Annotated in this window: 118 protein-coding genes and 2 pseudogenes; 69 read left to right on the plus strand and 51 right to left on the minus strand. The window is 73.6% G+C overall.

The window, feature by feature from the left end; translation table 11 throughout:
• Positions 1–1148 precede the first annotated feature (1148 nt).
• The 4 genes from ACZ52R_RS09660 (at position 1149) to ACZ52R_RS09675 (ending at position 4121) form a co-directional block, all read left to right on the plus strand.
• Positions 1149–1409, plus strand: coding sequence for a hypothetical protein (locus ACZ52R_RS09660; protein ID WP_360508507.1), 261 nt, complete (start codon positions 1149–1151; stop codon positions 1407–1409).
• Positions 1410–1443: 34 nt separating this feature from the next.
• Positions 1444–2427: a 3-oxoacyl-ACP synthase III family protein gene (locus tag ACZ52R_RS09665; protein WP_360508505.1), complete on the plus strand. Its 984-nt coding sequence runs from the start codon at positions 1444–1446 to the stop codon at positions 2425–2427.
• Positions 2424–3179, plus strand: a complete 756-nt coding sequence (locus tag ACZ52R_RS09670) for an SDR family NAD(P)-dependent oxidoreductase (RefSeq protein ID WP_360508502.1) — start codon at positions 2424–2426, stop codon at positions 3177–3179. Before ACZ52R_RS09665 ends, ACZ52R_RS09670 begins: the two co-directional genes overlap by 4 nt.
• Before the next feature lie 744 nt (positions 3180–3923).
• On the plus strand, positions 3924–4121 hold the full coding sequence (locus tag ACZ52R_RS09675; RefSeq protein ID WP_465753256.1) for a hypothetical protein: 198 nt from the start codon (positions 3924–3926) through the stop codon (positions 4119–4121).
• Positions 4122–4125: 4 nt separating this feature from the next.
• On the opposite strand, the pseudogene ACZ52R_RS09680 reads toward ACZ52R_RS09675, so the two are convergent.
• Both ACZ52R_RS09680 and tpx read right to left on the minus strand, forming a co-directional pair.
• A pseudogene (locus tag ACZ52R_RS09680) lies at positions 4126–4946 on the minus strand (IS5 family transposase).
• 907 nt (positions 4947–5853) lie between these two features.
• Positions 5854–6354 carry a thiol peroxidase gene (tpx, locus tag ACZ52R_RS09685; RefSeq protein ID WP_465660586.1) on the minus strand — a complete coding sequence of 167 codons (501 nt, stop codon included), beginning with the start codon at positions 6352–6354 and terminating at the stop codon, positions 5854–5856.
• Positions 6355–7476: 1122 nt separating this feature from the next.
• On the opposite strand from tpx, the gene ACZ52R_RS09690 reads away from it, so the two are divergent.
• Positions 7477–8220: an MBL fold metallo-hydrolase gene (locus ACZ52R_RS09690; RefSeq protein WP_465753257.1), complete on the plus strand. Its 744-nt coding sequence runs from the start codon at positions 7477–7479 to the stop codon at positions 8218–8220.
• Between the two features lie 382 nt (positions 8221–8602).
• Positions 8603–8836, plus strand: a complete 234-nt coding sequence (locus tag ACZ52R_RS09695; protein ID WP_465614956.1) for a hypothetical protein — start codon at positions 8603–8605, stop codon at positions 8834–8836.
• 15 nt (positions 8837–8851) lie between these two features.
• Here the strand turns inward: ACZ52R_RS09695 and ACZ52R_RS09700 are convergent.
• From ACZ52R_RS09700 to ACZ52R_RS09720, 5 genes and pseudogenes are all read right to left on the minus strand, one after another.
• Positions 8852–9129, minus strand: a pseudogene (locus tag ACZ52R_RS09700) (transposase); the annotation flags it as partial.
• Positions 9130–9152: 23 nt separating this feature from the next.
• Positions 9153–9362 (minus strand): IS110 family transposase, encoded by a 210-nt coding sequence (locus ACZ52R_RS09705; protein WP_465615284.1) that lies wholly within the window; start codon positions 9360–9362, stop codon positions 9153–9155.
• Positions 9363–9908: 546 nt separating this feature from the next.
• Positions 9909–10886, minus strand: coding sequence for a phosphotransferase family protein (locus ACZ52R_RS09710; protein ID WP_465614957.1), 978 nt, complete (start codon positions 10884–10886; stop codon positions 9909–9911).
• A gap of 215 nt (positions 10887–11101) precedes the next feature.
• On the minus strand, positions 11102–11428 hold the full coding sequence (locus ACZ52R_RS09715) for an ArsR/SmtB family transcription factor (RefSeq protein WP_465753258.1): 327 nt from the start codon (positions 11426–11428) through the stop codon (positions 11102–11104).
• Between the two features lie 514 nt (positions 11429–11942).
• Positions 11943–12815 carry an AfsR/SARP family transcriptional regulator gene (locus ACZ52R_RS09720; RefSeq protein ID WP_465753259.1) on the minus strand — a complete coding sequence of 291 codons (873 nt, stop codon included), beginning with the start codon at positions 12813–12815 and terminating at the stop codon, positions 11943–11945.
• A gap of 666 nt (positions 12816–13481) precedes the next feature.
• Here ACZ52R_RS09720 and ACZ52R_RS09725 point away from each other — a divergent pair.
• The 13 genes from ACZ52R_RS09725 (at position 13482) to ACZ52R_RS09785 (ending at position 25606) form a co-directional block, all read left to right on the plus strand.
• Entirely contained in the window at positions 13482–14693 is a 1212-nt protein-coding gene (locus tag ACZ52R_RS09725; RefSeq protein ID WP_465614958.1) for an aminotransferase class I/II-fold pyridoxal phosphate-dependent enzyme, read from the plus strand.
• Positions 14694–14731: 38 nt separating this feature from the next.
• Complete coding sequence (locus ACZ52R_RS09730; protein ID WP_360508479.1) at positions 14732–15967, plus strand: beta-ketoacyl-[acyl-carrier-protein] synthase family protein; 1236 nt, start codon at positions 14732–14734, stop codon at positions 15965–15967.
• On the plus strand, positions 15964–16794 hold the full coding sequence (locus tag ACZ52R_RS09735) for a MaoC/PaaZ C-terminal domain-containing protein (RefSeq protein WP_465614959.1): 831 nt from the start codon (positions 15964–15966) through the stop codon (positions 16792–16794). Before ACZ52R_RS09730 ends, ACZ52R_RS09735 begins: the two co-directional genes overlap by 4 nt.
• A 5-nt stretch (positions 16795–16799) precedes the next feature.
• Positions 16800–18593: an AMP-binding protein gene (locus ACZ52R_RS09740; protein WP_465753260.1), complete on the plus strand. Its 1794-nt coding sequence runs from the start codon at positions 16800–16802 to the stop codon at positions 18591–18593.
• Between the two features lie 47 nt (positions 18594–18640).
• Positions 18641–18910 (plus strand): acyl carrier protein, encoded by a 270-nt coding sequence (locus ACZ52R_RS09745; protein ID WP_360508470.1) that lies wholly within the window; start codon positions 18641–18643, stop codon positions 18908–18910.
• Positions 18911–18913: 3 nt separating this feature from the next.
• Positions 18914–19993 carry a hypothetical protein gene (locus tag ACZ52R_RS09750; RefSeq protein WP_465753261.1) on the plus strand — a complete coding sequence of 360 codons (1080 nt, stop codon included), beginning with the start codon at positions 18914–18916 and terminating at the stop codon, positions 19991–19993.
• On the plus strand, positions 19986–20927 hold the full coding sequence (gene trpA / locus ACZ52R_RS09755) for a tryptophan synthase subunit alpha (RefSeq protein ID WP_465753262.1): 942 nt from the start codon (positions 19986–19988) through the stop codon (positions 20925–20927). The genes ACZ52R_RS09750 and trpA overlap by 8 nt, the downstream gene beginning before the upstream one ends.
• Positions 20921–21295 carry an ectoine synthase gene (locus tag ACZ52R_RS09760; RefSeq protein ID WP_360508461.1) on the plus strand — a complete coding sequence of 125 codons (375 nt, stop codon included), beginning with the start codon at positions 20921–20923 and terminating at the stop codon, positions 21293–21295. Before trpA ends, ACZ52R_RS09760 begins: the two co-directional genes overlap by 7 nt.
• 127 nt (positions 21296–21422) lie before the next feature.
• Positions 21423–22568 (plus strand): acyl-CoA dehydrogenase family protein, encoded by a 1146-nt coding sequence (locus ACZ52R_RS09765; RefSeq protein WP_360508458.1) that lies wholly within the window; start codon positions 21423–21425, stop codon positions 22566–22568.
• A complete protein-coding gene (locus ACZ52R_RS09770; protein ID WP_465753263.1) occupies positions 22565–23335 on the plus strand; it encodes a phosphoribosylanthranilate isomerase in 771 nt (256 codons plus the stop codon). The genes ACZ52R_RS09765 and ACZ52R_RS09770 overlap by 4 nt, the downstream gene beginning before the upstream one ends.
• A complete protein-coding gene (locus ACZ52R_RS09775; protein WP_465660576.1) occupies positions 23332–24039 on the plus strand; it encodes a beta/alpha barrel domain-containing protein in 708 nt (235 codons plus the stop codon). The genes ACZ52R_RS09770 and ACZ52R_RS09775 overlap by 4 nt, the downstream gene beginning before the upstream one ends.
• A complete protein-coding gene (locus ACZ52R_RS09780; protein WP_465753264.1) occupies positions 24036–24941 on the plus strand; it encodes an alpha/beta hydrolase in 906 nt (301 codons plus the stop codon). The genes ACZ52R_RS09775 and ACZ52R_RS09780 overlap by 4 nt, the downstream gene beginning before the upstream one ends.
• A 254-nt stretch (positions 24942–25195) precedes the next feature.
• Positions 25196–25606 carry a hypothetical protein gene (locus ACZ52R_RS09785; RefSeq protein WP_465614966.1) on the plus strand — a complete coding sequence of 137 codons (411 nt, stop codon included), beginning with the start codon at positions 25196–25198 and terminating at the stop codon, positions 25604–25606.
• 322 nt (positions 25607–25928) lie between these two features.
• On the opposite strand, the gene ACZ52R_RS09790 is transcribed toward ACZ52R_RS09785, so the two are convergent.
• Positions 25929–26648, minus strand: coding sequence for a hypothetical protein (locus ACZ52R_RS09790; protein WP_465753265.1), 720 nt, complete (start codon positions 26646–26648; stop codon positions 25929–25931).
• A 381-nt stretch (positions 26649–27029) separates the two neighbouring features.
• On the opposite strand from ACZ52R_RS09790, the gene ACZ52R_RS09795 reads away from it, so the two are divergent.
• The 3 genes from ACZ52R_RS09795 to ACZ52R_RS09805 are packed head-to-tail and all read left to right on the plus strand — an operon-like array spanning position 27030 to position 29198.
• Positions 27030–27512, plus strand: a complete 483-nt coding sequence (locus ACZ52R_RS09795) for a MarR family winged helix-turn-helix transcriptional regulator (RefSeq protein ID WP_465614968.1) — start codon at positions 27030–27032, stop codon at positions 27510–27512.
• The gene (locus tag ACZ52R_RS09800) at positions 27509–28375 is read left to right on the plus strand and encodes an ATP-binding cassette domain-containing protein (protein WP_465753266.1); all 867 of its coding nucleotides are present in this window, start codon (positions 27509–27511) and stop codon (positions 28373–28375) included. Before ACZ52R_RS09795 ends, ACZ52R_RS09800 begins: the two co-directional genes overlap by 4 nt.
• The gene (locus tag ACZ52R_RS09805) at positions 28335–29198 is read left to right on the plus strand and encodes an ABC transporter permease (protein ID WP_360509381.1); all 864 of its coding nucleotides are present in this window, start codon (positions 28335–28337) and stop codon (positions 29196–29198) included. The genes ACZ52R_RS09800 and ACZ52R_RS09805 overlap by 41 nt, the downstream gene beginning before the upstream one ends.
• A gap of 67 nt (positions 29199–29265) precedes the next feature.
• On the opposite strand, the gene ACZ52R_RS09810 is transcribed toward ACZ52R_RS09805, so the two are convergent.
• Both ACZ52R_RS09810 and ACZ52R_RS09815 read right to left on the minus strand, forming a co-directional pair.
• On the minus strand, positions 29266–30099 hold the full coding sequence (locus tag ACZ52R_RS09810; RefSeq protein ID WP_465614970.1) for a ribosome-inactivating family protein: 834 nt from the start codon (positions 30097–30099) through the stop codon (positions 29266–29268).
• A 147-nt stretch (positions 30100–30246) separates the two neighbouring features.
• Positions 30247–30885: a TetR/AcrR family transcriptional regulator gene (locus tag ACZ52R_RS09815; RefSeq protein WP_465753267.1), complete on the minus strand. Its 639-nt coding sequence runs from the start codon at positions 30883–30885 to the stop codon at positions 30247–30249.
• Between the two features lie 142 nt (positions 30886–31027).
• Between ACZ52R_RS09815 and ACZ52R_RS09820 the strand changes: the two genes are divergently transcribed.
• The gene (locus ACZ52R_RS09820) at positions 31028–31573 is read left to right on the plus strand and encodes a cupin domain-containing protein (protein WP_465753268.1); all 546 of its coding nucleotides are present in this window, start codon (positions 31028–31030) and stop codon (positions 31571–31573) included.
• A gap of 104 nt (positions 31574–31677) precedes the next feature.
• Here ACZ52R_RS09820 and ACZ52R_RS09825 read toward each other — a convergent pair whose 3' ends face one another.
• From ACZ52R_RS09825 to ACZ52R_RS09835, 3 genes are read right to left on the minus strand one after another with little or no spacing between them, the layout of a single operon-like run.
• Positions 31678–32358, minus strand: coding sequence for a DUF6875 domain-containing protein (locus tag ACZ52R_RS09825; protein ID WP_465614973.1), 681 nt, complete (start codon positions 32356–32358; stop codon positions 31678–31680).
• Entirely contained in the window at positions 32355–33029 is a 675-nt protein-coding gene (locus ACZ52R_RS09830; RefSeq protein ID WP_465614974.1) for a hypothetical protein, read from the minus strand. The genes ACZ52R_RS09825 and ACZ52R_RS09830 overlap by 4 nt, the downstream gene beginning before the upstream one ends.
• Positions 33026–34546 (minus strand): pyridoxal phosphate-dependent decarboxylase family protein, encoded by a 1521-nt coding sequence (locus ACZ52R_RS09835; protein WP_465614975.1) that lies wholly within the window; start codon positions 34544–34546, stop codon positions 33026–33028. Before ACZ52R_RS09835 ends, ACZ52R_RS09830 begins: the two co-directional genes overlap by 4 nt.
• A gap of 450 nt (positions 34547–34996) precedes the next feature.
• Here ACZ52R_RS09835 and ACZ52R_RS09840 point away from each other — a divergent pair, with 450 nt between their 5' ends.
• Entirely contained in the window at positions 34997–36538 is a 1542-nt protein-coding gene (locus ACZ52R_RS09840) for a multicopper oxidase family protein (RefSeq protein WP_465614976.1), read from the plus strand.
• 99 nt (positions 36539–36637) lie between these two features.
• Here ACZ52R_RS09840 and ACZ52R_RS09845 read toward each other — a convergent pair whose 3' ends face one another.
• Positions 36638–38140 carry an FAD-binding protein gene (locus ACZ52R_RS09845; RefSeq protein ID WP_465753269.1) on the minus strand — a complete coding sequence of 501 codons (1503 nt, stop codon included), beginning with the start codon at positions 38138–38140 and terminating at the stop codon, positions 36638–36640.
• 63 nt (positions 38141–38203) lie between these two features.
• On the minus strand, positions 38204–38551 hold the full coding sequence (locus tag ACZ52R_RS09850; RefSeq protein WP_465614978.1) for a hypothetical protein: 348 nt from the start codon (positions 38549–38551) through the stop codon (positions 38204–38206).
• A 303-nt stretch (positions 38552–38854) separates the two neighbouring features.
• On the opposite strand from ACZ52R_RS09850, the gene ACZ52R_RS09855 reads away from it, so the two are divergent.
• Positions 38855–39154 (plus strand): YciI family protein, encoded by a 300-nt coding sequence (locus tag ACZ52R_RS09855; protein ID WP_465614979.1) that lies wholly within the window; start codon positions 38855–38857, stop codon positions 39152–39154.
• Positions 39155–39292: 138 nt separating this feature from the next.
• Positions 39293–40933, plus strand: coding sequence for a phosphoglucomutase (alpha-D-glucose-1,6-bisphosphate-dependent) (gene pgm, locus ACZ52R_RS09860; RefSeq protein ID WP_465663652.1), 1641 nt, complete (start codon positions 39293–39295; stop codon positions 40931–40933).
• Positions 40934–41024: 91 nt separating this feature from the next.
• On the opposite strand, the gene ACZ52R_RS09865 is transcribed toward pgm, so the two are convergent.
• Positions 41025–42203 carry an MFS transporter gene (locus tag ACZ52R_RS09865; RefSeq protein WP_465753270.1) on the minus strand — a complete coding sequence of 393 codons (1179 nt, stop codon included), beginning with the start codon at positions 42201–42203 and terminating at the stop codon, positions 41025–41027.
• Between the two features lie 134 nt (positions 42204–42337).
• Between ACZ52R_RS09865 and ACZ52R_RS09870 the strand changes: the two genes are divergently transcribed.
• Positions 42338–42712: an ArsR/SmtB family transcription factor gene (locus ACZ52R_RS09870; protein WP_465753271.1), complete on the plus strand. Its 375-nt coding sequence runs from the start codon at positions 42338–42340 to the stop codon at positions 42710–42712.
• 247 nt (positions 42713–42959) lie between these two features.
• Here ACZ52R_RS09870 and ACZ52R_RS09875 read toward each other — a convergent pair whose 3' ends face one another.
• Positions 42960–43583, minus strand: a complete 624-nt coding sequence (locus ACZ52R_RS09875; protein WP_465663654.1) for a TetR/AcrR family transcriptional regulator — start codon at positions 43581–43583, stop codon at positions 42960–42962.
• 205 nt (positions 43584–43788) lie between these two features.
• On the opposite strand from ACZ52R_RS09875, the gene ACZ52R_RS09880 reads away from it, so the two are divergent.
• From ACZ52R_RS09880 to ACZ52R_RS09895, 4 genes are all read left to right on the plus strand, one after another.
• A complete protein-coding gene (locus ACZ52R_RS09880; RefSeq protein WP_360509408.1) occupies positions 43789–44199 on the plus strand; it encodes an ester cyclase in 411 nt (136 codons plus the stop codon).
• Positions 44200–44318: 119 nt separating this feature from the next.
• On the plus strand, positions 44319–45053 hold the full coding sequence (locus tag ACZ52R_RS09885; protein WP_465614983.1) for an HAD family hydrolase: 735 nt from the start codon (positions 44319–44321) through the stop codon (positions 45051–45053).
• Between the two features lie 181 nt (positions 45054–45234).
• Positions 45235–45672 carry an acyltransferase family protein gene (locus ACZ52R_RS09890; RefSeq protein WP_465753272.1) on the plus strand — a complete coding sequence of 146 codons (438 nt, stop codon included), beginning with the start codon at positions 45235–45237 and terminating at the stop codon, positions 45670–45672.
• Positions 45669–46385 carry an acyltransferase family protein gene (locus ACZ52R_RS09895; protein ID WP_465753273.1) on the plus strand — a complete coding sequence of 239 codons (717 nt, stop codon included), beginning with the start codon at positions 45669–45671 and terminating at the stop codon, positions 46383–46385. The genes ACZ52R_RS09890 and ACZ52R_RS09895 overlap by 4 nt, the downstream gene beginning before the upstream one ends.
• 105 nt (positions 46386–46490) lie before the next feature.
• On the opposite strand, the gene ACZ52R_RS09900 is transcribed toward ACZ52R_RS09895, so the two are convergent.
• Positions 46491–47720, minus strand: a complete 1230-nt coding sequence (locus ACZ52R_RS09900) for a serine hydrolase domain-containing protein (RefSeq protein WP_465753274.1) — start codon at positions 47718–47720, stop codon at positions 46491–46493.
• Between the two features lie 582 nt (positions 47721–48302).
• Here ACZ52R_RS09900 and ACZ52R_RS09905 point away from each other — a divergent pair.
• Entirely contained in the window at positions 48303–49043 is a 741-nt protein-coding gene (locus ACZ52R_RS09905; protein ID WP_396290370.1) for a helix-turn-helix domain-containing protein, read from the plus strand.
• A gap of 82 nt (positions 49044–49125) precedes the next feature.
• Here the strand turns inward: ACZ52R_RS09905 and ACZ52R_RS09910 are convergent, their stop codons facing one another.
• Entirely contained in the window at positions 49126–49917 is a 792-nt protein-coding gene (locus ACZ52R_RS09910) for a hypothetical protein (RefSeq protein ID WP_465753275.1), read from the minus strand.
• A 161-nt stretch (positions 49918–50078) separates the two neighbouring features.
• Between ACZ52R_RS09910 and ACZ52R_RS09915 the strand changes: the two genes are divergently transcribed.
• Both ACZ52R_RS09915 and ACZ52R_RS09920 read left to right on the plus strand, forming a co-directional pair.
• On the plus strand, positions 50079–50621 hold the full coding sequence (locus tag ACZ52R_RS09915) for a MarR family winged helix-turn-helix transcriptional regulator (protein ID WP_465753276.1): 543 nt from the start codon (positions 50079–50081) through the stop codon (positions 50619–50621).
• Complete coding sequence (locus ACZ52R_RS09920) at positions 50618–51166, plus strand: cysteine hydrolase family protein (RefSeq protein WP_465614988.1); 549 nt, start codon at positions 50618–50620, stop codon at positions 51164–51166. The genes ACZ52R_RS09915 and ACZ52R_RS09920 overlap by 4 nt, the downstream gene beginning before the upstream one ends.
• A gap of 36 nt (positions 51167–51202) precedes the next feature.
• Here the strand turns inward: ACZ52R_RS09920 and ACZ52R_RS09925 are convergent, their stop codons facing one another.
• Positions 51203–51640: a glutaredoxin domain-containing protein gene (locus ACZ52R_RS09925; RefSeq protein WP_465753277.1), complete on the minus strand. Its 438-nt coding sequence runs from the start codon at positions 51638–51640 to the stop codon at positions 51203–51205.
• A gap of 152 nt (positions 51641–51792) precedes the next feature.
• Between ACZ52R_RS09925 and ACZ52R_RS09930 the strand changes: the two genes are divergently transcribed.
• Complete coding sequence (locus ACZ52R_RS09930; protein WP_465753278.1) at positions 51793–53037, plus strand: RNA-guided endonuclease InsQ/TnpB family protein; 1245 nt, start codon at positions 51793–51795, stop codon at positions 53035–53037.
• 343 nt (positions 53038–53380) lie between these two features.
• Positions 53381–53815, plus strand: a complete 435-nt coding sequence (locus tag ACZ52R_RS09935; protein WP_465614991.1) for a VOC family protein — start codon at positions 53381–53383, stop codon at positions 53813–53815.
• Between the two features lie 195 nt (positions 53816–54010).
• Here the strand turns inward: ACZ52R_RS09935 and ACZ52R_RS09940 are convergent, their stop codons facing one another.
• On the minus strand, positions 54011–54508 hold the full coding sequence (locus tag ACZ52R_RS09940) for a MarR family winged helix-turn-helix transcriptional regulator (protein ID WP_465614992.1): 498 nt from the start codon (positions 54506–54508) through the stop codon (positions 54011–54013).
• 111 nt (positions 54509–54619) lie between these two features.
• Between ACZ52R_RS09940 and ACZ52R_RS09945 the strand changes: the two genes are divergently transcribed.
• On the plus strand, positions 54620–55462 hold the full coding sequence (locus tag ACZ52R_RS09945; protein ID WP_465614993.1) for an SDR family oxidoreductase: 843 nt from the start codon (positions 54620–54622) through the stop codon (positions 55460–55462).
• A gap of 74 nt (positions 55463–55536) precedes the next feature.
• Positions 55537–55941: a MarR family winged helix-turn-helix transcriptional regulator gene (locus tag ACZ52R_RS09950; RefSeq protein ID WP_465614994.1), complete on the plus strand. Its 405-nt coding sequence runs from the start codon at positions 55537–55539 to the stop codon at positions 55939–55941.
• Positions 55942–56284: 343 nt separating this feature from the next.
• Here the strand turns inward: ACZ52R_RS09950 and ACZ52R_RS09955 are convergent, their stop codons facing one another.
• The 3 genes from ACZ52R_RS09955 to ACZ52R_RS09965 form a co-directional block, all read right to left on the minus strand.
• Positions 56285–56488 (minus strand): DUF397 domain-containing protein, encoded by a 204-nt coding sequence (locus tag ACZ52R_RS09955; RefSeq protein ID WP_465753279.1) that lies wholly within the window; start codon positions 56486–56488, stop codon positions 56285–56287.
• Between the two features lie 81 nt (positions 56489–56569).
• Positions 56570–56779: a DUF397 domain-containing protein gene (locus ACZ52R_RS09960; protein WP_465614997.1), complete on the minus strand. Its 210-nt coding sequence runs from the start codon at positions 56777–56779 to the stop codon at positions 56570–56572.
• Positions 56763–57602 carry a helix-turn-helix domain-containing protein gene (locus ACZ52R_RS09965; RefSeq protein ID WP_465614998.1) on the minus strand — a complete coding sequence of 280 codons (840 nt, stop codon included), beginning with the start codon at positions 57600–57602 and terminating at the stop codon, positions 56763–56765. Before ACZ52R_RS09965 ends, ACZ52R_RS09960 begins: the two co-directional genes overlap by 17 nt.
• Before the next feature lie 115 nt (positions 57603–57717).
• Here ACZ52R_RS09965 and ACZ52R_RS09970 point away from each other — a divergent pair, with 115 nt between their 5' ends.
• The 3 genes from ACZ52R_RS09970 to ACZ52R_RS09980 all read left to right on the plus strand — a co-directional run bounded on the left by ACZ52R_RS09970 (position 57718) and on the right by ACZ52R_RS09980 (position 58709).
• Positions 57718–57918 (plus strand): hypothetical protein, encoded by a 201-nt coding sequence (locus ACZ52R_RS09970; protein ID WP_360510137.1) that lies wholly within the window; start codon positions 57718–57720, stop codon positions 57916–57918.
• Complete coding sequence (locus tag ACZ52R_RS09975; RefSeq protein WP_465753280.1) at positions 57918–58166, plus strand: hypothetical protein; 249 nt, start codon at positions 57918–57920, stop codon at positions 58164–58166. Before ACZ52R_RS09970 ends, ACZ52R_RS09975 begins: the two co-directional genes overlap by 1 nt.
• Positions 58167–58241: 75 nt before the next feature.
• Positions 58242–58709, plus strand: a complete 468-nt coding sequence (locus ACZ52R_RS09980) for an NUDIX domain-containing protein (RefSeq protein WP_465753281.1) — start codon at positions 58242–58244, stop codon at positions 58707–58709.
• Positions 58710–58711: 2 nt separating this feature from the next.
• On the opposite strand, the gene ACZ52R_RS09985 is transcribed toward ACZ52R_RS09980, so the two are convergent.
• Entirely contained in the window at positions 58712–59650 is a 939-nt protein-coding gene (locus ACZ52R_RS09985) for an NADP-dependent oxidoreductase (RefSeq protein ID WP_465615286.1), read from the minus strand.
• Positions 59651–59793: 143 nt separating this feature from the next.
• Here ACZ52R_RS09985 and ACZ52R_RS09990 point away from each other — a divergent pair, with 143 nt between their 5' ends.
• From ACZ52R_RS09990 to ACZ52R_RS10000, 3 genes are all read left to right on the plus strand, one after another.
• The gene (locus ACZ52R_RS09990) at positions 59794–60195 is read left to right on the plus strand and encodes a winged helix-turn-helix transcriptional regulator (RefSeq protein ID WP_465753349.1); all 402 of its coding nucleotides are present in this window, start codon (positions 59794–59796) and stop codon (positions 60193–60195) included.
• Between the two features lie 123 nt (positions 60196–60318).
• Complete coding sequence (locus ACZ52R_RS09995) at positions 60319–60813, plus strand: EF-hand domain-containing protein (protein WP_465753282.1); 495 nt, start codon at positions 60319–60321, stop codon at positions 60811–60813.
• Positions 60814–60958: 145 nt separating this feature from the next.
• Positions 60959–61198 (plus strand): hypothetical protein, encoded by a 240-nt coding sequence (locus ACZ52R_RS10000; RefSeq protein ID WP_465615003.1) that lies wholly within the window; start codon positions 60959–60961, stop codon positions 61196–61198.
• A 115-nt stretch (positions 61199–61313) separates the two neighbouring features.
• On the opposite strand, the gene ACZ52R_RS10005 is transcribed toward ACZ52R_RS10000, so the two are convergent.
• The 3 genes from ACZ52R_RS10005 to ACZ52R_RS10015 all read right to left on the minus strand — a co-directional run bounded on the left by ACZ52R_RS10005 (position 61314) and on the right by ACZ52R_RS10015 (position 63331).
• The gene (locus tag ACZ52R_RS10005; RefSeq protein WP_465753283.1) at positions 61314–61925 is read right to left on the minus strand and encodes an AAA family ATPase; all 612 of its coding nucleotides are present in this window, start codon (positions 61923–61925) and stop codon (positions 61314–61316) included.
• 242 nt (positions 61926–62167) lie between these two features.
• Positions 62168–62689 (minus strand): DUF6328 family protein, encoded by a 522-nt coding sequence (locus tag ACZ52R_RS10010; RefSeq protein WP_465615005.1) that lies wholly within the window; start codon positions 62687–62689, stop codon positions 62168–62170.
• A 99-nt stretch (positions 62690–62788) separates the two neighbouring features.
• Entirely contained in the window at positions 62789–63331 is a 543-nt protein-coding gene (locus ACZ52R_RS10015; protein WP_465753284.1) for a MarR family winged helix-turn-helix transcriptional regulator, read from the minus strand.
• Between the two features lie 49 nt (positions 63332–63380).
• On the opposite strand from ACZ52R_RS10015, the gene ACZ52R_RS10020 reads away from it, so the two are divergent.
• The 3 genes from ACZ52R_RS10020 to fusA all read left to right on the plus strand — a co-directional run bounded on the left by ACZ52R_RS10020 (position 63381) and on the right by fusA (position 67378).
• Entirely contained in the window at positions 63381–64313 is a 933-nt protein-coding gene (locus ACZ52R_RS10020; RefSeq protein ID WP_465753285.1) for a DMT family transporter, read from the plus strand.
• Between the two features lie 77 nt (positions 64314–64390).
• Positions 64391–64915 (plus strand): hemerythrin domain-containing protein, encoded by a 525-nt coding sequence (locus ACZ52R_RS10025; protein ID WP_465753286.1) that lies wholly within the window; start codon positions 64391–64393, stop codon positions 64913–64915.
• A 405-nt stretch (positions 64916–65320) separates the two neighbouring features.
• On the plus strand, positions 65321–67378 hold the full coding sequence (fusA, locus tag ACZ52R_RS10030) for an elongation factor G (RefSeq protein WP_465753287.1): 2058 nt from the start codon (positions 65321–65323) through the stop codon (positions 67376–67378).
• 78 nt (positions 67379–67456) lie between these two features.
• Here fusA and ACZ52R_RS10035 read toward each other — a convergent pair whose 3' ends face one another.
• Entirely contained in the window at positions 67457–68314 is an 858-nt protein-coding gene (locus tag ACZ52R_RS10035) for an NAD-dependent epimerase/dehydratase family protein (RefSeq protein ID WP_465615010.1), read from the minus strand.
• Between the two features lie 301 nt (positions 68315–68615).
• Here ACZ52R_RS10035 and ACZ52R_RS10040 point away from each other — a divergent pair, with 301 nt between their 5' ends.
• Positions 68616–69815, plus strand: coding sequence for an RNA-guided endonuclease InsQ/TnpB family protein (locus tag ACZ52R_RS10040; protein WP_465753288.1), 1200 nt, complete (start codon positions 68616–68618; stop codon positions 69813–69815).
• Here the strand turns inward: ACZ52R_RS10040 and ACZ52R_RS10045 are convergent.
• A complete protein-coding gene (locus tag ACZ52R_RS10045; protein ID WP_465753289.1) occupies positions 69774–70028 on the minus strand; it encodes a hypothetical protein in 255 nt (84 codons plus the stop codon). The genes ACZ52R_RS10040 and ACZ52R_RS10045 overlap by 42 nt on opposite strands.
• Before the next feature lie 145 nt (positions 70029–70173).
• Between ACZ52R_RS10045 and ACZ52R_RS10050 the strand changes: the two genes are divergently transcribed.
• On the plus strand, positions 70174–71010 hold the full coding sequence (locus ACZ52R_RS10050; RefSeq protein WP_465753350.1) for a helix-turn-helix transcriptional regulator: 837 nt from the start codon (positions 70174–70176) through the stop codon (positions 71008–71010).
• A 198-nt stretch (positions 71011–71208) separates the two neighbouring features.
• On the opposite strand, the gene ACZ52R_RS10055 is transcribed toward ACZ52R_RS10050, so the two are convergent.
• Complete coding sequence (locus ACZ52R_RS10055) at positions 71209–72042, minus strand: patatin-like phospholipase family protein (protein WP_465753290.1); 834 nt, start codon at positions 72040–72042, stop codon at positions 71209–71211.
• A gap of 141 nt (positions 72043–72183) precedes the next feature.
• On the opposite strand from ACZ52R_RS10055, the gene ACZ52R_RS10060 reads away from it, so the two are divergent.
• Entirely contained in the window at positions 72184–72744 is a 561-nt protein-coding gene (locus ACZ52R_RS10060; protein ID WP_465615014.1) for a TetR/AcrR family transcriptional regulator, read from the plus strand.
• Between the two features lie 138 nt (positions 72745–72882).
• On the opposite strand, the gene ACZ52R_RS10065 is transcribed toward ACZ52R_RS10060, so the two are convergent.
• From ACZ52R_RS10065 to ACZ52R_RS10090, 6 genes are all read right to left on the minus strand, one after another.
• Positions 72883–74169, minus strand: a complete 1287-nt coding sequence (locus tag ACZ52R_RS10065; protein ID WP_465663659.1) for a sugar ABC transporter permease — start codon at positions 74167–74169, stop codon at positions 72883–72885.
• Positions 74166–74951: an ATP-binding cassette domain-containing protein gene (locus ACZ52R_RS10070; RefSeq protein ID WP_360497724.1), complete on the minus strand. Its 786-nt coding sequence runs from the start codon at positions 74949–74951 to the stop codon at positions 74166–74168. The genes ACZ52R_RS10065 and ACZ52R_RS10070 overlap by 4 nt, the downstream gene beginning before the upstream one ends.
• Before the next feature lie 159 nt (positions 74952–75110).
• The gene (locus ACZ52R_RS10075; protein ID WP_465753291.1) at positions 75111–76208 is read right to left on the minus strand and encodes a sugar ABC transporter substrate-binding protein; all 1098 of its coding nucleotides are present in this window, start codon (positions 76206–76208) and stop codon (positions 75111–75113) included.
• Positions 76209–76431: 223 nt separating this feature from the next.
• Positions 76432–76797 (minus strand): hypothetical protein, encoded by a 366-nt coding sequence (locus ACZ52R_RS10080; RefSeq protein ID WP_465615018.1) that lies wholly within the window; start codon positions 76795–76797, stop codon positions 76432–76434.
• A gap of 199 nt (positions 76798–76996) precedes the next feature.
• Positions 76997–77950, minus strand: a complete 954-nt coding sequence (locus ACZ52R_RS10085; protein WP_360497715.1) for a DUF4331 family protein — start codon at positions 77948–77950, stop codon at positions 76997–76999.
• A 226-nt stretch (positions 77951–78176) separates the two neighbouring features.
• The gene (locus ACZ52R_RS10090) at positions 78177–79457 is read right to left on the minus strand and encodes a cytochrome P450 family protein (RefSeq protein ID WP_465753292.1); all 1281 of its coding nucleotides are present in this window, start codon (positions 79455–79457) and stop codon (positions 78177–78179) included.
• A gap of 187 nt (positions 79458–79644) precedes the next feature.
• Here ACZ52R_RS10090 and ACZ52R_RS10095 point away from each other — a divergent pair, with 187 nt between their 5' ends.
• Positions 79645–80253 carry a putative glycolipid-binding domain-containing protein gene (locus ACZ52R_RS10095; protein ID WP_465615021.1) on the plus strand — a complete coding sequence of 203 codons (609 nt, stop codon included), beginning with the start codon at positions 79645–79647 and terminating at the stop codon, positions 80251–80253.
• Positions 80254–80364: 111 nt separating this feature from the next.
• Here ACZ52R_RS10095 and ACZ52R_RS10100 read toward each other — a convergent pair whose 3' ends face one another.
• Positions 80365–81570 carry a PQQ-binding-like beta-propeller repeat protein gene (locus tag ACZ52R_RS10100; RefSeq protein ID WP_465615022.1) on the minus strand — a complete coding sequence of 402 codons (1206 nt, stop codon included), beginning with the start codon at positions 81568–81570 and terminating at the stop codon, positions 80365–80367.
• 72 nt (positions 81571–81642) lie between these two features.
• Positions 81643–81771 (minus strand): hypothetical protein, encoded by a 129-nt coding sequence (locus tag ACZ52R_RS10105; protein ID WP_465615023.1) that lies wholly within the window; start codon positions 81769–81771, stop codon positions 81643–81645.
• Positions 81772–82105: 334 nt separating this feature from the next.
• Between ACZ52R_RS10105 and ACZ52R_RS10110 the strand changes: the two genes are divergently transcribed.
• Entirely contained in the window at positions 82106–82588 is a 483-nt protein-coding gene (locus ACZ52R_RS10110; RefSeq protein WP_465615024.1) for a hypothetical protein, read from the plus strand.
• Between the two features lie 336 nt (positions 82589–82924).
• Here the strand turns inward: ACZ52R_RS10110 and ACZ52R_RS10115 are convergent, their stop codons facing one another.
• Entirely contained in the window at positions 82925–83347 is a 423-nt protein-coding gene (locus tag ACZ52R_RS10115) for a hypothetical protein (RefSeq protein ID WP_465663663.1), read from the minus strand.
• A gap of 169 nt (positions 83348–83516) precedes the next feature.
• Here ACZ52R_RS10115 and ACZ52R_RS10120 point away from each other — a divergent pair, with 169 nt between their 5' ends.
• The 3 genes from ACZ52R_RS10120 (at position 83517) to ACZ52R_RS10130 (ending at position 85585) form a co-directional block, all read left to right on the plus strand.
• Positions 83517–84479: an ArsR/SmtB family transcription factor gene (locus tag ACZ52R_RS10120; RefSeq protein WP_465753293.1), complete on the plus strand. Its 963-nt coding sequence runs from the start codon at positions 83517–83519 to the stop codon at positions 84477–84479.
• Between the two features lie 363 nt (positions 84480–84842).
• On the plus strand, positions 84843–85382 hold the full coding sequence (locus ACZ52R_RS10125; protein ID WP_465663665.1) for a GNAT family N-acetyltransferase: 540 nt from the start codon (positions 84843–84845) through the stop codon (positions 85380–85382).
• 74 nt (positions 85383–85456) lie between these two features.
• Positions 85457–85585: a hypothetical protein gene (locus ACZ52R_RS10130; protein ID WP_465753294.1), complete on the plus strand. Its 129-nt coding sequence runs from the start codon at positions 85457–85459 to the stop codon at positions 85583–85585.
• Between the two features lie 95 nt (positions 85586–85680).
• On the opposite strand, the gene ACZ52R_RS10135 is transcribed toward ACZ52R_RS10130, so the two are convergent.
• Positions 85681–85935: a hypothetical protein gene (locus tag ACZ52R_RS10135; protein WP_465615029.1), complete on the minus strand. Its 255-nt coding sequence runs from the start codon at positions 85933–85935 to the stop codon at positions 85681–85683.
• A gap of 253 nt (positions 85936–86188) precedes the next feature.
• On the opposite strand from ACZ52R_RS10135, the gene ACZ52R_RS10140 reads away from it, so the two are divergent.
• On the plus strand, positions 86189–86623 hold the full coding sequence (locus ACZ52R_RS10140) for a hypothetical protein (protein ID WP_465663667.1): 435 nt from the start codon (positions 86189–86191) through the stop codon (positions 86621–86623).
• A 14-nt stretch (positions 86624–86637) separates the two neighbouring features.
• On the opposite strand, the gene ACZ52R_RS10145 is transcribed toward ACZ52R_RS10140, so the two are convergent.
• The 4 genes from ACZ52R_RS10145 to ACZ52R_RS10160 all read right to left on the minus strand — a co-directional run bounded on the left by ACZ52R_RS10145 (position 86638) and on the right by ACZ52R_RS10160 (position 88599).
• Entirely contained in the window at positions 86638–87072 is a 435-nt protein-coding gene (locus ACZ52R_RS10145; protein WP_465753295.1) for a GNAT family N-acetyltransferase, read from the minus strand.
• Between the two features lie 18 nt (positions 87073–87090).
• On the minus strand, positions 87091–87471 hold the full coding sequence (locus ACZ52R_RS10150; protein WP_465615032.1) for a nuclear transport factor 2 family protein: 381 nt from the start codon (positions 87469–87471) through the stop codon (positions 87091–87093).
• A 94-nt stretch (positions 87472–87565) separates the two neighbouring features.
• Positions 87566–87775, minus strand: a complete 210-nt coding sequence (locus tag ACZ52R_RS10155) for a DUF397 domain-containing protein (RefSeq protein WP_465663669.1) — start codon at positions 87773–87775, stop codon at positions 87566–87568.
• Complete coding sequence (locus ACZ52R_RS10160) at positions 87760–88599, minus strand: helix-turn-helix domain-containing protein (RefSeq protein WP_465663670.1); 840 nt, start codon at positions 88597–88599, stop codon at positions 87760–87762. The genes ACZ52R_RS10155 and ACZ52R_RS10160 overlap by 16 nt, the downstream gene beginning before the upstream one ends.
• Before the next feature lie 118 nt (positions 88600–88717).
• On the opposite strand from ACZ52R_RS10160, the gene ACZ52R_RS10165 reads away from it, so the two are divergent.
• From ACZ52R_RS10165 to ACZ52R_RS10175, 3 genes are all read left to right on the plus strand, one after another.
• Positions 88718–88924, plus strand: coding sequence for a hypothetical protein (locus ACZ52R_RS10165; protein WP_465663671.1), 207 nt, complete (start codon positions 88718–88720; stop codon positions 88922–88924).
• On the plus strand, positions 88921–89169 hold the full coding sequence (locus ACZ52R_RS10170) for a hypothetical protein (protein ID WP_360497692.1): 249 nt from the start codon (positions 88921–88923) through the stop codon (positions 89167–89169). The genes ACZ52R_RS10165 and ACZ52R_RS10170 overlap by 4 nt, the downstream gene beginning before the upstream one ends.
• A gap of 75 nt (positions 89170–89244) precedes the next feature.
• Positions 89245–89712 (plus strand): NUDIX hydrolase, encoded by a 468-nt coding sequence (locus ACZ52R_RS10175; protein WP_360497689.1) that lies wholly within the window; start codon positions 89245–89247, stop codon positions 89710–89712.
• Positions 89713–89817: 105 nt separating this feature from the next.
• On the opposite strand, the gene ACZ52R_RS10180 is transcribed toward ACZ52R_RS10175, so the two are convergent.
• Positions 89818–90396: a TetR/AcrR family transcriptional regulator gene (locus ACZ52R_RS10180; RefSeq protein ID WP_465753296.1), complete on the minus strand. Its 579-nt coding sequence runs from the start codon at positions 90394–90396 to the stop codon at positions 89818–89820.
• 90 nt (positions 90397–90486) lie between these two features.
• Here ACZ52R_RS10180 and ACZ52R_RS10185 point away from each other — a divergent pair, with 90 nt between their 5' ends.
• Complete coding sequence (locus ACZ52R_RS10185) at positions 90487–90933, plus strand: anthrone oxygenase family protein (RefSeq protein WP_465753297.1); 447 nt, start codon at positions 90487–90489, stop codon at positions 90931–90933.
• 273 nt (positions 90934–91206) lie between these two features.
• Here ACZ52R_RS10185 and sigJ read toward each other — a convergent pair whose 3' ends face one another.
• Positions 91207–92142, minus strand: coding sequence for an RNA polymerase sigma factor SigJ (sigJ, locus tag ACZ52R_RS10190; protein WP_465753298.1), 936 nt, complete (start codon positions 92140–92142; stop codon positions 91207–91209).
• 220 nt (positions 92143–92362) lie between these two features.
• On the opposite strand from sigJ, the gene ACZ52R_RS10195 reads away from it, so the two are divergent.
• The 3 genes from ACZ52R_RS10195 to ACZ52R_RS10205 all read left to right on the plus strand — a co-directional run bounded on the left by ACZ52R_RS10195 (position 92363) and on the right by ACZ52R_RS10205 (position 94012).
• Positions 92363–92842, plus strand: a complete 480-nt coding sequence (locus ACZ52R_RS10195; protein WP_465615039.1) for a carboxymuconolactone decarboxylase family protein — start codon at positions 92363–92365, stop codon at positions 92840–92842.
• Between the two features lie 63 nt (positions 92843–92905).
• Entirely contained in the window at positions 92906–93292 is a 387-nt protein-coding gene (locus ACZ52R_RS10200; RefSeq protein ID WP_465615040.1) for a DoxX family protein, read from the plus strand.
• Between the two features lie 201 nt (positions 93293–93493).
• Entirely contained in the window at positions 93494–94012 is a 519-nt protein-coding gene (locus ACZ52R_RS10205) for a SixA phosphatase family protein (protein ID WP_465615041.1), read from the plus strand.
• A gap of 78 nt (positions 94013–94090) precedes the next feature.
• Here the strand turns inward: ACZ52R_RS10205 and ACZ52R_RS10210 are convergent, their stop codons facing one another.
• Entirely contained in the window at positions 94091–94684 is a 594-nt protein-coding gene (locus ACZ52R_RS10210) for a histone deacetylase (RefSeq protein ID WP_465615042.1), read from the minus strand.
• A gap of 542 nt (positions 94685–95226) precedes the next feature.
• Here ACZ52R_RS10210 and ACZ52R_RS10215 point away from each other — a divergent pair.
• The 3 genes from ACZ52R_RS10215 (at position 95227) to ACZ52R_RS10225 (ending at position 100562) form a co-directional block, all read left to right on the plus strand.
• Positions 95227–99216 (plus strand): Pls/PosA family non-ribosomal peptide synthetase, encoded by a 3990-nt coding sequence (locus tag ACZ52R_RS10215; protein WP_465615043.1) that lies wholly within the window; start codon positions 95227–95229, stop codon positions 99214–99216.
• Between the two features lie 113 nt (positions 99217–99329).
• Positions 99330–99602 carry a DUF4287 domain-containing protein gene (locus ACZ52R_RS10220; protein WP_465753299.1) on the plus strand — a complete coding sequence of 91 codons (273 nt, stop codon included), beginning with the start codon at positions 99330–99332 and terminating at the stop codon, positions 99600–99602.
• A 180-nt stretch (positions 99603–99782) separates the two neighbouring features.
• Positions 99783–100562, plus strand: coding sequence for an SDR family NAD(P)-dependent oxidoreductase (locus ACZ52R_RS10225; protein ID WP_465663675.1), 780 nt, complete (start codon positions 99783–99785; stop codon positions 100560–100562).
• Between the two features lie 89 nt (positions 100563–100651).
• Here ACZ52R_RS10225 and ACZ52R_RS10230 read toward each other — a convergent pair whose 3' ends face one another.
• Complete coding sequence (locus ACZ52R_RS10230; RefSeq protein WP_465753300.1) at positions 100652–101275, minus strand: TetR/AcrR family transcriptional regulator; 624 nt, start codon at positions 101273–101275, stop codon at positions 100652–100654.
• A 120-nt stretch (positions 101276–101395) separates the two neighbouring features.
• Here ACZ52R_RS10230 and ACZ52R_RS10235 point away from each other — a divergent pair, with 120 nt between their 5' ends.
• Entirely contained in the window at positions 101396–101836 is a 441-nt protein-coding gene (locus tag ACZ52R_RS10235; protein ID WP_465615047.1) for a nuclear transport factor 2 family protein, read from the plus strand.
• Positions 101837–102122: 286 nt separating this feature from the next.
• A complete protein-coding gene (locus ACZ52R_RS10240; protein ID WP_465663677.1) occupies positions 102123–102767 on the plus strand; it encodes a hypothetical protein in 645 nt (214 codons plus the stop codon).
• Positions 102768–102860: 93 nt separating this feature from the next.
• On the opposite strand, the gene ACZ52R_RS10245 is transcribed toward ACZ52R_RS10240, so the two are convergent.
• Positions 102861–103508 carry a flavin reductase family protein gene (locus ACZ52R_RS10245; RefSeq protein WP_465615049.1) on the minus strand — a complete coding sequence of 216 codons (648 nt, stop codon included), beginning with the start codon at positions 103506–103508 and terminating at the stop codon, positions 102861–102863.
• 177 nt (positions 103509–103685) lie between these two features.
• On the minus strand, positions 103686–104261 hold the full coding sequence (locus ACZ52R_RS10250; RefSeq protein WP_465663746.1) for a carbonic anhydrase: 576 nt from the start codon (positions 104259–104261) through the stop codon (positions 103686–103688).
• Between the two features lie 272 nt (positions 104262–104533).
• Between ACZ52R_RS10250 and ACZ52R_RS10255 the strand changes: the two genes are divergently transcribed.
• A complete protein-coding gene (locus ACZ52R_RS10255; RefSeq protein WP_360497807.1) occupies positions 104534–105841 on the plus strand; it encodes a cryptochrome/photolyase family protein in 1308 nt (435 codons plus the stop codon).
• Positions 105842–105879: the final 38 nt, after the last annotated feature.

The raw sequence follows: 105879 nt of genomic DNA on the forward strand, positions 1-105879 counted from the left end.
GGCCTGCGTGTGCGCGTCGCTGCTGCTTTCCGCGTGGCCTGCCGGTCCGGCTTGTGTGCCGGGTGGCGCGTGGTTGCGGTCGTGCCGCGTTGAACCGGCTTGCTTGTGCGGGTTGTTGGTGCTTCACGTGTGGCCTGCCGGTCCGGCTTGTGTGCCGGGCGGGGTGTGCGTGGCCGTGTCCTGCTGAACCGGCTTGCCTGTGTGGGTCGTCGGTGCTTCACGTGTGGCCTGCCGGTTCGGCGCGCGTACCGGGTGGTGCCGGTGGGCTGGTGGGTTGGTGGCGGGCCGTTGGGTGCGGTCCGTGCGGTGTGCCTGCCTACCTGCCTACCTACCTGCCTGCCTGCCGGCGGGCCTGTCGGCCCGGGCGGTTGGTGCTGGTGGCGGGTCGGGCTGGTTGTGGGGCTGAGGGTTGTGCTGGTCGTTCCGGCCGGCTGGTGGTGCTGGTGGCCGGGCTGGTTGTTCGTGGTGGTCGGGTTGGTGCTGGTTGGTGGTGTGCCGGTGGGCGTGCGGGTGCGGTGTGTTGTGGGGTCAGGTAAGCGTGTGTCTCGCAAGTGGTGCGCAAGGGGGGTGGGGGTGGGGGGTTGCGGGGCGTTTGCGTGGGTGGGGGTTTCATGCGGTTTCGACAAGGCACGCGGTCTTCGTGGCCGGGTTGCTTCCCTTTCGTCTCGTCTCGTCTCGTTTCGGCGGGCGGGGTGGTGCGTGCTCGGGCCTGTGCCGTTCCTTCTGTTGTGGGGGCGGTCCGCTGGTCCTTCCGGTCCTTCCGGTCCTTCCGGTCCTTCCGGTCCGTCCGGTCCTTCCGGCCTTCCGGTCCTTCCGGCCTTCCGGCCTTCCGGTCCTTCCGGTCCTTCCGGTCCGGTCTATCCGGTCTATCCGGTCTGTTTGTTCTGTTTGTGTCTGGTCCTTGTGGTGCCTGTGTCGGGCGCGTGGTGTGTGAGGGCGGGACGTGGCGGGCGGACCGGCGGGTGGACCGGCGGGTGGTCCGGTGGGTGGTCTGGGGGGTGGTCTGGGGGGTGTGTTGGTCCCTTTCGTGTCTTGTTCGGGTGGCGGGCCTGGTGGGTCGGCTTCCTTGTTTGTTCCCTATTCGACGCGTTGACAGCTGTCCGTTTCCCTGTTGTGTGGGGGCGGGCGAGGAGAGGAAACGATCACTCATGTCGCAGATCCCGACCATCGAGGACCTGGCCCAGCAGTTGCAGGCGGTGTCCGGTGCGCAGGAGATCGACGCGGACGCGGCGTTGCAGCACATCGCGGACGTGGACTCGCTGGATTTGATGGAGTGGCTGTACGGGTTCCAGAACCAGTACCCGCACATTCCGGCGGATGAGTCGTTGTTCGCGGACATCGACGACTCGACGACGTTGCGGGTGGTTCACGAGCGGATCCTGGCGCTTGTGCCGGGTGAGGGTCGTTGAGGCCGCGGGGGGTGGGGAGGAGAGGGGCGGGGTGATGAGTGGTTTCGACGTCACCGGCTGGGGGATGTCGGTGCCCGAGCGGGTGGTGACCAGTGCGGAGCTCGCGGAGCGTTTCGGTGTGGACGAGCACTGGATCGTGTCGCGGTGCGGGATCCGGGAGCGGCGTGCGGTGGGGCCGGGGCAGAGCACGGCGTCGATGGCGGTGGAGGCGGGGCGCCGGGCGTTGGAGCGGGCGGGTCTGACGGGTGCGGATATCGCGCATCTGATCGTGGCGACGGCTACTCCGGAACAGCCTTCGCCGGCGACGTCGGCGTTCGTGCATGACGAGTTGGGGATCGCGGGCAGTGCGCATGATGTGAACTCGGAGTGTGCGGGTTTCGTGTATGCGCTGGTCACGGCGGTGGGTCTGATGCGTATGGATCCGCGGCCGGTCCTGGTGATCGGTTCGGACACGCACACGTTGACGGCGAATCCCGCGGATCGGGATCTGTCGATCCTGGTGGGTGACGGTGCGGGCGCGGTGGTCCTGGTTCCGGGTCCGGTGGAGCGGATCCGGGCGTGGAACCTGGGTGCGGACGGCTCGTGCAAGGACAGTCTGAAGGTCCTGGCGGGTGGTTCGCGGATGCCCACCACCGCGGACACCGTGGCGCAGGGTCTGCACTACGCGCAGATCAACGGCAACGAGATCTATCTCAATGCCGTGCGCTACACGGTCCGTACGATCCGCGAGACCCTGGAGCAGGCGAAGGCCGGCGCGGGGGATGTGGACCATGTGGTTCCGCATCAGGCGAACATTCGCATCATCAACTCGGTGCTCGCCCATACCGGGATTCCCGCCGATCGTCTGGTCACCAATCTCGAGCGGTACGGCAACACGGCTTCGGGGTCGATCCCGATCGCGTTGGCGGAGGCGCTGGACGCGGGGCGGATCAAGGACGGTGACACGGTGTTGCTGGCCGGTTTCGGCGCGGGTATGACGTGGGGCTCGGTCCTGATGACCTGGGGAGGCGTCCGGTGAGCGGCAGGGAGGCTTTCGGGGTGCGTCCGGTGGCGCCGGTGGCGTTGGTCACCGGTGCGTCCGGCGGGCTGGGCAGTGAGCTGGCGGTGGCGCTGGACGCGGCCGGGTGCCGTGTCGCGGTCCACTACAACAGTTCCCGTGCGGGGGCGGAGAAGACCTGCGCGCGGTTGTCCAACGACCATGTCATGGTCACCGGTGACGTCGCGGACTTCGAGCAGGTCGGTGCCATGTACGAGCGGGTCCGGGAGGCGCTGGGGCCGGTGGAGGTGCTCGTCAACAACGGCGCGGTCCGCAAGGACGCGCTGATGGCCATGCAGGACCCGGCGCAGTGGCGGCAGGTGATCGACACCAATCTCGTCGGTTCCTTCCACACGGCGCGGGTGTGTGTGCCGGCGATGCTGCGCGCGCGTTGGGGACGCATCGTCAACATCGTGTCTCCGTCCGCGCTGATCGCGACGGCCGGGCAGACCGCCTACTCGGCGTCCAAGGCGGGGCTGATCGGTCTGACCCGTACTCTGGCGGCGGAGTGCGGGCGCCGGGGGGTGACCGTCAATGCCCTGTCACCCGGCTTCATGATCACCGGTATGACGGACACGCTGCCCGAGCACGTCGTCGCCGGCATGCGTGACAAGGTCCCCGTGCCGCGTTTCGTCACCCCGGGTGAGGTCGCCCGATCGATCACCCTGTTCCTCGACCAGGACTGCATGACCGGCCAGGTCATCAGCATCGACTCCGGCGCCTCCATCACCTGACCCGCCCCCGGCCCGACCCCGGCCCGACCCGCCCCCCGTCCCCGGTTCCTGCCGTCCGGGGGCGGGGGCGTACCCGTCGTCGGGCGGTTCGGGCTCCGGGGCCCGCCGTACCGGTCCCCGGGTCCCGCTCCGCCCCTGTCCCCGTCCCCGGCTCTTAGCGTCCGGGGGCGGGGGCGTACCCGTCGTCGGGCGGTTCGGGCTCCGGGGGCCGGTGTCCGGGGCCTGCCGTACCGGTCCCCGGGTCCCGCTCCGCCCCTGTCCCCGTCCCCGTCCCCGGTTCCTGCCGCTGGCCCCCGCTCGCGCCCGCCTACCGCCTACCGCCTACCGCCTCGGGCTCGTCTCCGACCCCCCGGCCCGAACCCGCCCGAACCCCCGGAGCCCGTACCACCGCAGGCCCCGGCCGGTACAAGCCAGGGGCACGGACGGGCATACGGCTCGGCCCGGCCCCCTCCTGTCCCGCGCCCGTCCTGTCCCGCGCCCGGACACCGGCCCCCGGTACCCCTACCGGCGGGCAACGAGTGCGCCCCCGCCCCCGGGGCCGGGGTGGTGGTGGCCACGCCCCGGCTCTGGAGGAGTGTCCCGTCTGGAGGTTGAGACCATAGGTTGTGCGGGTGTCGGGTCGTCTGAGCGTGGCGGTGTGTCCCGGTCGTGAACTCGCCTACCCGGCGCCTGTGACGCCTCGCGGGAATGGGCGGGGTCCCGCTGGTGTGCGACGAGTGCGGATGTGGCGCCACCCACCGTGTCGTGGTGTCACCCGAGGGCGTCGAGGTTGTCGCTTCAGGAGGCGGTTACCTGCGTGCCAGGTTCGAGTTGCTCGACTGGGCGTGCTCGACGGTGGTTGCCGAGGGCGGTGTCTTCCGCCATTACGTGGTGCCGGGCGCCGACCGGTCGCTGCTGGACGGGTTCCTCGCGCTCCTGGCCGCCCGGGTGCCCGGCACCTGAGCCGTCAGGCTCTGCGCTCGTGGCGCTCGTGGCGCTCGTGGCGCTCGTGGCGCTCGTGGCGCTCGTGGCGCTCGTGGTGCTCGTGGTGCTCGTGGTGCTCGTGGCGCCGGTTGAGCCGGCGGGAGGCGCCCGGCCACGTGATTGTGCGTTCGGCGACCCGGCGGTGGTGTCCCGGGTGCTGGCTTGAGTCCACGCCCGGCCGGGCGATGCGGGCGGTGATGCCGTGCTCGTGCAGGAGACGCCGGGATGAAGGGGCGGTCGTGGGCTGTGTCCGCGTGCGGTTTGGCGGGCTGTCGGCGACGTGGCCCGTGTCGGGAGCGGGTGGGCGGGATCGGGGCCAGGAGCGGTTCGAGGGCCTGGCCGTCGTGGAGGTTCGCTCTGCAGGTGCCGACCGCGAGCGGGGTGGCGTTGCGGTCGCAGATCAGGTGGATCTTGATTCCTTCTCGCCGTGGTCGGTCGGATTCGGTCCGGTCGGTGGCCCCTGGTGAGAGCGTGGATGTTCGCTGGATCGATCGCCGCCCGCGACCGGTCGAGTTCTCCGCCGGCCCCGAGTTCGTCCAGGACGACGTGGTAGAGCTTGGCCCACACGCGTGCGGCGGTCCATGCGGTGAAGCGCCGGTGGGTGCTCTGTCAGGGCGCTCCGGACACGGGCGGGAGCCGGCGCCGACTGCTTCCGGTGCTGGTCACGAACACGATTGCGGCCGGCACCTGGCGGTTGCCGGCCCGCCGTCGGCGCCCGCCCTGTGGCCGTACCGGAGGCTCGGGCACGACGCGCTGGAAGAGGTCCGACAGCTCGTCCGGGACCAACCGTTCACCTGTGTCCACGCGCTACGGAACGACTGGTCCCGAACGAGACACTTTCCGACAGGCGAGGCCGGGGCGGGGGCGGCGTGCCCGCCGGGTGGGGCATCCGTCTCCCGGTCCTGCGGGCCCGGACCGGCCGGGCCCGGACCGGCCGGGGCCGGGGGCGTGCCTGCCCTGCGGGTGGTGCGGGTGCCGGGGTTCGGGCGGGGGCGGTGCCCGGGCTTGGGGCGGGGCGTACGCGCCCTCCGGGCGGGACCCGGGGGGCGGTGTTGTCGGCGGTGGTGCGGGTGTGCGGGGCCGGGGTGTTCTCCGGGAGCGGGGCCGGGGTGGTGGTGGCCGCGTCCCGGCTCCGGCAGGGGCGGGTGGGGGTGTGGGTGGCTTCGTGTCCGGGGGCCGGGCCGTGGGCGGCGGTGCGGGCGGTGGTCGTCGCTGTCGGCCGAAGGGGTGTGTATCCGTCAGGTCCGTGTCCGCGGACGCCGGCCCGGTGCCGGCCGGATGCGGGGGGCTGGTCGTGGTGGTCCCGGGGCGCGGTGGTCTTCTTCTGCGTCTCGGGGCCGTTCGGCTGTTCCGGGGACCGTGGCGGGTTCCTCGTCGCGGACCTGGTGCGGGGGTATGTGCGCGGGCGCGGTGGCGGTGGGCATGGTGGCGGGGGCGCGGGGTGGGCGGGGTTTTGGCCCGGGCGGGTTCTTGGCCGGGTCGGCTGCCCGCGCGAGAAAGGGGCGGGCGGATGCGGGGGCGAGGAGGAGGGGACGGAGGGGCTGAGAGGGGAGAGGCGGAGAGGGGAGAGGCGGAGGGGCGGAGGGGCGGAGGGGGGAAGTGGGGGAACGGGGGCGGCGGCCCGTATCCCCCCTTTGTTCCTGCCCGCTGTAGCGGGTGGGGTGGGGACGCGGGCCGCCGCGTGCACGCGCGCCGGGGCGCGTGGGGTGGGTCAGTTGAGGGCGGCGAGGGCGGCCTCGTAGTTCGGCTCGTCGGCGATCTCGGCGACGAGTTCGGTGTGCAGGACGGTGTCGTTCTCGTCCAGGACGACCACGGCGCGGGCGGTCAGGCCGGCCAGCGGGCCGGAGTTGATGGCCACGCCGTAGGCGTCGTGGAAGTCGCGTCCGCGCAGGGTGGAGAGGGTCTTGACGTTGTCCAGGCCCTCGGCGCCGCAGAACCGGGCCTGCGCGAAGGGCAGGTCGGCGGAGATGCAGAGGACGACGGTGTTGTCCAGCGCGCCGGCCTGGGCGTTGAAGGTGCGCACCGACGTCGCGCAGGTGGGGGTGTCGATGCTGGGGAAGATGTTGAGGACCTTGCGGGCGCCCGCGAAGTCGTTCAGCGAGGTGTCCGCCAGTCCGGTGCCGACCAGCGTGAACGCCGGGGCCTGGCTGCCCGAGGCGGGCAGCGCGCCGCCGACCTCGACCAGGTTCCCCTTCAGCGTGACCTGAGCCATGAAAAGCCTCCTACCAGCGGTGTACGGGTGTGCAACGCCGCCGATCCTACTGCCCGCCCGTGTTCCGTCCGCCGGGCGACCACCGGCTGGACACCCCCGCCCCCACGTGCCTGCCCCGAGGAGGGGCGGGAGGAGGAGCGGGCGCAAGCGAGGGCAGGGGCGGGGGTCCGTGTGGTGGCGCGCCGGGGCTGGGGGTCAGGCGGACCGGAAGGGGGCAGGCGGACCGGAAGGGGCCGCCGTACCGGGGGAGGACGCCGGGGCTGCCGTCGGGGAGGGCGGGTTCGGGGGGCGGGGGTGGCGAAGGGGTCGTGGCCGCGGATGACGGGGACGGGGCGGACGGTGGCCTGGAAGGGCGGTGTTGCCGGCGGCGCCGAACGGCAGGGCGGGGCGGTGGCCGGCCCGGGTGCGGGCGACCACGGCGGGCCGGGTGGGGCGGACGGAGGTGACGGTGTTGGCCGTGGGAGCGTCGGCCGCGTTCGGTGGTGCCGGGTAGGGCGCCGTACTCGGCTTCGCCGACCCTGGCGGTGGTGTGGCGCGCGCGGGTGCCGGCGGCGGTGCCGATGCCGGTAGCGGTGGCGCGGCCGGGGCAGTGTCCGCCGGTTCCGGTTCCGGTGGTGTGTCCGGTGGAGCGGGCCGGGCGTCGCGGTGGCGCGGCGGGGGAGGGGATGGCGGAGACGGCCTTGTCGAGGAGGGTGTCGAGGGCCTGGACGGCCTGGCGGGGGGCGTCTGGGGGCGTGCGGGGGCTTCGGGCTGCGGGGACGGTGCGGTGGCGGGCGGTGGTGCGTGGTTGTCCGGGGAGGAGGGGCGCGGGCCCGGTACGGCTCCGCCCGTGTCCGTGTCCGTGTCCGTGGCCGCGTCGCGGGCCGGGGTGGTCATCGGGGGCTCTGGCGGGTGGCGTGGTCGTACTCTGCCCGGCGGCGGTTGCCGCCGCCGAGGACCACGGCGGCCCCCGAGAAGATTCCCCGTCCCGGTTCCGCAGCCGGGCCCCACGCCCGCAGCCAGGGCCCGCTGTCCACGCCCGCAGTCCACGCCCGCAGTCCGGGCCCGCAGTCCGGGCCCGCAGTCCGGGCCCGCAGTTCGGGCTGTGACGGGGCGTCATCCCGTCTGTGAGAGCATCGCCGGGTGCGTCGACTCACCGTCCTGGGGACCAGTGCCGCCTATCCCGAAACGGGCCGGGCCGCCAGCGGGTTCCTCCTCGAGTACGACGGCTACCGCCTCGTTCTCGACCTCGGCTACGCCACTTTCCCCCGCCTGCTCGAGCACACCGGCGTCACCGGCCTCGACGCCGTCGTCATCACCCACGAACACCCCGACCACTGCGCCGACCTCAGCGCCCTGTGCCGGGCCCGCTACTTCGCCGCTGCCCGCCCGCCCCGCCTGCCCCTGTACTGCCCCCCCGGCGTCGTCACCCGCGTCCAGGCGATGGAACCCACCGAAGACCTCCACGACGTCTTCGACATCCGCCCCCTGCCCGCCACCGCCACCGCCTCCCACCGCCTGGGCCCGCTGCGTCTGGACACCGTGCCGCTGCCTCACCATGTCCCGCACGCGGGCGTGCGCCTGAGTGCCCCGGGTCTCACCCTCGCCTACAGCGGCGACGCGGGTCCCGGCCCGGGCCTGGCCGGCCTGGCCGCCGGCGCCGACCTGTTCGTCGCCGGTGCCACCGTGTGCGGTGACGGCCCCGGCGACCCGTACCTGCTGAGCGCCGCCCAGGCCGGGCAGTGGGCGAAACGGGCCGGCGCGGCCCGGCTCCTGCTCACCCACTTTTGGCCCGGCACCGACCGCACCGTCGCGCTCGCCGAGGCCCGCCGCGCCTTCGGAGGCGACGTCACCGCCGCCGAGGAGGACCTGCAGCTGCCCCTGTGAGCGGCCCCGGCCGTCCGCGGGACCGGCGGCGGTTTCGCAGCGTGTGGGGACGGCCGGGGCGGGTTCCGGCCCCCGGCCCGGCCCGGCCCGGCCCGCCCTGCCCCGCTTCGGCGCCCGGCGCACCGGCCCCAGGGTGCCGCCCCGCCGGCTGCCGCTCGTTCTTGGCGCGCCGCCCCTCGCGCCCCGGCCGGTGGCGGGGCGGGCCGCCGGGCGGTGGCCCGCCCGCGTGACGCCCGGTGCGGGCATGCGCCCGGATCCGTACGCCGTCCACGCCGGAAACCGGATTGTGCACGACCCGCCCGGGGGGTGCTCCTGTGTGTTCGGTCAAGGTCCAAGGCCAGTAGGTTCGTGCGGTCAGGCGGGCCGAGCCGTAGGGGTGTGCATGAGTGATGGCCAGGTGACGATCAAGCTCACGAGTGACGAGGCACTGGTGCTGTCGCACTGGCTGGAGAAGCTCCAGATGACGGACCTCAGCCGCGTTGTCGACGATCCGGCGCTCTGGGCGCCGATCCATCGGATCGCCGGAACGCTCGACAAGGTGCCTCCTGAGCTGTTTGCGCCTGACTATGGCCAGCGGCTTGAGGCGGCTCGTCAGCGGCTTCGGCCGGAGGACTGATCGAGCGGTCCGGGTTCACCCAGCCGCAGCGGGTTGGGGCTCGTAGAAGGTTCCGTCGCGGAGCATCGCGAACAGGACGTCGGCCCGGCGTCTGGCGAGGCAGAGCAGGGCCTGGGTGTGGTGCTCCCTTGGCCGATCTTCTTGTCGTAGTGGGCCCGCGATGCCGGGTCGCCGAGTGCGGCGAACGCGGAGAGGGAGAAGGCCCGTTTGAGCTGCTTGTTTCCCCGCCTGGAGGGCTGTTCGCCGCGGATCGAGGAGTCCGAGCTCCGGGTGGCCGGGGCGAGGCCGGCGTAGAGGTCGGCGATCCGCCGCATCGTCAGCCCGGCAGACGGGCGAGCGGGCAGCCCGTGTCCCGGGCGACCGCCAGAGGCAAGGCGCCGATGGAGGACGGCTGGTCGACCACGACCAGCACCGTTCCGTGCTTGGCCTGGAGTTTCGCGAACAGCTCTCGGAGTTTGGGTTCGGTGTTGGGCAGGCGCTTGTCGAAACACCTTCTTCCCGCCCGGTGTGACGGCGGTGGCGTGATGTTCGCCCTCGCCGACGTCCAGGCCGAGCAAGACGTCGATGTTGCTGGTGTCGATCACGTGCAGGCTCCTCCATCCCGCTTTCGTCCGGCCTTGCCTTCTTGGCACCGAGCTGCCACATCCACGGTACGGAGAGCTCTTCCGGCTCGGGTGAAGCCGGTGCTCAAGCCCCTCATCAGCGGTCCGTCGATGCACGAAATAGGTAACGGGGGGCGGGCGGTAGGAGAGCGGGTGGGGCATGGCGACGCGGCAGAGCACACCGGCGGGAACGACGGCGGCGTGAACGAAGGCGGCGGGAACGGGGGCGGGGCGGCCCGGTGGCCGAAAGCCGGACTGTGAGCGACGCCGCCGACGGCGCGGTCCCGGAAGCCGTGGCGATCAAGGATGCCGTACGACCGGGACGCTACCGGGACGCCCTCGACCGTCAAGGGGCGCCGCCGCGCGGACCTCGCCGGCGGGCAGGCCCGGCCGTCGGGCACCACGTCGAACGTCGGCGCGCGGGTGCCTGTTCCGGTCGTGGGAGGGCCGGGGCCGGTAGGCGGGGGCGGTCAGGCGTAGTGGTCGAACAGGGCTTGCAGGTAGTCCTCCAGACGGGCAATCAGGACGTCCGGGGTCAGGTCGGTGCGGCCCAGTTCGCGCCAGGGGACGGCGACTTTCTCCGCGTCCGGGGCGAAGGCGAGGGCGTCCAGCAGCCGCCAGTACAGGTGGTCGCCGCCCTCGGCGAGGGGGCGGCCGCCGGCGTCGCGGTAGCGCTCGGCGAAGGCCAGGCCGGCCGCGGGGCCGTGGAGCAGGGCCAGCGCGGTGGAGCAGTGGGCGACGTCCAGGTCGGCCGGGCCCCAGGACGTCTCCACCCAGTCGACCACCCCGCTGACCGCCAGCTGCTCCCCGGCGCCGGTGAACAGCACGTTGCCGGGGTGGAAGTCGCGGTGCAGGAAGCACGGGCGGTGCGCGGGCGCCTCGCGGCGGATCGCCTCCACCGCCCGCGCCCACAGCGCGGGGCGCCGCGTGTGCCCGGGGACGCGGACGAGGTCGGGGGCCGTCCACGCCTGCCAGACGCGCGGGCGCCGCTGCTCACCGACCTCGACGGCGTGGACGGCGGCGAGCTGGGCGGCCAGCAGGTCCGCGCGCCGGCCGGTGTCCGCGTCCTGGGCCAGGCGCACACCGCCGGGAAGGTGCGTCATCACCAGCGACGGGTGGTCGCAGGCCGCGCCGTGCTCGTCGAGGGAGAACAGGCGCGCGGCCGGGACGCCGCCGTTCTCCAGCAGGCCCAGCACGCCGGCCTCGCGGGCCAGCAGGGCCGGGGCGTGGCGGCGGTAGAACGGCGTGACGAAGGAGCGCAGCACCAGCGCGTACGGCCCGTCGCCGCCCGGGCGTTCGATGTCCAGGCGGCGCATCCGCGAGGTCCACCCGCCCTTGAGCGCCGTCACCTGCGCGATCCGCTCACCGGGCGCCAGTGCGCCCTGGACCCACCGCAGGGTCGCGGCCCAGCCCTGCCCGTCGTCCCCGGTCCCGGCGTTCCCGATCATGGACGGACAGCCTACGCGCCCCGCTCCGCCCGCCTCCCCGAGGGCCCCGAGAGCCCCGAGGGCCCCGACGCCACGGCCGAGGCCCACCGCCACCCGCCCACCGCCACCCGGAAGCGCCGCCCGCGGACCGGCGCCGGGAACTGGCACCCGGAAACGGCGCCCGCGATCGGCAAGAGTGTTATCACCGGCGGGAGTTGACGGACCATCGGAACCTGTCAGGAGGGTGCGGTGTCCAGGGCCTCCGCGTCGGCGGCGGCCACCACCGCCGACAACAGGCCCGGGAAACGGTCCTCCAGCTCCTCGCTGCGCAACGCGTTCATCTTGGTGGTCCCCACGTAGTACTGGCGCAGCAGTCCCGCCTCGCGCAGCACGCTGAAGTGGTGACTGGAGGTCGAACGCCCGACCGGCAAGTCGAAGGAACCGCAACTCAGATCGGCCCCCGAGTGCGCGAGCGTGCGCACCACCGACCTGCGGGCCGGATCAGCGAGCGCCTCCAGCACCCGCTGGACGCTCACGTCCTCCACACCAGGGTGCTCGATCATCCGCGCCGCCACGCGTGCCCGTCCCACACCCACCACCCCTTCCCAACACTCGACCCCCGTCCGTCCCATGGTCAAAAACCGCGCCGTGCGCGCGACTTCACGCCCCGACGCTACTACGCCCGACCCATCTGCCACGCCCACCGCAACACCTCCGCAACACACCCGAGGGGCGCAAGGGGACCCGCCGGGACGGACGGCGGGCGGTCGCACGGGGAAGCGGACCGGGGGCGCGGGGGGCGGGACGGGGAAGGGGCGGGTGGGTGCGTGGTGGGGACGGGAGGGGCCCACCGGGCCGGGCCGGACGGGAGGACGGTCGCGCGGGGGAGCCGGGCCGGGGGCGCGGGGGAGGGGCGCGTGCCGGGTGTGCCCGGTGGTGGGTGCCGGGCGGTGGGTGCCGGGCGGGTGGGTGCGGGAGGGGCCGGCGGTGCGTGCCCCTCTCCCCGCGCCCCTTGTCGGGGGCGCGGGGAAGGGGACAGACGCGGGGAGAGGAGAGGGAGAGGGGGTGGCCCCGGGGTCAGGCGGCGCGGGCCGGGGTGGGGACGGGGCGGGGCAGGCGGGTGAGGGCGAGGGGTTCGAAGATGCCCATCAGGACCGGGTCCACCGGCCGTACCGCCGACGGGGCGGGGGGCGCGGGGGTGGGGGTGCGCAGCAGGGCGAGGTAGAGCTCCTGGGTCTCGGCGGCCGGGTCGATGCCCAGTTCCTCGGCCAGGACCTGGCGCAGCTGCTGGTAGCAGCGCAGGGCCTCGGCGCGGTTGCCGGAGGCGGCGAGGGCTTCCATGCGGCAGCGGTAGGCGCTTTCGCGGAACGGGGCGCGGCGCACCGCCTCGTCGGCCCAGCGCAGCGCGTGGTGTTCCTCGCCGAGGGCGGAGGCGGCCAGGCTCGCGGTCTCCAGCGCGCTGATGCGCAGTTCCTCGACGTGTTCGCGTACCCCTTGCGCCCAGTCGCCCTCGTGGTCGGGCAGGAACGAGCCGCGCAGGTTGGCCAGCGCGCCGGCGGCCAGCTGCTGGGCCACCGCGTGGCTGCGCGCCGCCAGGGCCTCGCCGGCTTCGCCGACGGCGCAGGCGGCGGCTTCCAGGTCCACCGCCGCGTCGGCCGGCAGGCGCAGCACGTAGCGCCCGCCCTGGGCGATCAGCGGGGTGGCGCCGGGCCCCTGGCCGGGGTCGGTGACGAAGGCCCGTACCCGGCTGACCACGCTGCGCAGGGCCGAGGCCCAGGTGTCGGGCAGGCCGTCGGGCCAGATGGTGTCGGCCAGCTGGTCGCGGCTGGTGCCGCCGGAGCGCTCCAGGACCAGGCGGGCGAACGCCACCTGGGCCTGGGCGCTGGACAGGTGCTGCGGGGCACCGTTCTCGTGCTCGATCGCGACCAGGCCGGTGAGGCGGATCAGCATCGCCGCGCCCCCGATCTGCCGGACGGACTGTCTTCCCTGAAGCCGTTCAACGTAGCTCCAACCCCCTTGAGGCAAAGCGGAAGTGACGGCCCGTGCCGGGCTGTCGGCATGGGAAAGCGGGAAACCCGGAACGGGACGGATGCGCCGCCGACCAGCCGTTCGGTTTCGGCGGATTTTGACCATACATTCGGCGCGAGGCGCGGTGTCAACACCGGCCGCGAAAACATACCCGCCGGCCGGTCGATGCGTCGTGGACGCAATGTTTCCGCACGTCAGATGGTTTCCGCAGGCCAAAGAAGCGGCTATTGCGGACGCCTTGCGCATCCTGCCGTAGAAATGTAGCCATCCTTGAGCAGCCCGCGTGAAGGCTTCGAGAAATCCCGCCCGCAGCCACCGTGAAACGCCCCGCCGGGAAACCTCCGGAAACGAACCGGACGGAAACCGGAAACAAACCGGAACGCCACCCGGAACGCCGCCGAAGAACCGCCCGCGAAAACCCGCGAAAACCCGCGAAAACCCGCGATGCCCGCGAAGCCGTGAGACCCGCGATACCCGCGAAGCCGTGAGACCTGTGAGACCCGTGTAGCCGTGAGACCTGTGAGACCCGTGTAGCCGTGAGACCTGTGAAAGCCCCCGAAGCCGTGACGCCGTGAAGGAGAAACGCCCGTGAACGCCACCGGAGCATGGGACCGCCTGGAGCCGAAGCTCGCCGCAACGAATGCCCGGGTGGCCGCACTGGAGTCCGACCCCTCCCGGCGCAACAGCTTCGTCGCCTACACCATGGAACGCGACAGCGCCTACTGCGACCTCGACGGCGAGCGCCTGCTCATGATGTCCGGCTACAGCTACCTCGGCCTGGCCGGCGACGAGCGCGTGGTCGCCGCCGCCAAGGCCGCCGTCGACGTCTACGGCACCGGCAACCACGGCGTGCGCGCCCTGGCCGGCACCATCCCGCTGCACGAGGAACTGGAAGCCGAGGTCGCCAGCTACGCCCACCGCGAGCGCGCCCTGGTCTTCGGCTCCGGCTACGCCGCCAACGTCGGCACCGTGGGCGCCCTGGTCGGCCAGGGCGACACCGTCCTGATCGACAAGTACGACCACGCCTCCATCGTCGACGGCTGCCGCCTGTCCGGGGCCACCGTGACCCGTTTCCGCCACAACGACGTCGATCACCTCGAGCGCCGCCTCAAGGCCGCCGCCCCCACCGGGGTGCGCCTGGTCATCGTCGACAGCGTCTACTCCATGGACGGCGACATCGCCCCGCTGCCCGAACTGCGCGAGGTCTGCGACCGCTATGACGCCCTGCTCATGGTCGACGAGGCCCACGCCCTCGGCGTCATCGGCGCCACCGGCGGCGGCATCGAGGAACACTTCGGCCACCAGGTGCGCGTCGACGTCAAACTCGGCACCCTCTCCAAGGCCATCCCCTCCATGGGCGGCTGGGTCGCCGGCAGCCACGACCTCATCGGCCACCTGCGCTACGCCGCCCGCCCGTTCCTGTTCTCCGCCGCCCTGGGCCCCGCCCAGACCGGCGCGGCCCTGGAGTCCCTGCGGATCCTGCGCCGCGAACCCGAACGCGTCACCCACACCCAGGTCCAGGCCCAGCGCCTGCGCGAGCGCCTGAACGCGGCCGGCATCTCCACCATGGACTCCACCACCGCCGTGCTGCCCGTCATCGCCGGCACCGACGACGCCGCCTACGACTACGCCACCGCCTGCCGCAAGGCCGGCGTCATCGGCCTGCCCGTGGTCACCCCCGCCGTGCCCAACGACCTGGCCCGGCTGCGCATCGCGGTCACCGCCCGCCACACCGCGGCCGACATCGACTTCGCCGCCGACGCGTTCCTGAGCGCCGCCGCCCAGACCGGCCTGATCTGACCACCCGCCACCACCCGGCCTGGACAGGAGAGGAAGCCATGGCCCCGCCCGCCCGCCCGCCGATCGCCGTCACCGGCCTCGGCGTGGTCAGCCCCGCCGGCCACACCGTCCGGGAGTTCTGGCGAACCGTCGCCTCCGGGCGCTCCACCGCCACCGCACTGGACGACCCGGCCCTGGCCCGCCACAAGGTGCGCCTGGGCTGCCGCGTCACCGGCCTGCCCGCCGCCGGCCCGGTGCCGGCCAAGGACGCCCGCCGCCTCGACCCGTTCGCCCACTACGGCACCCTGGCCGCGCTGGCCGCCCACCGCGACGCCGGAAGCCCCGAACCGCAACCGGGACGCAGCGCGATCGTGGTCGGCAACGCGGTGGGCGGACGCACCACCAGCGACCGCGAATCCGCCCTGTACACCGGGCACGGGCCGCTGCGGGTCTCCCCGCTGATGCCGCTGGTCACCATGCCCAACGCGGCCGCCGCGCAGATCGCGATGCGCCTTTCCTGGAGCGGACCGGCGCTGACGATCGCCACGACCTGCGCCTCCAGCGCGGACGCGATCGGCCACGCCGCGCTGCTGCTGGAGAGCGGACGCGCCGACGTCGTCCTCGCCGGCGGCTGCGAGGCCACCCTCACCCCGGTCACCCTCGCCGCGTTCGGCAACCTCGGCGCGCACTCCCTGCGCAACGACGACCCCGCCCGCGCCTCCCGCCCCTTCGACACCGAACGCGACGGCTTCGTGATGGGCGAAGGCGCCGGCTTCCTCGTCCTGGAACGCCTCGCCGACGCGAACGCCCGCGGCGCCCGCCCCCACGCGCTGCTCGCCGGCTACGGCTCCACCTCGGACGCCTACCACCTGTCCAACCCGCGCCCCGACGGCGCCGGCGCCGTGGCGGCGATGCGCGCCGCCCTGGCCGACGCCGGCCTCACCCCCGCCGACATCGCCCACGTGAACGCCCACGGCACCTCCACCGTGCACAACGACCGCGCCGAAGCCGCCGCCCTGCGCACCGTGTTCGGCCCCCACGGCGTGCCGGTCACCTCCACCAAGGGCGCCATCGGCCACCTGATCGGCGCCGCCGGCGCCGTCGAGCTGATCGCCGCCATCGAGGCCATGAACACCCGCACCGTTCCTCCCACCGCCAACCACGAGAAGACCGAAGAGGGCCTGGACCTCGACGTCGTCCACACCGCCGCGCGCCCCATCCGACTGGGCCCGGTGCTGTCCAACTCGTTCGGCTTCGGCGGCCACAACGCGACCCTGGTGGTGACCCCGCTATGACCACGACCTCCCCGCCCCTGCGGCGCACCCGGCTGACCGTCACCGCACGGGACCTGGACGCCTACCGCGCCGCGGCCCGCACCGGCCTCACCGCCGCGGACCGTGCCGGGGCGTGCCCCGCGCACCCCTTCGTCGCCGCCCATGCCCTGGCCCAGCACACCGTCACCGCCCTGACCGCCGGCGACCCCGGCTTCACCGGCGTGGTCCACCTCGCCCAGGACATCCACACCCACACCCCCCTCACCCCCGGCGGCCTCGACATCGCCGTCGAGGTGAGCGCGGTGCGCCGCGAGGCCCGCGGTACCCGCCTGGCCCTGACCACCCGCCTCACCCGGGCGGACACCGGCACCCCGGTCGCCGACCTCGCCACCTCCGCCCTCCTGCTCGGCGCCACCCGCACCGAGCCGTACGGCACCCTCGCCCCCGCCGCCCACCCCGGCACCACCCCCGACGGCGCACCGCTCACCCTCACCCGCACCCTGACGGCCGCCGACACCGCCGCCTACGCGGCCGCCTCCGGCGACTTCAACCCGATCCACCTCGACGACACCGCCGCCCGCACGGCCGGCTTCCCCGGCATCATCACCCACGGCATGCACCTGGTCGCACTCGCCGCCGAGGAGATCACCGATCGCCACGCCGGCGCCGACCCCGCCCGCGTCACCGCCCTCGGCGCCCGCTTCGCCGCCCCCACCCGCCCCGGTACCGCACTGCGCCTGACCCTGCAGCCCTACGACGGCGCCACGGTGGTGCGGTTCACGATCGCCACCGACGCGGGGACCGCCGTCAAGGCCGGCTGGGCGCGGATCGCCCCGGCGGGGGAGTGAACCCGATGACCGCCCACATCGCCGGGACCGCCCACATCGCCGGGACCGCCCACATCGCCGGGACCGCCCACATCGCCGGGACCGCCCACATCGCCGGGACCGCCCACACCGCCGGGACCGCCCACACTGCCGGGACCGCCCACACTGCCGGGACCGCCCACACTGCCGGGACCGCCCACACTGCCGGGACCGCCCACACTGCCGGGACCGCCCACACCCCCGGGACCGCCCACACTGCCGGGACCGCCCACACCGCCGGGACCCCCCAGGCTGCCCCGGCGCCGCTGCCGCTGCCCGACGCGTTCACCGCCCACGCCCGGGCCCGCCCCCACGCGCCCGCCCTGCTCTGGCACGACCAGGCCACCAGCTACGGCGAACTCGCCGCCCTCGCCGAGGCCGAGCGCCGGCGCCTGAGCGCCCTGCGGCTGGCGCCGGGGGAGCCGGTGGGCCTGCTCGCCGTCAAGTCGCCCGCGGCGATCGCCCTGGTCCTGGCCTGTCTGATGGAACGCCGCCCCTTCCTGCTGCCCTCCCCGCAGCTCGCCCCCGCGCTGCTGGCCGCCCTCTTCGCCCAGGCCGGCGCCCGCCGCCTGCTCGCCCCCCTCGGCCAGGACACCCCCGCCCTGCCCGTCCTGGCCCAGGTCGCACCCGTGCCCACCCTCGCGGCCGGCACCTCCTTCATGCTCACCACCTCCGGCTCCACCGACCTGCCCAAGATCGTCCCCCTCGCGCAGAGCGCCGTCGACCGCTTCACCGCCTGGGCCCACGACACCTTCGACCTCGGCCCCGGCCGTACCGTCGCCAACTACGCGCCGCTGAACTTCGACCTCGCCCTGCTCGACGTGTGGGCCACCCTCGCCGCCGGCGGCACCTGCCTGCTCATCGACCCCGCCCACGCCCTCAGCGGCCGCCACCTGCTCACCCAGCTGACCCGCCACCGCCCGCACGTCCTGCAGGCCGTCCCCCTGGCCTACGCCCTGCTCGTCCAGGCCGCCGGCCACGCCCCCGGCCAGGCCCCCGGGCAGGGCGCCGGGCAGGGCGCCGGGCAGGGCGCGGGCGCCACGGTGCTGGACAGCGTCGAGCACGCCGTGTTCACCGGCGACGCCATCGACGCCCGCACCCTCGCCGTCCTGCCCGCCCTGCTCCCGGGCGCCGGCCTCTACAACATCTACGGCTGCACCGAGACCAACGACAGCTTCTGGCACCGCCTGGACCGCCTGGACGCCGCCGCCGCCCTGCCCGTGCCCATCGGATCCCCGCTGCCCGGGGTCCGCACCCTCATCGCCGCCCCCGACGGCACCCCCGTCAACGGCGCGGGCAGCGGCGAACTGTACGTCTCCACCCCCTTCCAGGCGGCCGGCTACCTGGACCGCTCCCGCGACACGGGCCGCTTCACCACCCAGCCCGAAGGCGCCGGCCCCGGACGGCGGTGGTTCCGCACCGGGGACCTCGTCACCCGCGACGACCAGGGCCGCGTCCACCTCACCGGCCGCGCCGACTTCCAGGTCAAGGTCCGCGGCGTCGCCGTCAACACCGCCGAGGTCGAACGCGTCCTGCTCACCCACCCCGAGGTCCTGGAAGCCGCCGTCGCCGCCGCCCCCGACCCGCTGACCGGCAAACGCCTGCACGCCGCCGTCCAGCGCACCCCCGGCTCCGCCCTCAACACCCTCACCCTGCGCGAACACCTGGCCCGCAACCTGCCACGCGCCGCCGTCCCCGAGAAACTCGCCATCCACGACGAGCCCCTCGCCAAGACCGCCACCGGCAAGGTCGACCGCAAAGCCGTCCTGCCCACCCCCTGACCACCACCCCTGTCCCATTTCCGTTACCACGCAAGGGAGTTGCCACCATGAGTAACATCGACCGGATCAAGCGGTTCCTGATCGAGGAATTCCTGCCCGACGTCACCCCCGACCAGCTCGCCGACGACCACGACCTGCTCTCCGACGGCGTCATCGACAGCCTCGGCGTCCTCAAACTCATCGCCTGGGTCGAAGACCACTTCGCCCTGCCCGTCGACGACACCGACCTGGACCCCAACAACTTCCGCTCCGTCACCGCCATCGACGCCTTCATCACCCAGCGCCGCACCGCGGCCACCGCCACGGCCGGCCGCTGACCCATGCACCCGGCCCTCACCGCACTCCTCGCCGGCCGCCCCGTCCCCCTGGACGCCTGGCGCTCGTGGTGGGACCAGCTGGAACACCGCACCCTGGGCCCGGCCCGCGACAGCGACCGGGCCCAGGCGGCGGCCCTGCTGGCCAGCCTCACCACCCGCCTGCCCGACCCGGCCACCCTCACCGCCCTCACCACCTCCCTCACCGAACGCGCCCCCCACCCCGGCCCCACCCACCCCGCCAGCGTCAACATCGTCGGCACCGGCGGCGGCCCCGCCACCTTCAACCTCTCCACCGCCGCCGCCCTCACCGCCGCCGCCATGGGCATCCCCGTCGTCAAAACCGGCTCCCGCGCCTACACCAGCGCCACCGGCTCCGTCGACCTCCTCGAACGCCTCGGCATCACCCTCACCTCCAGCCACACCGCCACCGCCGACCACCTCGCCCACCACGGCATCGCCTTCGCCGGCCCCCACGTCTACCCGCCCGCCCTCACCCGCCTCGCCCGCACCCTCTACCCCCTCACCCTCAAACCCTTCGGCCACGCCCTCAACACCCTCGGCCCCCTCATCGCCACCGTCCCCGTCACCGCCCAGCTCACCGGCGCCGGCGCCACCGCCCCCCTCGACACGCTGCGCCACCTCGCCGGCCACGTCACCGGCCGCACCCTGTGGCTGGCCCACAACAACGCCGGCGCCGACGAACTCCTGCCCTTCGCCGACAACACCCTCCACACCCCCGACGGCGCCATCCACCTGCCCGCCGGCTCCGTCGCCCCCGCCACCGGCACCCTCGCCGACCTCGCACCCCACCCCGACGACCTCACCGGCCACTTCCTGCGCGCCCTCGCCGCCCAGGCCGGCCCCACCGCGACCCACACGATCGCCCTCAACGCCGCCGCCCTCGCCCTCGCCTCCGGCCGCCACACCCACTGGGCCACCGCGTACACCGCCGCCCTGGACGCCCTCGCCGACGGCGCCCCCCGCGCCCTGGCCGAACGCCTGCGCGCCCGCCCCGGAACCCGCCCCGGAACCCCACCCGGCGCCGCCTCCGGCGCCCGCCGCCAGGAGGCAGCCGGTGTCTGAACCCCTCTTCCCCCCGGGCGAGTTGGGCCTGGCCGTCTTCCTCAACGCCGGCGACCCCGCCGCCCCCCTGGCCGACCTCGCCCTCATGCTCGACACCCACGGCGTGGACGTCCTCGAACTCGCCGTCCCCTTCCCCAACTCGCCCACCGACGGCCCCGTCATCCGCCGCTCCGCCGCCCGCGCCCTCCAGGCCGGCACCACCCTGGACACCGTCCTGGCCGAACTCGCCGACCTCACCCCGCGGTTGACCCGCCTCAAGGTCGCCCTGCTCGCCGACTGGAGCCACAGCCTGCGCCACCGCGACCCCGCCACCACCACCTCGGCCATCGCCCAGGCCGGAGCCCGCGCCCTGCTCGTCCACGCCCTGCCCCCACGCGTGCGCCCCGCCTGGCAGCACGCGATGCGCGCAACCGGCCTGCCCCAGGTCACCACCTGCTACCCCGCCTCCACCCCCCAGGTCCTCGCCGACGCCGCCCACGGCGCCACCGGCGCCTACGTCTACCTCGTCGCCCACTACGGCCGCTCCGGCACCACCCCCGCCACCGGCCACCACACGCTCGCCGACACCGTCACCGCGCTGCGCCGCGCCGCCCCCGACACCGCCGTCGCCGTCGGCTTCGGCGTCAAGACCGCCGCCGACCTGGCCGCCGTCGCCGACAGCGGCGCGGATGCGGCGATCGTCGGCTCCGCCGCCGTCGCCCGCCTGGAGCACGCCCACACCCACGGCCTCGACGCCGTGGGGGAGTTGGGCGCCTTCCTCACCGACCTCCGCCCCACCCGTCCCCCACACCCGGACGCACCCGGCGGACGCACCACCAGCACCGGCACCAGCACCGGCACCAGCACCACCACCGGCACCACCACTGGCACCACCACCGGTACCGCCCTCACACCCGCCGGCACCACCACCCGAGAGGAACACCCCGCATGCTGATCCGCGACATCGCCGACGTGAAGACCGTCGAATGGGGCAACGGCCTGTCCCGCCGCTTCCTGGTGGCCGGCGACGGCCTCGGCTACAGCCTCACCGACACCATCGTCAACGCCGGCACCAAGTCCCGCCTCGAATACCGCAACCACCTCGAGGCCTGCTACTGCATCGCCGGCTCCGGCGAGGTCGTCGACATGGACGGCAACACCCACCCCATCACCCCCGGCCGCCTCTACGCCCTCGACGAGCACGACGCCCACTACCTGATCGCCAGCCCCCACGAGGACCTGCGCCTGGTCTGCGTCTTCTCCCCGGCCCTGCGCGGCGACGAGGTCCACCAGCTCGACGCCCACTCCTCCTCCGCCTACTAGGGCCCGCCCACAGGCCCCAGGCGAGACCTTCCGTCCGCGAGGACCTCTGTTCAGACGAGCGCCGGCGCCCGACGCCGGCCTGCCACCCCGGGCCCGGTCACGGGCCCGGGAGGAAGGCGGCAACACCGTGATCCGCTGGAACGCCGACCAGAAGGCCCTGCGCGAGGGCCTGGCCCGCTTCGGCGACGACCTGAGCGCCGGCCACATCGAAGGCGACGAACAGGCCGCCTTCTCCCACGACAAGTGGCGCCTGATCCAGAAGACCGGCATCCTCGCCCTGCCCTTCGACGAACGCTACGGCGGCCTGGGCCAATCCCTGCTCACCACCATGTACGTCCTCGAAGGCCTCGGCCACGCCTGCCGCGACGGCGGCCTCAACTTCTCCGTCACCACCTCCCTCGCCTCCACCGGCGTCCCCCTGCAGGCCTTCGGCTCACCCGCCCTCAAAGAGGCCTACCTGCCGCGCATCGCCTCCGGCGAAGCCATCGGCGCCCACGCCATCACCGAATCCGACAGCGGCTCCGACGCCATGCAGATGCGCACCCGCGCCGTGCGCGACGGCGACCACTTCGTCCTCACCGGCGCCAAGACCTTCGTCTCCAACGGCCCCGTCGCCGACGTCATCGTCGTCTACGCCCGCACCCACCCCCAGGGCGGGGCGCTCGGCGTCACCGCCTTCCTCCTCGACGCCGACACCCCCGGCCTGACCTGCGGCAACCCCATCAAGAAGATGGGCCTGCGCACCTCCCCGCTGTCCGAACTCTTCCTCGACGACGTACGCGTGCCCAAGGACCGCGTCCTGGGCCGGGTCGGCGGCGGCTTCATGGTCCTGGACCACGTCATGAAACGCGAGATCCTCTACTCCTTCATCGTCAACACCGGCGAGATGCAGCACCGCCTCGCCCGCTGCCTCGACTACGCCAAGACCCGCATGTCCTTCGGCAAGCCCATCGGCTCCTACCAGTCCGTCGCCAACAAGATCGTCGACACCAAGATCCGCCTCGAGACCGCCCGCAAATGGCTCTACGACACCGCCCAGCGCCTCGAAGCCGGCGACAACGTCACCGTCGACATGGCCATCGCCAAACTCCTCACCAGCGAATCCAACCTCGCCACCTCGCTCGCCGCCGTCCAGGTCTTCGGCGGCAACGGCTACATGTCCGAGTACGGACTGGAGAAGGACGTCCGCAACGCCGTCGCCGGCACCATCTACTCCGGCAGCAACGAGATCCAGTACAACCGCATCGCCGCCATGCTCGGACTCGGCAAATGACCGCCCCCGCCGCACCACCCGCCCCCGCCGCACCGGCCGTGCCGCCCGCCGCCGCCGCGCCGGCGCCCGGGCTCACGCTGCGCCCCGGCCACCTCAAGGTGTGCGGCGCCCGCACCCGCGCCGACCTCGCCCTGCTCGCCGACACCGGCCCCACCCTGGTCGGCCTGTGGCACGGCATCCCCGGCGGCCCCGCCGACCTCACCACCGACGACCTCGCCGACCTCGCCGCCACCGCCATCCGCCTGGGCCTGGAACCCGTCCTCGTCACCTTCCTCGACGACGCCGACCACCTCGCCCGCCTCGCCCGCGCCACCGGCATCCGCTGGATCCAGCTCCACGCCTACCAGAGCCCCGCCCTCGTCGCCGACCTGCGCGAACGACTGCCCTACGCCGTCCTCGTCAAAGTCCTCCACCTCGCCAGAGGACGCTGCCTCGAACGGGCCTTCACCCCCGCCTTCGAACGCGCCGGATGCGACCTGTTCCTGCTCGACACCGTCACCGACGACGGCCGCATCGGCTCCACCGGCCAGAGCCTGGACCCCCACCACATCCACGCCCTGCTACCCCGCCTGAACACCCCCTTCCTCCTCGCCGGCGGCCTCGACACCACCAACCGCGACACCTACCGCACCGTCACCGACCACCCCCTCTACGCCGGCGCCGACATCGACACCGCCGCCCGCGACCGCACCGGCCGCCTCACCCGCGACGCCGTCACCGCCCTCACCCGCGCCTGGCACCCCCGCCTCCAGGAGGCCACCGCATGAGCCACCCCACCGGCTTCCTCGACGCCCTCCTCACCGCCGAGCGCCCCCTCATCATGGAAGTCAAACTCCGCGACCCCCACGGCACCGACCTCCTCGGCCCACGCACCGTCACCGACCTCGTCACCCGCTACGAACAGGCCGGCGCCCCCTGCCTGTCCGTCGTCACCGGCCGCTGGTTCGGCGGCACCACCCGCCTGCTGCGCGAGGTCACCGCCGCCACCACCCTGCCCGTCCTGCAAAAAGACTTCCTCACCCGCCCCGCCCAACTCGAAGCCGCCCACGCCATGGGCGCCTCCGCCGTCCTGCTCACCGCAGCCCTGCTGCCCGCCACCTCCCTACGCCGCCTCGTCACCTGCGCCCTCGGCCTGGGCCTGACCCCCTTCGTCGAGATCACCCACGACCACGAACTCGACCACCTGCCCCACACCGACCAGTGCGTCATCGCCGTCAACAACAAGGACATCCGCACCCGCGAACGCGACCCCGGCGACCTCGAGCGCAGCCTGCGCCTGCTACCCGCCGTCCGCGCCGCCGGCTGCCGCGCCCCCGTCTCCGCCTCCGCCATCACCGACCCCGACACCGCCGCCCGCCTCCTCGACGCCGGCTACGCCGCACTCCTGGTCGGCACCGCCCTGCTGCGCACCGACGACATCGACACCTGGCTCACCACCCTCGACGCCGCCCGCGCCGGGGCCGCCGCATGAGCACCCACCCGCCGCGCACCCGCACCCGCACCCGCTCCCTCGTCCTGGACGCCGACGGCATCCCCCTGTCCGCCCTGGTCGCCGAACCCGAACACGGCGAACCCAAAGCCGTCATCCTCGCCATCCACGGCCGCGGCATGCGCGCCGCCTACTTCGCCGGCCCCGCCCACCCCGACACCAGCCTGCTCACCCTCGCCGCCGACCTCGGCTACACCGTCCTGGCCCTCGACCGCCCCGGCCACGGCGCCTCCGCCCACCGCCTCCCGCACGGCCAGCTCATCGCCGACCAGGCCGCCACCCTCCACGCCGCCCTCACCGACTACGCCCGCGCCCACCCCACCGGCGCCGGCGTCCAACTCCTCGCCCACTCCTTCGGCGGCAAGATCGCCCTGACCCTCGCCGCCCACTGGCCCCACCACCCCCGCCTGCCCCTGCTCGGCGCCGACCTCAACGGCCTCGCCCAGCACTACACCCCCGGCGCGTGGGAGCGCCCCGACGACCTCGCCGGCGGCGGCCGCCTCAACTGGGGCCCCCTGGGCCTCTACCCGCCCGGCACCTTCCACGCCGCCCGCACCCTGCTCACCCCCGTCCCCGCCCTCGAATCCCGCGAACTCGCCGACTGGCCCGCCCGCTACAGCGCCCTCGCCGCCCGCGTCCGGGTCCCGGTGCGCCTGACCCTGGCCGAACACGAGCACTGGTGGCGCCTGGATCCGGCCGCCCGCACCGCACTGACCGCCGCCTTCCCCCACGGCCTGGCCCGCCTGGTCACCGCCCACGGCGCCGGCCACAACCTCTCCCTCGGCCACGCCGCCCGCCCCTACCACCTGCGCGCCCTCGCCTTCACCGACGACTGCCGCACCCGCCCCGCCCCGGCCCCCGCCCTCGCCCTCGCCGCCGTCTGACCGGCCGCCGGGAACGGCCGGCGCGGCCACAAGGTTCACCCCAACGCCCGCCAACTCCCGCACAGGACAAGAAAAACGCCTTCCCGGACACGGCCGGTCCGCACACGGACCGCCTGCGGCACCAGAAGTTGATCAAGCATCAGCCCTGCGCAAGGATGGGCACCCAAGGCCCGTGCGGACGACCGCCGGCCCTACGCCACGGCCGTCCCCTGCCCTGGCCCTGCCCTGCCCGTCCCACCCCGCCGGAGGCCTCCGTGAACAAGACCGCAACCGCGCTCGCCACCCTCGCCCTGCTCGCCACCACCGCACTGGCCGCCACCCCCGCGCAGGCCGGCGACCTCCCCCAGGTCTGCACCAGCAAACTCGGCTTCGACAACGGCAGCTTCTACTGCGGCGGCGCCTACGGCGACGGCGAGAGCCCCTGGCTGCTGCGCACCGGCGAGTGGGTGGACTTCGTGATCGGCCTCGACCACGCCGTCTGGTTCCGCACCACCCACAGCGACTGGAACTCGCTGGGCGGCTACTTCACCGGCAAGGTGACGTTCAGCAAGAAGCTCGACGACCTCGACTTCACCATCAACGCCCTGGGTTCCGACGGCGTGACGACGTGGTCCCGCGACCGCACCAAGAAGGGCTTCATCACCCCCTGGTACGTCAAGAACTGAGGCCCCTTCGGCCGGGAGGCCCCCGACCGGCGCCCGCCCGCCCGGCCCCGCCCCGGCGGGGCAGCGGGCACCCCCGCCCACCCGCACCGTCAGAAGGAGCCGTCACCTCCGATCCGTGGACCGATCGCTCTGCGCCAGACCATGGACGAGCCGCGGCTGCGCGGCGCGCGCGGGCAGCGTCCGCCCAGGGCGCGCAGGACGCCGAGGGCGCCCAGGACGCCGAGGGCCCCGACGCCCCGGGTGGCGGGGCGGCGGGGCTTCGTGGGGGTCCGGCCGGCGCTCCGCGGTGACAGTGCCGTCCGTGTGTCCGTGCGGCCGGCGGTCAGGCCTTCCGGATGGAGTAGGCGACGCCGCTGCCGTAGCAGTTGCTGCTGGGGTAGTAGCTGCTGACGACCCACCCGGCGGGGAGCGGGGAGAAGGAGCACACGACGGCGGAGGTCTGTGTGGTGATCTTGAAGAGGGTGTAGGCGACGCCGGTGCCGACGCAGTTGCCGCTGCTGTACGAGCTGGTGACGACCCACCCGGCCGGGACCGGGGTCATGGAGCACGCGCCGGCGCTGGTGTCGTTGGCCGTGTTGTGGAGGGTGTAGGCGACGCCGGTGCCGGCGCAGTTGCCGCTGCTGTACGAGCTGCTGATCACCCACCCGGTCGGGATCGGCGACATGGAGCACACGCCGACGTTGGTGTCGTTGGCCACGTTGTGGAAGCCGTAGGCGATGCCGCTGCCCGCGCAGTTGCCGGTGCTGTACGAGCTGGTCACCACCCACCCGGCCGGCTTGGGGGAGAAGGAGCAGATGGCGAGGTTGGTCTGCCCGGCCGTGTCGGTGATCGTGTACGAGACGCCGGAGCCGGGACAGCCCCAGCTGCTGTACGAACTGGTGACGACCCACCCGGCCGGGACGGGGGAGAAGGAGCAGATGGTCGTGCTGCCGGCGAGCCGCTGCGGGGCCGCCTGCGCCTGCGCGCTCGCGGCGGTCATCATGCCCAGGAGCAGCAGCACGACCGTCACCAGGTGCGAGGTGTGGGTCCGTAAGGTCTTCATGGCAGGCCTCGTATCTCTCGACAACGCTCTACGACCGGTTTTGTGCGGGCAACGTGAACGATTGGCACACGTTTCGTTCACGCCGGCTGAGATGTTGTCAGAGATCCTCCGGCGGCGCCAGAGTGCCCCGGGCGGCACTTCCGCCCCGGCCGCCGAAGGCCCCGCCGCCCCGGGCGGCGGGGGCGGCGCGAAACCCGCCGGACCGTCCCCCCGCAGAAGACGAGCAGCCCGCTCGGCGCCCGCTTCGTCCCCGTCCGCGGCATCCCCGACGTCATGGCACCCGCAGGCCGCCCGCGTCCTCGAAGCGCTCGCGGGCCGCGCGCGCCCGGGTCCCCCGTGCGCCCTCGACGGATAGCTCTCACTGAGAGCTAAAATGAGGGTATGACCGCGACGCAGCTCGCACCGCTCGATGTCGCGCCGGCCGACGAGCTGTCCGCCCTCCTCGTCGGGATCCAGCGCATGGTCCGCCGGCGCCTGCGCGCCACGATGGAACAGCCGCGGCTGCGCGGGGCGCAGGTGGAACTGCTGCACCTGGTGACGGACAGCCCCGGACTGCGGGTCTCGGACGCCGCCGAGGAGCTGTGCCTGGCCGGGAACTCCGTGTCCACCCTGGTCAACCAGCTCGCCGCGCAGGGCCTGCTGCGCCGGGAGGTGGACCCCGCCGACCGCCGGGCCGCGCTGCTGTACGTCACGGACGCGGCCGTGGAGCGGATCGAGGCCTGGCGCCGGCGCCGGCGCGCGCTGATGGAGGAGGCCGTGGCCGGCCTGCCCGCCGACCGGCAGCAGGCCCTGGCCGAGGCGCTGCCCGCGCTGCGGCAGGTCGCGCAGGCCCTGCGCGACCTGCCGGGGGAGCAGGGGCGATGAGCGAGCAGGCGCAGGCGGTGGTGTGCCGGGGACTGGAGTACGTCTTCCGGCACGGGCACGGCAAGGGCCACGAGACCCGGGCCGTGGACGGCATCGACCTCACCGTCCGCACCGGCGAAGTGTTCGGCCTGCTCGGACCCAACGGCGCGGGCAAGACCACCACCATCCGCGCGATCACCACCCTGCTGCCCGTCGGCGCCGGCATGGTGCGCGTCTTCGGCCACGACGCCACCCGCCGCCCCATGGAGGTACGGCGCCTGCTCGGCTACGTTCCCCAGCAGCTGTCCGCCGAGTCCGGGCTGACCGGGCGGGAGAACGTCGCCCTGTTCGCCCGCGTCTTCGACGTCCCGCGCGCCGAACGCGCCGAACGCGTCGCCCAGGCACTGGCGGCCGTCGACCTCACCGAGGCCGCCGACCGGATGGCCGCCACCTACTCCGGCGGCATGGTGCGCCGCCTCGAACTCGCCCAGGCCCTGGTCAGCGCCCCGCGCCTGCTGGTGATGGACGAACCCACCATCGGCCTGGACCCGATCGCCCGCACCGGCGTGTGGGAACGCGTGGACACCGTCCGCAAGGCCACCGGCATGACCGTCCTGGTCACCACCCACTACATGGACGAGGCCGACCGCCACTGCGACCGCATCGCCCTCATGGACCGCGGCCGCATCCGGGCACTGGGCACCCCCGCCGAACTCAAGGACCGGGTCCGCCGCGAGGACCCCGGCCCGCACACGCCGGGCCACGACGCCCCCACCCTCGACGACGTGTTCCGCCACTTCGCCGGCCGCGACCTGGCCGACGCCACGGAAGGAGACTTCGGCGATGTCCGCCGTACCCGCCGCACCGCAGGCCGCGTCGGCTGAACCCCCCGCCGCCGGCCCCGACCTCTCCCTGCTGCTGGTACCCCCGCGCGCCCGCACCGGCTGGCGCCTGGTACCCGCCCGCATCACCGCGATGTGCGCGGTCGAACTGCAGAAACTGCGCCACGACCGCACCGAGCTGTACACCCGGGCGATCCAACCCGCCCTGTGGCTGCTGGTCTTCGGCCAGACCTTCACCCGCCTCAAGGCCATCCCCACCGGCGGCATCCCCTACCTGGACTACCTCGCCCCCGGCATCATCGCCCAGTCCGCGATGTTCATCGCGATCTTCTACGGCATCATGATCATCTGGGAGCGGGACTCCGGCGTCCTCACCAAACTGCTGGTCACCCCCACCCCGCGCGCCGCCCTGGTGACCGGCAAGGCCTTCGCCGCCGGCGTCAAGGCCGTCCTGCAGGCCGTCGTCGTCGTGCTGATCGCCGCCGCCCTCGGCGTCGCCATGACCTGGAACCCGCTGCGCCTGCTGGGGGTGGTGGCGGCGGTGCTGCTCGGCTCTGCGTTCTTCTCCTGCCTGTCGATGGCGATCGCCGGGATCGTGCTCACCCGCGACCGGCTGATGGGCATCGGCCAGGCCATCACCATGCCGCTGTTCTTCGCTTCCAACGCCCTCTACCCGGTGGCCCTGATGCCGGGCTGGCTGCAGGCCGTCAGCAAGGCCAACCCGCTCAGCTACCAGGTCGACGCCCTGCGCGGCCTGCTCATCGGCACCCCCTCCCACCTGCCGCTGGACTTCGCCGTCCTCACCGCCGCCACCCTGGCGGGCATCGCCGCCGCCTCCGCGCTGCTGGGCCGCCTGGCCCGCTAGGTACGGAGGGTGCCGGGCGCGGGAAGCCGGACCACCCGACTCCCCGCACCCGGCCCCCCGCGGCCCGTCAGAGCCTGGACTGGCCGCCGTTGAGTTCGACGAAGCCGAGGGCGGCCACCAGCTCGGTCAGCGTCCACACGATGTGGCCCAGGACCGTGATCTGCCGACTCTCGCCCCGCACCCCCACCGCGTTCGCGAAGTCCGAGATCCGGCCCCACTGGTTCTCCAGGTCGGCGTTGGCGCCGCCCAGCGGGTGGTGGGTCCAGTCCCGGATGTTGGTGCGGATGTTGTCGAAGATCGGGGCGAACCGCGAGGCCTCGGAGAAGAGCTGGATCGCGATCAGCAGGGCCCGCCCGACGTTGTCGTTGTACTCCGTCGCCCGGTGGAGCGTCTGCATGGCGTTGTAGATCGTCTCGGGTTCGAGGACCAGGTTCTCCCGGTTGTTGCCGCCGGGCAGCGCGGTGTAGTTCCCGGTGTTCGGCATGATGCGCGCGTTGCGGATTTCGAGCGCGTCCTGGAACTGCTGCGTACGGCCGTCGGCGAACACGAAGTGCTGGTTGGCGACCGGGGAGTAGAAGCCGGCCACGTACAGGTTGTCCGACCACAGGTAGACGGAGGCGAGCTGGTCGTTGCCGTCCATCACCCGGACCTGGATCAGGTGCCGCTCGGTGGTGGTCTGCCGCAGCCGCGGGACGCTGGTGTCATTCCCGTAGCTGTTGCGGTGGATGAAGTCGATGACGTTCCAGTAGTTCTGGGCGTGCTGCGCACCCCGGCTGGTGATGTTCGAGACGTTCCAGTCGGTCACCTTGTAGTCGGTGGCGTGCGCCGGGGAGCCCAGCGCGGCGACCAGGCCCGCGGCCATGGCCGTCGACAGCAGCGCGGACCAGATTTTCTTCAGCAATTGCTTTCCAGTTCCTGAACGGCCGCCAGTTCTCCTCCGGCGGTGGTGTTCAGGACGCTACGGCGAACGCCTGCGCCCGGTTTTCCGTTCCGCGCACCGGCCGTGGCCGCTGCGCGTACCGGGCGGCCGCCCCGGCAGGCCGGGCGCCTACCGGGGGCGCAGGCCCTGCACGGTGAGGTCGAGCAGGCGGCGCCACGGGCCGCTGCCGGTGCGCACGGTGGCCGAGATCGCGCCGACCAGGAGGTGGACGTCGGCGACGGTGGCGTCGGCGCGGATCGTGCCTCCGCGGCGGGCGCGATCGATCAACACCGCGACGGCTTCCTCGAGTTCGGCGCGGGTACGGCCCAGCGGCGCGGAGCCGGGGGTGCCGCGCAGCGCCTCGACGGCGGCGGACAGGCCGCGGTCGCTCTCCAGGACCTCGCCGACGTGGTGCAGGTAGCCAAGGACGGGGTCGGGGCCGCCGTCGTCGGCCAGGGCGCGGGCGAAGGCGAGGATCCCCGCGAAGCGGTCCTCGGCCGCGGCCTCGACGAGGGCCTCCCGGGTGGGGAAGTGGCGGTAGACGGTCCCCATGCCGACCCCGGCCGCCCGTGCCACGTCCGGTAGTTGCACCTGGTCGCCGCGTTCGGTGAACAGCGCGCGTGCCGCGGCGAGCAGCCGGGCCCGGTTGCGGGCCACATCGGCGCGCGGGCGCCGCTCACCGCCGCCGCTGGTCCCGCCGTCGGTCGGCGCCCCGGCCGCCCCGCCTTCGCCGCCGGCTTCGCTCCCGTCGGCCGATCGCGTTGACACCGTACGCGCTCCTTCCTAGCATCGAAACGGAACCGGAATCCGCTTCCGGATCAGTATAGGGGGTGGGTGCGCCATGCGCCCAGCCCGCGATGCGCCGCGCCCGGCCACACACGCGGCCCACACCCGAGGGGGAGTCAACTCCATGAACAGCGAACGATTCTTCGTCCTCCAGCCCACCGAGAACCGGCAGGTCGGCGTCCCACTGCCGCCCGGTTTCGGCATCAAGGCCACCACCGCCGACACCGAGGGCCGGGCCGCCGTCCTGGTCAACCAGCTGGACATCGACGTCCCGCTCCACGTGCACGAGCGGATGGACGAGTTCGTCTACGTGCTCGAGGGCGCCATGGAGATCGACTACGACGGCCGCACCCACCGTCTGGAGACCGGCATGTGCGCCCTGCTGCCGCACGGCGTCCCGCACGCCATGCGCAACGCCTCCCAGCCCCCCGCCCGCTGCCTGCAGGTCTCCACCCCCGGCGGCTGGGACCAGTACCTCGCCGACGTCTTCGCCGCCGGCCCCGCCCTGCGCACCCCCGACGGCCGCATGGACCTGGCCAAGGTCAACGGGATCGGCGCGCAGTACGGCATGCGCTACGTCCCCGCGACCATGGCGATGCCCGACCGGGAAGGCCGGGAAGACCACGAAGGCCAGGAAGGCCGGGAGGGCCGGGAAGGCCGGGAAGACTAGGAGCCCGTCTCGAACGGGCCCGGCACCCCCGGCGAAAGGCCGAAACAGGGGCGCGCGCGGAGCCGGGCGCCGACCGGCTCCGCGCGCGCGGGGGAGGGGGCGGGTCAGGCGGCGGCCCGCTGGTGGGCACGGACGCTGGTGACCAGCTGGTCACGGATCCGGGCCGGGACCTCGGGCGCGAAACGGGCCAGGTAGTGGTTCAGATGGGCCTCGTCACCGGTCAGGAACGGCAGGTCGAAGACCAGCAGCTTGCGCACCGCCAGCAGCGGCACCGGCGCGCGCAGCGGCCGGAACGACCGGTTCCACAGGCCCGGCTCCTCACACCCCGGGTGGAACTGCCCGATCATCAGGCCCTGTTCGACGAACTCGTCCTTGGCCTTGCGCTGCGCCTCGTCCAGCACGCAGGAGGCCCGGTCCAGGCCGGGCAGCACCAGCAGCACGGTCAGCAGCTCGCGGTCCGACTCCTCGCTCAGCTCGGCGAGCAACTCCTCGTAGCGGGCGCGCAGTTCACCCACCAGCGCCGGCAGGTCGCCGCCGCTGTCGCCGTCGCCGCCGTCGCTGCCGTCGGGGACGGCGATGTGGAACAGGCCGCGGCGCAGCGAGGGCTGGGTGTAGGGGCAGACGGGGCCGCTGCGGCCGAGGTCGGGGTGGGCGGTGGTGAGGAAGCGGCGGGCCCAGGCGAGGACCTCGACGGCCTCGGGGTGGGCCGCGGCCCCTCCCGCGTCGATGCGCTCGGCGCTGAACAGGCGCAGGGCGCCGGCGGTGGCGGTGGCGGGCGCGGTCACCGGGGCCCCCGCCACATCGGGGCCAGGCGGGGCCCGCCGCCGGGCAGGGCGATGGCCTCGCCGAAGCGGGTGAAGCCGTGGGTGGCGCACAGGTGGGCGCCGCCCACGGAGCTGGTCTCGGCGTAGGCGGCCTGGCCGTCGGCGTCGACCTGAGCCAGGACGGCGTTCAGCATCGCCTCGGCGGCGCCGGCGGTGCGGGCGTCGGGGCGCACCCCGACGAACGCGAGGTAGTGGTGGGGGCGGTGGCGCGGGTGGCGGCGCGTCTGCAGGTGGGTGATGGCGGCCAGGCGCCGGGCGGACTCGCCGTGGTGCCCGGCGTCGATGGCCTCGGTCAGGGCGCGGGTGGCGGCGCCGTCGGCGCGGCCCGGGTCCTCCCACACGCCCGGGGGCAGGAACAGCAGCGCCCCCAGCAGCCGCCCGTACGCGGTGTCCTCGTGGGCGACCACGACGCCGTCGTGGGCCAGGCACTGCTCCAGGTGGACGCGGAAGAAGGCGGGCAGCACCCGCGCGCGGTGGTCGGGGTCGGGGAAGGCCCAGAGCATCAGCGCGTCGTCGGCGAAGGCGTCGGCGAGCAGCCGGGCCAGGGCGGTCGCCTCGTCGGGGCGGGCCCGGCGTACGGCGGCGCGGACGGCGGGCCGCCGGGCGGTGGCGGTGGCGGTGGCGGTGGTCAACGGACACTCTCCTCGGGCGAGGCGACGGACGAGGGGGCGGGTGTGGGGGCGGGTGTGGGGGCGGACGGGCGGGCAGGCGGTTCTGCGTACGAGGGGGCGGGCGGTTCGACGGCTTCGGCGGCGGCTTCGGCGGCCAGCGCGGCGACGCGCGCGTGCAGGCGCGGCAGCCACGCCTCCGCCTCGGGCTTGATCAGCACGCTGCGCAGCACCCGGGCGCTCTCGGCGTCGGCGGTGACGTCCGGGTGGCGGCGGGTGAAGTCGGCGGCGTCCACGCGCAGCACGCTCAGGTACACGGGGTCGTGCTCGTCGGCCGTGCCCCGGCGCAGGACGCGCTCGCTCGCGGCGTCGATCGCGGACAGCGCGGGCGGGGCGGGCGGCGCGGGCGGGGCGTTCGGGGTGGGGAAGTAGGTGACGATGTCCAGCTGCGGCCGCTGGTGCAGCGTCAGTTCGCCACTGGCCTCGATCAGGTCGGCCCAGGCCAGGGCGGTGCGCCGGCCCGCGGCCAGTCCGGCGCCCAGTCCGTCCGGGGTGAGCGGCAGCAGTTGCAGGGTCAGCCACAGGGCGGCGGCCGAGGCGCCGGCGCGCGAGCACTCCAGGCTGATCTCGCCCAGGTGCAGTTCGGCGTCGGTGAAGTAGGTGTACGGGGAGTCGTGGGCGAAGTGCCGGCCGATGGCGGGGTCGGCGAACAGCACCGCGCCGCAGCCGTAGGGCTGCAGGCCGTGCTTGTGCGGGTCGACGGTCACCGAGTCGCAGCCGGCGATCGCCCGCCACGGCGCCGGGTCGATGCGAAGCTCCGCCGCCCGCGCGTCGTCGGCGGCCAGCACCGCGAAGAACCCGCCGTAGGCGGCGTCCACGTGCACCCGCGCCCCGTACCGGCGCGCCAGCGCCAGCACCTCGTGCACCGGGTCGACCGCGCCGAGCCCGGTGGTGCCGCAGGTGACGACGACCGTGCCCACCCGCCCGGTGCGCAGCAGCTCCTCCAGCGCGCCCGCGTCCATGCGCCCCTGGGCGTCGGCGGCGACCGCGTACCCGTCGACGCCCAGCACGTGGCACATCCGGCTGTGCGTGTAGTGCGCCTGCGCGCTGTAGGCGACGCCCCGGCCGGGGTGGCTCTGGCGCGCCACGTACAGCGCCTCCAGGTTGGCGATGGTGCCGCTGCTGGTCAGGTGGCCCACGTGCGCGGGCAGGCCGAACATCGCGGCGAGCTGGGCCACGCACTCGCGTTCCATGTCGTTGGTGGCCGGCCCGCCCTCGTAGGCGTGGTTGTTGGGGTTGAAGCGCATCGCCGTCAGGTAGCCGACCAGCGCCGCCGGGTGCGGGGGCTTGACCATCTGCCCGGCGTAACGCGGGTGGAAGAACGGGTAGTTGTGCTCCAGGCGCTTGGCGAAGCGCTCGAACGCGACGGCGAAGTCCGCCTCGTCCACCAGGTGCGAGGGGTGCGCGGCGAAAGGCCCGAACCGCTCCCCCCACCGTTCGGCCACCTCGGCCGCCCTCGGCAGCCAGTACCGCAGGTCCACGCTGGGGCCCTTCCCTTCGAGTCCTTCGAGTCCTCCGCGAGCCGAGTGCTGCGCGAGCCGAGTGCTCCGTGAGCCGAGTGCTCCGTGAGTGCTTGCCGAGTGCTCCGCGAGCCGAGTGCTCCGAGTGCGAGCCGAGCGTGCCGCGAGCCCACCGGGCCCGGGGCTGCCCCGCCTCGCGAGCGTTCCTCGAGTGCGTCCCGAGCCACGGTCGTGGCGCCGCGCAAGCCGCCCGCAACACCCGCAGCTCACCGCCGCCGCACCCCGAAACCACCCCCGGCCACCGCGGCGCCACGCCCGCCCGCACCGCCTTGCCGCGCACTCCCGCACCGCCCGCCCGCCCCAGCCGGACCCCAGCCGCGCGCAAGGCGGCGCTGCTGCAATCACCCCCGGACCAGGCCGCCCCGGCACCCGCCGGGCGCGCGGGGGAGCAGCATGCGGGAGGAACGCGCGATGGTGACCAGACGCAGGATGATCGGCGCCGCCCTGGCGACCGGGGGAGGGGTCCTGCTCGTGCGCACCGCGGTACGCCCGGCCGCCTCCGCCGCCCCCGCCGCGTCCGCGCAGGACGCCGCCGCCGGCCAGGACACCGCCGCCGCGCAGGCCGCGGCCGGCCACACCCACCCCGCGGGCACCGACGCCCCCGACCCGGGCCCGGACACCGGCCCCGCCCTGGCCCCGAAGTTCACCACCACGCTGCCGCTGCCCCCGGTGCTCAGCCCCGTCTCCACCGACGGCGGCGCCGACACCTACACCGTCACCATGCTCCGCTCCTTCGCCCGCATCCTGCCCGGGCACCGCACCGAGGTCCTCACCTACAACGGCGCCTTCCCCGGCCCCGTCATCCGCGCCCGCTCCGGACGGCCCGTGGTCGTGCGCCAGACCAACCTGCTGGACGACGCCGTCTCGGTCCACCTGCACGGCTCCAAGGTGCCCGTCGCCAGCGACGGCGGCCCGATGAACCTGCTCGGCGCCGGCGCCAGCCGCACCTACACCTACCCCAACGACCAGCCCCACGCGAGCCTGTGGTTCCACGACCACGCCCACCACACGGAATCCGAACACGTCTACCGGGGCCTGGCCGGCACCTACCTGCTCACCGACGCCACCGAAACCGCCCTGCCGCTGCCCGCCGGCCGCTACGACCTGCCCATCGCCCTGCGCGACGCCCGCTTCGACGCCTCCGGCCACCTCGTCTACCGCATGGACGACCCCTTCAACCGCACCACCATCCTCGCCAACGGCCGCCCCTGGCCCAAGGCCGAGGTCGCCGCCCGCCGCTACCGGCTGCGCCTGCTCAACTCCTCCAACCTGCGCTTCTTCTCCCTGCGCCTGGCCGACGGCGGCCCGATCACCCAGATCGGCTCCGACGGCGGCCTGCTGGAACGCCCCCACACCACCGACACGATCGACCTCTCACCCGGGGAGCGCGCCGACGTCGTCATCGACTTCTCCCGCTACCCCATCGGCTCCTCCGTGGTCCTCACCAACTCCATGCCGCCGGGCCCCGCCGAACACGTCGGCCAGGTCATGCGCTTCGACATCGTGCGCTCCGCCCCCGACCCCAGCAGCGTCCCCGACCGGCTGCGCACCCTGCCCGCCCTCGGCGCGGCGGCCCGCGAACGCACCGTCGTGCTCAAGGTCGACGAGACCCCGGGCGCCGCGCGCGGCCTGATCGACGGCAAGGTGTACGACCCGGCGCGCGTGGACGCGGCGGTGGCCTTCGGCACCTCGGAGATCTGGACCGTCGTCAACGCCAACACCGACGTCCCGCACAACTTCCACCTGCACCTGGTGCAGTTCCGCGTCCTCGAGCGCAACGGCACGGCACCCGGCCCCGAAGAGGCCGGCCTCAAGGACACCGTGCGCCTGCTGCCCGGCGAGAGCGTGCGCCTGCACGCCACCTTCGACTCCTACCGCGGCCGCTACCCGTACCACTGCCACCTGCTGGACCACTCGGCGATGGGGATGATGGCGCAGATGGAGATCAGCTGACGCACACCGGCTGACACACACCCGGCTGACGCACACCGGCCCGCCGTACCGCCCGGGCCCCGGGCCCCGGGCGGTACGGCGGGCCGGATCGACGGCCCGTCAGGACGCGTGGATGCCCTGCCCGGGGGCCAGGATCCCCGCCGGGTCGAAACGGCGCTTGGCCCGCACCACCCGCTCCCACAGCCCCCCGTAGTGACGCCGCCAGTCCGCCCCCGTCATCCCCGGCACCGCCCCGATCAGGTACCGCTTGCCGCCCAGCTCGACCGCCCGGTCGTACAGCCGCCGGTTGCGCTCCAGCATCGCCGCCGTGTCCGCCCCCGGCCCCGGGAACGCCAGCAGGTCGAAGTGCCAGCCCACCGCCTCCTGCGGCAGCACCGCCAGCGGCGCCCGCACCCGCTCCCGCGCGTACGGGTAGAACAGCAGCAGCCCCGCCCCCAGATCCGCCGCCGTCAGCACCTCGGCCGCCTCCGCCATGAACACCCGCGCCGTCGACGCGGGCAGGAACACGCTCAGCCACGGCTTCGCCAGCCCCCACAGCCCCGCCGCCCGCAGGTACCCCGCGAACGCGTCCACCCGGAACGCGTACTCGCGCCAGCCCTGCTCCACCACCGACACCCCGCCCGCCGCCGGCGACAGCCCCGCCAGCAGCGCCTCCCGGTCCACCGCCTGCCCCGCGTCCGCGAACGCCACCAGCTCCGCCTTGTACCGCCACCGCGACCCGTCCGCGCTGCGCTCCACGTCGCCGACCTGCAGGTCGAACCGGCCCTGGGCCAGCACCTTCTCCTGGTCGGCCAGGTAGGTGTCCAGGTCGTCGTAGAACAGCTGGAACACGTGGGCGCGCTCGCGCACCGGCACCAGCGCCAGCGTCGCCCGCACGATGATCCCGGCCTGCCCGCCGCCGGCCAGCACCGCCTCGAACAGTTCCCGCTCGCGCGCGGGCGACGCCGTCACCAGCTCCCCGGTGCCGGTCACCACCTCCACCTCCAGCACCCGGTCCGCCTGCAGGCCGTAGTGCTGCACCGCGCCGCCGATCCCGCCCACGCTCAGCGTCCCGCCCACCGACAGGTGCAGATAGTCCGTCAGGCACGGCGGCACCCAGCCCTGCGCCAGCCCCGCCTCGACCACCTGCGCCCAGGTCGCCCCGGCCTCCACCACCGCACGCCCCGGCCGCACCGAGACGACCTTCGACAGGCCGCGCGCGTCGATCGCGATCCCGCCGCGGGGGTTGGCCTGCCCGTAGCTGGAGTGCGACTCCAGCCCCGCCTCGCCGACCTGCGCCACGTCCCCGCTCTGCCCGTTGACCGCCACCGGGATCCGGTGCCGGGCGGCGAACGCCACCACCCGCTGCACATCGCGCACCGAGCCGGGCCGCAGCACCGCCCGCGGCGCCGCGGACACCAGGTGCCCGAAATCGGAGGAGAACCGCTCCAGATCCGCCCCCTGCAGCGTCACCACCCCGTCCAGGGCGGGAAGTCGCGCGACACCGGCGCCCGGCTCGGCGGCCCACGCCCGCGCCGAGGTGTCCCAGCCGACGACGGCGCCGCCCGCACCCGCGGCGGCACCGGCGAGAAGCGCACGCCGCGACAGCCCTGACCTGCTCATATAAGAATCTCTCCGATCAGTCGTCACAAAGGGATTGTCGTACCGCAACCATCCCGCGGCCACCTACCGCCCCGCACGCCCCGCCTGCTGCTCCGTCAGCCGAAGGTCCGTCACCGTGTGCTCCCACATCCGCACCTGGTACGCCGGCGCGCCGGCCGGGATGCTCGCCGCCGCCGCCCGGGCCTGCGCCAGCAGCGCCTCCCGCGCCTCGGGCAGGTGCGCCACCCGCGGGCCCTCGGCCGCCTCCCGCAGCACCAGGGCCAGCTTGAAGGCGTACACGTGCGGGCTCACCGCGAACAGCGTCCGGTACACCCACAGCCCCTCCTCGCCGTGCAGCACCCGCTCGTTGTGGCTCAGCAGCCGCACGCGCGCCTTCAACACCAGGTCCCCGTGCACGTTCGTCCCGCTCATGGGTGTGTCCCCCTTCGTCGCTTCGCTCGCTCCCCGCCCCCTCCTCACGCGGCCCGCGGGCACGACGGCGCCACGCACCGGCCGCCCGCAGCGGGGCGACGGCACGTCAGGCCGTGGAGAGGGGGAGGGGATGTCGCACGAGTCTGCGGGCCGCGCCCACCGCGCGGCAAGACGAAAACGGGGTGCGCTGCGTCCTACCGAAACCTTGCCTGACCTGGCAGGATTGGGGTCGGCACCCTCCCGGGGCCCGGGGAAGGGGCCGCCGGCGGGAAGCCCTGGCGGCGGCCGGACTAGCCTGGGCGCATGTTCATTCTCGAGCTGAGCTACACCGCACCGCTGGAGCAGATCGACGCCGCGCTGGCGCAGCACGTCGCGTGGCTGGAGGCGCACTACGCGGCGGGCACCTTCCTCGCCTCGGGGCGCAAGGTTCCGCGCGAGGGCGGGATCATCCTGGCGGTGGGGGAGGACCGGGCCGCGATCGAGGCGCTGGTGGCCACCGACCCGTTCGTGGTCGCCGGGCTGACCGCGTACACGGTGACGGAGTTCCTCGCCACCACCACCGCGCCCGTCCTGGACGACTACCGCCAGCAGCTGCCCGGCTGATCCCGCGGGAAAGAGTTGTGCCGCCGTGCCCCGGACCGCCTGCCGCGGTTCGGGGCACCGTCGCGTTCTGGCTACGATCGGTGAGCACGGGCAAGGACGGGTACGGCACACAAGTCGCAAATCGGCGGGAGTAGACGGATGGCACACGCACGGGCCGGGCAGCCGGCGCAGCCCGGTGACCTGGTGGACGTGGCGCGGCTGGTGACGGCGTACTACGCGCTGCACCCGGATCCGCAGGAGCCCGGGCAGCGGGTGGCGTTCGGGACCTCGGGGCACCGGGGCTCGTCGCTGGACGCGGCGTTCAACGAGGACCACATCGCCGCGACCACGCAGGCGATCTGCGAGTACCGCGCCGAACAGGGCGTCGGCGGGCCGCTGTTCCTGGGCGCGGACACCCACGCCCTCTCGGAGCCGGCCAAGGTCACCGCCCTGGAGGTGCTGGCCGCCAACGGCGTGCACGTGCTGATCGACGCCGCCGACGGCTACACCCCCACCCCGGCGGTCTCCCACGCGATCCTCGCCCACAACCGGCGCAGCCCCCGCGCGCTGGCCGACGGCATCGTGGTCACCCCCTCGCACAACCCGCCGCGCGACGGCGGCTTCAAGTACAACCCGCCCAGCGGGGGCCCGGCCGGATCCGAGGCCACCGGGCGGATCCAGGACCGCGCCAACGAGCTGATCCGCGAGGGCCTGCGCGGGGTGAGGAAGGTCCCCTACGCGCGGGCCCTGAACGCGGCCACCACCGCCCGCCACGACTACCTGGGCACCTACGTCCAGGACCTGCCCTCCGTCCTGGACCTGGACGCGGTGCGGGCGGCGGGCCTGCGCATCGGCGCGGACCCGCTGGGCGGCGCGTCGGTGGCCTACTGGGCGCGCATCGCCGAGACCCACCGCCTGGACCTGACCGTCGTCAACCCGCTCACCGACCCGACCTGGCGGTTCATGACCCTGGACTGGGACGGCAAGATCCGCATGGACTGCTCCTCGCCGTCCGCGATGGCCTCCCTCATCACCCGCCGCGACCAGTACGCCATCGCCACCGGCAACGACGCCGACGCCGACCGGCACGGCATCGTCACCCCCGACGGCGGCCTGATGAACCCCAACCACTACCTCGCGGTGGCCGTCGACTACCTCTACCGCCACCGCGCCGACTGGCCCGCCGACGCCGGCATCGGCAAGACCCTGGTCTCCTCCTCGATGCTCGACCGCGTCGCCGCCGACCTCGGCCGCACCCTGGTCGAAGTCCCGGTCGGCTTCAAGTGGTTCGTCGACGGCCTGCTGGAGGGCTCGATCGGCTTCGGCGGCGAGGAGAGCGCCGGCGCCTCCTTCCTGCGCCGCGACGGCGGGGTGTGGACCACCGACAAGGACGGCATCCTGCTGGCCCTGCTCGCCTCCGAGATCACCGCCGTCACCGGCACCACCCCCAGCGCCCGCTACCGCGAACTGACCAAGCGCCACGGCGCCCCCGCCTACGCCCGCGTCGACGCCCCCGCCGACCGCGAGCAGAAGGCCCGCCTGGCCCGCCTGTCCCCCGAACGGGTCGGCGCCGGCGAACTCGCCGGGGAGAAGATCACCGCCGTCCTCGCCAACGCCCCCGGCAACGGCGCCGCCATCGGCGGCATCAAGGTCTGCACCGACAACGCCTGGTTCGCCGCCCGCCCCTCCGGCACCGAGGACGTCTACAAGATCTACGCCGAGTCCTTCCACGGCCCCGACCACCTCGCCCGGGTCCAGGACGAGGCCCGCGCCCTGGTCGGCGAGGTCCTCGGGAACTGAACCCGCCCCAGCCCCGGGCCGGCCGACACCGGCCCGGGGCACCGCACGACCGCCCGGCACCGCACCCGGCCGCTCAGCCGTACCCGGCCGCTCAGGGCCGTACCGGCACCGCCGCCACCACGGGCCCGGCCCGGCGCTCGTCGCGCGTGGTCGCCGCCGCCACCACGCACGCCGCCACCGCCAGCACCGCCGCCGCCAGCGGGAACCACCGCCCGCCCAGCACCGCGACCGCCGCCGACCCCACCGCACCCCCGGCCGCCGTCCCCAGGTACAGCGCACTGCTGTTCAGCGAGATCAGCAGCGGCGCGCTCGCCGGATCGATCGACGCCAACCGGTGCGGCAGCGCCACCGACACCGCCCACCCCGCCAGCGGCACCACCATCGCGTACACCAGCGCCCCCGGCATGCTGCGCCCCAGCCACGGCAGTGCGGCGAACGCGCCCGCCGCCACGGCCGAGCCGGCCAGCAGTACCCGCCGCACCCCCGCCCGGTCCACCAGGCGCCCGCCCAGCCAGCTGCCGGCCACCGACATCACGCCGCAGGTCAGCAGGACGAGGCTCAGCCGGTTGGCGTCGCCGCCGGTGGCACCCGAGACGGCGGTGGCCAGGTAGATGTAGACGCTCTGGAAGGCGAGGAAGAACACCAGCGTGGTGGCGGCCGCGCCCAGCACCCGGCGCTGGGCCAGCGGCGCCAGGCGGGCGGCGAGGGTGGGGGCGGCGGCGGGGGCGGGCAGGTCGCGCAGCAGCACCGCCAGGCCGGCCAGCGCGGCCACGCCCAGGGCGGTGACCAGCCACATCGTCAGCCGCCAGTCGGCGCGCCCCACCCAGGTGCCCAGCGGCACGCCGAGGGCGGTGGCCACCGTCATCCCGCCGAGCACGGTCGCCAGCGCCCGTCCGCGCCGTTCGGGGGCGACCAGGGTGGTGGCCACCGCGTTGGCGGTCGGCGTGTAGAGGGCGGCGCCGGCGGCCGCCAGCACCCGGGTGGCCAGCAGCAGGCCGTAGGTGGGGGCGAGCGCGCTGAGCGCGTTGGCCGCGCTGAACACCGCGAGCGCGCTCAGCAGCAGGCGCCGGCGCGGCCAGCGGGCGGTGAGCGCGGCCAGGACCGGGGCCAGCAGCGCGTAGCCGAGCGCGAAGACGGTGACCAGCTGGCCGGCGGCCGGCACCGACACCCCCAGGTCGGCGGAGATCGGGCCGAGGATGCCGGCGACGACCATCGAGTCGGTGCCCATGGCGAAGGTGCCGAGGGCGAGCAGGAGCAGACGTACGGGCACGGGTGAGCCCCCCCGATGACAGATTGTTGGATGGACGTGCAACAGTTTGAAGCTCGTCAAACACTCGAGGATGGGTGGATGATTGTCAAACCATTCATTCCCCGTCATTCCCAGCGGCCCGGAGGCTGAGCGCCATGAGCGTCACGAGTGCCACGACTGTCACGAGCGCCGCGAGTGTCACGGGCGGGGACGAGCGGCTTCCCCAGCCCGCCACCGCCGACATCGACCTCGTCACCGTCCTGCACGCCCTCGGCGACCCGGTCCGCCTCACCCTGCTGCTCAGCTACGCCGACGACGCCGAGCACTCCTGCGACCCCCGCGGCCTCGGCCTGGAACACCTGCACAAGTCGACCGTCTCCCACCACATGCGCGTCCTGCGCGAAGCCGGCGTCACCACCACCCGCGTCGCCGGCCGCAACCGCTTCGTGCGCCTGCGCCGCGCCGACCTCGACACCCGCTTCCCCGGCCTGCTCGACGCCCTCCTCGCGGCGGCCGCGACTCCCGCCTGAGCAGCCGGAATCGCACCCTGGCGCGCCGGAGGAGGCGCCGGATGAGGCGCCGGGGGGCCGCCCGGGCGCACGCGCAACTCCAGTGCGCGGCAACCCCGCTGCCGGGGCCGTGGCCCGGCTCATGGCGCCTGGTTCCGCGACGAGGCCGGGCGCGCGCCCGGCGTCGTCATCGCCGTCCTGCGGGCCGTGCCGGGCGTGGCTGTCGTCCGAAGGCGCGTTGCCGGAGGGCGGGTTGCCGGAGGGCGGGTTACCGGAAGGCCGGGGCGAGGGTGCGGGCGAGGGCCGCCACCGGGGGGAGGAAGCGGGCTGCGGCCTCGCCCAGCAGATGGGTGTGCAGGGCGCGCTGGTGGGCGGCGCCGACGAGCAGGAGGGCCGCGGCCGACGGGTCGAGCGCGGCGGGGAGCCGGCCGGCGCCCTGGCGGGCGCGGACGGCGCCGGCGACCGCCCCGAGGGCGAGGTGCGGGCCGAGTTCGCCGTCGCGCTCGGCGAGCAGCCCGCGCAGCCCGGCGTCGGACTGGACAGCGCCGAGGATCGGCATGATCCGGCGGTAGAACTGTTCGAGGCGGGTGAGCAGGGCGGCGAGGTCGGCCTCCAGGTCGGCTTCGGGAGCGTCGGCCTCGGGTTCGGCCTCCGGTGTGCCGAGGATGGCCGTCGCGTCGGCGAAGGCCGGCAGGTGCAGCCCGATGACGGCCTGGAGCAGGCCCAGCCGGTCGCCGAAGTGGTAGAAGATGCTCGACTCCGCGACGCCCGCCCGGCGCGCGATCTCCTTGGTGGACAGCGCCAGTCCGGCCTCCCCGAGCACCTCCTCGGTCGCCTTGAGCACCGCCTCCCGTACCCCGGTCGAGGGCCGACCGCTTCGCGCCTGGGCCATGCCCGGCCTCCGTTTCTCCATGCCGTCCCGACTACTTGAGTAATCGCTCAGTAAGAGGTTAACTTACTGATGGATCGCTCAGTAAGTCGCTCGGCGATCCGCTTGCCACCGCATGTGGCAATCCGTTTCGGCAATCCGTTTCAGCAGTCCGTTTCGGCAATTCGCCTGGCAGTTCGCCTGGCATCCGCCTCGGGAGGGGACCCCCATGACCACCGTCGAGTACCGCAAGAACGCCGTCCGCCGCCTCTACAAGGCACTTGAGGCCGGGGACGTGGACGTCGCCGACGAGCTGTTCACCGCCGACTTCGTCACCAGCGAGGGCCTGCACCAGAACGTCCGCGGCCCGCAGGGCTTCAAGGACGCCATCCGCGAGGTGCACGCCACCCACAGCGACCCGTCGTTCGAGATCCTCGACCTGCTCGGCGAGGGCGAGGACGTCGTCGTGCGCTGGCGGATGACGGCCACCCACACCGGCCCGCTGATGGGCCTGCCGGCCACCGGCAAGCGCGTCAGCACGGAGGCCTTCGCCCTGTTCCGCTTCGTCGGCGACCGCATCAGCGAGCGGCACGCCGTCATCGACCGGCTCGGCCTGGTGCAGCAGCTCAAGGGCGAGTGACCCGGGGCCGGGCGCCCCGGCTGCCGCCCAGGGCCCGGCGCCCGGACCTCGCGTAGGGTACGGCTCCGTACGGCTCCGGGCGCACCCGGGGCGCCGGGGGACAGCGGGAAGGACGGATCGTGCCGATCAGGGGCGTGCTCTTCGACGTCGACGACACCTTGTTCGACTACTCGGGGTCGGAGGAGACCGGCATCCTCGCCCACCTGCGGGACCTGGGCCTGCTGGGCCGCTTCCCGGCGCCCGCGGCGGCGGTGGCGCTGTGGCGCGGCGTCATGGAGGAGCAGTACGCGCGGTTCCTGGCCGGCGAGCTGACCTTCGCGGGCCAGCAGTACGAGCGCACCCGGCAGTTCCTCGCCCGCCTGGGCGAGGACGACGCCGAGCACCTGTCCGACGAGCGGGCCGCCGCCTGGTTCGCCGGGTACGCGGCGCACCGCGACGCGGCCTGGGCCGCGTTCCCGGACGCCGCGCCGGTGCTGGCCGCGCTCGCGCCCGCCTACCGGCTCGGGATCGTCTCCAACTCCTCGGCCGGCCACCAGCGCGGCAAGCTGCGGGCCGTCGGCCTGCTGGGCCACTTCGACGACGCCGTGCTGGTCTGCTCCGACGAGCACGGCGAGGCCAAGCCCGCCCCGGGCATCTTCCGGGCCGGCTGCGCGCGCCTGGGCCTGGCCCCGCACGAGGTCGCCTACGTGGGGGACAAGTACGACCTCGACGCGCTCGGCGCCCGCGACGCGGGCCTGCACGCCTTCTGGCTCGACCGGTCCGCCGACGGCGCCCCGGTGGCGGACGGCGTGCACGTCCTGCACTCCCTCGAGGCCCTGCCCGCCGCCCTGGGCGCGGCCCCGAGCGGGGGCTGACGGTCCCGTTCCGCCGTCCGCCGTCCGCCGTCCGCCGTCCGCCGTCCGCCGTCCGCCGTCCGCCGTCCGCCGGGCGTCCGTTCGCCGGGGCCGCACCCGCCCGGCCCCGGGGCTTCCCCGGGGCCGGGGGAGCGAGCTGCCCCGGGCAGGCCCCCACGCGTCCGTGACCTACAGTCAGATCATGCGCGCACACAGCGATCACGGCAGGTCCGGGGGACATCTGCCCACCCTCACCGCCCTGCGCTTCGCCGCCGCCCTCGCCGTCTTCCTCTTCCACGCCTTCCTCACCGCCGACCCGCTGCGCCCGCAGGCACCCCTCACCTTCTTCGCCGACCGGCCCCTCGCCGGCGCGCTCGCCCACGCCACCTCCAAGGCCGGGTACGCCGGAGTGTCCTTCTTCTTCGTCCTCAGCGGCTTCGTCCTGACCCGGTCGGCCCGGGAGGGGGAGAAGCCGGGCGCCTTCTGGCGCCGGCGCCTGGCCCGGATCTACCCCACCCACCTGGTGATGTGGGCGGCCGCGCTCCTGCTGTTCGCCCAGACCGCACCGGTGCGCACCTGGCTGCCCAACCTCCTGCTCGTGCACGCCGATCACCCGACCCCAACATCAACTCGGGTATGAACATGCCCAGTTGGTCGCTCTGCTGCGAGCTGCTGTTCTACCTGCTCTTCCCGCTCCTGCACCGCGCGCTGCGCCGCCTGCCCGACCGGGGCCTGCGGCCGGCCATCGCCCTGGCCCTGACGGCCGCCGCGGCCGTGGCCGCCGCCGACGACGCCCTGCTGCCCGACCGGCCCCGGATCCCCCAACTGCCGGTATCCCTCGACCAGTTGTGGTTCGGCTACCTCTTCCCGCCGGCCCGCCTGCCGGAGTTCGTCCTCGGCATGCTCCTCGCCCGGGCCGTCGCCGCCGGCCTCGCCCCACGCCCCGGCCTCACCCCCGCCGCCCTCCTCGTCGCGCCCGCCTACGCGCTCACCCTCGCGGTCCCCGCCCCGTACGACTTCACCCTGCCCATGCTGGTACCGCTGGCCCTGCTCGTCTGCGCCGCCGCCCACCGCGACCTCCACCACCCCGCCCCCGCCCGCCCGTTCGCGCAGTGGCTCGGGGGCGTCTCCTTCGGCTTCTACCTCTGCCAGGGCGTCGTCCTCTTCCACGGCCGCCCGCTGCTCCTGGGCGAGCGCACCTACCCCGCCCCGGTCGCGGCCGCTCTCACGCTGGCGGCGTTCGCGGTGACGCTGGGGGCGGGGGCGCTGACGTACACGGTGGTGGAACGGCCCGCGGTGCGGCACCTGGCACGGCCGGGCACGGCGGCGCGGGGGAGGGAATGGGCGGGCTGAGCGGCGCCCGAACCGGCCCGGACGCCCCCCGGCGGAGCGCACGTCGGGCCCCGGCCGCGGCGCCCGTGCGGGCCGGGGCGGCGCCGGGCCGCCGGGCCGGTGCGCCTACCGCGTGACCACCGCCCCGTCGTAGACGTTGTCCGGCGTGACGATCCCGGTGATCGCCCGGGCCAGGAGCGTGGACGGCTCCTGGCCCTGGACCGTGGAGTCGGTGTTGATCTCGACGACCAGCGTGGCCTGCTGCGCGGGCAGGTAGACGGTGACGGTCTCGTACCCCGGGATGGAGCCGTTGTGCCCGATCCACCCGTTGGCGTCGAAGATGCCCAGGCCGTAGCTCGTCCCGGGGAAGCCGGTGGGCAGGGTGGTGAGGCGCTGCGCCTGGGTCCCGGGGCTGAGCAGCCGCCCGGTGGCGAGGACCTCGGCCCAGTGCCGCAGGTCGTGCAGGTCGGAGATCATCGCCCCGGCCGCCCAGGCCCAGCTGGGGTTCCAGTCGGTGGCGTCGGCGGTGGCGCCGCTGAGCGTCTGGTCGGTGTAGCCGCGCGGGTGCGGCTGCGGGAACTCGGGGCCCTGCGGCAGCAGGGTGCGGTGCAGCCGGGAGGGGCGCAGCACCCGCTCGCGCAGGAACTCGGCGAGCGGGCGCCCGCCGGCCTTCTCGACCACCAGGCCGAGCAGGACGAGGTTGGTGTTGGAGTACTGGAACTCCTGGCCCGGGTCGAAGGTGTTGTCGTGCCTGAAGCCGTAGGCGAGCGCCTGCTGCGGGGTGAAGGAGCGCTGCGGGTCGCTCAGCAGGTCGTGGATGAAGTCCGGGTCGGAGGTGTACGGGAACAGGCCGCTGCGCATCTCGGCGAGCTGGCGCAGCGTGATGCAGTCGCCGTTCGGCACGCCGTCGACGTAGGCGGAGATCGGGTCGTCCAGGCCGACGCGGTGTTCGTCGACGAGTTCGAGCAGCGCGGTGACGGTGAAGGTCTTGGTCTCGCTGCCGATGCGGACGTAGGAGTCGGTGCGCATCGGCGCGCCGGTGGCGGTGTCGGCGACGCCGGTGGCGCGCACGTAGCACCCCCGGCCGGGCATCCACAGGCCGACGACGACGCCGGGGATGGCGGCCTGGCGGCGCACGGACTCGATGGCGGTGTCCAGGCGGGCGGTCAGGTCGGGGTCGAGCCCGTCGGGCGGGCAGTCGTCCCCGCCGTGGCGGGTGTCGTACCGGTGGTTGCCCGTGGGGTGGACTCCCGCGGGGCGGGCGGTCGCGGTGGCGGGGGCCGCCGTGATCGGGGCCAGCACGGATGCCACGACCAGGGCGGCGGCGAACAGTCTGCGGTGGTGGGTGCGTCGCACGTCGGGGCGCCTTTTCGGGTCGGGGGAGCGGACCCACGCCAGCATCACCAGCCCGACCGGCCGGGTACGCCCCCGCGCGGGACGCGTCCTGGCGAATCCACCCGTACGGAGCCCGCGCCTGGCCCATGCGGCCCCGTGCCGCCACGCGGTCGGTCCCGGTGCGGGCGTGCCGTCGGTTCCCCGGGCGGGCGGCGGTCGGGTTCGGGGGCTCAGAGGCTGCGGGCGGTGATGTCGCCGTGCGGGGTGGTGGCGCGGATGTCCAGGACGGCAGTGATCGCGGCGGGGGTGTCGAACTTCTGCACGGTGTTCTCCGGTGTCTCGGCCGGCGGTGTCTCGGCCGGCCGGTGCTTCGGCCGGCCGGTCGGGCGATCTTTCTGACACCGGAAACGCTACGTTGCTTTCCAGGTAGCGACAACATGTTCGTTGCGTCAGACGGCCATATCTGCAGGTGGGATGCGGGAAAGTGTTGCAACGGTTCTGTCAGTAGCGCAACGGCATGAGACTTGTTCATTGCAATGGATGAGAGGTGAACGCTATCGTGGGGATCAAGGACCACCACGAGGCACCACCGAGGAGACCGCGATGCCGGGAGGCCGACTCACCCAGCAGGAACGCCAGCAGATCGCGCTGGGACTGGCCGACAGCCTCCCCTACGCCGAGATCGCCCGGCGCCTGGAACGCCCCACCTCCACCGTCACCCGCGAGGTGATGCGCAACGGAGGCCCCACCGCCTACCGCGCCGACCTGGCCCACCGTGCCACCGAACGCCGCGCCCACCGGCGCGGACCCGCCGCCGCCCGCGGGCCGCAGCCGGCCCCCCACGCCCACGGCCGCGACGCCGAGGCCGTGGCCGACTACGAGGAGACGCTCACCACCGTCATGATGGGCACGGGCCTGTCCAAGATGACGGCCCGGGTGCTGACCTGCCTGTTCGTCACCGACGCGGGCAGCCTCACCGCCTCCGACCTCGCCCACCGCCTCCAGGTCAGCCCGGCCTCCATCTCCAAGGCGATCGCCTTCCTGGAGAGCCAGAGCCTGGTGCGCCGCGAACGCGACGAACGCCGCCGCGACCGCTACATCGTCGACGACGAACTCTTCTACCAGGCGACCATCGCCAGCGCCCGCGCCAACGACCAACTCGTCGCCACCGCCCGCGAAGGCGTCGCCGTCCTCGGCGCCGGCACCCCCGCCGCCCACCGCCTGGAGAACGTCGCCCGCTTCCTCGACTTCATCAGCGAGAGCATCCTGCGCGCCGCCGAACAGGCCCGCGAGGTCCTGCACACCAAGCCCGCCGCGCCCGGCGGCACGTCCTCGCCGTCCTGAGACCCCGTCCGGGCGTGTACGCCCACTCAGGCGTCAGGCGTCAGGCGTCAGGCGTCAGGCGTCGGGTGCCGGGTGCCGGGCGTCAGGCGGCCGCCGGGGGCAGGTGGCGGGCCGCCACGAGATCGGCCATGGTGTGCAGCCGGGTGAAGTAGGCGGCGCAGTACTCCTCGTCGAGCACGGGCACGGCCCTGCCGAGGCCGGCGATGCACGCCCACAGGACGGCGACGCCGTCGGCGTCGAGTCCGCCGCCCAGCTCCCGCCGGACGAGGCCGGCCACGTCGGCGTCCAGTTGGATCAGGTCCGCGCCGTCGATGTCCACGCCGCGAAAGCTCTCCGGGAACGGGGCCTGCCGGTGCTCCTCCCACAGACGGGCCAGGCGCTCCTGCGGCTCGCCCGGACCGGGCTCCCCAGCAGCCGGCCCCGCCTGCGACGGCGGGCCCAGCAGCAGGGCGACCGTGTCGAACACGGCGCGCAGCAGGTCGACGGCCCTGAGCGGGTTCACGACGCCGCTGCTCACGGCACCCTGCGCGATCCGCTCACGCAGCCGCACCGCGCGCTCCAACTCCCCGGCCAGGTACGCCGGGACGAGCCCCGCGTCGCCGGCCCGCCGGACCAGCTCCCGCAACGGGGCGTCCTCGTCGGCCAGCCGCCCCGCCAGGACCTGCTCCAGGGCCGACAGGGAGTGGGTGACGGCCACGGTGGCGAACTCGTACCGGTAGAAGGAATGCCGGATCAGCTCGCGGGAGGTCTCCAGCGCGCTCATGACGGACATCGACGCGCCCTCGGGCAGCACCAGCTCGGCGACCAGGGGATGCATGCCCGCGTAGTCGGGCACGACGCTGCGCACGCGCAGGTCCGGAACAGGAGTCTCCATCCCCGCAGTCTCCCCGCCCACGAGCCGCCGATGCCACCGGATTCGCACCCCGGCCCACGGGACGTACCCGCCGACTCCCCACCTGGCACAGTGTCAGGCCACTGATATAACGTAAAGCCCGAACAGCCTAGGACCGGGGAGCGGCCAGGGATGCGATCACCATGACCGACACCGACACCGACACCGACACCGGCACCAGCAGCGGCACCGACGGCCCGGCCCAGGCCCCGCCCGACCTCCACGACCGCCTGGGCCACGCCATCAAACGGGCCGAACAGGCACTCATCGGCGAGAAGACCCGCGTGCTGCGCACCGTCGACCTGACGGTCCCCCAGTACGTCGCCCTGCTCGTCCTGCAGCAGTCCACCACCGGCCTGTCCGGCGCCCAGCTCGCCCGCGCGTGCATGGTCACGCCGCAGACCATGACGACGGTCCTCGCCAACCTGGAACACAAGGGCCTCATCACCCGCGAGACCTCCAGCGTCCACCGGAAGGTCCTCGTGGCCACGCTCACCCGCTCCGGCCGCACCCTGACCAGGAAGGCCGACACCCTGGCCCGCGCCGTCGAACAGCGCCTCGCCGACGCCCTCGACACCACCGAACAGGCCCAGCTGCGCGACCTCCTGGAACGCTCCACCGCCGCCCTGCGCGACACCGACCCAACCCCGGCCCGCGCCGCCCGCCACCCCGAGGAACCCCGATGACCGACACCCCCGACAGCCCCGCCGCCCTCGCCCCCGGCACCGTCCTGGTCCTGGTCGACCTCCAGCACTGGATCGTCAACCGCCCATCCGCCCCACTGACCGGCACCGCCGTGGTCCGCTCCGCCGCCCGCCTGAAAACCGCCTTCGAAACGGCCGGCCTGCCCGTCGTCCTGGTCCGCTACGCCCGCATCGACGGCAGCGACGGCGGCCCCGACTCCCACGCCAACCGCTTCGCGCCCGAGGTGGACGCCCGCCCCGGCAACGAGGTCGTCACCAAGTACGGCATCGACGCCTTCGAGGGCACCGACCTCGCCGACCGCCTGCGCCGCCTCGGCGCCACCGCCCTCGTCGTCGCGGGCATCACCACCGAGTACGGCGTCGGCGAGACCGTCCGCACCGCCGTCACCCTCGGCTACCCCACCACCGTCGCCGAGGACGCCGTCACCGCCCTGTCCGCCCCCGCCCACACCGCCGCCCTCCACACCTTCCGCGACCTGGGCGCCACCGTCACCGCCACCGACACCCTCCTCGCCACGCAGGCCTGACGAGACACCGAGGGCGCGGACCCCCGCCGGCTCCGCTCACCCGCGCACGGACAGCTGCGCGCGCACCCACTCCACCGGGGGATTGGTGTGCGCCCGCCCCGCCACGAAGACCGTCGGCACCGTCTCGTTGCCCTCGTTCACCGCCCGCGCGGCCGCCGCCCCCTCGGGATCGCGCCAGATGTCCACCCAGTGCACCCGGCGCGCATCGCGGCCCAGCCGCAACCGCAACCGCAGGCAGTACCTGCAGCCCGGCCGCCACAGGACCACCGGCCGCCCGTCGGCCGCGCTGCGCCGCTGCGCCTGCGCCACGCTCACCGAACGCGGGAAGACCAGCGGCGAGTTCACGAGCGCGCACAGCACGAACACCAGCAGGAAGGCCGCCGCCGGCCCGAGGCTGCCCCGGGAGGCCAGCCCGGCCGCGACGACCGAGCCGCACAGCAGGAGCAGTACCGGCATGATCCAAGGGCGCGTCATCGGATGTCTCCGGGGATACCCCCGGCTTCAGCCGGGGGAGGAAACGGACCGCCCGCGTAGCGGGGCAGGGGACGGCGGGTCGTCGTAGAGACGGACCGCCGGTTACCAACCGCCAGCAAATGGTCACAATCTGATGATGTATCGTGTGATTCGTGCGGACCGCTTCCGTGAAGCGGGCGTTCAAGTTCCGTTTCTATCCGACCGATGCGCAGGCGGCTGAGCTGTCGCGCACGTTCGGGTGCGTGCGGAAGGTCTACAACCTGGCGCTGCAGGCGCGTACGGACGCGTGGCAGCAGCGGCAGGAGCGCGTCAACTACAACGCCACCAGTGCGATGCTGACGGCATGGAAGAAGACCGAGGAACTGGCCTACCTCTGCGAGGTTTCCTCCGTTCCATTGCAGCAGGCGCTGCGGCACTTGCAGGGTGCGTTCGTCAACTTCTGGGGGAAACGGGGGAAGTACCCGCGTTTCAAGTCCCGGAAGAAGTCCTGCAAGTCCGCCGAGTACACGTCCTCCGCGTTTCGGTGGCGGGACGGTCGGCTGACGCTGGCGAAGATGGCCGAGCCTCTGCGCATCGTGTGGTCCCGGCCTCTGCCCGAGGGCAGTACACCGACCATGGTCACCGTGTCGCAGGACTCGGCCGGACGCTGGTTCGTGTCGGTGCTGTGCGACGACCGCCCGGCGCCGATGCCGGTGACGAACGCCGCTGTCGGTATCGATGCGGGCATAGCGTCGCTGCTCGTCCTGTCCAGACCGATCGAAGGTCTGACGGACGGGCGCGGGAAGATCCGCAACCCGAGGCATGAGCGGAATGACCGGCAGCGCCTCGCGAAGGCTCAGCGGGATCTTGCGCGCAAGGCCAAGGGATCGAAGAACCGGGACAAGGCCCGGTTGAAGGTCGGCCGGGCGCATGTCCGGATCGCCGACCGTCGCAGGGACTTCCTACACACGGTCACCACCGCTCTCGTGCGTGAGAACCAAACGCTCGTGATCGAGGACCTGACCGTGCGGAACATGCTGAGGAACCGTACTCTGGCTCGCGCGATCGCCGATGCGTCGTGGTCGGAACTGCGGAGCATGCTGGAGTACAAAGCGGTCTGGTACGGGCGGGAGCTCGTGGTGATCGACCGCTGGTTTCCCTCCTCCAAGCTGTGCAGTGCCTGCGGTATCTTGCGAGGCAGGATGCCGCTCAACGTCCGTGAGTGGACGTGTGACTGCGGGACGACCCACGACCGGGACGTGAACGCGGCGAAGAACATCCTGGCCGCCGGGCTGGCGGTTGCCGCCTGTGGAGACGCTGTAAGACCTCAACGGAGCACTCCGGGCGGGCGGTCGTCGGTGAAGCAGGAAGTCGTCCCACCGCAGCGCACACTCGCAGCGGCTCAGCCGCGAGGCTGAGGGGAATCCCCCTCGTTCACGAGGGGGAGGAAGTCAAGAGTGCGCAGGCTACTGGACGTGGCCGTGCGGCGCCGGCCCCGCACCGGGCCCTCGCCTGCGCTGACCGGCCATCAGGGGGAATCCGCGCTGCAGGAAGCCGACCACTAGCGTCACCGCGCGCACCGCCGCCGCCCCCGTCGCCGTCCGGCGGGGTGTCGTGACCGGGCAGGACGCCGTGTGGGTGACCGTCACGCGACAGTGAAGGGAGCTGGTGGGGCCCGGGGCGCGGCTCGCCCGCCAACCCGGGGAACCCCACCGGAAATTGAGCGGAAGAGCCCCCGAACCCCCCTGTTAGGGTGACCCGATGTCATCGGTCAAGCAACTCCAGGTCACCTTCGACTGCGCGGACCCCGAACGCGTCGCCCGTTTCTGGTGCGAGGTGTTGGGCTACGTAGCACCGACGCCGCCGGACGGGTTTGCCACCTGGGACGATTTCAACCTCTCACTGCCGCCGGAGAAGCGGGGTGCGTGGTTCGCGTGCAGTGACCCCACGGGGGTGGGCCCGCGCATGTACTTCCAGCGCGTTCCCGAAGGCAAGGTCGTCAAGAACCGGGTGCACCTCGACGTACGGGTCGGCACCGGACTCGTGGGCGAGGAGCGCGTGGCCGTACTCGAGGCCGAATGCGCCCGACTGGTCGCACTCGGCGCGGTACGCGTGCAACTGCTGACCGCCGATGACGAGAACGAGTCGTGCCTGGTGATGCAGGACGTCGAGGGCAACGAGTTCTGCCTCGACTGAGCCGCCTTCCCTGCCGCAGCCGCCACGCCGCCACACCGCCGCCCCGGTCGGGGGTGGCGGCGTGCGAGCACCCTCAGCTTCCCGGTGCCGATTCCCCGGTGCCGAACTCCCGGGTGTCGAACTCCCCGGTGCGGACGGCGGTGACGAAGGAGTGCCGGGCGGGGGAGGGGGAGACGAGGGCCGGGCCTGCGATCGTCAGGATCCCTTGGCGTCCTCGGCCGGGCGGCGATCGTTCAACTGGGCGAGGGAGCCGACGTACTTGAGCATCAGGCGGGCGAACTCCAGGCGGTCGTGCTCGGCCCAGTCGGCGGTGATGTACTCGAACGCCGCACGCTGGTGGCGCCGGAAGCGCGCCATGAGGTCGGCGCCTTCGGGGCTGAGCAGGAGGACGGTGCGGCGGCCGTCCTGCTGGGAGGCGGCACGGGTCAGGTAGCCGGCCTTGATGTTGTCGGTGACCATCCGGCTGGCGACCGAGGGGTCGACGCCGAGGAGTTCGGCCACCGCTCCGACGGTGATCTCCTTGTCGGAGTCCCGGGTGTGCTCCAGGACGATGTTCAGGACCAGGGTGCGGCTCAGGTCCTTGGCCGAGACGGGGTTCTCGACCTCCAGCAGCGAGGTGCGGCGCAGTTTGGAGAACGCGGGGCCCACGGCGTTCAGCAGTTCCTCGGCCGTCTGCGGCTCGTTCGTCGTCATGCACCCATCGTAATGTCCGTGAGCTTTGGAAGGCATGTGTTGACGTGAAATTACGTGCATGCAATCATGCATATGTCTTCGAGCAAGCTTCGTGAGCCTCCGGGAGTTTTCATGACCATCCTCATCACCGGCGCCCGTGGCAAGGTCGGCCAGGCCGTCATCAACCGCCTGCACACCGCCGGCCTTCCTGTCCGCGCCGCCAGCGCCAAGCCCGCCGAGCTGGCCGTCCCGACCGGCGTCGAGGTCGCCGAAGTCGACCTCAGCCGGCCCGAGACCTTCCCGGCCGCGCTCGACGGCGTGCGCCAGGTCTTCCTCTACCCCCAGCCCGAGGGCATCGACGCCTTCGCCGAGACCGCACGGGCCGCCGGCGTCGAGCACGTCGTACTGCTGTCCTCCTCCTCGGTTCTGGCCCCCGACGCCGAGACCGACCCGCTGGCCTCGCACAGCCTCCTCGTCGAGCGCGCCCTGACCGCCAGCGGCCTGCCGTGCACCTTCCTGCGCCCGGACGCCTTCGCCAGCAACGCCCTCGGCTGGTCCCACTTCATCGGGCACGGCCTGCCGATCCAGCTCGCCTACCCCGAGGCGCACATCGCGCCCATCCACCCCGAGGACATCGCCGACATCGCCGTCGCAGCCCTGACCGACACCGCCCGCCGCGGGCGCGCGCTCACCCTCACCGGCGGCGAATCCCTCACCTTCCGCGAGCAGATCGCCGTCCTGGCCGAGGTCCTCGGCCGCGACATCCGCGTCGACACGATCACCCACGAGCAGGCCGAGCAGCAGATGAGCCGCTTCATGCCGGCCCCGATGGTCTCCTCCCTGCTCGCCCTGTGGGCTGCCGCGTCCGCAGGCCCCGCCCCCATCGCCGACACCACCCGAACCCTGCTCGGCACGCCCGCGCGCACCTTCCGGCAATGGGCGACCGACAACGCCGCCGCGTTCACCACGCGCTGACCGCCGCCGCTCCCGCGCCCCGCCCCGCCCCGGCCCGCCCCGCGCGATCCCGACCTCACTGAAGGACCATCACCGTGAAGCCCATCGGCTACTGGCTCAATCGCACCGACAAGGCCCTCACCCGCTCCATGAACGGCATGCTCGACGAGTTCGGCCTCACCCGGACCGCCTGGCAGGTCCTCAACGTCATCCGCGACACGCCCGACGCCGCCGACACCGACGTCCACACGGCCCTCGCACCCAACGCCGACCTCCCCACCCTGACCGCCGCCATCGACACCGCTCTCACCGACGACTGGGCCACCCGCCCCGCACCCGGCCGGCTGGTGCTCACCGAGAACGGCCGCCGGCGCCTCGCCGCCGTCGAGGACCGGATCAGCGCCTTCCGCGAACTGTCCATGACCGGCATCACCGCGCAGGAGTACCACACCGCCGTCAGCGTCCTCGAACGCATGACGCACAACCTCGAAACCCGCTGATCACGATCGTCGACCGGGCGTCAACGGCCAGCGTGCGGAACCGCCACCAAAACCGGGGGGACGGGTGCGCCCTGGTGCCGGCCCGCACCCCCGCTGCCCCCGAAGGGGCGGCCGCTTTCCTCCCGTGCCCCTCGCCTCCGCCGTGCCCGTCAAGCTGACCGCCGCCGAGCGCCAACCAGCGGACGAAGACGGCCTCCGGCCACAGGACCCCGCATCAGACCCGGCAGCGAGCAACCATCGTGCCGCCGGCCCCCGGGGGCGCTCCAACACCCGGACAGCCGCGCAGACGTGGCCACCCGTGGACACCGTGCGCACCGGCTGGGGCGGCGGCGTGCGAGCACCGTCAGCCGGTACCGAATTCGCCGGTGCGGATGGCGGTGACGAAGGAGTGCCAGGCGGGGGAGGGGAAGACGAGGGCCGGGCCGCCCGGGTCCTTGGAGTCACGGACCGGGACGATGCCGGTGAAGCCGTCTGCCACCTCCACACACTGGCCGCCGCTGCCGCTGTGGGTGCTCTTGCGCCAGGTGGTGATGTGGGCGGGGTCCATGGCGGGCCTCCTGGTCAGGCTGTGCGAACGGAGTGGGAAGTCGATGGGGACGACTTCCCACTCCGGAGTGAAGTAGGCCTGTCAGGCGCCGAATTCGCCAGCGCGGACAGCGGTGACGAAGGACTGCCAGGCGGTGGCGGAGAAGAGCAGGGCCGGGCCGTTGGGGTCCTTGGAGTCGCGCACGGGCATGGCGCCAGGGAAGCCGTCAGCGACCTCTACACAGCCGTTCGACCCGCCGCTGTAAGTGCTCTTTCGCCAGCCAGCGTTGGTCAGGTCAACGTGCATCCTCATAGTCCTTCCGTACCGCTCGGATCATCTCCATCGATGCGGCCTGGTTCAGTGCCTCGATCTGCAGCCGATCGTAGCCCCTGGCAAGCGGAAGGACAGTGTTGATATCGCGGTCGAGGTACCCGCGCAGCTCGGTTTCTGTGTATCCGAGTACTTTGCGGTCGGGCATGGTCAGGAGAATCACGGGAAGGGTGAACGGGCGGTCCTCGCCCAGGGAGAACGGGGCTACCTGGAGAAGGACGTTCGGAGACATGGCGAACTGCTCAAGGTGCAGCAGCTGCTCGATCATGACCTCGGTCCCGCCAACGGGCCTACGTAGACAGCTCTCGTCGAGAACTGCGTGAAGCAGCGGCGCCGGTGTGCGGGCCATAAGCTGCTGGCGAGTCATGAGGAAGTTGACCCGCTCCTCCGCCTGTTCGGAGGTTGCGGTTCCGCGCCTGACGTTGGCGGCTTCCCAGGCGCCGGCGTAGGCCTGGGTTTGCAGTAGTCCGGACACGATGTCGATTGAGAACAGTCGCACCTCTGCGGCCCGGTTCTCGTAGTTGGCGTACTCGGGGAAGCCTGGCACCAAGGCTGTGTGCTTGTGCTGCCACCACATCAGCATCAAAGTCCCGCCCGTTTCCAGGACTTCATCGGCCTTGGTAGCAAACTTTTCACTCGGGGGTCGACGTGCAAGTTCAACGAACGAGACGTACGAGGCGCTGACTCCGCACTTGCGGGCGAGCTGGAACTGCTTGAGGCCCTTCGCCCTGCGTGAGTTGCGGAGTTGGACCGCGAAAGGGGCCCAGGGGCCGGACGCCGGGTCGATTTCCTTGATGTTCACCATGGCTGCTCCAAAACAACGCGCCCACGAGGTCAAGTCGTTTGCCGCTTCCGATGCTAGGTGACGCCGGGCCACCATGTGCACAGAACGTGAAACGCCGATCGCGGAGGGTTCTTCCATGGCTCAAGATCAGGTTCCCCGCACCCACGGGTACGGGGTGCGCTTTGACCCCGAGGTGCAGCGCTACCGGGTCCGTAACGAGATCACGGGGGAGTGGCTGCGCCAGGACTCCGGTGAGTTGGCGTCCTTCACCTTCTTCGGTGACGCCTACAGTGCCTGGCAGGTCTTCGAGGTGCACAAGCGGCCGGGGGAGAGGTGATGCCTTCCCCGCTCGCCCGTGTGACCGCCGAGCAGCGGCGGCAGGTCGCGTCCGTCGTCGAAGACCTCGTGTCCGTGCTTGCCCTGGGCGGGGTGAAGTTGCCGTCCATCGCCGTGGACTGGGAGTACGGGCGCAGGACGGGCAACTACCTCGTCCGGCTCGGTTCGGCCCGTCCGCTGGAACTCCTGCGCATCCTCGACCTGCTGCGCAAGGGGCTGCGCTACGAGCGCCTCACGTATGACGACTGAACTCCTGGCCCGTCTGCTGTGGTGTGCGGGCTTCTCTCTCGTCCTCTTCGCCGCCGTCAGAAAGTGAACTGTCCCATGCGTGACCCCCGCCTCCTCGCCAAGCCGCCGGTGTGCCGGCTCGGCTGCCTCGTTCTCGTCCGTAACCGGCGCGGCGAGGTCCTGCTCGTCGACCCGGACTACCTGGACGGCATGATCCTGCCCGGTGGCTCCGCGAAGCCGAACGAGCCGCCGAACGTGGCGGCCGCCCGGCACCTGCATGCCGAGACCGGTCTGCACCTGCGCCTGAGCGACCTCGTCGCTGTCGACTTCACCCCGGCCGACCGCCACCTGGAGCGCCTCAACCTGGTGTTCGACGGCGGCACGGTCCGCGACGACACCCGCCTGACCGTCCCGCCGCAACATCGCAGCGGCCTGCTCGGCGCCCGCTTCGTCCCCGTCCGGGAGCTGCCCAGCCGCATGGCGCCCTCGCAATGCGCCCGTGTCATGGAGGCGTTGGCCAACCGCACGCTGCCCGTCCTCCTCCACGGCCAACGCGCCGCCTGAGGTCAGGGCGCCAGCACCAGCCGCCCCCGCAGCCCGCCCGCCGCCAGGCGCTCGTGCGCCTGCCCGGCCCGCTCCAGCGGCAGCGTGTCCGCCACTCGCAGGGTCAGGCGGCCCTCGCCCGCGAGCGCGGCGAGCCGGCCCAGGGCGGGCCCGTCGGCGGTGATCCACACGTTCGCGACCCGGATCCCGCGTAGCCCCACCGGTGCGCTGGCGCCCGCGACCGCGACGAACGCGCCGCGTCCGCGTACCGCGCCCAGCGCCCGTACGCCCAGCAGTGCCGCGTCGATCGCGCCGTCGACCCCGCCGGGAACCAACTCCCGTACGGCCGCCGCCACATCGCCTGCCGTGCGCGGCACGAACCACTGCGCGCCCAGTCCGCGTACCAGTGATTCGTCCCCCGCCCCGGCCTGCGCCACCACCCGCAGGCCCCGCAGCGCGGCCAGTTCGACGGCGAAGCCGCCGACGGCGCCCGCCGCGCCCGTGACCAGCAGCGTCGACCCGGCGGGCAGGTCCAGCAGGTCGAGGGCCTGCAGCGCGGTGAGGCCGTTGAGCGGCAGTGTCGCCGCCTGCTCGAACGTGACGTTCGCCGGGATGGCGGCGAGGGCGTCGGCGTCCAGGACGGCGTGGTCGGCGTAGGCGCCGAGGTCCACGTCCAGGCGGTCGCGCAGCCCCGCCACCCGCTGCCCGGGCGCGAAGCCGGCGACGTCCGGCCCGACCGCGTCGACCGTCCCCGCCAGGTCCCAGCCGATGCCCGTCACCGCGCGGGGCGCCATCAGCCCGGCCTCGGCGAGGACGCCGGCGCGGGTGACCGCGTCCACCGGGTTGACCCCGGCCGCCGCGACCCGCACCCGCACCTGCCCGCGCCCCGGCTGCGGCAGCGCCACCTCGACCAGCTCCAGCGCCCCGGGGCCGCCGAACTCCCGTACCACCACGGCACGCACCACACCACACTCCTCGAGATCAGGGGGGAACACCGCCCCATGCCGTCCAACACCGCCCAACCTAAGGAGAGCTACTCTCCACGGGGAAGCACGCACCCCGAGGTGCGTACCGCACGGCAAGGAGAGAGCCCGTGTCGCCCACCATGACCGCCGCCCAGCGCCGCGCCGCCGCAGCGGCCGGCTTCGACGCCTACCTCGCCCAGTGCCCGGCCCGCCAACTCCTCGACCGGATCGGGGACAAGTGGACCAGCCTGGCCGTCAACGCCCTCGCCGGCGGCCCGCAGCGCTACAGCGACCTGCGCCGGCGCCTGGCCGGGGTGAGCGAGAAGATGCTCACCCAGACCCTGCGCGCGCTGGAACGCGACGGCCTGCTCACCCGCACCGTCGCCGGCGGCGTCCCGGCCCGCGTCGACTACGAACTCACCTCGCTCGGCCGGGACTTGCTTCCGCTGATGCAGTCGATCAAGACGTGGGCGGAGTCCCACATGCCGCAGGTGCTGCAGGCCCGCGCCGCGTACGACGACGGGCGCGGCACGCCGGTGTGAGCCGCGGTGCCCGTGACGGCTTCTTTCGGGTGATCGACGGGCGCGATGCCCGCCTGTGGACGGAGGTGTGTGGCACGTTGGCGAACGGTACTCCCGCACATGAGGAAAGGCACAGGTGGGCTCGTGGTGACTCGGACGGAGCGCGACCGCTTCCAGGCGATGTTCAGGAAGGTCGACGTCGACGGTGACGGTGTGATCGAGCAGGTCGACATCGACCAGTTGACCCAGGGCGTGCTGGCGCGGGCCGGCGCCGTCCCGGGGTCCGCGACCTGGCGTCGGGTGACCGGCTTGAGCAACAGGATGTGGCAGACGCTGCGAAGCGGTGCCGACGCGGACGGGGACGGGAGGGTCACCGCCCGCGAGTTCGTCGCCGCCTACCGCCGTCCGGAGTTCCTCGACCAGGTCGCCATCCCGTTCGAGCTCGCCGTCCTGGAGGCGGCCGATGCCGACGGCGACGGCAGGATCTCGCTGGCGGAGTGGCTGTCCTGGCAGGGCGACAAGGGCCTCTCCCAGGTCGAAGCCCTCCAGGAGTTCCAGCAGATCGACGCCGACGGCGACGGTTTCCTCACCCGCGATGAGTGCGCCCAGCACGTCAAGGAGTCCTACACCGCCCCGTAGGGCAGCCCCGTAGGACACCCGGGCCGCCCTGCGGGACGGCGCGTCAGCTGCCCTGGTCTGCTCGCGGCCGCGCCTCCGTGACGGAGAGGGTTCGCATGGATACGGTGGGTGGTGATTCGTGCACCTCGAGGCTTGGGAGCCCATCATGACCACTGAGGAACTTGCCAAGTTCTACGCCCTGCTGACCATCCTGGAGCCGCAGACGCAGACCTGTATCCAGGCTGCCCGCCTCGCCGAGGTGGGCACGGCGGGTGGCGGCGACACCGACACCACGGTGGTGAAGCAGCTGAAGATGCACGCCGACAAGATCACCGCCGAACTGGCCTCGGTGAGCCCCGAGAAGCTGCAGCGCAAGGCGGAGACGATCGCCAAGTTCCTGGTCTAGTCCGCACGTTGTTCCCGTTGGCCCGCCGGCTTCCTGTGCCGGCGGGCCAACGCACGTGCGGGGCGGGCGCTCCGACTTGGCCCTGCCGCAGGTGCTGCAGGCCCGGGCGGGCCGGTCAGGTCAGGGCGGCGGCCAGGCGTTCGGGCAGGGTGGCGTACGGGCGGCAGTCGACCACGGGCAGGGCGTGGGCGGCGGCCCGGTCGGCGAGCCAGGCGGAGTAGCGGGCGCTGACGGCGGCGCGCTCGCGTTGCGGGCCGCAACCGGGCTCGCGCTCGGCGTAGTTGGCGGCGATGCGCTGCGGGTCGCCCTCGTGGAGGAAGACCGCCCGTACCCGCCGTCCCTGCCCGGCGGCCTCGGCGGCGGCGCGGGCGGCGGCGTCCGGGGTGAGGTAGTCGCCCTCGACGATGGCGGGCACGTCGACGGTGAGCCGGTTGCGCACGACGCCGAGCAGGGCGTCGTCCAGGGCGTGGGCGGTGGCGATCTGCAACTGGAGGACGCGCTCGGCGCTCCTGGCCTCGTCGGGGGTCGAGAAGTCGGGGGCGGAGAAGTGGTGCAGGCCGGGGTGGGTGGCCGGGGTGGTGGCGGCCTGCAGGGCGGCGACGATGTCGTCGAACTCCACCGTGAACGCCCCGTGCCGGGCGGCGAGTCGGGCGGCGGCGCGGCTCTTGCCGATCCCGGATGCGCCGCCGATCAGCAGGACGTCCCACGGGCTTTCGTCGGTGTGCATACGGGCACGGTAAGCGGTTCGGGGTGGGGTGGGCTCGGTGGGGTGGGGGAGGCGGCCGGGGCGCGCCTTCCCGGCCCGGCCCCCGGCGCCCGACAGCCGGCCCATGGCCCGGTCCGTGGTCCGCCGCCCGCACCCCGTCGTGCGGGCGGCGGAAGCGGCGGCGGAAACGGGCGGCGGAAGCGGGTGGCGAGCGGACGCCGGAAGCGGGCAGCGGAGGCGGCGGCCGGCGCGGTCAGGCGCGGTCAGGCGCGGTCGTGGGTGGTGGCGCGGCGTACGGCCCAGGGCAGGACGAACCACAGGGTGGCGAAGATCAGCGCGATGACGCAGGTGATCGGCACGGCCACCGCCGCGCCGAGGATGACGTCGAGGACGAGCAGGACGGCGCCGGTCAGTGCGCAGGCGAGCAGCAGCAGGCCGGCCTGGGCGATGCGGGCGGAGACGGTGACGATCCGTTCCTTGCCGGGGTGGCGGTACAGGCCGCGGTGCAGGGCGACGGGGGTGGCGAGGACGGCCGCGGCGACGACGGCCAGCAGCAGGGTGGCGACGTAGATGTCCTGCTGGGCGTCGGTGAGTTCGGCGAAGCGCGGGGTGAAGGCGACGCCGAGGAGGAAGGCGAAGACGATCTGCACGCCGGTCTGCAGCACCCGCAGTTCCTGCAGCAGTTCCACCAGGCGCCGGTCGGCCCGGACGGCGGGGTTCTCCCAGCCGGGCGGGGGAGGGGCGGAGGGCGAAGGGGAGTCCGGCGGGGGCGGCGTGCTGGTCATGGACCACATTGTCGACGGAGGTAGCGGCCGGTCGCGGGAGGCCGGGGGGTGGCCGGTGGCGGTGGCGGTGGCGGTGGCGGGCGCGCGGGCCCGGCGCGGTCACCGGTCGTGGGCCGCCTGCCCGGTGCCGTCCAGGCGGGCCTGCCAGGCGGTGAGCAGGGTCTGCAGGGCGGCGGCCTCCTCGGGGTCCAGGTGGGCGAGCAGGCGGTGCTCGTTGCGCATGTGGGCGGTGAACGCCTCGTCGATCAGGCGCCGGCCGGCGTCGGTGAGGGCGACGACGCGTCCGCGCCGGTCGTCCTCGGCGGGGCGGCGGGTGACCAGTCCGGCGCGTTCCAGGCGGTCGATGCGCTTGGTCATCGCGCCGGTGGTCACCATCGTGTGGGCGGCGAGTTCGCCGGGGGCCCGTTCGTACGGGGCGCCGACGCGGCGCAGTGCGGCGAGCACGTCGAACTCGCCCTCGCCGAGGCCGTAGCGCTGGTAGACGAGGGCGAGCTCGGCGGTCAGGCGGGCGGCGAGGCGGTGCAGGCGGCCGATGACGGCCTGCGGGGAGACGTCGAGGTCGGGGCGTTCGCGCCGCCACTCGGCCTGGATCTGCGCGACGTGGTCGCCGGGGTCGCGGGGGGCGGCGTGGTCGGTCTCCATGGCAGCCAGTGTAGCGCGGATAGCTTCCCGGGAAGCTATATTGTCTTCCATGGAAGCCAATGTGCGGTGGGTGCTGCCGACCGCCCTCGCCCCCCTCACCTGGGGCGCCAACTACTACGTCACCCACGCCTACCTGCCCGCCGACCGCCCACTGTGGGGCGCCGTCCTGCGCGCCCTGCCCGCCGGCCTGCTCCTGCTCGCCCTCGCCCGCCGCCGCCCGCACGGCCCGTGGTGGTGGCGCAGCGCCCTGCTCGGACTGCTCAACACCGCCGTCTTCTTCGTCCTGCTCTACCTCGCCTCCCAACTGCTGCCCACCAGCGCCGCCGCCACCGTCATGGCCGCCTCCCCGTTGGCGATGCTGCTCACCGCCTGGGCGCTGGCCGGCCAGCGCCCGCGCCGCGCCCACCTGGCGGGCGCCGTGGTGGGCCTGGCCGGAGTCGCGCTGGCCCTGTTCGGGGGACTCGGCACCGGCGGCGCCATCGGCTGGACCGGGCTGGCCGCCTCGGCGGCGGCCATGCTCGTCTCCTCCGTCGGCTACGTGCTCGCCGCCCGCTGGCGCGAGGGCGCCGACCCGCTGGCCGCCACCTCCTGGCAGCTGACCGCCGGCGGCCTGATGCTGCTGCCGCTGGCCGCCGCCACCGAGGGCGCGCCCCCGGCGATGGACACCCCCACCCTGCTCGCCTTCGCCTACACCACCCTGATCGCCACCGCCCTCGCCTTCACCTGCTGGTTCGCCGGACTGCGCCACCTGCCGGCCGGGACGGTGGGGCTGCTCGGGCTGCTCAACCCGCTGGCCGGGGTGCTGCTGGGCACCGCGCTGGACGGGGACCCGTTCGGGGTGCGGCAGGGGGCGGGGCTGGCGCTGGTGGCGGCCGGGATCCTCCTCGGACGGCCGCGCGGGCGGTCGGCGCAGCCCTCGCCGGCCGAGGCCGCCGCCGAGCCTTCCGCCGGCGCGCGCTTGCCCGATGATCGGGTCGCGTGATCTGCTGGCGCCAGCATCGCGTGCCGGTGACGGACTGCGTCAGGCATGGAGGTGCGGAACCGAAGGGACCGCCACCCGTGGCCTCCCCCGCCGGCGGCCGTACGGCCGCCCTCAGTCTTCAACTCTCCCGCGCGCACCAGGACTTGCGCCGCCGCCTCGCCGACGTCCGCTCGAACCTCGGCCGGCCCCGCCCGGACGGCGACACGCTCCTCACCCACTGCCTGGCCTTCTGTACCGCCCTGACCAACCACCACCAGGGCGAGGACAGCGGCCTCTTCACCCAACTCCTGCACGAACGCCCAGACTTGGCGCCGACCGTCGCCAAACTCGTCGAGGACCACGGGTTCATCTCCGCCATCCTCGCCCGCGTCCGCGACCTCGCCGAACAGGCCGCCCACCTGTCCGATGCCGACCCGGCCCACCTGGAAGCGATCGGACGCGAACTCGACGGCCTGGCCGCCATCATGGACTCCCACTTCGGCTACGAGGAACGCGCCATCGGTGCCGCCCTCGACGCCGGGGTGCCCGACGACGGCTGGTCCGAGCCGGTGCTGCGCTTCGCGGCCCCGCAGAACCCGCCGCCGCAGAACCCGCCGTCGTAAATCCCCGCTGCCGGAAAACCGCTGCCGGGAAAACCGTTGCCGGTAAACCGCCGTCGTAAAACCCGTCGCCCCACCCGGCCCGCCTTCCCTACACTCGCCACGCAGCCGCGCCGCGCCACGCCGTGCGGCCGACCGTGCCGACGGACGAGACGAGAGAGGGGGCGAGCGGCCGTGCCGAAGCAGAGCGCCGCCGCCCCCTCTCCCGCGTCGCGGTACGAGGTGATCCTGGTGTCCCCGTCCTCCCGGTGCCCGCTGCGCGGCCGGCACCGGAGCAGTGCCGCCACCGTCTGAGCCCCGGCATCCACGGCCCGCACGGGCCGGCCAGGAAAACGCACCTGACGTGTCGTCAGCACTGCCGAATCGCGCGCCCACCCGCAGGAAAACGCCTCGAAAGGCACCCGGGCCATGCGCACCGACACCACCGCCTCCGCCATTGCCGCCGTCCGCAACCTCGGCATCCTCGCCCACGTCGACGCCGGCAAGACCACCGTCACCGAGCGGATCCTCTACCTCACCGGCACCACCCACAAGCGCGGCGAAGTCCACGACGGCACCACCGTCACCGACTTCGACCCCCAGGAACGCGACCGCGGCATCACCATCTTCGCCGCCGCCGTCAGCTGCGCCTGGGCCGGACACCGGATCAACCTCATCGACACCCCCGGCCACGTCGACTTCGCCGACGAGGTCGAACGCTCGCTGCGCGTCCTGGACGGCGCGGTGGCGGTGTTCGACGCGGTCGCCGGCGTCGAGCCGCAGAGCGAGTCCGTCTGGCGCCAGGCCGAACGCCACGGCGTGCCCCGCATCGCCTTCGTCAACAAACTCGACCGCGCCGGCGCCGACCTGGACACCGCCGTCGCCTCCATCCGCGAACGCCTGCACCCGCGCCCGCTCGCCGTCCAACTGCCCATCGGCACCGAGGAGTCGTTCACCGGTGTCGTCGACCTGCTGCACCTGCGCGCCCACACCTGGCACGACGACGGCACCCCGGCCGCCGAGGGCCCGGTGCCCGCCCACCTCGCCGACCAGGCCGCCCAACGGCGCCGCGCCCTGGAGGAGGCCGTCGCCGAACTGAACCCCGAAGCCCTGGAGGAGTTCTGCGCCCACGGCGCCGTCACCGCCGCCACCCTCGCCACCGCCCTGCGCGAACTCACCCGCACCGGCGAGGCCGTGGTCGTGCTGTGCGGCTCCGCCTACCGCAACCGCGGCATCGAACCCCTCCTGGACGCCGCCGTCGCCTACCTGCCCTCCCCGCTCGACGTCCCGCCCGTCCGCTCGGCCGACGGCGCGCAGCAGCGCACCGCCGACCCCGAACAGCCCCTGACCGCCCTGGCGTTCAAGGTCGTCGCGGCCCCCACGGGCCGCCTCACCTACCTGCGCCTGTACGCCGGCACCCTGCACAAGGGAGCGACCGTGCTCGACACCGCCACCGGACGCCGCGAACGCGTCGCCCGCATCCTGCGCGTCATGGCCGACCGCCACACCGAGACCGACCACGCCCGCGCCGGCGACATCGTCGCCGTCATCGGCCCCAAGACCGCCCGCGTCGGCGCCACCCTGTGTGACCCCGACCACCCCGTCCTCCTGGAGGCACCCGTGAGCGCCGAACCGGTCGTCACCGTCGCCGTCGAGGCCCGCCGCGCCACCGACACCGACAAACTCGCCGCCGCCCTGGCCCGCCTGGCCGAGGAGGACCCCTCGCTGCGCCTGGCCACCGACCCCGAGACCGGGCAGCGCACCCTGTCGGGGCTGGGCGAGCTGCACCTGGAGGTGGCGGTGGAGAAGGTGCGGCGCGACAGCGGCATCGAGGCGGTCACCGGACGGCCGACGGTCGCGCTGCGCGAGGCCCTGGTCGAGGGCGTGCGCGGCTTCGTGTACCGGCACGCCAAGCAGGACGGCGGCGCGGGCCAGTTCGCGCACCTCGTCCTCGACGTCCACCCGCTCGAGGGCGAGGGGGAGTTCGGGTTCGCCTCCACCGTCACCGGCGGGCGCGTGCCGCGCGAGTACGTGCAGGCCGTCGAGGCCGGCTGCCGCGACGCCCTCGCCGAGGGCCCGCTCGGCGGCCACCCGGTCACCGGCGTCGCCGTCACCCTCACCGACGGGGCCACCCACCCCAAGGACTCCTCCGAGCTCGCCTTCCGCACCGCCGCCCGCCTCGGACTGCGCGAGGCGCTGCGGGCCTCGCGGATGCGGCTGCTGGAGCCGGTCGCGGAGGTGACGGTCACCGTGCCCGAGGACGCGCTGGGCACCGTCCTCGGCGACCTCGCCGCCCGGCGCGGCCACGTCCGGGCCACCACGGCCGGACGCGGCGTCACCGCGCAGGTGAGCGCGCTGGTGCCGCTGGCCGAACTGTTCGGCTACGCGAGCCGCCTGCGCGGGCGCACCCAGGGCCGCGGCACCTTCACCACCCGCCCGGCCGGCTACGCGCCCGCGCCGTCGCCCTCGCCCGTGAGCGCCGGCTGAGCCCGGTGCCCGGCCCTCCCCTCCCCGGGAGGGCCGGGCACCGGCCCGCACCCGACCGACGGGTCCGGACCCCGGCCCCTACAGCGCCCCGGCCTCGGCCGCCGCCCACGCCGACGGGTACAGCGGCCGCCAGCCCAGGTCCCGGCGCGCCGCGGCCGTCGACACCTGGCCCTCCCACGGGTCGAACGGCGCATCCGGCGAACCGCCCGGGTGTGTCAGGCCGTTGAGCGCGTGCAGGTCCCAGGCCGTCAGCGGCGCGTCGTCGCACACGTTGTACGTACGCCCCTCGATCCCGGGCACGGACACCGCCCGCCACAGCGCCTGCGCCACGTCCGCGTGGTGCACCACCGCCAGGCGCTGGTGCGCGGGCCAGTCGGCGGCCCACTGCAGCGACTGCGCCAGATGCGGATCGCCCTCCCCGTACACGAACGCCAACCGCGCCACCACCAGCGGAAGTTCGTCGCCCAGTGCGCGCAGCCCGGCCTCCGCCTGCGCCTTGGACGCCGCGTACACCCCCCACGCCGGATCCGGCGCCGGCCGGTCGTCCTCCACCGCGGGGCGTCCCAGCCCCCGCCCGTACACCAGGTTCGTACTGGTGTGGACGAACCGCGCCACCCCCGCCTTCGCCGCCTCCCGGCCCAGCGCCACCGCCGCGTCCCGGTTGACCGCCCACGCCGTCTCCTCCGGCACCCCGCGCAGCGCCGCCGCGACGTTCAGCACCACCTCGGCCCCGTCCAGTGCCCGCGCCCGGTCCGCCTCCTCGCACAGGTCGCCGACCACCACCTCCACGCCCGGCCCCGCCAGTACGGCCGCCTTCGCCGCGTCGCGTACCAGCACCCGCACCGCCGAGCCGTCCGCCCCGGCCCACCGCACCAGCCGCGGCACCAGCCGGCTCCCGACCGAACCGGTCGCGCCCGTCACCAGGATTGTCGCCATCGCCCGTCTCCTCCAGGGAATTTGCCGTCCTCCGACACCCACCACCCTGTCCGCGGCGCGGCAGGCCCGCCAGAGACCTCCCGATCCAGGGACCGCCGATCCCTGGCTGGGGCCCGGGCGATCGGGCCTGAGTGGTCAGCCAGCCGCCATCCACTCCTCCATCCCTGATCTTGCGCGAGTATCCCCGGATTCAGCTGGGGAGGGGAGCGAGTTCATTGCCGGGGGCGCGGAGAGCCGGAATTCTGCGTGTTGTCAGTGGGGCGAGTTATGTTGATGGCACCGACCGAAGGGGGTGGGCCGAATGATTCGTGCGTACAAGTTCCTCCTGCGGCCCACCGTGCGCCAGGCGCAGGCGCTCGGCGAGATGCTGCGGGATCACTGCTCGCTGTACAACGGGGCGTTGCAGGAACGTCGCGGCGCCTACCGGCACCCGTCGAAGGCAAGCGTCACGTACGGGATGCAGTCCGTGCAGCTCAAGGAGATCCGGGCGTTCGACGCGGAGCGGCAGGGCCGCTGGTCGTTCTCTTCGCAGCAGGCGACGCTCCGCCGCCTGGACAGGGCGTTCGCCGCGTTCTTCCGCCGGGTCAAGTCTGGTGACACACCCGGCTACCCGCGCTTTCGGGGTGTGAGCTGGTTCGACACTGTGGAGTTTCCCAAGGACGGCGACGGCTGCTGGTGGGACTCCACCCCATGCGACCCCGTGACCCGGGTCCGGTTCCAGGGCGTGGGGCACGTCAGGGTGAACCGGCACCGTCCGGTAGTCGGCAGGGTCAAGACCGTCAGCGTCAAGCGCGAGGGCAAGCGTTGGTATGTGGTGCTGACAGCCGAGCAGGCCGCGCCCGAGCCGCTGCCGGCGACGGGCAGCGCGGTCGGCATCGACATGGGCATAGCAAACTTCCTCGCCGACTCCAATGGCGGGTTCGTACCCAACCCCCGCCATGGCCGGAAGGCCGCTTCGAAGCTCGAAGCCGCGCAGCATGCCCTGTCCCGGTGCAAGCAGCGGAGCAACCGCCGCCGCAAGGCCGTTCAGCGCGTCGCCGACCTGCACCGCAAGGTCCGCCGTCAACGGCTTGACCACGCCCACAAGGCCGCCCTCGGCCTGGTCCGTGCGCACGACTTCATCGCGCACGAAGACCTCAAGGTCCGCAACATGGTGCGCACCCCCGCGCCAAGGCCCGACCCCGACCGGCCGGGCGGCTTCCTGCCCAACGGTGCGACGGCGAAGGCCGGGCTGAACAAGTCGATCAACGATGCCGGATGGGGGGTGTTCCTGACGATCCTCACCGCCAAGGCTGAAAGCGCCGGACGGGAAGTGATCGCCGTGAACCCCCGCAACACCTCCCGGACTTGTCCCACATGCGGGCACATCACAGTGGAGAACCGGCCCACCCAGGAGACCTTCCACTGTGTCGCCTGCGGCCACAAGGCCCACGCCGACACAGTGGGAGCCACCAACGTTCTACGGGCCGGGCTGGCCCGTCGCGAAGCCGTACCGGTATAGCGAGAAGCCCCCGGCTCCCGCCGGAGGAGGAGTCACCTGCCGGAAGACCTCTTGGTGGGTCGCGCGGGCCGTGGCGACCAGCGGGTCCTGCGGGCCGCGTCTGAAGGCCGAGGCGGCCCGGTCGACCCGGGCGAGGTACTCGTCGCGGGTGATCGTGCCGTCGCCGTCGCTGTCCAGCATCGTGAAGATGCGCCGCTTCGCCTCGTCCGACATATCGTCACCATCCGTTCGTAGCAGGGAGTTTTACGACCGGAACGCTATCGGTGGGGCGAGTCGGCGTAGGGGAGGCGCGGCCCGGCGGGCCAGGGATCGGCGGTCCCTGGATACATACCGCCCGGCGCGCCATGCTGGGGGCATGATCGATCGCGCGGCGCTGGCCGACTTCCTCACCCGGACCCGGGCCCGGCTCGCCCCCGCCGACCTGGGGCTGCCGCCCGGGGCGCGGCGCCGCACGCCCGGGTTGCGGCGCGAGGAGGTCGCGCAGGTGGCGGGCCTGTCGGTGGACTACTACGCGCGCCTGGAGCAGCGGCGCGGGCCGCAGCCCTCGCCGCAGCTGCTGGCCGCCCTGGCGCGGGCGCTGCGTCTCAGCGAGGACGAACGCGACCACCTGTTCCGCCTCGCCGGGCACGAGCCGCCGCGCCGGCACGGGCCGCTCGGGCACGTGCGGCCGGGGCTGCTGCTGATCCTGGACCGGCTGCACGACACGCCCGCCCAGGTGGTCTCTGACCTCGGCGACGTCCTCGCGCAGAACGCGATGGCCGCCGCCGTCTTCGGCGACACCGGCGCCCTGCCGCCCGGGCAGCGCAACCTGCTGCTGCGCTGGTTCACCGAACCGCACACCCGGGCACTGTTCCCGCCCGAGGACCACGAGGACCTGGCCCGCGCCCACGTCGCCGCCCTGCGCGCCGCCCGCACCGCCCGCCCCGGGGACCGGCGCGCCGCCGAACTGCTGGAGCAACTCCTCGCCACCGGCGACGAGTTCACCTCCCACTGGGAGCGCCACGAGGTCGCCCGGCGGCGCAGCGGCCGCAAACGGGTGCTGCACCCGGTGGTGGGGGAGCTGGACCTGGAGTGCGAGGTGCTGGCCGCCGGCGGCGAGGACCAACTGCTGCTCGTGCACACCGCCGCCCCCGGCAGCGACTGCGCCTCCCGCCTGGACCTGCTGCGCGTCGTCGGCGCCCCCGCCCCCGCCTGAGGCCCTGACCGGTTCCCATGGCGACGCCGCCACCGGTGAGGGTCGTCCGGCAGGGGCGGCACCACGCTCCGGCTGTCCGCACCGAAGACCGCAGGCTCATCGCGGCGACCGAAGACCCGCAGGCTCATCGCGGCGAAGGTGCGCTGAGACGAGGGCGCACGGGGACGATGGCCGGCCTCGCGGTCCGCTGCGCCCCGGTCAGACGGATCCCCAGACGGCGCCCGCCCGTTCGGCAGCCTCGCCGCCCTGGCGCACGCCCTCCCGGTAGGCGCCGACCCAGGTGTCCCAGTCCGGCCGTTCGGAGTCCAGCACCGCCCGCGCCCCGGCGTCGGGGGCGAGCGCCACGGCCGACGGCCAGGGCGTGAGGTCGGTGGGCGGGTGGCGGTGCGCCAGCGGCTCGACCACGACCAGCGCGCGGGCCCCGGCGGCGAGGTCGGCGTTGGTGCCCGCGCGCAGCGCGCCGTCCATGCCGTGGCGGCCGCCGGGCAGGGTGACGGGCACCTCCACCCCCGGGAACGCGCTGGAGGCGGCGACCGCGCGCAGCAGCGGCACACCGTCGGCACCCGTCCACACCAGCTCCTCGCCGCTGTCCGCGTCCACGGCGGTGATCAGCAGGCGCCGTCGGCGAGGCCAGTCGGGCGCGCCGATCAGGGCCTCGCGGCGGGCCAGCAGGTCGCTTTCGGCCTCGGCGCCGGCGCTCGCCAGCGCGATCCGCCCGACCTGGCGGCGCGCCTCGGCCGGATCCAGGCCCCGGCCGAGCACGGCGAACACCTCGCCCGTGACGGCCGGATCGGGCCGGCGGGCCGGGCCCTGGGACCGGTGCTGCGGGTCCACGATGCGGCCCGGGTCCTGTCCGGTGGCCAGCAGCGCGGCCACGATCGCCCCGGCCGAGGTGCCGACCGTCAGCTCCGCCGCGCCCAGGTCCACTCCGGCCTCGCGCAGCCCGTTCACCAGCCCGGCCGTCCACGCCATGCCCAGCCGGCCCCCGGGCCCGAGCACCAGCGCCCGCCCGAGGCCGTGACCGTCCGTCACAGCGACCCCGTTCCCCATGGCTTCCCCCTTCGTCACGGCGACCCCCGCCGTTCTTGAAACAGTCGTACCATAAACTCGTCCAGCAGTGCCCACCCGGTGCCGACCAGCCGTCACCGGGCCCCGGAGAAAGGACCGACCGCCGTGGGACGACCCGCCGACCCCGCCCGCCGCGAGCGCACCCTGGCCGGGGCGACCGACCACGTCCTGGCCCACGGGCTGGCCGGACTGAGCCTGCGCCCCTTGGCCGCCGCCCTCGACACCAGCCCGCGCATGCTGCTCTACGACTTCGGCAGCAAGCAGGAACTGGTGGCCGCCGTCCTCGCCGAGGCCCGCCGCCGTGGCGCGGCGCGCCTGGCCGGATGCCCCCCGTTGGGGGCGGGCACGCCCGCGCAGCGGCTGCGCGGCATCTGGGCGTGGCTCAGCGCGCCCGAACGCGCCCCGTTGGTCCGGCTGTTCTTCGAAGTCCACGCCGACGGGCTGGCCCACCCCGAGCACTACCCGGACCGCGCCCGGGCCGTCACCGACTGGTTCGACACCCTGGGCGCCGCCTTTCGCGACGTCGCCGACGGCGAGGGCGACACCGCCACCCCCACCCTGGTCATGGCGGTCCTGCGGGGCCTGCTGTTCGACCTCACCACCACCGGGGACCGCGAGCGCGCCGACCGGGCCCTGGAACGCTTCGCCGACCTGCTGGGGTCGTGACCCGCCCATCGCGCGGGTGCCATGCGGCGTCCGTCCCGCCCGGCGTCCCGCCGGAGACGCACGTGCCGGAGACGCACGTGCCGGGCCCCGCCGCCTCGGTGGGGCGGCGGGGCCCGGCACGCGGCGCGGCCGGCTGACCTACCTTCGGGTGGTGGCGCGGGTGCGGCGGGTGAGGGAGTCGAGGACGACGGCGGCGAGCAGGACGGCGCCGGTGATCATGTACTGGATGGCCTGGGCGGCGTGGACCATGTCCAGTCCGGTGGTGATGGACTGGATGACCAGGATGCCCAGCAGCGCCGACCAGGTCTTGCCGCGGCCGCCGAAGAGGCTGGTGCCGCCGATGACGGCGGCCGCGATGGCGCTCATCAGCACGTTGCCGCTGCCGAGTTGCTTGTCGGCGGAGCCCTGCTGGGAGGCGTAGAAGAGGCCGCCGAGGCCGGCCAGGAACGCGGAGAGCACGAACACCGAGATCCGTACCCGGGCGACGTCGACGCCGGCGCGCCGGGCCGCCTCGACGCCGCCGCCGACCGCGAAGACCTGCCGCCCGTAGCGGGTGCGGCGCAGTACGAAGTCGGTGGCGAGGACGGTGCCGAGCAGTACGACCAGGGACAGCGGCAGGCCGCGGTCCTGGTTGAGGGCGTAGGCGGTGGCCAGGGTGAGGACGGTGAGCGCTCCGGCGCGTACAGCGGTGTCGGCGCCGGTGCGGGCGGTGAGGCCGGCGGCGCGGCGGCGGCGCGCGGTGTACAGGTGGGCGAGCAGGTAGAGGGCGGGGGCGAGGACGGCCAGGGCCCAGGCGTAGGCGATGTCGCCGTCGCCGAGGAAGGTGGTGTCCAGGCTCGCGATGACGCCGTCGTGGCGGTTGTTGGCGGTGCCGCCGTCGCCGAGGACGTACTCCTGCAGGCCGCTCCAGGCGAGCATGCCGGCCAGGGTGACGACGAAGGCGGGCACGCCGACGCGGGCGAAGAAGAGGCCGTGCAGCAGGCCCATGACGCAGGCCGCGGCCAGGGCGAGGAGGATCGCGACCCATTCGTTGAGGCCCTGGCGTACGGTCAGCACCGCCGCCATCGCGGCGCTCGCGCCGGCGACGGAGCCGAGTGACAGGTCGATCTCGCCGAGGATGAGGACGAACACGACGCCCACCGCGATCAGGCCGGGGCCGGCGATGAAGCGGCTGATGTTGGTGAGGTTGTCGGCCTGCAGGAAGTGGTGGGTGACGGACTGGAAGACCACGGCGATCACGACGAGGCCGACCACGACGGGCAGTGAGCCGAGTTCGCCGGTGGCCAGGCGGCGCCGGACGGCCTCCAGGTGCCCGGCCCATCCCTGCGCGGGCGCGTGCAGCCGCGGGTCGGGCGCGCCCGGCGCGGGGGAAGCCGTGGGCGCGGGGGAGGCGGTGGTGGGGACGGGTGCTTCGGGGGTGGTCATGCGGCGTCGGCCTCCTCGCTGCGGCGGGCCTTGCGGCGGGCGTGGGCGTTGTCGCTCGCGCCGGTGATGGCGGCGACGATCTGTTCCTGGGTGGTGTCGGCGACGGGGAAGACGCCGTTGTTGCGGCCCAGGCGCAGTACGGCGACGGTGTCGGCGACGGCCCGCACGTCGGCCATGTTGTGGCTGACCAGCACGACGGCCAGGCCGCGCTCGCGCAGCCGTTCCACCAGGTCGAGGACCTGGGCGGTCTGCTCGACGCCGAGGGCGGCGGTGGGCTCGTCCAGGATGACCAGGGACGGCTCGCCGACCAGGGCGCGGGCGATGGCGACGACCTGGCGCTGCCCGCCGGACAGGGCGGCCACGGGGGTGCGCACGTCGGGGATGCGGATGGCGAGGGTGTCCAGGAGGCGGCGGGCGTGCTGCTCCATGTCGACTTCGTCGAGCAGGCCGCGGCGGCGTTTCTCGCGGCCCAGGAACAGGTTGGCGATGACGTCGAGGTTGTCGCACAGCGCGAGGTCCTGGTAGACGGTCGCGATGCCGAGGGCGGCGGCGTCCTGCGGGCGGGCCAGGCGTACGGGCTCGCCGTGCCAGGTGACGGTGCCCCCGTCGACGGGGTGGACGCCGGCGATGGTCTTGACGAGGGTGGACTTGCCGGCGCCGTTGTCGCCGACGAGGGCGAGGACCTCGCCGGCGTGGACGGTGAGGTCGACGTCGGTGAGGGCCTGGACGGCACCGAAGCGCTTGGAGACCGAGCGCAGCTGGAGGACGGGTGCGCCTGTCACGTGTGAACCACCTTGGAGTGGGCTGGGGCAGGGGCTGCTCGGGTTCCCGAGGAGGCGTTCCCGAGAAGGCGTCCCCGAGGAGGCGTTCCCGAGGAGGCGTTCCCGAGGAGGCGTCCCTGAGAAGGCGTTCCCGAGGAGGCGTTCCTGAAGGGGCCGGGGCTACTTGAGGCCCGCGGCGGCGCAGGCGGCGGCGTAGTCGGCGGTGCAGATGTCGGAGGCCTTGTAGAGGCCGTCGGCCAGCACGGTGGCGGCGATGTTGTCCTTGGTGACGACCTTGGGGTCCAGCAGCTTGGCCGGGATGTTCTTGGCGGTGGCGCTGTCGACGCTCGCGGTGGCGACGGTCTTGACGTCCTTGCCCTGCAGGAGGTCGACGGCCAGTTCGGCGGCGGTCTCGGCGAGCGGCTTGTAGGCCTTGTAGATGGTGTAGGCCTGGTCGCCGTTGACGAGGCGCTGGACGGCGTCGAGGCCGGCGTCCTGGCCGCCGACGGGGACCTTGATGCCGGCGCCCTTGAGCTGGGTGATGATGGCGCCGGCCATGCCGTCGTTGGCGGAGTAGACGGCCTGGAAGCCGTTCTTGCCGAGCTCGGTGACGGCGGCGGAGATCTTCTGGCCGGCGACGGTGGGGCTCCACTGGCCGGACTGCTCGTAGACGACCTTCTTGACCTTGCCGTCGAGGACCTTGTGGGCGCCGGACTTGAACTGGGCGGAGTTGGGGTCGGCCTCGTCGCCGTCGATCATGACGATGTTGGCGTCGGCGGCCTGCGCGCCCAGCGCGTCGAGCAGGGCCTGGCCCTGGAGTTCGCCGACCTTCTCGTTGTCGAAGGAGGTGTAGGCGGCGATCGGTCCGCCGGCGAGGCGGTCGTAGGCGAGGACCTTGACGCCCTTGGCGGCGGCCTCCTGGACCCAGCCCTCGGTGGACTTGGCGTCGTAGGGGTCGAGGATGATCACCTTGACGCCCTGGGTGAGCAGGGTGTCGAACTGCTGCTTCTGCTTGGCCGCGCTGCCCTCGGCGTTGTTGTAGAGCACCTTGCACTGCCCGCACAGGGACTTGACCTTGGCCTCGATGAAGGGCTTGTCGAAGGACTCGTAGCGGACGGAGGAGGCGTTCTCGGGCAGCAGCAGGCCGATGGTGCCGGAGTCGCCGGCGGAGGTGGCGTCGCTCTTGGTGCCACCGGCCTTCCCGCAGGCGGAGGTCATGGACAGGGCCAGCGCGAGGCCGGTGGTGGAGACGAGGACGCGACGCAGTACGACATTCATACGGGTGCCTCTCCCTGGGCCGCCGCGGCTCTGCGGCGGGGTGGGGGGAGTTAACCTGAGCGTGTACATGGCGTCAATAAGTAGAACCAGACTGCCCGGAATCCACCTCGACTCGTCATCTTCATGAACACGCCCCGGTGAAGACCCGGGAAAATGGGGGTGCCCGCCGCTCCCCTGTGCGGCGGGCACCCCCGGCTTGCGGTGACGCTCGGATGACCGCCCGTCAGGGGCGGTCGAGGGTGATCGAGTTGATCGGACCCAGGTCGTAGTAGACGCCCCGCTGGGCCGCGATGTCGTAGACGCAGTCCCCGCCGCCCGAACCGCGGCACAGGTGCGCGTGCGCGCCGCCGGTCTGGTTGTTCAGCACCCAGTGGTTGCCGTACTGGTTGCTCAGGTTGTGGGCGCCGTAGCTCCAGTACACGTCGGTGGGGGAGACGGCCGGGTCCTGGTTCTGCGGGTAGACGCAGACCGCGCCGGACGGGCAGTTCGCCCAGGAGCCGTCCGCGGCGCCGGCGCTGCCGGTGCCCATCGCGGTCAGGGCGGCGGTGGCGAGACCGAGGGCGGCCAGGGCGTGGGTGATCCTGCGCATGGGGTGGTTCTCCCTTGGCTGGTGCGGGGCCCGGCGATCGACCGGACCGGTGCCCGTCAGCCTAGGAACGCACCGGCCGCGGCGGTCCCTGACATCTGACAGGGGCGCGCCGCCTTGCCACACGCCCCTGACCGGCGTACTCGGCGACGCCTGCACAGCGCGAGGTGCGTCAGCGCGGGGTACGTCAGCGCGGGGTGCGTCAGTGCGGGTGGCCCAGGTACGGGAACGCGGGCAGCAGGTCGGTGTGCGGGCCGATGTGATCGGTGGGCACCGTGCCGTCGGTGAGCATCGACAGCCGCGCCGAGGTGACGTCGTCGCTCAGCGTGCGCCCGTTCGGATAGCCGGCCGCACGGGTGCGGTCGTAGCGCAGGATGTCCGGCAGCACGAGCCGCAGCTGCGCCTCGGCCGCCTCCGTGGTGTACCCGCCGAAGTGCTGCAGCTTGGCCGTCCACGGCGCACGGTAGGTCTGCCAGTCCTCGGCGGGCTCACCCGCGTTGTACGCGTCCTTGACGTCCTCCTCGTTGAAGTACGCCGTCAGCGACGGGTGCGCCCCCCGGTCCACCGACACCAGCCGCCCGTCCTTGCGCACGCTCACCCGCGCCCACACCCCGATCTGCGGCGCGTCGCCGAACTCCGCCTCGGGCGCCTCCAGCACGATCCCGAACACGTTCTTGTCCGCGCCCCAGTCCACCCCCGTCCACCGGAACTCGTGCACGATGCCGTCCAGGTCCGCGAAGAACGGGTCGCTGCGCAGCCCCGCGCTCACCCGGTACGGGCCCGCCTCCACCACCGCCGGGGTGTCCGTGAAGCTCACCGGCGCACCCGACACCAGTGGCTCGCCCGTCGCCTCGTGCCCGCGCGCCCCCTCGCCGGTGGCGCGCCGCACCGTCATGGTCTGCGCACCGCCGACCGGTTCGGAGAAGGTGAAGCTGAAGGCGAGATCGGCCCGGTTGTCGCCGTCGGTGTCGATGTTGATCCGGTACACCGCCTCCGGGTGGAAGGCCTGCCCGCCGGTCGGCGCGACCGGGTTGACGTTCATGATCAGCACGGTCCGGCCCGCCTGCGGCGAGGCGAAGGCGAACAGGTCGGTCAGGTCCAGGCGCGCGTCGCCGTCGGGCGAGCGCAGGTTCGGTCCGCTGAGATGGTGCGACAAGACGGGTCTCCCGCTTCGAGTGCGCACGTGCGCGTGAACGCGTGCGCGTGCGTGCTGGCGTGTGCGTGCTGGCGTGTGTACGTGCGTGCGTCGGGTGCTTCGTACGGATGGCCCCACCCCTGCGGCCATTGCTAACACGCCCGCCCGCCCCCGGCCCGCCCGCTGCTCCGCGCGGACTAGCGCAGCCCCGGACGGCCGCTCCGGACGGCCGCTCCGGAGGGCCGTTCTAGAGGGCCGGCAGTGCCTGCTCGCCGAGCAGGACCGGCAGGGCGTGGTGCCCGTTGGAGATCATCGACTCGACGGGCCGCAGCTCGGTGCCCGGCGCGAGGGCGAGGTCGGGGAAGCGTTCGAAGAGCTTGCGCAGCGCGGTCTGCCCCTCCACGCGGGCCAGCGGGGCGCCGATGCAGAAGTGCGGGCCGTGGCCGAAGGCGAGGTGGTCCTTGGCCGGGCGGGTGACGTCGAAGTCCGCGCCGCTGTCGCCGTAGCGGGCGGGGTGGCGTCCGGCGGCGGCGTAGGAGGCGAGGATCGCCTCGCCCCGGGGGATGGTCGTCCCGCCGGGCAGCTCGATGTCCTCCACGGCGTAGCGCAGCGGCAGGTGCGCCACGGGGGCGTCGCGGCGCAGCGCCTCCTCGACGACGTCGCCCCAGCCGGCCTTGCCCGCGCGGACCAGGGCGAGCTGCTCGGGGTGGGTGAGCAGGGCGGCGATGCCGTTGTCGATGAGGTTGACGGTGGTCTCGTAGCCGGCCGAGACGACCAGCAGCAGGGTGTCGCGCAGTTCCTCCTCGGTCAGGGCACTGCCGTCGCCCTCGCCGCCCTCGCCGCCGCTCTCGCCGTTCCCGCTGTCGCCGTTCTCGCTGTCGGTGTCGCGGGCGGCGATCAGCAGGGAGGTCATGTCCTCGCCCGGCTCGCGGCGCTTGGCGGCGATCAGCTCGTCCAGCATGGTGTAGAACGCCACCGTGTTGGCCCCGGACTCCTCGGGAGTGAGGGTGGTGTCGAAGACCCGGTCGACGGTGGTGCGGAACCGGTCCTTCAAGTCGTCGGGCAGGCCGAGGAGTTCGGCGATGACCCGGATGGGCAGCGGGTAGGCGAGGCGTTCGCGCAGGTCCACCACGGTGTCCGGGCCGGCCGTCGCAAGGTCGTCCAGCAGGGCGTCCGTCAGCTGCCCGACGCGTGCGGTCATGGCGCTGATCCGGCGGGCGGTGAACGCGGTGCCCACCAGGCGGCGCAGGCGGCGGTGGTCCGCGCCGTGCGCGGTGAACATGTTGCGGGCGCTCACCCACAGCGCCAGCGGCCAGGTGGGGACCACCTCGGCGAAGGCCGGCCAGTGCAGCAGGGGGTCCTTGGAGACCCGGGGGTCCTTGAGCAGCTCCTCCAGCAGGGCCGGGTCGGCCACCGCCCAGGCCCGCACCCCCAGGATGTCGACGGGCGTGGCCGGACCGCGCGCGTGCAGCTCGGCGGTCTCGGCGTCGCGGTCACGGCCGGTCGGGTCCAGGACGAGACGGTCCACGGGGGGCTCCTCCACGGGTGCGGTGACGGGTGCGGTGACGGGTGCGGTGACGACGCGTGGCCGCGCGGCCGCGCCCCCGGACGAGGATGCGGCCCCGGGCGCGCCCGCGTCGAGAGGGCCTGCGCGACGCGAGAGGTGACGCAGGCCCAGGGCGGCAGCGGCCGCCGGCCCGGCGTACCGTGCACGAATGGACAGCCGCACCGACGCCCCCGCCGACAGCCGTACCGACAGCCGTGCCGCGACGCCCACCTGGCGGGTCGTCGAGAGCGCGGGCCTGGAGACCGCCTGGGTCGACCTCGGCCCCACCGCCCTGACCGCCCGCGGGCGCGTCGCCGCCGCCGAGCCCGCGCCGTACTGGCTCACCTACGAACTCGAGACCGGCGAGGACTTCACCACCCGCCGCATGCACGTCACCGCCCACACGTCCGGCGCCGTGCGCACCCTCGACCTGCGCCGCGAGGAGGCCACCGGCCGCTGGAGCGTCGACGGGCGCCAACGCCCCGACCTCGCCGGCGCCCTCGACTGCGACCTGGGCCTGTCCCCGCTCACCAACACCCCGCCCGTCCTGCGCCACGCCCTCCACCGGGGCCCGGGCGAGCAGAGCCTCCTGATGGCCTGGATCCGCGTACCGGACCTCGCGGTCCTCCCCTCCCACCAGACCTACACCCACCTGCGCCGCCACGAGGACGGTGGCGCCACCGTCCGCTACACGTCAGGCGACTACCACGCCGACCTGCTGCTGGACCCGGACGGCCTCGTCGTCGACTACCCGGGCCTGGCCCACCGCATCGCCTGACGCCGGCCGCCCCCACCGGACGCGGGAAGTCGGCCCGGCCGACTTCCCACTCCCCGCACCTGCGCCCCCTCCGCCCCCGCGCCTGCGCCTGCGCCCCAAGCGCCCGGGCCGTCAGGCCGACGGCAGCGCCCCCAGGGCGTGCAGGCCGGTGCGGCTGCCCCGGAAGACCGCCGAACCGGCCGCGGCCAGGAACACCCTGGTGTACTCGGTGTCCCCCTTGAGCCGCTCCGGCTCGTCCCGCCAGCGCGGCCGCCCCGTCGCGAGGTCGAACGCGAACAGCCGGTCGTCGTTCGTCCCCACGTAGGCGGTGCCGTCGGCGGCGGTCATCGAACTCATCCCGCGCCCCAGGCCCACGGGCACGCCGGCCGTCCAGCGGGTGTCGCCGGTGTCCGCGTCCAGCACCGTCAGCCGGTTCCCGCCGAGCAGGCAGACCGTCCGGTCGGCGACCGACAGCGGGCCCGCCACGGGCAGCCGCCCGCGCTGCCACCGCACCTGACCGGTCGCCGCGTCCAGCGCGAAGACGGCCGCGGAATTCTGCGCCGGACCGTTCTGCTTGACGTAGACGGCGCCCCGGTCGACGACCGGACGGTCACCTAGGCCACCGACCGCGTCCTGCGCCCAGCGCCGCTCACCGGTGCCCGCGTCGAACGCGAGCAGCCCGCCGTACCGGCCCGCCGCGTACACGGTGTCCCCGGCCAGCGCCAGGACCCCCGACGCGCCCGGGTCACTGCTCCAGCGCACCGCGCCGGTGGCCGCGTCGTAGCAGCGCAGCGAGGACCCGTGGGCCGCGAACACCCGGCCGCCGCCGACCACCGGATCCTGGTCCCACGCGTCCTCGGCCCAGTCCGGCAGCGCCGCCTCCCAGCGCAACTCGCCCGACGCCGCGTCGAGCACGTGCACACCGCTCGTGGAGACCACGCACACCACGCCGTCCCCCGCGGCCAGCCGCCACCCGCCCGAGGTGTCCAACTGCCAGACGCCCAAGTGGTCGACGGGCGCGGCCGCCCCGACCACCCGGCTCCAGCGCACCGCGCCGGTCCGCGGATCGAGCGAGCGCACACTGCCGTCGTACCCCGAGGCGAACAGCCCCTGCTGCTCCCCGGCGGGCAGCACGACCCGCCCGCCCATGCCGGGCGAGCTCCACAGCCGCGGGCCGCGCGCGTCGTCCCGGCGCGCCCACCAGCCGATCCCGCCGGCGACGGCGAGCGCGCCGAGGCCTCCGGCGGCGCTGAGCAGCAGCCTCCTGCGGTCGATCCGGGGAGGAGTCGCGGACGGGGACGGTTCGTTCTGCATGGCGTCGGTCTTCACATCGATCATGACTTCGGGTACGGACCTGCGGTTCCCGCAGGCCGGGCGGCCGGGCGGTCGGTCGGTTGTGCGGAGGGGCGACTAGGAGGCGGTCCAGTCGTTGCGGTCGGGGGTGCCGAGGGTCCGGACGTGCTCGCCGTCGGCGTCGTCGAAGGAGTCGGTGGCGATCTTGAACTCGTGGCCGTTCGGGCGGATCCCGAACAGCGTCACCTTCTCGTTGCTCTGGAGGCGCTGGTGGTGGCGGCGGTGAGGCCGACGGCGGAGATCAGGCCGGCGGCCAGCAGCAGGCCGGTCGCCCGGACGGAACGGGGGCAGCGGACACGGGATCCTCCGGAGGTCGTGGAACGGCAGGGGACGCGACGCGCACCCCCATCCGCTCAACGGCCCCTCCCTGCACTCCGGTTCACCATGCGCATGCCAGAGGGGAAGGGGAGCGGGAAGTCGGCCGGGCCGACTTCCCACTCAACCGGCCCAAGCCCAAACGCGTGCGACCGGACACCCCGGCCTGGCATCATGACCCCCATGACCACCTGCCGAAAGGCCCATGCCGCGTAACCGGCCGCGCGCCCTGCGCGCCGAAGGAACAACCCGAGGCCCGTCCCCCCGCTCCCGGGACTGCGCCCCACCGCCGCGCATCCACGGACTCTCCACCCGCACCAGCCTGGCCGTCCACCGCCTCGAGGAGCGCTGCGACAGCTTCTACCTCCACCCCGGCGCCACCGACCGGGCACTACGGCGCTACCGCACATTCCTGCACCCACCGGGCCGGCGCCCGCTCTACCCGCAGGAGTCGATGTGCCCCTCGTGCCCGGGCTGCGCCTTCGACGACGTCCGGCACGCCCGCGACGTGCTGGACGCCGTCCTGGAACGACTGCCGCCCCGCCCCCGCACCGAACTCGCCCGCCTCGTCAGGCCCCTGGACGTGGCGCTCCACCGCCGCACCCTGCCCGACCCCTTCGCCCACCGGCGCCCCTGGCGCGCCGAATACTGGTGGCACCGCCGCCTGGGCGACCCCGCACGGGGATGACAGCCGCGCCCCGCCGAACCCCTGGCCGCCCCCAGCCCCTCGTCCGACGTGCCATCAGCGGATCCTCACCCAGGGGTGCCCCCGGTCGACGCGGCGTGCCAAGGCCCGCCGGCGTACGGCGGGCCGGGGGAGCCGAGCCGCCCACGCGGACGGCCGCCCACGCCGACGGCCGCCCCGACCGTGTGGGGGACAGGCAACAGCGGCTTTCGGTTGCGCCCGCTGCTCCTCGGTCGGGTCGAGCCGCCTCGTCACCGGCGGGGCGGGCCTCGCCCCACCACGTGATCGGGTCTGCGGCGCCGGGTACCGGGCCGACCAGCCGGTCAGCCGATCAACTGATCAGCCGATGTACTCGGAGGGAGAGAAGACCTTGCCGGACCAGTTGCCGTCGATGACCAGCTGGCCCTGGGCCTGGGCGTAGCCGCCCGCGCCGATCCCGTCCCAGCCCGCGCCGCACCAGGAGCCCGGGTCGCTCGCGGTCATGCCGTAACAGGTGGCGTAGTCCTCGTAGCCGCCGTTGTGGTTGACCCAGACCACGCCGGTGATCGTGTGGTTGCCGTGGTTGGTGACGTGCAGCGACGGGTAGACCGAGTAGCCGCTGACATTGATGCACGCCTGGGCGTAGACGTCCCCGGCGACCTGCTGGGTCGCGCCGCAGTACGTGCCGGAGGTGACGGCGTTGGCGCTGCCGGCGCCGAGCGCGAGGGTGGAGAGGGTGGCGGCGGCGACGGCCGCCGCTGCGAGCGTCCTGCGAGCGATCACGTTCGTGAGTCCCTTCGACAGCCACGGGTTTGCGCGGTGGATCCAGGAAATCCCGGACCGGTCGGGCCGGTCGAATGATTCGATGGATTTCGATTCCCGGTGGGGGAGGGGGCTGCCCGTGATACGCGTCCGGCTCGGTGTCGGGGGCCTGGGGGCTGTCAGGTTCGCGGTGTCTCCGCTGGACTCCGCGAAGGACCTGCTCTACGCCCTCCGAAGGACCCCGCACACGCTCAGCGCCGAGTGGCGGGCCCGGACCAGGCAGGCGCTGTCACACCAGCGGCTCGGGCTGCTGGGCGCGGTGGGCGGCGGCGGCCCCTGCGGCTACGCCCCGGACTTCCTGCGGCCCGAGTCGCAGGGCTTCCAGACGGGCCTCGACGTGGCGCTGCACGACGTCGCCACCACCCCGGCGGAACGGATCGGCTACGAGCTGGCGTTGGCCATCCACGGCCACCCGTGGGACCCCGACCCGGACCAGCGCTCCACCCGACCGCTCCGACGGGCCCTCGAACGCGGAGAACAGCACTTCGCGCACCATCTCGCCGACGAGATGGCACAGTTCTGGCACACGGCACTGGCACCGTCATGGCCCGGCATCCGAGCCCGGCTGGAGGCGGACGTCAGCGCCCGCGCCACCGCCATCGCCCACCACGGGCTCGCCGACACCCTCAACCACCTGGCCCCGAACCTGCAGTGGCGCGACGGCGAACTGACCGTCGGCCTGCGCCCCGGCAGCCCCCACGGCCTGACCCTGGACGCCGACGCCGTGATCCTGGTGCCCAGCGTCTTCGCCGATCAGGCCATCTTCTGCGCCGGGGAACCACCGGGCGCACCCGCCCCGCGCACTCCGCTGATCGTCTATCCCGCGGCCCCGGCCGCCTGCCTCGCCCCGTCGGGCGAACACCGGCTCATCGGCGCGACCAGGGCGAGGATCCTCGCCGAACTCGGCGCGCCCCGCTCCACCGCGGAACTCGCCCGGCGGCTGTACCTGAGCCCGGCGACCGTCTCCTACCACCTGCAGATCCTGCACCGGGCCGGGCTCGTCACCCGCCGGCGCCACTCCCACCACGTCCTGTACCAGCGGCTCGGAGCGAGCCCGGGCCGGGGCCCTGGGCTCGGCGGCGCCCCGGCCTGACCCCGCGACCCGGCACCGGGAAGAGGATCCGACGGCCGCTGTGCCCACCGGCTGTTGATCGGCTGTCTACCGGCGGCTGGCCCACTGAGGGGGTCAGTGTTCCGTTCGCGGTCGGGAGGATCCTCGTGATCAGGCGGGTAGTTCGAGCAGTGGTCGGTGTGGCGGCGGTCGTGGTGCTCGGTGTCGCGGGCACGCAGGTCTCCGCAGGTGCGGCCCCGCGCGTCGCGGTGGAAGCCGCCGGCCCGGCGGCCCCCGAGGCCTGCGCCGGCAGCCCTGTCAGCTGCACATGACGGGCCGCAGTGCCGGCCGCAGTACCGGCCGGGGTACCGGTTTTCGAGAACCGACCCGCGAGGGAAGGGACGGATGACCGACCTCGTGACGCGTCGCCTGCGGCTACGGCGGTTCAGCCGTGACGACGCGCCGACCCTGGCCCGCTACCGCTCCGATCCCCGCATCGCCCGCTACCAGACCTGGCGTTCGCCGATCGATCAGGCGCAGGCGCAGGAGATCGTCGCCGGCTACCTCACGGAGAGCCCCGACGGTCCCGGCCGCTTCCAGTACGCGATCGAGCTGGCCCGGCGCCCCGGCCTGATCGGCGACCTCGCCGTCGCGATCGAGACCGGCCGCGACCAGGCCGTCATGGGCATCACCCTGGCCCCGGACATGCACCACCGGGGCTACGCGACCGAAGCGATGACCGCCGTGGCGGACCGCCTCTTCGCCACCGGCGTGCAACGGATCACGGCCGCCTGCGACGTCCGCAACACGGCGTCCGCGAAGCTCCTGCGACGCGTCGGCTTCCAACAGCGGGGCCGGGAGCACCAGTACGTGGAGCAGCGCGGCACCCACGCCGACCTCCTGCTGTTCGGGATGTCGAGCGGGCAGCTGCGCCGCCCCTCATGAATCCGCCGGGAACCAACCGGGTTCCACGGCGAACACCCAGCGCACTCACGCGCGATCACCACAGGAGGACCACCATGGTGGATCCAGGCCGCGTTTCAACCCGTGTCGCACCGGTCGACGAGGTCGAGCCCGACATCGACTCCGTGGACACCCCGAGCCGGCGCGCCGATGAGCCGGGCGACTCGGAGCAGACCGAGGCGTAGCCCTCGGACCGTCCGAGGCGACGACGATGCCCCGCCGGCAACGCAGTGCCGGCGGGGCATGTGTGCTGAAATCCGTGCTGAACGCCGTGTTGTGACTACATGTCGTGCTCACGGGGCTTGTCGAGCCAGCCCGCTGCGGTCACCAGCTGCTCGTGCCCGGAGTGGCCGATCCAGGCGCTCGCATTGACCCAGGACCAGGAGTCCTCGGTGTCCTGCGCCGCCGGGACGACTTGGGTGGCTAGGGCGGTCGGCTGTGCGGTGCTGTCCGCGCCCGCGTTGGCGAGCGCCACACCGGTGCCGAGGCCGAACAGCGCGGCTGCCGCCACGCCGACTACTACACGCTTGATCACGATGGTCCTTCACGGGTCTCGGTTGAATCGGTGCCCGTAGTAGAGCCGTCGGGGGTAGACGTCCGATCAACGCGAGCCGGCCGCCGCGACGGCTACTTCTTCTCGACGGCGATGCCAGCGCTCCGCGCGGCCGAGCGCCGCTACAAGGCGCCTCGCCGAAGATCATCCGAACGGTGGCGGACGGGTCCGGGGCATTGTCGAACAGAGGGAAATCCCCTTGCCGTCGGCATAGGGACCGCGCCGATACTGCTGTATGAGCAGAATCGCGCAGGTCATCGTCCTGGCAGTGCACGCGGAGGACGTGATGGGGCCGCTGACGCAGCCGGACGACTCCCGCACGTGGGACGGCTGCTTCGAACAGCTCGGCCTGTTCTCCGAAGCGTGGGTCATCGAGTTCAACCGGATGCGCCCGCGGACGGGCCTGCTGCGGCACCTGGAGTCGCTGGCGTGGCCGTACCCGGCGAGTGTGCAGGTGCTGATCCACGACGAGGAGGACGACTGCTGGGGGCTGTGGATGATGCGCGACGGCGAACTGCGGGAGGTGCCGCTGCCCGGACACCGGCGCCTCCACCCGCCGACGCCCGCCACCGAGGAGTTCCCGCCCAGCCCCGGCCTGCTGTGGCACGAGGGGACGGCGATTCCGGCCGGGTTCTCCACCGAGCGTCAGGACCGGCGCGCCGCCTGGTAGGGCCGGGGGCCGGTTCAGCGGCGCAGCTCGCAGTGGACGAGGTCGACGGTCGCGCAGGTGACGACGAACCCGGCCTTGGCGAGGACCCGCCCGGAGGCGGGGTTGGCCGCCCGGTGCTCGGCGAGCACGTGCGGGGGAATGCCGCCGGTGAGGAACTCCCGTACGGCGGCGGTGGCGTAGCCGTTGCCCCGGGCGTCCTCGCGTACCAGGTAGCTGAGCCGGCCGGTGCTGCGGTCGGCGTCGAGTCGGAGCCGGACGACGCCGAGCAGGTCCCTGCCCACGTCGATGCCGCGCACGAGGAGGGCAGGGACGGTCGCGGCCTCGTGGACGTAGGCGAGGGCCTGGTCGCCGGTCATCGGGCCGAACCACATGTCCGTGACGGAGCCGCCGTTGTAGACGCGGCGCACGGACTCGGCGTCACCGTCGACCAGTTCACGCAGCCGCAACACCGGACCGGGGTCGGCGTGTCAGAGCCCGAGGAGGAGGCGGAAGACCTGGTTGTAGATGAAGAAGCCGCCAGGCTGGCCGGGGATCGGCTGCAAGTGGAAGGTCTCGGCGAACTGCAGGGGCTTGTCACCGGCGTTGTCGACGATGACGGTGCCGGTCACCGCGACCAGGACGCCAGCGCCCGGGGAGGGCTGGGAGTCGGTGGTGGTGATGTTGTGCTTGACATTGGTCAGTTCGGGCTTGGCGATCGTGGCGATGATGTTCTGCTGCCCCTGGACCTGGGCACCCTCCCAGGTCAGCATCGACTCGGGGCGGTAGAGGCCCGCCAGGCCCTTGCGGGCGGCGTCACCGCCGTCGAAGGACGTGTAGTAGTGCTGGACGAACGCGTTCGCAACGCTCATGAAATCCATGGACGGAACGTAGCAGTCCGATCACGGTCCGCACTCGTACTGGGTCGTAGTTGGCGTGCCCAAGTCGCTGATGTGGTAGGCGCGATCAGCGGGCGTCGAACTCGCCGGTGCGGACGGCGGTGACGAAGGACTGCCAGCCGGAGGACGAGAAGACGAGGGCCGGGCCGGAAGGGTCCTTGGAGTCACGGACGGGCATGGCGCCGACGAAGCCGTCGGCGACCTCAATGCACTGGCCGCCGTTCGCGCCGCTGTACGAACTCCTCCGCCAGCAAGCGTCCGTCAGGTCGACATCCACTCCAGATCCCTTCTTGCCGCACGGATGAAAGCTAGCGACTCGGCCCGGCCAAGGGAGTCGATGGCGAGTCGATCGTAGCTCTTGACCACTGCGGCAACCGACTTGGTGTCGCGATCGATGTAGCCGCGCTGCTCAACCTCGCCGTAAGCGAGAACTTTGCGGTTTGGCATGGTAAGGAGGGCCACCATGTGTGTGAACGGCCGGTGCTCGCCCAGGGAAAACGGCGCCACCTGGATGATCACGTCGGGGCGAGTGGACAGCTGCTCAAGGTGGAGAAGTTGTTCGACCATGACGTCGCGTCCGCCGATGACCCGCCTGATGCAACTCTCGTCCAACACCACGTGCACGACGGGAGGAGGGGTTCGCTCCAGGACTTGCTGCCGGGCAAGCCTGAATGCGATGCGTTCCTCGGCCAGTTTCTCGGTCGAAACACCTTGCCTGACAGAGCCCCTCTGGAGCGCGGTCGCATAGGCCCGGGTCTGCAGAAGTCCGTTGACGAAGTCGTTCTCGAAGATCCTGATCTGATCCGCGAGGCCCTCGTAGCGGGCGTACTCCGGGAAGCCCTCCAGGATCGCGGCGCTCTTCAGCTGGAACCACATCAGCAGGAGGGTGCCGTCCGTGTCGAGCGCGAGGTCGGCGAGTTCGGCGAGCCTGCGACTCGGGGGTCGGTGCGCAAGTTCGATGTACGAGAGGTGCGAGGGGGAGCACTCCAGGAGCGGAGCCAGGTCCTCTTGGAGGAGGCCCTTTGCCTCTCGGAACTTGCGGAGCTGGATCCCGAAGGGCGCCCAGGGGCTGGACTCCGGGTCAACCTTCTTCTTGTTCATGGCAGTCCTCAACTTCTGGCAGGCCGAAGGCAAGTAGCAAGCCGCTTCCGATCGTAGGCGACGCTGCGCCACCATATGCACAGAACGTGAAACTCCGATCGCAGAGGGTTCCCCTGCCATGCCCGACGACAAGTCCCCCCGCCTCCACGGCTACGGCGTCCGCTTCGACCCCGCCACCCAGCTCTACCGGGTCCGCAACGAGATGACCGGCGAGTGGCTTCGCCAGCCCACCGGTGAGCTCGCCGGGTTCACCTTCTTCACCGACGCCTACGACGCGTGGCGCGCCTTCGAGGTCCACCCGCGCCCGGGGGAGCCGGCGCGATGACCTCCGCCCTCTCCCGCGCGACCGCCGAGCAGCGCCGGCAGGCTGCCGCCGTCCTGGACGACCTGACCACCGTCCTCGCCCTCGGCGGGGTGAAGTGGCCCTCGATCGAGGTGGACTGGGAGTACGGCCGCCTCACCGGCACCTACCTGATCGACCTCGGTGTCGCCCGCCCGCTCGACCTGCTGCGCCTGCTCGACCTGCTGCGCAAGGGGCTGCGCTACGAGCGCCTCACGTATGACGACTGAACTCCTCGCCCGCCTCGCGTGGTGGGCGTGCTTCTCTCTCGTGCTTCTCGCCGCCTTGAGAAAGTGGACTCCCTGATGCGTGACCCCCGTCTGCTCGCCAAGCCGCCCGTGTGCCGGCTCGGCTGCCTCGTCCTCGTCCGCAACCAGCGCGGTGAAGTCCTGCTGGTGGACCCGGACTACATGGACGGCATGATCCTGCCCGGCGGCGCCGCCCGTCCCAACGAGCCCCCGCATCTGGCCGCCGCCCGGCACCTGCACGCCGAGACCGGCCTGATCGTCCGTCTCACCGCTCTCGTCGCGGTCGACTTCACGCCCGCCGACCGCCACCTGGAGCGTCTCAACCTGGTCTTCGACGGCGGCACCGTCTCCGACGGCGTGCGCCTGACCGTCCCGCCGCAGAACAAGAGCGGCCTGCTCGGCGCGCGCTTCGTCCCCGCGAACGACCTGCCGGACTTCATGGCCCCCTCCCAGGCCGCCCGCGCCGCCGAGGCCCTCGTCAACCGGTCCCTGCCCGTCCTCCTCCACGGCCAGCGCGCCGACTGAACCCCGCAGCGCACCGCACCGCACCGCAGCGCGCAGGAAGTCGGCCCGGCCGACTTCCTGCGCTGCCGCCCGCCCGCCCGGCCGTGTGCCCGCCGGGGCGGTGCGTCAGAGCACGGCGAGCCGTTCCACCAGTAGTTGCGTCCTGCGCTCGGTCTCCTCCGGCGGCAGCCGTCCCGCCCTGGTCAGGGTCGCCAGCCCGTGCAGGGCCGCCCAGAACACCTCGGTGAACAGCCCCGGGTGGACGCCGTCCCCGGCGACCTCGCCGAGGCTCTCCAGCAGGGCGGCGAAGGCGTCCTTCAGCGGCTCCGGCGTGTCCTCCTGCGCGAACGCCAGGCCGCCGTCGAGCTGGAACATGGCGTCGTAGACCGCCGGGTTGCGTGCGGCGAAGTCGAGGTAGGCGCGGGCGAGGGCGGTGACCCGGGCGCGCGGGCCGTCCGCGGCGCGGGCCGCGGCCCGCACCGCCGCGGCCATGTCGGCGGCGCCTTCGAGGGCGACGGCGCCGATGATCTCGCGCTTGCCGCGGAAGTGGCTGTAGAGGACGGGCTGGCTGTATTCGATGCGCTCGGCGAGCCGGCGGGTGGTGACCGCGTCCCAGCCCTGCTGCTCGGCGAGTTCGCGGGCCGTGGCCACGATGAGGCGTTCGCGCTCCGCCCGTTCGCGCTGCTTTCGTTCCTGTACCGACATGGCTCGATCCTAGCACCGCTAGACAAGAGAGCGGCAGAAGGACTAGCGTTGCCACATCATCTATCAATGCTAGATCGCAGGAGGGTCATCATGCTCAACGCACTCGAGGTCTTCACCACCGTGGGCGTCGGCGTGATGGTGGGGGTGGAGTTCTCCGTCGCCTTCGTCATCAACCGGATCCTCAACGCCCTCCCGGAGGACAGCGGCCAACTCGGCCGCGCCCACGGGGGTCGGATGCTCGGCGCCGTGATGCCGGTCTGGTACATCACCTCGCTCGTCCTCGTCGCGGTCTGGGCCGTCGCCGGATGGCACCACCACGGCACCGGCCTCGTCGTCACCGCCGGCGCCCTGCTGGTCCTCAGCGTGATCATGTCGATCCTGCTGCTCGTCCCGATCAACAACCGGGGCAAGACGTGGACCCCCGAGAACCGGCCCGCCGACTGGAAGGAGCAGATGAACCGCTGGGACCGCTTCCACTGCGCCCGCGTCGCCGTCCTCATCGCCGCCTTCACCCTGCTGGTCGCCGCCCTCACCTGAACCCGCGGGAAGTCGGGGGAAGCCGCCGGGCCGTCAGCCGGCCATAACCGCCCGCGCACAGCGCGTGCTCGGCTTCACCCCAGGGGCGATGGGGGGATGGTCCTGCGGCGGCGGCTCCGGGAGGTCGCACAAGGCGCCAACTGCCGTTTCCGGTAAGGAAAATGATGGTCTTCGGGGGGATCCTTCCCGGGGATCGGCCCCGGCGCCGACCGGAGAGAGCAGCGGGAGCAGGAAGTCGGCCGGTCCGACTTCCTGCTCCCCGGCCCGGCCCGGCTACTGCTTCGACAGCAGGCCGAGGTCCGACACCGGCCCGAGGTGGGCGAGCTTGTCGGGGTTGGACACCGAGTGCAGAGCCCGGATCGCGCCGTCGGCGATGTCGAGCTCGATGACGCTGGTGATGCGCTCCTCGGCGTCGAACATGACCGCGCCGGGGCGGCCGTTGACCCACGCGGGCCGCACGGAGACGCCGCGTTGACGGTTGCGGTCGAAGCCGAACAGCAGCAGGCGGGCGACGCGCTCCAGGCCGCTGACCGACTTGCCGACCGCCCGGGTCTTGCCGCCGCCGTCACCGTGGAAGACGACGTCGGGTGCGAGCAGGTCCAGCAGCGCTTCCAGGTCGCCGCCCTCGGCGACCTGGAAGAAGCGGCGGGCGAGTTCGTCGCCCTCCGCGCGCCGCTCCGGGGCGGGCGCCGGGGCGGGCCGGGTGTCGGCGCCCGGTGCCAGGTGCTTGCGGGCCCGGGCGAAGATCTGACGGCAGTTCGCCTCGGACTTGCCGGTCATCTCCGCGACCTCCGGGTAGCCGTACCCGAAGGCCTCGCGCAGCAGGAACACCGCCCGCTCGACGGGGGAGAGGGCCTCCAGCATCAGCAGGAAGGCCATCGACAGGGTGTCGGCCAGCTCGGCGTGCTCGGCCGGGCCGCCGGGGCGCTCCGCGAAGGCGACCACCGGCTCGGGCAGCCATTCGCCGACGTAGGTCTCGCGCCGCACCCGGGCCGACTTCAGGTGGTTGATGCCCAGGCGGGTGACCGTGGTGGCCAGGTACGCCTTCGGGTCGGCGACCGCGGTGCCGGCCCGGTCGGCGCGGGTCAGGCCGAGGAAGGTGTCCTGGACGAGGTCCTCGGCGTCGCCGACCGAGCCCGTCATCCCGTAGGCGATGGAGAACAGCAGCGGCCGGTATCCGGCCGCCTCCGCCACGCCCGCCGAACCCACCGATCCTGCCGATCCCGCAGATCCTGCCGAACCCACTGATCCCGCCGAACCCGCCGATCCCGCCGATCCCGCCGATCCCGCCGATCCCGCCATGGAACCCCTCCCTCCCCGGCACCGCCCCGCACCGGGGTGGCGCACGTCACATCCGGGCCGTGTCACAGACCGCCCGGGTGCCCTGTCTCAAAGGGCACCAGCGGACAACGTACCGAGGAGCCACACCATGGAAGCCCGCCTGAACCCCTTCGCCAGCCCGGTCATGGGCAAGGTCTTCAAGCATCTCGTCGCCGCGAACCAGGCACTGCTGGAGTCCACCCTGCCGGTCGCCACCCAGGAGCTGGTGAAGCTGCGCGCCAGCCAGATCAACGGCTGCGGCTACTGCGTCGACATGCACTTCAAGGACGCCGTCCACGCCGGGGAGGAAGCGACCCGGCTGAACCTGGTGGCGGCGTGGCGCGAGGCCACCGTGTTCACCGACGCCGAGCGGGCCGCCCTGGAGCTGGCGGAGGAGGGCACCCGGCTCGCCGACGCGGCGGGCGGGGTCGGCGACGAGGTGTGGGAGAACGCCGCCAAGCACTACGACGAGGAGCAGCTCGCCGCGCTGGTCAGCCTCATCGCGGTGATCAACGCCTTCAACCGAGGCAACGTCATGACCCGCCAGCCCGCCGGCGGCTACCAGCCCGGCATGCACCACCGCCTCTGACCCGGACGGGCCCCGGCCCCGCTCCCGTCGCAACCCCGTACGCAGGCAAGGAGAACGAACGTCGTGAACGTCGCACTGTGGATCGTCGCCGGACTGCTGGCCGCCGTCTACCTGGCGGGCGGCGCCTTCAAGCTGGCCGCACCCAAGGCCAAGATCGCCGCCGCGGGGCGCAGCGGCAGGTGGGTCGAGGACTTCAGTGCGGGCGGTGTGAAGGCCATCGGCGCGGTGGAGGTGCTGGCTGCGGTGGGGCTGGTCCTGCCCGCCGTGCTCGGCGTCGCGCCGGTGTTCGTGCCGCTGGCGGCCGTCGGGCTGGTGCTGCTGATGGCCGGGGCGGCGGTGGTGCGGGCGCGGCGCCGGGAGTACAGGCTCGTGGTGGTGGACGCGGTCTACATCCTGCTGGCCGCGTTCGTGGCGTGGGGGCGCTTCGGGCCGGCGCCGTTCCTCAACTGAGCCGGGGCGTACGGCCGGACCGGAGGCGTATGGCCGGACCGGTTTGGCCGGGATCCGGCGCTCCGTCACCCGCACGGGTGAACCCTGCCGGTGTGTCCCGGCCAACGGGCGGTCGGTACGGGGTGGTTGCGCGGTCGGGCTGCCACGATCTTGGCTGTCGCGTCCGTACGGGAGGCCCGTGCGGGGGAGAGGGAGGAACCCATGTCCGAGGAAATGCCGCGCCGCATCGTCCTGGTCCGTCACGCCAAGGCCGAGTGGTCCGATACGGACGACCACGAGCGTCCCCTCGCCGAGCGGGGCCGCAAGGACGCGCCGGTGCTGGGCCGCTGGCTCGCCGGCACCGGTGTCACCCCCGACCTCGCGCTCGTCTCGACCGCCACGCGGACCCGGGAGACCTGGAAGCTCGCCTCCGCCGAACTGCCGGTCAGGCCGAGGAGCGTCTTCGAGGACCGCCTTTACGAGGCGAGCCTCGGGGAGATGATCGCGATCCTCAACGAGGTCTCCGACGAGGTCCAGGACCTGGTCGTCGTCGGCCACAACCCCGGCGTCCACGCGCTGGCCGATGCCCTGGCCGGCGAGGCCGACGGCGATCTGCCGGCCCGGATGAACCGCTCCGGCTTTCCGACGGCCGCCGCCGCGGTGCTGACGTTCCAGGGCGACTGGAAGAGCGTCGAGCATGGTGTCGCCCGGTTGGTCGCCTTCTGGGCGCCCCACGCCTGAGAGCCACGCCTGAGAGCCGCGCCCGAGGCCACGCCTGAGAGCCACGCCCGAGGCCCGGGCCTGACACCCGGGTTCCTGTCACCCCAGCAGTGCCGCCACCGCCCCCGGTGTCCAGTGCCCCTGCGCGCCGGGGCGGGTGGCGAGGTAGCCGGCGGTGCGCCAGGGGCCCCAGGTGTGGGACTCGGCCAGCCCCGCGCCGAGGGTGCGCAGGTAGGCGGCGGCGGGGGCGGCCAGTTCGGCGCCGGCCACGCCCCAGGGGGCGGTGAAGGTGAGCAGCGGGTGCCCGTCGAGTTGGCCGACGTGCAGCAGGGTCTCGTACCGGCCCGGGCCCAGTTCGGCGCGTCCGTGGGCGAGTACCCGGTCGAGGTCGAGGTCGGTGCCGGGGGAGCGGCGCATCTCCTGGGCAGCGATGTCACTGAACTGCCCGGCCGTCAACAGGTAGGCCCGGCACGGGACTTCGCCGCGTACTGAGGGGTCGTAGAAGGCCGATCCGCCGCCCCAGGTCGGTGACCGCCCGGCGAAGTACAGCGTGCCCGTCAGTGCGGTCGCGACCGACCGGCGTGCGGGGCTGTGGTCGCGGCAGCCGGGGTAGGTGCGCGTTCCGCCGTTCGGGCGGCCTCCGCGCAGGTAGCAGGTGAGGCGGGCGGCGTGCAGGTTCGAGCCGTAGGCCACGTACCAGACGAGGCCTGTGCCGTTCAGGCCGGGAGCCTGCCCGGCCCCGCGCCCGCTTTCGGCCCCGCGCCCGCTTCCGGCCCCGTTGGCGGCCCCGCTCACGGCTCGCTCACCGGGCGGGCCCGCTGTGACGGCGGTGGAAGCCTTCCGCGCGGACGTGTGAATCGGGTGAAAAGGATGATGATCCGACCAAATCCCCCCGATTCGGTAGCTCGCTACCGGTACCGTGCCGAACGCCATGGTGTTCGTCACTCCGTCCTCTCCCGTTGCGCCGCCGCCACCGTCCGGCGGCTACCCTTCACCAGCGAAAACGCCCGAAAAGCACCGAACGACATTCGATTCATACGCTGCCGGCCCCGCGCGGCATCGATGATGAGAATTTCCTTTGACCGCACCATCACTGCATCCAGCGGACTCCCGGCCGAGTCATGGTGAGTGGGCGCGCCCGCCGGTGACCTCAGTGTCACCTCCCGTCACCCCCGACACAGCCCCGACAGCCCGAACGCGCCCTCAGAACCACGGAGCCGAGGAAACAAACCCCCATGGACGCACGCCACGACCCGGTCGGCCCCGGCACGCTGCACCGCCCGCACCCGGGCCCCGCGTCCGGCTGGCCGGTGGCCCAGCCCGCCCACCCCCGCAGCCTGCTCGACGTCATCGCCGCCACCGCCGACGCCCACCCCGAGGCGCCCGCGCTCGACACCGGCGACACCGTCCTCGGCTACCGCGCCCTGCTGCACGAGGTCGACGCCCTCGCCGGGCAGCTGGCCGGCCACGGCATCGGCCAGGGCGACCGGGTCGGCGTGCGCATCCCCTCCGGCACCGCCGACCTGTACGTCGCCATCCTCGCCGTGCTGCGCTGCGGCGCCGCCTACGTGCCGGTGGACGCCGACGACCCCGACGAACGCGCCGAGATGATCTGGCAGGACGCCGCCGTCTGCGCCGTCATCGGCGCCGACGCCCGCCTGTACGCCGGGCCCGCCGCCCGGCCCGGCGGCCGCCCCGCCTGGCCCACGCCGGCCGACGACGCCTGGATCATCTTCACCTCCGGCACCACCGGCCGCCCCAAGGGCGTGGCCGTCACCCACCGCAGCGCCGCCGCCTTCGCCGACGCCGAGGCCCGCCTCTTCCTGCAGGCCCGGCCCCTGGGCCCCGGCGACCGCGTCCTCGCCGGCCTCTCGGTGGCCTTCGACGCCTCCTGCGAGGAGATGTGGCTGGCCTGGCGCCACGGCGCCTGCCTGGTCCCCGCCCCCCGCTCCCTGGTCAAGGCCGGCACCGACCTCGGCCCCTGGCTCGTGGAGCGCCGCATCACCGCGATCTCCACCGTCCCCACCCTGCTCGCCCTGTGGCCGCAGGAGTGCCTGGACGGCGTGCGCCTGATCATCGTCGGCGGCGAGGCCTGCCCCGCCGAACTCGTCGAGCGCCTCGCCACCGACGGCCGCGAGTTCTGGAACACCTACGGCCCCACCGAGACCACCGTCGTCGCCACCGCCGCCCGCATGCTGCCCGGCGAGCCCGTACGCATCGGCGCGCCCCTGGACGGCTGGGAGATCGCCGTCGTCGACCGGGCCGGCCACCCCGTGCCCTGGTACGGGACCGGCGAACTGCTCATCACCGGCGTCGGCACCGCCCGCTACCTCGACCCCGCCAAGGACGCCGAGAAGTTCAGCGCCCACCCCGCCCTCGCCTCACCCCGCGTCTACCGCAGCGGCGACCTGGTCCGCAACGACCCCGAAGGCCTGGTCTTCCTCGGCCGCGCCGACGACCAGGTCAAACTCGGCGGCCGCCGCATCGAACTCGGCGAGATCGACGCCGCCCTGCAGGCCCTGCCGGGCATCAGGGCCGCGGCCGCCGCCGTCCGCAAGACCCCGGCCGGCGCCGACCTGCTCGTCGGCTACCTCGTCGCCCAACCCGGCACCACCCCCGACCTCGCCGCCGCCCGCCGCCAGCTCCTCGAACGCCTGCCCGCCCCGCTGGTGCCCGTCCTCGCACTCGTCGACTCCCTGCCCACCCGCACCTCCGGCAAGGTCGACCGAGGCGCCCTGCCCTGGCCCCTCGCCACCACCACCGGCACCGCCGACCGCCCCGCCGAGACCCTCGACGGCACCGCCGGCTGGCTCGCCGGACACTGGGAACGCCTGCTCGGCACCGCCCCCGGCCGCGCCGACGACTTCTTCGCCCTCGGCGGCTCCAGCCTCACCGCCGCCCGCCTCGTCTCCGACCTGCGCACCCGCCACGGCGGCGTCTCCGTCGCCGACCTGTACGCCCACCCCGTCCTCGGCGACCTCGCCGCCTACCTGGACTCCCTCACGGCAGCACCCGAGAACGCCACCCCCGCCGCCGCGGACAACCGGCGCACCGTACGCCGCACCCCCCGCAGCGCCGCCCTGTGGCAGACCCTTGTGCTCCTCGCCATGTTCACCCTCGCCGGACTGCGCTGGATCCTCGTCCTGATCGCCCTCGACAACCTCACCGGCAAGCACCTCGCCTGGGCCCCGCACACCTCCTGGTGGCCCGTCGCCGCCGGCCTCGTCCTCCTCTACAGCGCCCCCGGACGCACCCTGCTCGCCGCCACCGGCGCCCGCGCCCTCACCGCCGGCATCCGCCCCGGCAGCCACCCCCGCGGCGGCCACGTCCACCTGCGGCTGTGGGCCGCCGAACGCTACACCGCCATGTTCGCCACCGCCGCCCTCGCCGGCACCCCCTGGGCCGCGCGCTACGCCCGCGCCCTCGGCTGCCGCGTCGGCCGCGGCGTACGCCTGCACACCCTGCCCCCCGTCACCGGCCTCGCCCGCCTCGGCGCCCACAGCTCCCTCGAACCCGAAGCCGACCTCGCCGGCTGGTGGCTCGACGGCGACACCCTCCACCTCGGCCGCATCGACGTCGGCGAAGGCGCCCGCGTCGGCCACCGCGCCACCCTCATGCCCGGCGCCCGCGTCGGCGCCCGCGCCGAGATCGCCCCCGGCTCCTGCGTCACCGGCACCGTCCCGCCCGGCGAACACTGGCACGGCTCCCCGGCCCGCCCCACCACCGAACCCCTCGCCGACTGGCCCCCCGCCGCAACCCCGGCCCGCCGCTCCTGGAACCCCTGGAACCTCGCCTACGGCGCCGGCTTCACCCTCCTCGGCCTCGTCCCGATCATCTCCGCGCTGCCCGCGCTGCTCATCGTCTACCCGATGATCGACACCGACCGCACCCTGACCGCCGCCCTCGTCCAACTCCTGCCCGCCACCGTCCCCCTCGCCGCCCTCACCCTCCTGTGCCACGCCGCCCTCATGGCGCTGCTCGTCCGGGTCCTGTCCCTGCCGCTACGCCCCGGCTTCCACCCCGCCGGCGGCCGCGTCGCCTTCTGCGCCTGGGCCGTCACCCGCCTCAGCGACACCGCCCGCCGCACCCTCTTCCCCTTCTACGCCAGCCTCTTCACCCCCGTGTGGCTGCGCCTGCTCGGCGCCCGCGTCGGGCGCCGCGTCGAAGCCTCCACCGTGCTCGCCCTGCCCGGCCTGATGCGCGTCGACGACGGCGCCTTCCTCGCCGACGACACCCTCATCGCCCCCTACGAACTGCGCGGCGGCTGGCTCCACCTCGGCCCCTCCCGCGTCGGACGCCGCTCCTTCGTCGGCAACTCCGGCATCGTCGGCCCCGACCGCCACCTGCCCGACAACTCCCTCGTCGGCGTCCTGTCCGACACCCCCGCCCACGCCCCCGAAGGCACCTCCTGGCTCGGCCGCCCCGCCTTCGCCCTGCCCCGCGTCGCCGACACCGGCACCGAAGGCCGCACCTACGACCCGCCCCGGCGCCTGATGTGGGCCCGCGCCGGCGTCGAAGTCTGCCGCCTGCTGCCCGTCGTCCTCGCCGCCCTGCTCGGCGACCTCGTCCTCGCCGTCCTGCAGGAACTGCGCGACGCCTACGGGCTGGGCACCGCCCTCGCCGGCGCCGGACTCGTCCTGACCGGCGCCGCCGTCATCGCCTGCGCCGTCACCACCGCCGCCAAATGGCTGCTCGTCGGACGCTTCCGCGTCGCCGAACACCCCCTGTGGTCCTCCTTCGTGTGGCGCAACGAGCTCTACGACACCTTCGTCGAGGAACTCGCCATGCCCTTCGGCGGCTCCACCATCACCGGCACCCCCTACCTGAACGTGTGGCTGCGCAGCCTCGGTGCCCGCATCGGACGCGGCGTGTGGTGCGAGACCCACTGGCTGCCCGAAAGCGACCTCGTCACCGTCGACGCCGGCGCCAGCGTCAACCGCGGCACCGTCCTGCAGACCCACCTCTTCCACGACCGCGTCATGCGCCTGGGCCCCGTCCACCTCGGCGCCGGCTCCACCACCGGCCCGCACACCATCGTCCTGCTCAACTCCTCCCTCGGCGCCAACACCACCGTCGGACCCGCCTCCCTCGTCATGCGCGGCGAGAACGTCCCCGGCGCCACCCGCTGGCTCGGCAACCCCGTCGCCGCGTGGAACACCGACCCCACCCCGCCCGCCGGGCGCCGGGCCGGACGCGGCAGACGGCGGGCCCCGGCGGCGGCGTGAGGCAGGTCACTTCCGCCGGCCGATGAGTTCGCGGTGCGGTCACGGTCATAACCCGTGACCGCACCGCTTTTTCGTTGCCCGACTTCGTTGCCCGACCGAGAGGAACCACGCTCATGACCGCCACCCCCGTGAAGACCGCCGCCGCCAAGCCCGTCGCCGAGCCCGCCGCCAAGCCGGCCGCCGCGAAGGGCGGCCCCGCCTCCTACTTCCCCTCCATCGAGAAGAAGCACGGCCGCCCCATCGAGGAGTGGAAGGACCTCATCCGCACCTCCCCCCTCACCAAGCACATGGAACTCGTCGCCTGGCTCAAGACCGACCACGGCCTGGGCCACGGCCACGCCAACGCCCTCGTCGCCCACACCCTCGCCGAGCAGACCCGTCCCTGAGCCGTCCCCGGCCTTTCGCCGCCCCGGTCCCGCCCGGGCCGCGGCCCGCACTGTGGCCGGCCCTGCGGCAGTACCGAGACTGATCCCGGACGCCTTCCGCCCTTTGACGGCGCGGAACTTCGGGTTGTACTGGAGATCGGTCCCGGACTCGGCCGGGGCGGCACGAAGGGAGAGACGATCGTGGGGGAACTGGACGGCAGGACCGCTCTGGTGACAGGCGGCTCGCGCGGGATCGGGCGCGCGGTCGCCGTGCGGCTCGCGGCCGAGGGGGCGCTGGTCGCGGTCCACTACGGCGGCAACGAAGCGGCCGCCGCGCAGACCGTGGCGCTGATCGGCGAGGCAGGGGGCCGGGCGTTCGCGGTACCGGCCAGGTTCGGCGAGAGCGGTGCGGTGGACTCGCTGTTCGAGGGGCTCACCGCCGGGCTGGCGGACCACGGCGCGGACGGTCTGGACATCCTGGTCAACAATGCGGGCATCCACGCGGTCGCTTCGATCGGGCAGCTCACCGAGGAGAAGTGGGAACGGCTCCTGGCGGTCAACGTGAGCGCGCCCGTCTTCGTGGTCCAGCGGGCGCTGCCGCTGCTGCGGGACGGCGGACGGATCGTCAACGTGGGCTCGGCGGCCACCCGGATCGCCAATCCCTTCCAGATCGGCTACACCGTCACCAAGGCGGCGCTGGCCGCCCTCGGCCCCTCGCTCGCCAACGAACTGGGCCGGCGCGGGATCACGGTGAACACGGTCGAACCCGGGGTGGTGCTGACCGACATGACCGCCGGGTGGACCGTCGCTCCCGAGGCGGTGGCCGGACTCGAGTCGATCACCGCGCTCGGGCGGATCGGCCGGCCGGAGGACGTCGCGGACGTGGTGGGCTTCCTGGCGGGCCCCCAGGGGCGCTGGGTGACCGGCCAGGTCATCGACGTCTCCGGCGGCACCTACCTCGGCCCGATCACGGGCGGGTGATCCACCCGGAACCCGGGGCCTCCCTCCTCGCGATGCGGGACGGACCCCGGAAGTAGGAGGCCGGCAGCTCGCGGTCGGGCCGCGCCGGGTCAGTGCGTCCGCAGCCCGGCGAAGACCACGTCGAAGACCCGTTCCCGGGCCGCCGGATCGCCCGCGAGCTGCTCCGCCGCCGTACCGACGCCGACGAGCAGCGCGATCAGCTCCGGCAGGCCCACCTCGGGGCGCACGGCCCCCACCCGCTGCGCGCCGTCCAGGAGTTCGGACAGCTGGGCGCGCATCAGCTCGCTGGACTCCCGCAGGGAGGCGTGCACGTCGATGCCGGCTTCGGTGAGGGCGCGGGTGAACTCCTGTTTGCCGGCGGACTGTTCGACGACCAGGCGGAAGCAGGCGAAGAAGGCCTCGGCGGGTTCGGCCTCGGCGGCGAGCCGGGCGGCGCGGTCGGTGATCGTCTGCAGCCGGCGGACCATGACGGCTTCCAGCAGTGCTTCCTTGGTGGGGAAGTGGCGGAAGAGGGTGCCGACGCCGACGCCGGCGGCGCGGGCGATCTCCTCGGTGGGCACGCCGATGCCGCGGGTGGTGAACACCTCGGTGGCGGCGTCGAGGAGCCTGGCCCGGTTGCGGGCGGCGTCCGCGCGCAGGGGCCGTTCCGGGGCGCCGCTCATGCCACCGCTGACACCGCCCAGGGCACCGGTGTCCTTCCGTTCCGCCGGCACCGGTCTCCTTCCGTCCGCGGCGATCGCGGATGTACCCATGGACAACCGGAGTGGTCAGTCCGTATCGTTCCAAGCGGAGTCGCTGGTCCGATTCCAGCGGCGCGATCCTGGGGGTTGATCATGTCCGAAACACCGTCTCCGCGCGAGGTCTTCCTCGAACTGCTGGCAGGCATCACCGGGGGGAGGTTCTCGGAGCTGGCCCGGCTCTACGCCGAGGACGCGGTGGTGGAGACCGTCTTCGCGCCGGTCGAGCCGCGCGTCTTCGCGGGGCGGGCCGTCATCGCCGAGCGGTTCGCGCAGGTCGGCGCGCACCTGACGCTGGACCTGCGGGCGAAGAACGTCGTGGTCCGGGAGACCGAGGATCCGGAGGTGGTCGTCGCGCAGTTCGACTACCAGGCGCACCACCGGGACACCGGGCGGGACTTCGAGGTCGCCAACGTCCTGGTGCTGCGGGTCCGCGACGGCCTGATCGTCCACAGCCGGGACTACCACGACCACCTGGCCCTCGCCGTCGCCGGCGGCAACCTGCCCCAGCTGGTGGCGGCCCTGGAAGGGAAGTAGCGCAACGGTGGACCCGGGGGCCGGGGCCGCCGACGGCGCGATCGGATGAAGGCGGCCCCGGCCCCGGGTACGGTTTCCGTACGGGCGGGGCATCGACCGCGGATGCCCGTACGGCTGCGGTCGGGTGCCATTCGACAACTTCAACAGGACTTGAAGTCAAGTCCTGGGCCCCGGCCCCGCCCCGCGACGGCCCGCCCCGCCAGCCCGCGGCGCTCCGCAGCCCGGTAGCCTCGCTCACGGCGAGGGCCTGCTGGGCCGTGCACAGACGACGAACAGGGGCGGGCGGATGACGGAGCAGCAGCGCGGCTACTGGCGGGTGTCGGACGATTCGGCGGTCGGCGCCACCCAGGCGCACATCGTGTGGACCCGGGCGGCCTACCCGGCCCTGGTGGAGGTGGCGCGCCACTACCACGCGGTGATCACCTACGCGGAGCTGGCCGAGGCGGTCCAGGAGGCCTCCGGGGTGCGCACCCGGGTCCAGCAGCGGCACTGGATCGGCAAGGTGCTGTCCCTGGTGATCCTGGAGGCGCACCGGCGCGGGGACCCGCCGCTGACGGCACTGGTGGTGAACGCGGCGGACGGCAAGGTCGGCGCCGGCTACCAGGAGGTGCTGGCGGTGGCCGGGCAGCCGCCGGTGACCGCGGAGATGGACCGCGAGCAGCACGCTGCCGCCGCCCGCCTGGCCTGCTACCGGCACTTCGGCGCCGACCTGCCCGCCGACGGCGGCACGCCCGCCCTCGCCCCGCGCCTGCAGGCGTCGGTGGAGCGCAAGGCGGCCAAGCCGGCCGTCAAGCCGGGCGCCAAGGCGGCCGTCAAGCCGGCCGCCGCCGCCGCGGCCGTGCCGCGCCCGCCGGCGATCTGCCCGACCTGCTTCCTGGAACTGCCGGCGACGCGGGTGTGCGACTCCTGCGGGGCGACCATCGCACCGTGACCCGTGACCCGTGACCCGTGACCCGTGACCCGTGGCCGTGACCTGCGGCCGTGGCCCGCGGCCGTGACCGTGAGCGGCTGCGGCGGGCGGCCGTCACACGGCGGCGGTGGCGGCGGCGGGCAGGCGTCCGGGCATCCGCCAGCCCTCGGCGAGGCGGGAGGGGGACAGCCGCTTGCCGTCGCCGAAGAACTCGCAGAACTTCATGATCAGCGGGTCCCAGCCGAGCGGGTCGACGTAGTGGTCGCTGCCGGGCACGATCAGGCTCTCCTCGACGTGGGCGCGCACGACCGTCACCTCGAAGGCGGTGCACCGGTCGTTGCCCGCCAGCGGCGTCGCCGCCTCCAGCCGGCACTCCAGCTGCACCGGGCACTCGGCGGCGCGCGGCGCCCGGACCAGCTCGCCCGCCAGCTCGGTCATCCCGGCCGCCGCGAACTTGCCCCGCTCGTGGCGGTAGCCCTGCTCCCGCCGCATCTCGCTGATGTGCGGGTTGGCCGTCAGTAGCGCGAGGGCGTCCACGGCGTCCACCTGCGCCGAGGAGGGCAGGTTGAGCACGCACTCGCCCTCGCGCCGCAGGTTGACGGAGGTCTGGGAACTGTTGCCCAGGCCCAGCACGCAGGACTGCCCCAGCCACCACGCCGAGGACATCGGCGCGAGGTTGGCACTGCCGTCCTCGTTGCGCGAGCCGATCAGCACCACCGGGGTGCCGAAGTACAGGACCTTGAGGTCGGTGACCTTGTGCACGGGATTGCCGTCCTTGGAAGAGGGAGAGAGGGAACCGCTGTCGGCCACCGACTCTGCCCTCGCCCGGACGGGGGCGCTGGCGGCGATCGGACATCCAGTTCCCGCCGCCCGCCCCGGGCCCGTCAGTCCACCGGTCCTCCCGCTCCCGCCGCCCGCCCCGGCCGCCGCCCCGGGCCGTCAGTCCACCGGCCCCCGGGCGGCGACCTGACGGGCCTGGCCGTCCCGCAGCCGGTAGGACAGGCCCACCACGGCCACCGTGCCCTCGGCGACCCTGGTGGCGAGCGCCTGGGAACGCTCCACCAGCAGGTCCACGGTCTGGCGGATGTGCTCGTCCACGATCGCGTCCCGGTCCTCGATGCCCGCCGCCTTGGCGGACAGCACGCTCGGGGTCACCCGCTCCACCACGTCACGCACGAAGCCGCCCGGCAGCTGCCCCTGCTCCAGGGAGTCCAGCGCCGCCGCCACCGCACCGCAGGAGTCGTGCCCCAGCACCACCACCAGCGGGCACTCCAGCACGCTCACCCCGTACTCGATGCTGCCCAGCGCCTCCGCCCCGGTGACGTGCCCGGCGGTGCGCACCACGAACAGGTCGCCCAGGCCCTGGTCGAAGATGATCTCGGCGGCCAGCCGGGAGTCCGAACAGCCGAACAGCACCGCGAAGGGCCGCTGCGCCGGGGCGAGCGCGGCCCGGCGCCCGGCGTCCTGGTTGGGGTGCTGGGGGCTGCCCGCGACGAACCGGGCGTTGCCCTCCATCAGCACCCGCAGCGCCTGGCGGGGGTCGGTCACCGGGTCGGCCGTCGGGTCGGGGACGGAGACCGGGACGGAGACCGGGACGGAGGCGGACACCGGCGTGGCGCCGGACACCGGCGTGGGGTCGGATATCGGTGTGGGGATCATGCCAGCACCCTAGAACGCCGCAGGTGGGCCCCGCAGCCGGGGGGTTGACGTCGCACCCCCGCGGGCACGGCGTGTCCCGGGCGCCGGACGGCGGCCCCCGCCATAGTCGACCCATGCCCACGGCCCCGATGAGCACCGCCGTCGTCCTGTTCACCCAGGACCTGCGCCTGCACGACAACCCCGCCCTGCACGCCGCCCGCACCGGCGCCGACCAGGTCCTGCCACTGTTCGTCCTCGACCCCGCCGTCGAGCGGGCCGGCTTCGCCGCGCCCAACCGGCGGGCCTTCCTCGCCGACAGCCTCGCCGACCTCGACCGGGCCCTGCGCGCGGCCGGCTCCCGGCTGGTCCTGCGCCACGGCGACCCCGCCGAACAGGCCGCCCGCGTCGCCGCCGAATGCGGCGCCGGCGCCGTCCACACCGCCGCCGGCGTCTCCGCCTTCGCCACCCGCCGCGAAGCCGCGCTGCGCCGCGCGCTGGGCGACAGACTGCACCTGCACGACGGGCTCACCGTCGTCCCCGCCGGCGCCCTCACCCCGGCCGGACGCGACCACTACGCGGTCTTCACCCCGTACCTGCGCGCCTGGCAGCAGGCCCCGCGCCGCCCGCTGCTGCCCGCCCCGCGCACCCTCGCCACCCCCGACGGCCCGCACGGCGACCCGCTGCCCGCCGCCCCCGCCGGCACCTCCCCGGGCCTGCCGCCCGGCGGCGAACGCGCCGCCCGCCGCCGGCTGCGCGCCTGGAACCCGGGCGACTACGACCGCCTGCACGACGACCTCGCCGCCGACGCCACCTCCCGCCTCTCGCCCTACCTGCACTTCGGCTGCCTGTCCGCCGCCGAACTCGCCCACCGCGCCGCCGAACACGGCGGACCCGGCGCCGACGCCCTGGTCCGCCAGCTCGCCTGGCGCGACTTCCACCACCAGGTCCTGGCCGCCCGCCCCGACGCCGCCCACGCCGACTACCGCCCCCGCGGCACCCGGTGGCACCACGACGAGGAGGAACTGCGGGCCTGGCGCGAGGGCCGCACCGGCTACCCGATCGTCGACGCGGGCATGCGCCAGCTCGCCCACGAAGGCTGGATGCACAACCGCGCCCGCCTGCTCACCGCCTCCTTCCTCACCAAGACCCTGCGCCACGACTGGCGCCCCGGCGCCGCCCACTTCCTCCACCTCCTCGTCGACGGCGACCTCGCCAACAACCAGCTCAACTGGCAGTGGATCGCCGGCACCGGCAACGACACCCGCCCCAACCGGGTCCTCAACCCCCTGCGCCAGGCCGAGCGCTACGACCCCGACGGCGCCTACGTGCGCCGCTGGCTGCCCGAACTCGCCCACCTCCCCGGCCGTACCGTCCACCGCCCCTGGACCCTGGACGAACCCCTCGACTACCCCGCCCCCCTGGTGCCCCCGGACGCCCTGACCGCCCGCATGCCCTGACCGCCCGCATGCCTGACGGCCCGCATGCCCGACGGCCC

Source organism: Kitasatospora sp. NPDC034023 (assembly GCF_055575795.1).

What these genes read in the sequence shown, in the direction of transcription:
- ACZ52R_RS09660 (WP_360508507.1), top strand. Translation starts at nt 1,149, where the DNA reads ATGTCGCAGATCCCGACCATCGAGGACCTGGCCCAGCAGTTGCAGGCG.
- ACZ52R_RS09665 (WP_360508505.1), top strand. Translation starts at nt 1,444, where the DNA reads ATGAGTGGTTTCGACGTCACCGGCTGGGGGATGTCGGTGCCCGAGCGG.
- tpx (WP_465660586.1), bottom strand. Translation starts at nt 6,354, where the DNA reads ATGGCTCAGGTCACGCTGAAGGGGAACCTGGTCGAGGTCGGCGGCGCG.
- ACZ52R_RS09695 (WP_465614956.1), top strand. Translation starts at nt 8,603, where the DNA reads ATGAGTGATGGCCAGGTGACGATCAAGCTCACGAGTGACGAGGCACTG.
- ACZ52R_RS09710 (WP_465614957.1), bottom strand. Translation starts at nt 10,886, where the DNA reads ATGATCGGGAACGCCGGGACCGGGGACGACGGGCAGGGCTGGGCCGCG.
- ACZ52R_RS09715 (WP_465753258.1), bottom strand. Translation starts at nt 11,428, where the DNA reads ATGATCGAGCACCCTGGTGTGGAGGACGTGAGCGTCCAGCGGGTGCTG.
- ACZ52R_RS09720 (WP_465753259.1), bottom strand. Translation starts at nt 12,815, where the DNA reads ATGCTGATCCGCCTCACCGGCCTGGTCGCGATCGAGCACGAGAACGGT.
- ACZ52R_RS09730 (WP_360508479.1), top strand. Translation starts at nt 14,732, where the DNA reads ATGGCCCCGCCCGCCCGCCCGCCGATCGCCGTCACCGGCCTCGGCGTG.
- ACZ52R_RS09735 (WP_465614959.1), top strand. Translation starts at nt 15,964, where the DNA reads ATGACCACGACCTCCCCGCCCCTGCGGCGCACCCGGCTGACCGTCACC.
- ACZ52R_RS09740 (WP_465753260.1), top strand. Translation starts at nt 16,800, where the DNA reads ATGACCGCCCACATCGCCGGGACCGCCCACATCGCCGGGACCGCCCAC.
- ACZ52R_RS09745 (WP_360508470.1), top strand. Translation starts at nt 18,641, where the DNA reads ATGAGTAACATCGACCGGATCAAGCGGTTCCTGATCGAGGAATTCCTG.
- ACZ52R_RS09750 (WP_465753261.1), top strand. Translation starts at nt 18,914, where the DNA reads ATGCACCCGGCCCTCACCGCACTCCTCGCCGGCCGCCCCGTCCCCCTG.
- ACZ52R_RS09760 (WP_360508461.1), top strand. Translation starts at nt 20,921, where the DNA reads ATGCTGATCCGCGACATCGCCGACGTGAAGACCGTCGAATGGGGCAAC.
- ACZ52R_RS09770 (WP_465753263.1), top strand. Translation starts at nt 22,565, where the DNA reads ATGACCGCCCCCGCCGCACCACCCGCCCCCGCCGCACCGGCCGTGCCG.
- ACZ52R_RS09775 (WP_465660576.1), top strand. Translation starts at nt 23,332, where the DNA reads ATGAGCCACCCCACCGGCTTCCTCGACGCCCTCCTCACCGCCGAGCGC.
- ACZ52R_RS09780 (WP_465753264.1), top strand. Translation starts at nt 24,036, where the DNA reads ATGAGCACCCACCCGCCGCGCACCCGCACCCGCACCCGCTCCCTCGTC.
- ACZ52R_RS09790 (WP_465753265.1), bottom strand. Translation starts at nt 26,648, where the DNA reads ATGAAGACCTTACGGACCCACACCTCGCACCTGGTGACGGTCGTGCTG.
- ACZ52R_RS09795 (WP_465614968.1), top strand. Translation starts at nt 27,030, where the DNA reads ATGACCGCGACGCAGCTCGCACCGCTCGATGTCGCGCCGGCCGACGAG.
- ACZ52R_RS09800 (WP_465753266.1), top strand. Translation starts at nt 27,509, where the DNA reads ATGAGCGAGCAGGCGCAGGCGGTGGTGTGCCGGGGACTGGAGTACGTC.
- ACZ52R_RS09805 (WP_360509381.1), top strand. Translation starts at nt 28,335, where the DNA reads ATGTCCGCCGTACCCGCCGCACCGCAGGCCGCGTCGGCTGAACCCCCC.
- ACZ52R_RS09820 (WP_465753268.1), top strand. Translation starts at nt 31,028, where the DNA reads ATGAACAGCGAACGATTCTTCGTCCTCCAGCCCACCGAGAACCGGCAG.
- ACZ52R_RS09840 (WP_465614976.1), top strand. Translation starts at nt 34,997, where the DNA reads ATGGTGACCAGACGCAGGATGATCGGCGCCGCCCTGGCGACCGGGGGA.
- ACZ52R_RS09845 (WP_465753269.1), bottom strand. Translation starts at nt 38,140, where the DNA reads ATGAGCAGGTCAGGGCTGTCGCGGCGTGCGCTTCTCGCCGGTGCCGCC.
- ACZ52R_RS09850 (WP_465614978.1), bottom strand. Translation starts at nt 38,551, where the DNA reads ATGAGCGGGACGAACGTGCACGGGGACCTGGTGTTGAAGGCGCGCGTG.
- ACZ52R_RS09855 (WP_465614979.1), top strand. Translation starts at nt 38,855, where the DNA reads ATGTTCATTCTCGAGCTGAGCTACACCGCACCGCTGGAGCAGATCGAC.
- pgm (WP_465663652.1), top strand. Translation starts at nt 39,293, where the DNA reads ATGGCACACGCACGGGCCGGGCAGCCGGCGCAGCCCGGTGACCTGGTG.
- ACZ52R_RS09870 (WP_465753271.1), top strand. Translation starts at nt 42,338, where the DNA reads ATGAGCGTCACGAGTGCCACGACTGTCACGAGCGCCGCGAGTGTCACG.
- ACZ52R_RS09875 (WP_465663654.1), bottom strand. Translation starts at nt 43,583, where the DNA reads ATGGCCCAGGCGCGAAGCGGTCGGCCCTCGACCGGGGTACGGGAGGCG.
- ACZ52R_RS09880 (WP_360509408.1), top strand. Translation starts at nt 43,789, where the DNA reads ATGACCACCGTCGAGTACCGCAAGAACGCCGTCCGCCGCCTCTACAAG.
- ACZ52R_RS09890 (WP_465753272.1), top strand. Translation starts at nt 45,235, where the DNA reads ATGCGCGCACACAGCGATCACGGCAGGTCCGGGGGACATCTGCCCACC.
- ACZ52R_RS09895 (WP_465753273.1), top strand. Translation starts at nt 45,669, where the DNA reads ATGAACATGCCCAGTTGGTCGCTCTGCTGCGAGCTGCTGTTCTACCTG.
- ACZ52R_RS09905 (WP_396290370.1), top strand. Translation starts at nt 48,303, where the DNA reads ATGCCGGGAGGCCGACTCACCCAGCAGGAACGCCAGCAGATCGCGCTG.
- ACZ52R_RS09910 (WP_465753275.1), bottom strand. Translation starts at nt 49,917, where the DNA reads ATGGAGACTCCTGTTCCGGACCTGCGCGTGCGCAGCGTCGTGCCCGAC.
- ACZ52R_RS09915 (WP_465753276.1), top strand. Translation starts at nt 50,079, where the DNA reads ATGACCGACACCGACACCGACACCGACACCGGCACCAGCAGCGGCACC.
- ACZ52R_RS09920 (WP_465614988.1), top strand. Translation starts at nt 50,618, where the DNA reads ATGACCGACACCCCCGACAGCCCCGCCGCCCTCGCCCCCGGCACCGTC.
- ACZ52R_RS09925 (WP_465753277.1), bottom strand. Translation starts at nt 51,640, where the DNA reads ATGACGCGCCCTTGGATCATGCCGGTACTGCTCCTGCTGTGCGGCTCG.
- ACZ52R_RS09935 (WP_465614991.1), top strand. Translation starts at nt 53,381, where the DNA reads ATGTCATCGGTCAAGCAACTCCAGGTCACCTTCGACTGCGCGGACCCC.
- ACZ52R_RS09940 (WP_465614992.1), bottom strand. Translation starts at nt 54,508, where the DNA reads ATGACGACGAACGAGCCGCAGACGGCCGAGGAACTGCTGAACGCCGTG.
- ACZ52R_RS09945 (WP_465614993.1), top strand. Translation starts at nt 54,620, where the DNA reads ATGACCATCCTCATCACCGGCGCCCGTGGCAAGGTCGGCCAGGCCGTC.
- ACZ52R_RS09955 (WP_465753279.1), bottom strand. Translation starts at nt 56,488, where the DNA reads ATGGACCCCGCCCACATCACCACCTGGCGCAAGAGCACCCACAGCGGC.
- ACZ52R_RS09960 (WP_465614997.1), bottom strand. Translation starts at nt 56,779, where the DNA reads ATGAGGATGCACGTTGACCTGACCAACGCTGGCTGGCGAAAGAGCACT.
- ACZ52R_RS09965 (WP_465614998.1), bottom strand. Translation starts at nt 57,602, where the DNA reads ATGGTGAACATCAAGGAAATCGACCCGGCGTCCGGCCCCTGGGCCCCT.
- ACZ52R_RS09970 (WP_360510137.1), top strand. Translation starts at nt 57,718, where the DNA reads ATGGCTCAAGATCAGGTTCCCCGCACCCACGGGTACGGGGTGCGCTTT.
- ACZ52R_RS09975 (WP_465753280.1), top strand. Translation starts at nt 57,918, where the DNA reads ATGCCTTCCCCGCTCGCCCGTGTGACCGCCGAGCAGCGGCGGCAGGTC.
- ACZ52R_RS09980 (WP_465753281.1), top strand. Translation starts at nt 58,242, where the DNA reads ATGCGTGACCCCCGCCTCCTCGCCAAGCCGCCGGTGTGCCGGCTCGGC.
- ACZ52R_RS09990 (WP_465753349.1), top strand. Translation starts at nt 59,794, where the DNA reads ATGACCGCCGCCCAGCGCCGCGCCGCCGCAGCGGCCGGCTTCGACGCC.
- ACZ52R_RS10000 (WP_465615003.1), top strand. Translation starts at nt 60,959, where the DNA reads ATGACCACTGAGGAACTTGCCAAGTTCTACGCCCTGCTGACCATCCTG.
- ACZ52R_RS10005 (WP_465753283.1), bottom strand. Translation starts at nt 61,925, where the DNA reads ATGCACACCGACGAAAGCCCGTGGGACGTCCTGCTGATCGGCGGCGCA.
- ACZ52R_RS10010 (WP_465615005.1), bottom strand. Translation starts at nt 62,689, where the DNA reads ATGACCAGCACGCCGCCCCCGCCGGACTCCCCTTCGCCCTCCGCCCCT.
- ACZ52R_RS10015 (WP_465753284.1), bottom strand. Translation starts at nt 63,331, where the DNA reads ATGGAGACCGACCACGCCGCCCCCCGCGACCCCGGCGACCACGTCGCG.
- ACZ52R_RS10020 (WP_465753285.1), top strand. Translation starts at nt 63,381, where the DNA reads ATGGAAGCCAATGTGCGGTGGGTGCTGCCGACCGCCCTCGCCCCCCTC.
- fusA (WP_465753287.1), top strand. Translation starts at nt 65,321, where the DNA reads ATGCGCACCGACACCACCGCCTCCGCCATTGCCGCCGTCCGCAACCTC.
- ACZ52R_RS10035 (WP_465615010.1), bottom strand. Translation starts at nt 68,314, where the DNA reads ATGGCGACAATCCTGGTGACGGGCGCGACCGGTTCGGTCGGGAGCCGG.
- ACZ52R_RS10040 (WP_465753288.1), top strand. Translation starts at nt 68,616, where the DNA reads ATGATTCGTGCGTACAAGTTCCTCCTGCGGCCCACCGTGCGCCAGGCG.
- ACZ52R_RS10045 (WP_465753289.1), bottom strand. Translation starts at nt 70,028, where the DNA reads ATGTCGGACGAGGCGAAGCGGCGCATCTTCACGATGCTGGACAGCGAC.
- ACZ52R_RS10065 (WP_465663659.1), bottom strand. Translation starts at nt 74,169, where the DNA reads ATGACCACCCCCGAAGCACCCGTCCCCACCACCGCCTCCCCCGCGCCC.
- ACZ52R_RS10075 (WP_465753291.1), bottom strand. Translation starts at nt 76,208, where the DNA reads ATGAATGTCGTACTGCGTCGCGTCCTCGTCTCCACCACCGGCCTCGCG.
- ACZ52R_RS10080 (WP_465615018.1), bottom strand. Translation starts at nt 76,797, where the DNA reads ATGCGCAGGATCACCCACGCCCTGGCCGCCCTCGGTCTCGCCACCGCC.
- ACZ52R_RS10095 (WP_465615021.1), top strand. Translation starts at nt 79,645, where the DNA reads ATGGACAGCCGCACCGACGCCCCCGCCGACAGCCGTACCGACAGCCGT.
- ACZ52R_RS10100 (WP_465615022.1), bottom strand. Translation starts at nt 81,570, where the DNA reads ATGATCGATGTGAAGACCGACGCCATGCAGAACGAACCGTCCCCGTCC.
- ACZ52R_RS10110 (WP_465615024.1), top strand. Translation starts at nt 82,106, where the DNA reads ATGCCGCGTAACCGGCCGCGCGCCCTGCGCGCCGAAGGAACAACCCGA.
- ACZ52R_RS10125 (WP_465663665.1), top strand. Translation starts at nt 84,843, where the DNA reads ATGACCGACCTCGTGACGCGTCGCCTGCGGCTACGGCGGTTCAGCCGT.
- ACZ52R_RS10130 (WP_465753294.1), top strand. Translation starts at nt 85,457, where the DNA reads ATGGTGGATCCAGGCCGCGTTTCAACCCGTGTCGCACCGGTCGACGAG.
- ACZ52R_RS10140 (WP_465663667.1), top strand. Translation starts at nt 86,189, where the DNA reads ATGAGCAGAATCGCGCAGGTCATCGTCCTGGCAGTGCACGCGGAGGAC.
- ACZ52R_RS10150 (WP_465615032.1), bottom strand. Translation starts at nt 87,471, where the DNA reads ATGAGCGTTGCGAACGCGTTCGTCCAGCACTACTACACGTCCTTCGAC.
- ACZ52R_RS10160 (WP_465663670.1), bottom strand. Translation starts at nt 88,599, where the DNA reads ATGAACAAGAAGAAGGTTGACCCGGAGTCCAGCCCCTGGGCGCCCTTC.
- ACZ52R_RS10165 (WP_465663671.1), top strand. Translation starts at nt 88,718, where the DNA reads ATGCCCGACGACAAGTCCCCCCGCCTCCACGGCTACGGCGTCCGCTTC.
- ACZ52R_RS10170 (WP_360497692.1), top strand. Translation starts at nt 88,921, where the DNA reads ATGACCTCCGCCCTCTCCCGCGCGACCGCCGAGCAGCGCCGGCAGGCT.
- ACZ52R_RS10175 (WP_360497689.1), top strand. Translation starts at nt 89,245, where the DNA reads ATGCGTGACCCCCGTCTGCTCGCCAAGCCGCCCGTGTGCCGGCTCGGC.
- ACZ52R_RS10180 (WP_465753296.1), bottom strand. Translation starts at nt 90,396, where the DNA reads ATGTCGGTACAGGAACGAAAGCAGCGCGAACGGGCGGAGCGCGAACGC.
- ACZ52R_RS10185 (WP_465753297.1), top strand. Translation starts at nt 90,487, where the DNA reads ATGCTCAACGCACTCGAGGTCTTCACCACCGTGGGCGTCGGCGTGATG.
- ACZ52R_RS10195 (WP_465615039.1), top strand. Translation starts at nt 92,363, where the DNA reads ATGGAAGCCCGCCTGAACCCCTTCGCCAGCCCGGTCATGGGCAAGGTC.
- ACZ52R_RS10205 (WP_465615041.1), top strand. Translation starts at nt 93,494, where the DNA reads ATGTCCGAGGAAATGCCGCGCCGCATCGTCCTGGTCCGTCACGCCAAG.
- ACZ52R_RS10215 (WP_465615043.1), top strand. Translation starts at nt 95,227, where the DNA reads ATGGACGCACGCCACGACCCGGTCGGCCCCGGCACGCTGCACCGCCCG.
- ACZ52R_RS10220 (WP_465753299.1), top strand. Translation starts at nt 99,330, where the DNA reads ATGACCGCCACCCCCGTGAAGACCGCCGCCGCCAAGCCCGTCGCCGAG.
- ACZ52R_RS10235 (WP_465615047.1), top strand. Translation starts at nt 101,396, where the DNA reads ATGTCCGAAACACCGTCTCCGCGCGAGGTCTTCCTCGAACTGCTGGCA.
- ACZ52R_RS10240 (WP_465663677.1), top strand. Translation starts at nt 102,123, where the DNA reads ATGACGGAGCAGCAGCGCGGCTACTGGCGGGTGTCGGACGATTCGGCG.
- ACZ52R_RS10250 (WP_465663746.1), bottom strand. Translation starts at nt 104,261, where the DNA reads ATGGAGGGCAACGCCCGGTTCGTCGCGGGCAGCCCCCAGCACCCCAAC.
- ACZ52R_RS10255 (WP_360497807.1), top strand. Translation starts at nt 104,534, where the DNA reads ATGAGCACCGCCGTCGTCCTGTTCACCCAGGACCTGCGCCTGCACGAC.